Annotated in this window: 76 protein-coding genes (1 of these 76 cut by a window edge); 32 read left to right on the top strand and 44 right to left on the bottom strand. The window is 66.6% G+C overall.

What is annotated here, in order from left to right; all coding sequences use genetic code 11:
• From LNV23_RS15270 to LNV23_RS15260, 3 genes are all read left to right on the top strand, one after another.
• The coding region (locus LNV23_RS15270; protein WP_263563747.1) for an RHS repeat domain-containing protein at window positions 1-3,651 on the top strand (3,651 nt) is incomplete at its 5' end.
• Window positions 3,652-3,665: 14 nt separating this feature from the next.
• Entirely contained in the window at window positions 3,666-4,394 is a 729-nt protein-coding gene (locus LNV23_RS15265; RefSeq protein WP_263563746.1) for a hypothetical protein, read from the top strand.
• A 143-nt stretch (window positions 4,395-4,537) separates the two neighbouring features.
• Window positions 4,538-5,854 carry a leucine-rich repeat-containing protein kinase family protein gene (locus LNV23_RS15260; RefSeq protein WP_263563745.1) on the top strand — a complete coding sequence of 439 codons (1,317 nt, stop codon included), beginning with the start codon at window positions 4,538-4,540 and terminating at the stop codon, window positions 5,852-5,854.
• Between the two features lie 14 nt (window positions 5,855-5,868).
• Here the strand turns inward: LNV23_RS15260 and LNV23_RS15255 are convergent, their stop codons facing one another.
• The 4 genes from LNV23_RS15255 to LNV23_RS15240 all read right to left on the bottom strand — a co-directional run bounded on the left by LNV23_RS15255 (window position 5,869) and on the right by LNV23_RS15240 (window position 10,844).
• A complete protein-coding gene (locus LNV23_RS15255) occupies window positions 5,869-7,254 on the bottom strand; it encodes a sigma-54-dependent transcriptional regulator (protein WP_263563744.1) in 1,386 nt (461 codons plus the stop codon).
• Window positions 7,255-7,258: 4 nt separating this feature from the next.
• Window positions 7,259-8,671, bottom strand: a complete 1,413-nt coding sequence (locus LNV23_RS15250) for a sensor histidine kinase (protein WP_263563743.1) — start codon at window positions 8,669-8,671, stop codon at window positions 7,259-7,261.
• Between the two features lie 102 nt (window positions 8,672-8,773).
• The gene (locus LNV23_RS15245) at window positions 8,774-10,342 is read right to left on the bottom strand and encodes a PH domain-containing protein (protein ID WP_263563742.1); all 1,569 of its coding nucleotides are present in this window, start codon (window positions 10,340-10,342) and stop codon (window positions 8,774-8,776) included.
• Window positions 10,335-10,844: a PH domain-containing protein gene (locus LNV23_RS15240; RefSeq protein WP_263563741.1), complete on the bottom strand. Its 510-nt coding sequence runs from the start codon at window positions 10,842-10,844 to the stop codon at window positions 10,335-10,337. The genes LNV23_RS15245 and LNV23_RS15240 overlap by 8 nt, the downstream gene beginning before the upstream one ends.
• 200 nt (window positions 10,845-11,044) lie before the next feature.
• On the opposite strand from LNV23_RS15240, the gene LNV23_RS15235 reads away from it, so the two are divergent.
• Complete coding sequence (locus LNV23_RS15235; RefSeq protein WP_263563740.1) at window positions 11,045-11,239, top strand: hypothetical protein; 195 nt, start codon at window positions 11,045-11,047, stop codon at window positions 11,237-11,239.
• 9 nt (window positions 11,240-11,248) lie between these two features.
• On the opposite strand, the gene LNV23_RS15230 is transcribed toward LNV23_RS15235, so the two are convergent.
• Window positions 11,249-13,819 (bottom strand): YbcC family protein, encoded by a 2,571-nt coding sequence (locus LNV23_RS15230; RefSeq protein ID WP_263563739.1) that lies wholly within the window; start codon window positions 13,817-13,819, stop codon window positions 11,249-11,251.
• Between the two features lie 30 nt (window positions 13,820-13,849).
• Complete coding sequence (locus LNV23_RS15225; RefSeq protein ID WP_263563738.1) at window positions 13,850-15,430, bottom strand: NADH-quinone oxidoreductase subunit L; 1,581 nt, start codon at window positions 15,428-15,430, stop codon at window positions 13,850-13,852.
• A 98-nt stretch (window positions 15,431-15,528) separates the two neighbouring features.
• Here LNV23_RS15225 and LNV23_RS15220 point away from each other — a divergent pair, with 98 nt between their 5' ends.
• A complete protein-coding gene (locus tag LNV23_RS15220) occupies window positions 15,529-16,431 on the top strand; it encodes a LysR substrate-binding domain-containing protein (RefSeq protein ID WP_263563737.1) in 903 nt (300 codons plus the stop codon).
• A 49-nt stretch (window positions 16,432-16,480) separates the two neighbouring features.
• Here the strand turns inward: LNV23_RS15220 and LNV23_RS15215 are convergent, their stop codons facing one another.
• From LNV23_RS15215 to rsgA, 4 genes are all read right to left on the bottom strand, one after another.
• Window positions 16,481-18,748: a diguanylate cyclase gene (locus LNV23_RS15215; protein ID WP_263563736.1), complete on the bottom strand. Its 2,268-nt coding sequence runs from the start codon at window positions 18,746-18,748 to the stop codon at window positions 16,481-16,483.
• 207 nt (window positions 18,749-18,955) lie between these two features.
• Window positions 18,956-21,223, bottom strand: a complete 2,268-nt coding sequence (locus tag LNV23_RS15210; protein WP_263563735.1) for a TonB-dependent receptor plug domain-containing protein — start codon at window positions 21,221-21,223, stop codon at window positions 18,956-18,958.
• A gap of 287 nt (window positions 21,224-21,510) precedes the next feature.
• Window positions 21,511-21,864 (bottom strand): nuclear transport factor 2 family protein, encoded by a 354-nt coding sequence (locus LNV23_RS15205; protein ID WP_263563734.1) that lies wholly within the window; start codon window positions 21,862-21,864, stop codon window positions 21,511-21,513.
• A 69-nt stretch (window positions 21,865-21,933) separates the two neighbouring features.
• Window positions 21,934-23,058, bottom strand: coding sequence for a ribosome small subunit-dependent GTPase A (gene rsgA, locus LNV23_RS15200; protein ID WP_263563733.1), 1,125 nt, complete (start codon window positions 23,056-23,058; stop codon window positions 21,934-21,936).
• 802 nt (window positions 23,059-23,860) lie between these two features.
• Between rsgA and LNV23_RS15195 the strand changes: the two genes are divergently transcribed.
• Window positions 23,861-24,793, top strand: a complete 933-nt coding sequence (locus LNV23_RS15195) for a helix-turn-helix transcriptional regulator (RefSeq protein WP_263563732.1) — start codon at window positions 23,861-23,863, stop codon at window positions 24,791-24,793.
• A 281-nt stretch (window positions 24,794-25,074) separates the two neighbouring features.
• Here the strand turns inward: LNV23_RS15195 and LNV23_RS15190 are convergent, their stop codons facing one another.
• The 7 genes from LNV23_RS15190 to LNV23_RS15160 form a co-directional block, all read right to left on the bottom strand.
• On the bottom strand, window positions 25,075-26,934 hold the full coding sequence (locus LNV23_RS15190; RefSeq protein ID WP_263563731.1) for a VanW family protein: 1,860 nt from the start codon (window positions 26,932-26,934) through the stop codon (window positions 25,075-25,077).
• Window positions 26,931-28,106: a BMP family ABC transporter substrate-binding protein gene (locus tag LNV23_RS15185; protein WP_263563730.1), complete on the bottom strand. Its 1,176-nt coding sequence runs from the start codon at window positions 28,104-28,106 to the stop codon at window positions 26,931-26,933. Before LNV23_RS15185 ends, LNV23_RS15190 begins: the two co-directional genes overlap by 4 nt.
• A 49-nt stretch (window positions 28,107-28,155) precedes the next feature.
• On the bottom strand, window positions 28,156-29,076 hold the full coding sequence (locus tag LNV23_RS15180; RefSeq protein WP_263563729.1) for an ABC transporter permease: 921 nt from the start codon (window positions 29,074-29,076) through the stop codon (window positions 28,156-28,158).
• 7 nt (window positions 29,077-29,083) lie between these two features.
• Window positions 29,084-30,181: an ABC transporter permease gene (locus LNV23_RS15175; RefSeq protein WP_263563728.1), complete on the bottom strand. Its 1,098-nt coding sequence runs from the start codon at window positions 30,179-30,181 to the stop codon at window positions 29,084-29,086.
• On the bottom strand, window positions 30,168-31,715 hold the full coding sequence (locus LNV23_RS15170; protein ID WP_263563727.1) for an ABC transporter ATP-binding protein: 1,548 nt from the start codon (window positions 31,713-31,715) through the stop codon (window positions 30,168-30,170). The genes LNV23_RS15175 and LNV23_RS15170 overlap by 14 nt, the downstream gene beginning before the upstream one ends.
• A 50-nt stretch (window positions 31,716-31,765) precedes the next feature.
• Window positions 31,766-33,115 carry a guanine deaminase gene (guaD, locus tag LNV23_RS15165; RefSeq protein WP_263563726.1) on the bottom strand — a complete coding sequence of 450 codons (1,350 nt, stop codon included), beginning with the start codon at window positions 33,113-33,115 and terminating at the stop codon, window positions 31,766-31,768.
• 154 nt (window positions 33,116-33,269) lie between these two features.
• Window positions 33,270-34,262 (bottom strand): LysR family transcriptional regulator, encoded by a 993-nt coding sequence (locus LNV23_RS15160; protein WP_263563725.1) that lies wholly within the window; start codon window positions 34,260-34,262, stop codon window positions 33,270-33,272.
• 233 nt (window positions 34,263-34,495) lie between these two features.
• Here LNV23_RS15160 and xdhA point away from each other — a divergent pair, with 233 nt between their 5' ends.
• From xdhA to LNV23_RS15125, 7 genes are all read left to right on the top strand, one after another.
• Window positions 34,496-36,043: a xanthine dehydrogenase small subunit gene (xdhA, locus tag LNV23_RS15155; RefSeq protein ID WP_263563724.1), complete on the top strand. Its 1,548-nt coding sequence runs from the start codon at window positions 34,496-34,498 to the stop codon at window positions 36,041-36,043.
• An 11-nt stretch (window positions 36,044-36,054) separates the two neighbouring features.
• Window positions 36,055-38,379, top strand: a complete 2,325-nt coding sequence (xdhB, locus tag LNV23_RS15150) for a xanthine dehydrogenase molybdopterin binding subunit (protein ID WP_263563723.1) — start codon at window positions 36,055-36,057, stop codon at window positions 38,377-38,379.
• 237 nt (window positions 38,380-38,616) lie between these two features.
• The gene (locus tag LNV23_RS15145) at window positions 38,617-39,090 is read left to right on the top strand and encodes an OmpA family protein (RefSeq protein ID WP_263563722.1); all 474 of its coding nucleotides are present in this window, start codon (window positions 38,617-38,619) and stop codon (window positions 39,088-39,090) included.
• A 363-nt stretch (window positions 39,091-39,453) separates the two neighbouring features.
• A complete protein-coding gene (locus tag LNV23_RS15140) occupies window positions 39,454-40,233 on the top strand; it encodes a hypothetical protein (RefSeq protein ID WP_263563721.1) in 780 nt (259 codons plus the stop codon).
• Between the two features lie 317 nt (window positions 40,234-40,550).
• A complete protein-coding gene (locus LNV23_RS15135; protein ID WP_263563720.1) occupies window positions 40,551-41,603 on the top strand; it encodes a DUF1176 domain-containing protein in 1,053 nt (350 codons plus the stop codon).
• A 165-nt stretch (window positions 41,604-41,768) separates the two neighbouring features.
• On the top strand, window positions 41,769-42,641 hold the full coding sequence (locus LNV23_RS15130; RefSeq protein WP_263563719.1) for a CPBP family intramembrane glutamic endopeptidase: 873 nt from the start codon (window positions 41,769-41,771) through the stop codon (window positions 42,639-42,641).
• 275 nt (window positions 42,642-42,916) lie between these two features.
• Window positions 42,917-44,989, top strand: a complete 2,073-nt coding sequence (locus LNV23_RS15125) for an alpha/beta hydrolase family protein (protein WP_263563718.1) — start codon at window positions 42,917-42,919, stop codon at window positions 44,987-44,989.
• Window positions 44,990-45,179: 190 nt separating this feature from the next.
• Here the strand turns inward: LNV23_RS15125 and LNV23_RS15120 are convergent, their stop codons facing one another.
• A complete protein-coding gene (locus LNV23_RS15120; protein ID WP_263563717.1) occupies window positions 45,180-45,893 on the bottom strand; it encodes a PEP-CTERM sorting domain-containing protein in 714 nt (237 codons plus the stop codon).
• 497 nt (window positions 45,894-46,390) lie between these two features.
• On the opposite strand from LNV23_RS15120, the gene LNV23_RS15115 reads away from it, so the two are divergent.
• From LNV23_RS15115 to LNV23_RS15105, 3 genes are all read left to right on the top strand, one after another.
• Entirely contained in the window at window positions 46,391-47,050 is a 660-nt protein-coding gene (locus tag LNV23_RS15115) for an ABC transporter ATP-binding protein (protein WP_263563761.1), read from the top strand.
• Window positions 47,051-47,068: 18 nt separating this feature from the next.
• Window positions 47,069-49,432: an ABC transporter permease gene (locus LNV23_RS15110; RefSeq protein ID WP_263563716.1), complete on the top strand. Its 2,364-nt coding sequence runs from the start codon at window positions 47,069-47,071 to the stop codon at window positions 49,430-49,432.
• Between the two features lie 64 nt (window positions 49,433-49,496).
• Window positions 49,497-50,828: an efflux RND transporter periplasmic adaptor subunit gene (locus LNV23_RS15105; protein ID WP_263563715.1), complete on the top strand. Its 1,332-nt coding sequence runs from the start codon at window positions 49,497-49,499 to the stop codon at window positions 50,826-50,828.
• Between the two features lie 100 nt (window positions 50,829-50,928).
• Here the strand turns inward: LNV23_RS15105 and LNV23_RS15100 are convergent, their stop codons facing one another.
• From LNV23_RS15100 to uraH, 15 genes are all read right to left on the bottom strand, one after another.
• Complete coding sequence (locus LNV23_RS15100) at window positions 50,929-52,071, bottom strand: M23 family metallopeptidase (RefSeq protein ID WP_263563714.1); 1,143 nt, start codon at window positions 52,069-52,071, stop codon at window positions 50,929-50,931.
• Between the two features lie 233 nt (window positions 52,072-52,304).
• Window positions 52,305-52,460, bottom strand: a complete 156-nt coding sequence (locus LNV23_RS15095) for a hypothetical protein (RefSeq protein WP_263563713.1) — start codon at window positions 52,458-52,460, stop codon at window positions 52,305-52,307.
• Between the two features lie 48 nt (window positions 52,461-52,508).
• A complete protein-coding gene (locus tag LNV23_RS15090; protein ID WP_263563712.1) occupies window positions 52,509-54,407 on the bottom strand; it encodes a M48 family metallopeptidase in 1,899 nt (632 codons plus the stop codon).
• 161 nt (window positions 54,408-54,568) lie between these two features.
• On the bottom strand, window positions 54,569-55,216 hold the full coding sequence (locus LNV23_RS15085) for a DUF47 domain-containing protein (RefSeq protein ID WP_263563711.1): 648 nt from the start codon (window positions 55,214-55,216) through the stop codon (window positions 54,569-54,571).
• A gap of 50 nt (window positions 55,217-55,266) precedes the next feature.
• On the bottom strand, window positions 55,267-56,280 hold the full coding sequence (locus LNV23_RS15080) for an inorganic phosphate transporter (RefSeq protein ID WP_263563710.1): 1,014 nt from the start codon (window positions 56,278-56,280) through the stop codon (window positions 55,267-55,269).
• 9 nt (window positions 56,281-56,289) lie between these two features.
• Window positions 56,290-56,928, bottom strand: coding sequence for a DUF47 domain-containing protein (locus tag LNV23_RS15075; RefSeq protein WP_263563709.1), 639 nt, complete (start codon window positions 56,926-56,928; stop codon window positions 56,290-56,292).
• 368 nt (window positions 56,929-57,296) lie between these two features.
• Window positions 57,297-58,124, bottom strand: coding sequence for an HDOD domain-containing protein (locus LNV23_RS15070; protein WP_263563708.1), 828 nt, complete (start codon window positions 58,122-58,124; stop codon window positions 57,297-57,299).
• A 161-nt stretch (window positions 58,125-58,285) separates the two neighbouring features.
• Entirely contained in the window at window positions 58,286-59,029 is a 744-nt protein-coding gene (locus tag LNV23_RS15065; protein ID WP_263563707.1) for a Crp/Fnr family transcriptional regulator, read from the bottom strand.
• 90 nt (window positions 59,030-59,119) lie between these two features.
• Window positions 59,120-60,448, bottom strand: coding sequence for a glycerate kinase type-2 family protein (locus LNV23_RS15060; protein WP_263563706.1), 1,329 nt, complete (start codon window positions 60,446-60,448; stop codon window positions 59,120-59,122).
• Between the two features lie 13 nt (window positions 60,449-60,461).
• Window positions 60,462-61,667, bottom strand: a complete 1,206-nt coding sequence (locus LNV23_RS15055) for a urate hydroxylase PuuD (RefSeq protein ID WP_263563705.1) — start codon at window positions 61,665-61,667, stop codon at window positions 60,462-60,464.
• A gap of 205 nt (window positions 61,668-61,872) precedes the next feature.
• Window positions 61,873-67,956, bottom strand: a complete 6,084-nt coding sequence (locus LNV23_RS15050; protein WP_263563704.1) for a DUF7379 domain-containing protein — start codon at window positions 67,954-67,956, stop codon at window positions 61,873-61,875.
• A gap of 18 nt (window positions 67,957-67,974) precedes the next feature.
• Complete coding sequence (locus LNV23_RS15045; RefSeq protein WP_263563703.1) at window positions 67,975-68,916, bottom strand: caspase family protein; 942 nt, start codon at window positions 68,914-68,916, stop codon at window positions 67,975-67,977.
• A gap of 217 nt (window positions 68,917-69,133) precedes the next feature.
• Entirely contained in the window at window positions 69,134-70,372 is a 1,239-nt protein-coding gene (locus tag LNV23_RS15040; RefSeq protein WP_263563702.1) for a glycerophosphodiester phosphodiesterase, read from the bottom strand.
• Between the two features lie 136 nt (window positions 70,373-70,508).
• Window positions 70,509-71,348, bottom strand: a complete 840-nt coding sequence (gene xdhC, locus LNV23_RS15035) for a xanthine dehydrogenase accessory protein XdhC (RefSeq protein WP_263563701.1) — start codon at window positions 71,346-71,348, stop codon at window positions 70,509-70,511.
• Window positions 71,349-71,369: 21 nt separating this feature from the next.
• Window positions 71,370-71,726 (bottom strand): hydroxyisourate hydrolase, encoded by a 357-nt coding sequence (gene uraH / locus LNV23_RS15030; protein WP_263563700.1) that lies wholly within the window; start codon window positions 71,724-71,726, stop codon window positions 71,370-71,372.
• An 89-nt stretch (window positions 71,727-71,815) separates the two neighbouring features.
• On the opposite strand from uraH, the gene LNV23_RS15025 reads away from it, so the two are divergent.
• The 10 genes from LNV23_RS15025 (at window position 71,816) to LNV23_RS23990 (ending at window position 83,645) form a co-directional block, all read left to right on the top strand.
• Window positions 71,816-72,529, top strand: coding sequence for a GntR family transcriptional regulator (locus tag LNV23_RS15025; RefSeq protein ID WP_263563699.1), 714 nt, complete (start codon window positions 71,816-71,818; stop codon window positions 72,527-72,529).
• Window positions 72,526-73,497, top strand: coding sequence for an allantoinase PuuE (puuE, locus tag LNV23_RS15020; protein WP_263563698.1), 972 nt, complete (start codon window positions 72,526-72,528; stop codon window positions 73,495-73,497). Before LNV23_RS15025 ends, puuE begins: the two co-directional genes overlap by 4 nt.
• 3 nt (window positions 73,498-73,500) lie before the next feature.
• Entirely contained in the window at window positions 73,501-75,288 is a 1,788-nt protein-coding gene (uraD, locus tag LNV23_RS15015; protein WP_263563697.1) for a 2-oxo-4-hydroxy-4-carboxy-5-ureidoimidazoline decarboxylase, read from the top strand.
• On the top strand, window positions 75,285-76,550 hold the full coding sequence (locus LNV23_RS15010; RefSeq protein WP_263563696.1) for a M20/M25/M40 family metallo-hydrolase: 1,266 nt from the start codon (window positions 75,285-75,287) through the stop codon (window positions 76,548-76,550). Before uraD ends, LNV23_RS15010 begins: the two co-directional genes overlap by 4 nt.
• 93 nt (window positions 76,551-76,643) lie before the next feature.
• A complete protein-coding gene (locus LNV23_RS15005; protein ID WP_263563695.1) occupies window positions 76,644-77,486 on the top strand; it encodes a substrate-binding periplasmic protein in 843 nt (280 codons plus the stop codon).
• Between the two features lie 80 nt (window positions 77,487-77,566).
• Window positions 77,567-78,043, top strand: coding sequence for a copper chaperone PCu(A)C (locus tag LNV23_RS15000; RefSeq protein WP_263563694.1), 477 nt, complete (start codon window positions 77,567-77,569; stop codon window positions 78,041-78,043).
• Between the two features lie 52 nt (window positions 78,044-78,095).
• On the top strand, window positions 78,096-78,515 hold the full coding sequence (locus LNV23_RS14995; protein ID WP_263563693.1) for a DUF2946 family protein: 420 nt from the start codon (window positions 78,096-78,098) through the stop codon (window positions 78,513-78,515).
• A 179-nt stretch (window positions 78,516-78,694) separates the two neighbouring features.
• Entirely contained in the window at window positions 78,695-81,124 is a 2,430-nt protein-coding gene (locus LNV23_RS14990) for a TonB-dependent receptor (protein WP_263563692.1), read from the top strand.
• Between the two features lie 34 nt (window positions 81,125-81,158).
• Window positions 81,159-81,725: a YcnI family copper-binding membrane protein gene (locus LNV23_RS14985; RefSeq protein WP_263563691.1), complete on the top strand. Its 567-nt coding sequence runs from the start codon at window positions 81,159-81,161 to the stop codon at window positions 81,723-81,725.
• Between the two features lie 180 nt (window positions 81,726-81,905).
• Window positions 81,906-83,645 carry a methyl-accepting chemotaxis protein gene (locus tag LNV23_RS23990; RefSeq protein WP_318023242.1) on the top strand — a complete coding sequence of 580 codons (1,740 nt, stop codon included), beginning with the start codon at window positions 81,906-81,908 and terminating at the stop codon, window positions 83,643-83,645.
• 358 nt (window positions 83,646-84,003) lie between these two features.
• Here the strand turns inward: LNV23_RS23990 and LNV23_RS14970 are convergent, their stop codons facing one another.
• Complete coding sequence (locus LNV23_RS14970) at window positions 84,004-85,239, bottom strand: class I SAM-dependent methyltransferase (RefSeq protein ID WP_263563690.1); 1,236 nt, start codon at window positions 85,237-85,239, stop codon at window positions 84,004-84,006.
• Window positions 85,240-85,298: 59 nt separating this feature from the next.
• On the opposite strand from LNV23_RS14970, the gene LNV23_RS14965 reads away from it, so the two are divergent.
• The 3 genes from LNV23_RS14965 to LNV23_RS14955 all read left to right on the top strand — a co-directional run bounded on the left by LNV23_RS14965 (window position 85,299) and on the right by LNV23_RS14955 (window position 89,024).
• Window positions 85,299-86,303: a formylglycine-generating enzyme family protein gene (locus LNV23_RS14965; RefSeq protein WP_263563689.1), complete on the top strand. Its 1,005-nt coding sequence runs from the start codon at window positions 85,299-85,301 to the stop codon at window positions 86,301-86,303.
• A 58-nt stretch (window positions 86,304-86,361) separates the two neighbouring features.
• Window positions 86,362-87,024 (top strand): alpha/beta hydrolase, encoded by a 663-nt coding sequence (locus tag LNV23_RS14960; RefSeq protein WP_263563688.1) that lies wholly within the window; start codon window positions 86,362-86,364, stop codon window positions 87,022-87,024.
• 215 nt (window positions 87,025-87,239) lie between these two features.
• Window positions 87,240-89,024, top strand: a complete 1,785-nt coding sequence (locus LNV23_RS14955) for a hypothetical protein (protein ID WP_263563687.1) — start codon at window positions 87,240-87,242, stop codon at window positions 89,022-89,024.
• 22 nt (window positions 89,025-89,046) lie between these two features.
• Here LNV23_RS14955 and LNV23_RS14950 read toward each other — a convergent pair whose 3' ends face one another.
• Window positions 89,047-89,511, bottom strand: a complete 465-nt coding sequence (locus tag LNV23_RS14950; RefSeq protein WP_263563686.1) for a GNAT family N-acetyltransferase — start codon at window positions 89,509-89,511, stop codon at window positions 89,047-89,049.
• A 130-nt stretch (window positions 89,512-89,641) separates the two neighbouring features.
• Between LNV23_RS14950 and LNV23_RS14945 the strand changes: the two genes are divergently transcribed.
• Window positions 89,642-90,079 carry an urease accessory protein UreE gene (locus tag LNV23_RS14945; RefSeq protein ID WP_263563685.1) on the top strand — a complete coding sequence of 146 codons (438 nt, stop codon included), beginning with the start codon at window positions 89,642-89,644 and terminating at the stop codon, window positions 90,077-90,079.
• Between the two features lie 173 nt (window positions 90,080-90,252).
• Here the strand turns inward: LNV23_RS14945 and argJ are convergent, their stop codons facing one another.
• From argJ to kdpF, 7 genes are all read right to left on the bottom strand, one after another.
• Complete coding sequence (argJ, locus tag LNV23_RS14940; protein ID WP_263563684.1) at window positions 90,253-91,491, bottom strand: bifunctional glutamate N-acetyltransferase/amino-acid acetyltransferase ArgJ; 1,239 nt, start codon at window positions 91,489-91,491, stop codon at window positions 90,253-90,255.
• Window positions 91,492-91,713: 222 nt separating this feature from the next.
• Complete coding sequence (kdpE, locus tag LNV23_RS14935) at window positions 91,714-92,421, bottom strand: two-component system response regulator KdpE (RefSeq protein WP_263563683.1); 708 nt, start codon at window positions 92,419-92,421, stop codon at window positions 91,714-91,716.
• A 60-nt stretch (window positions 92,422-92,481) separates the two neighbouring features.
• Window positions 92,482-95,292 carry a DUF4118 domain-containing protein gene (locus tag LNV23_RS14930; protein WP_263563682.1) on the bottom strand — a complete coding sequence of 937 codons (2,811 nt, stop codon included), beginning with the start codon at window positions 95,290-95,292 and terminating at the stop codon, window positions 92,482-92,484.
• A 72-nt stretch (window positions 95,293-95,364) separates the two neighbouring features.
• Window positions 95,365-95,946 (bottom strand): potassium-transporting ATPase subunit KdpC, encoded by a 582-nt coding sequence (gene kdpC / locus LNV23_RS14925; RefSeq protein WP_411910585.1) that lies wholly within the window; start codon window positions 95,944-95,946, stop codon window positions 95,365-95,367.
• Between the two features lie 27 nt (window positions 95,947-95,973).
• Complete coding sequence (gene kdpB / locus LNV23_RS14920) at window positions 95,974-98,070, bottom strand: potassium-transporting ATPase subunit KdpB (protein ID WP_263563681.1); 2,097 nt, start codon at window positions 98,068-98,070, stop codon at window positions 95,974-95,976.
• 10 nt (window positions 98,071-98,080) lie between these two features.
• On the bottom strand, window positions 98,081-99,877 hold the full coding sequence (kdpA, locus tag LNV23_RS14915; protein WP_263563680.1) for a potassium-transporting ATPase subunit KdpA: 1,797 nt from the start codon (window positions 99,875-99,877) through the stop codon (window positions 98,081-98,083).
• Window position 99,878: 1 nt separating this feature from the next.
• Complete coding sequence (kdpF, locus tag LNV23_RS14910; protein ID WP_263520293.1) at window positions 99,879-99,968, bottom strand: K(+)-transporting ATPase subunit F; 90 nt, start codon at window positions 99,966-99,968, stop codon at window positions 99,879-99,881.
• 604 nt (window positions 99,969-100,572) lie between these two features.
• Here kdpF and LNV23_RS14905 point away from each other — a divergent pair.
• Together LNV23_RS14905 and rbp are read left to right on the top strand one after the other, a co-directional pair.
• Window positions 100,573-100,782, top strand: coding sequence for a hypothetical protein (locus tag LNV23_RS14905; RefSeq protein ID WP_263563759.1), 210 nt, complete (start codon window positions 100,573-100,575; stop codon window positions 100,780-100,782).
• A gap of 109 nt (window positions 100,783-100,891) precedes the next feature.
• Entirely contained in the window at window positions 100,892-101,242 is a 351-nt protein-coding gene (gene rbp, locus LNV23_RS14900; RefSeq protein ID WP_263563679.1) for an RNA-binding regulator, read from the top strand.
• Between the two features lie 163 nt (window positions 101,243-101,405).
• Here rbp and LNV23_RS14895 read toward each other — a convergent pair whose 3' ends face one another.
• Window positions 101,406-102,467: a S49 family peptidase gene (locus LNV23_RS14895; protein ID WP_263563678.1), complete on the bottom strand. Its 1,062-nt coding sequence runs from the start codon at window positions 102,465-102,467 to the stop codon at window positions 101,406-101,408.
• A gap of 57 nt (window positions 102,468-102,524) precedes the next feature.
• Window positions 102,525-102,869, bottom strand: partial view of a Rieske (2Fe-2S) protein gene (locus LNV23_RS14890; protein ID WP_263563677.1) — the 3' portion only. 57 nt of this gene lie beyond the right edge of the window; 345 of the gene's 402 nt are visible here — the last part of the coding sequence; the start codon falls outside the window, past its right edge — the gene reads right to left on this strand; the stop codon is at window positions 102,525-102,527.

Below are 102,869 nucleotides of genomic sequence, written 5' to 3'. Positions count from 1 at the left end.
AGCACCCAGCTGGACGCGCAGGGCCAGCCCCTGCAGGCCGAGCTGCGTCGCTACGACCGCCACGGTCGCCTGGTCGAAATCGCCCGCCAGAACTCGGTGGCCGGCCAGCCGCAAGCACCGCAGTGGTTGCAGCGCTATGACTACGAAGACCGCAAGTTCCCGGACGGCAGCATCGCCCTGGGCCAGCAGCCCAGCCTGGTCAGCCAGCCCAGCGTGATCGCCGGCAAGACGCGCAGCACCGCCTTCGAGTTCAATGAACAGGGTCAGGTCTTGCGCATCAGCGAGCGCGGCTGGAGCCCTATCGATGCCGAAGGCCAGGCGAAACCCAGCCCGTTGGAACGCTCCACCACCTACCGCTACACCCTCATCGCCGGCAAGAGCGTGCTGGCCGAGATTGACGGACCGCTGCCCAATGGACCCAAGGGGACGCCGGAGGACTCGGATGTGACGCGACTGGACTGGGATACCAAGGGTCTCATGCCCATCAGTGCACACACCCCCGGACCTCAGCACTGGCAATGGCAACATGACGCGCTGGGCTATCTGCAGCTGGTGCGACTCATCGACGGTCACCGGCAGATTGAGACCGAATGGACCTGGCATCACAGCGGCGTGGCCGCATCGCAGGTGTCGCGTGTGTTGCGGCGTGGCAGCCTGCTCGCGGGTGGCAGCGCTCAGTCTGAGGGGCAGCGCGAGCTCGTCCTGCTGGAGGCCAGCTACGACGCCCTGGGACGTCGCGTCAAACGGTCCTCCAGCGGCAAGCCTGACACTGCCCAGACCCTGGACTACGACGCATGGGGGCGCCCGGCACGCATGATGCTGCCGGATGGCACTGAGCACCGGTGGTCCTATGACGCGGAGAGCCGCCTGCTGGCCGCCACGCTTCGAACGTCCGAGGGCGCCGTGATCGACGGCCGTGCGTGGCTGAGGGACGCCGGCGGCCAGGTGCTGGCCAGCTTGGGGCTGGAAGGGCAGATGCATTTGCAGGCGCTACAGATTCCCGCCGCCGTGCGCGATGACCTGAGCGAAGCCCACGCACAGTCCGCGCGGCTGCCGGAGCGGCCGCGGCTGCAGGACGACTTCGGACGAGAAGTCCTGAGCCGGGACCCCGAAGACGGCCGCATCGTCACCAGCTTCTCCACGCTCATGGACGGTGGACGCCTATTGGCGGTCCAGCATCAAAGGCGCGAAGCGCTCGGCGCTGAGGACCGGACGGATGAGTGGATGTACTTCGACGCGGCGGGCCGCCTGGTCCGCCATCGCAGCCAGGGCCATGCCGCCGGCACAGCCTGCGAGGAAGACTATCGCTATCAAGGCGCTCTGCTGTCAGAGATCAGCGGCTGCGGTGAGACGCAGCGCTTCACCCGCGACGCCCTCGGACTCATCACGCTGCATGAGCGTGAACGCGCCGTGCCGGGCCAGGCCAAGCCCAGCCGGTTCAAAGAACGCTTCGGCTACGACGCACAGGGGCGCCTGCAGTGGCGAGAGCTGCCGGATGAGCAAGTGCTGCGCTACGGGCAAGTCGGCCCCCAGGATTTGCACCTGTCCCGACTGCGCCCGTGGCTTGCCCGTCTGTTCCAAAGCAAGCCGAACTGGGCGCTGGCCCTCGCCACACGCCTGCCGGCCAGTTGGACGCAAGACTCATTGGTGAAGAGCCTGAGCAGCGACGCAGGCCGACAGCGGGCGCTCGTCCATGGCAACGGTTCACACACCCGCTGGGAACGCAGTGCGACACCGAGTCCAGCCGCTGCGGAGGCCCGGGTCGCCGCGGCCTCGCCTCAGCCTCCCGCGCCCGCCCCGGCCACGCATGCACCGGCCGTCGACGGTTTTGGCCGACTGCAGCATTGGACGCCTGCGTCTGGGCCCTTCGCTGGCGAGCGCCTGCGCCTGCAATGGAATGCGCAACATCAGCTGCAGGCGCTTCTGCGCGTGAATGGTGAACTTGCCGCGCGGTATCAGTACGATGCGGCAGGCAATCGGACACTGAAGCAGGTCCAGCAGCCGGGCAAGGGGCTTGAGACTTACCAGTATCTCTATGACACCCAACACCGGCTGGTCGCGCTTGCGGACGGCGCGGGCAAGATCTCGGAGCAGTTCCTCTACACCGACCACCGCGCGCATACCGTGCTGCGTGGGAAGCAGGCCTTCAGCCTGGAAACGGACTGGCGCGGGCTGCCGCTGACGCTGCGCGACGAGCAAGGCAGCACCCGCTGGCAAGCTTCGGCAAGCGCCTTTGGCCTTGAACGCCACCCGGACGCCCCCCTCCTGCGACTTGCGGGGCAAGTGGCCGACGAAGAGAGCGGGCTGTACTACAACGTCCATCGCTATCTGGACCCAAGAAGCGGGCGCTACATCAGCCCCGATCCACTCGGCGCCGTCGACGGCGCGGATCGCTATGCCTACCTGGGCGGTCATCCGTACCGAGGCATCGACCCTTTGGGACTGTTCGAAATTCCGGTCAAGTACTTCTTCAACAAGAGCGATGCCTTCAATGGCCCGATGCAGGTGGGCGACGACGGGCACGGCGACATCGTGCGCGCTGCTTTTGCCATCTACAACGGCAAGGAAAGCAATCGCTTCTCGAAGTTCTTCATCGACGAAGTCATCAAGAACAACTACCAGAGCGACGCCGTGGATCCCAGCCACCCCTTCCCCAAGTCCGGGGTTGGCGGCCCTGGCATCGAGGGCGGGGGGCAGTTCAATCCCCTCAACCACTTCGACAACCCCCATGATGGGCCCATGTGCAAGGATGAAGCCTGCACCACCTTGGCTGACGGCTACTCACTGGACTGGATCAAGAACTCCTTGCAGGCGGTCGACAGCAATCGCGGCAAGTATTGGAATGTGGCCGCAGGTGACGGGCGCGGCGACATCAGCCCGCTGCTGGGGGCCTTTGGTCAGAACACCCATGCCTTGGCTGACTTCTACGCCCACAGCAACTGGGTAGACGGGCTGAACCGTGGCGGGAAGGTGGAGAACAAATACAAGGAGGACGGCAAGGAAAAGCTGGAATGCGGCTGGATTCCCAAGGGAAAGAACATGCGCAGCATCTGGGACGAAGACCTCAGTGACTCGGCCCTGAGAACCTTGTACACGGGGACTGTACAGTTAGGAGAGACCAGCGTGCCCACTTTGCCGGACTACGACAAGACCAACAAGGTCTGCGGCAAGGAGAGCGCCCTCGGCAAGGGCGACATCGTCTGCGAACGAGACAAGACCACCCACGGTTACTGGGGCAAGGACCACGATTCAACCGTCAAAGACGAAGACAAATTCACCGCCACGGAAACTGCCGAATTCAATGCCGCCAACCAGTACTACTGGAAAGTGGAAACCTATTCGGGCAAGCCGCCCACGACCAAGGTGGCCTCACCCGCCAAGTTCGAGTTGCATTGGTATTCAGTCGACGGAAAAGCCGAGTCCGAACTGGTGAAGGGCGACAAGATCATGGTCGCGCAACCCATCACCAACCGACATCGGCTGGCCTTCTCCTTGGCCGTCGCTCACACCCTGAAGGAGATCGAAAAGCTGTACGACAACGCTGCCGGCAAAATGGTCGGCGGTCAGACGATGCAGGATGTCTTCAAGATGGACAAGACGGCCATCGACGGCGCCGGCGTCGGATACGCCAACCGAACCAAGAAGAACTGAACCCGGGAGTTGTCATGCATCGTTTGACCTGGCGCCTGCTGAGGCCCACCATCTTGGGAGGGCTCGCCGCAGCCCTTCCACTGCTCGCCCTGGCCCAGGTCCCGCGCACGGACACGGCCACTTGCGCACTCCCCGGCGGCCATCGCATCGAGCTGAAGTCCCGCTATCTGTGGCTGCCCGTCAATCCACATCCGCGCAGCGACCGGACCCACCACGACCAGGGCGCGTACAGCGTTCGTCTGCGCCCGGCCGGGGGTCGCCCCATCACCTTGACCGAAGACTCAGACCGGCAAGCCATGGCCCCGGACGTCGCTGCCTACAAGTGCAGCGGCTACGGTGCCCAGGGTTCTATCGTCTTCAGCCTCCACGACCTCGTCCTCCTGCCCTCCGGCGAGCGCCTGCCGACGCAGGCGCTGTACCGCATGGGCGTGGCCTCGTCCAAGGCCGAGTACAGCGAAACCCATCAGCGCTTGCTGAAGCAGGAGGCGCTGGCCTACCCGGCGGGCTGGGCCTTCGGACTGGATTCACAGGGGACCTTGCTGGCCGAGCAAGGGTTCTACGACGCCGTCGCCCGCGGGCAGATCACAGCGGTGCTGCGTTTCACCTCGGCGGACCAGGGCAAGACCTGGCACGAGCAGGGGCTGGCCCGGTCCTCCACCTTGTTCGATCTCGGCAAGCCATGGGAGGCACAAGCCTTTGTCGGTCGCGCCGTGAAGGTCAACGGCAAGGCGCTTTCACCCTGAGCCTCGCAAGCAAGTGAAGGGGCACTCTGAGTCGGCGCGTTGACGCCGGCGCCTCAAAAGGCCGCTGTTGTCCTTGGGATCCGCCAGGCTTGCGATGCGGCTCACCGGCGAGGCTCGGAATGCGCTGCGGCTATCCTGCCGCCATGACCTATGCAAACTTGCACGCGCTGCGCAGCGGCGCCTTGAAAGGCAGCTCGCAGCTGGACCTCAGACACGCCGGCCTGCAGGCCCTGCCCGATGAAATCCTCCAGCTGGCCGACAGCTTGGAAGTGCTTGACGTCTCCAGCAATGCGCTGAGCCAGCTGCCCGACTGGCTGGCCAGTCTGCCGCGCCTGCGCATCCTGTTCGCCTCCCAAAACCAGTTCAGCGAGCTGCCCGAAGTCCTGGGGCGCTGCCCGCAGCTGGAAATGGTAGGTTTCAAGAGCAACCGCATCGAGCGGTTCAGCGGGGCGGCCCTGCCTGCGCGCTTGCGCTGGCTGATCCTGACCGACAACCGCATCGAAGCGCTGCCGCCCGAGATCGGCCGCTGCACGCGCTTGCAAAAGCTGGCCCTGGCAGGCAACCGCTTGCACGCGCTGCCGCCCGAGCTGCTGCAATGCCGGGCACTGGAGCTGATCCGCGTCTCGGCCAATGAACTGCAAGCCCTGCCCGAAGCACTGCTGCAGTTGCCGCGCCTGAGCTGGTTGGCCTTCGGCGGCAACCCTTTCAATCGCGAGTTGGAGCAAGCCGCGTTGGCGCACACGCCTCTGCCCGCCCTGCCCTGGCCGCAGCTGCGGCTGGAGGCGCAGCTCGGCGAAGGCGCGTCCGGCGTGATCCACCGTGCGTTGCACATCGATGCGGCTGAGCCGGTCGCCGTCAAGGTCTTCAAGGGTGAGGTCACCAGCGACGGCCTGCCCGACAGCGAGATGGCCGCGGCCCTGCAGGCCGGCGCCCACGCCAACCTGATCCCGCTGCGCGCGCGCCTGAGCGAACACCCGAGCCAGGCCCGGGGACTGGTGCTTGATCTGATCAGCCCGGCCTTCCGCAGCCTGGCCGGCCCGCCCAGCTTGGCCAGCTGCAGCCGCGATGTCTATGCCGAAGGCAGCCACTTCAGCCTGAGCGCCCTGCTGCGCATCACCCGCGGCATGGCTTCGGCCTTGGCCCAGCTGCAGGAGCGCGACCTCTGCCATGGCGACTTCTACGCCCACAACATCCTGCACGACGGCCAGGGTCTGGCCTATCTCGGGGACTTTGGTGCGGCGTCCTTCTTGCCGCGCGCGGCCAGCGTGGCGCAGCGCGAAGCGGTAGCGCGCATCGAGGTGCGCGCCTTCGGCTGCCTGCTGGAGGAATTGCTGGCGCGCTGCAGCGAAGCTCAAGAACCATCGCTGCACGCACTTCGCGATGCCTGCCTGGACGAGCAGGCCGAGCGCCGGCCTACTTGGACCCAGATCCTGGGGCAGCTGGACGCAGTCAGCGCCTGAGTCCCCACGAGCGCTCAGAGCACGATGGCGTGCTTCTCCATGCGGTAGCGCAAGGTGTCGCGACTGATGCCCAGCTCGCGCGCCGCCTGGCTGACGTTGCCGCGCGCGGCGGCCAGGGCCTGCAGCAAGGCCTCGCGCTCCATGCGATCCAGGCGTGAACCGGGGGCATCGACAGCGGCTAACTCCGCGTTGGGCAGGGGCGGCGCGCCGGCCTGCGGTTCAGCGGATGAGCGAGGCAGCAGCAGATCCAAGGCCTCGATCTGCGCGCCCGGCGCCATCAGCACCGCCTGCTCAATAACATTGCGCAGCTCGCGCACATTGCCGGGCCAGCAATGCGCCCGCAGCGCAGCCAAGGCCGAATCGGACAAGCGCATGGCCGGTCGACGGTAGCGTTTGGCGAACTGTTCGCAGAAATGGCCGGCCAGCAGCAGCACATCCGCACCGCGCTCGCGCAGCGGCGCCACTTGCAAGGGCAGCACGCGCAGGCGGAAGTACAGATCGGCACGGAACAGGCCGGCCGCCACCCGCTGCTCCAGGTCCTGGTTGGTGGCGGCGACGATGCGCAGCGCCAGCTGGCGCTCCTGCACCGCGCCGAGGCGGCGAAAGCGCCCGTCCTCGATCACCTTGAGCAGCTTGGCCTGCAAGCCCAGGTCCAGTTCGCCGACCTCGTCCAGGAACAAGGTGCCGCCATCGGCCGCCTCGAGCAGGCCCTGGCGGCGCTCCTTGGCATCGGTGAAGGCGCCACGCTCATGGCCGAACAGCTCGCTCTCCAGCAGCGGCGCGGGAATCGCGGCGCAGTTGATCTCGACAAACGGCGCTTGCGCACGATCGCTCTGGAAATGGCAGGCCCGAGCCACCAGCTCCTTGCCGACACCGGTCTCGCCAGTGATCAGCACCGGCGGCAGCATGCCCTCGGCCTGCACCGCCGCCAAACGGGCGATGCGCTGGCGCAGCTGCTGCATGGCCTCGGAATCACCGAGCAGACTCTGGCTGGCCTCGCGTTCGCGGGCGTCAAAGTAACGCAGCCGGCCCGCGTCACGCTGGGCCTGACCGATCAGGGCCAGGCGCTCGCGCAGCTCACTCAAACCGACCGGCTTGGTCAGCAAATCATCGGCACCGGCCTTCATGGCATCGACCGCGAGCTCGATGCTGCCGTGGCCGGTGACCAGCAGGATGTGCACCGCCGCGTCGCGCGGGCGCACCTGGCGAATGAAATCCAAGCCGCTGCCATCGGGCAGGCGGTAGTCCAGCAAGACCACATCGGGCGCCTCGGCCTGGAAGGCGCTCAGGCCCTCGGCCAGGGTGCCGGCGGTGCGCACGCTGTGGCCGGCGCGCTCCAAAAAACGCGCCGCGTTCTTGAGCCACACGCGCTCGTCATCAATGATCAAGAGACTGGCCATGGCTTCAGGCTTGTGGAAGTTCGATACAGACGCAGGTGCCGCCGCCGGAGCGCGGCTCCAGCCAGATCCGGCCGCCCAGACGTTCGACGATGCGGCGCGCCAGCGGCAGGCCCAGACCCAGCCCTTGCGGCTTGGTGCTGTAGAAGGGCCGGAGCACCTGCTCATGCTGCCCGGCGGCAATGCCCTGGCCGCGGTCCAGCAGGCGCAGACGCCAACAGCCACGGCGCGTGCGGTCGAGCTCGATCCGCGCCTCGGCGCCCTCGGCCATACCGACCATGGCTTCGCTGGCATTGCTGAGCAGGCTCTCGATCATGGAACGCAGCAGCTGCGCGTCGCCACGGATCAGAGCCGCGGTTCGATCCGCCTCCGAAGCCTCGCCCAGCACCAAGCGCTGGCCGCGCCGCTGAAAGGCCGCCTGCTGCTCAGCCACGCAGCTTTGCAGCAGGGGCCACAGGGCCAGACGCTCTGGGCTGGCAGACCCCAACGAAGACAGGCGCAAGAGTTCGCTGATGCGCTGGGAGATGCGGTCGACCTCCGCCAGGATGTCACGCGCCGACTCTTGCGCATGCTCTTGCGGCGCCTCCAGGCTCAGCTCGGCGGCCGAGCGGATCGAGGCCAAAGGGTTGCGGATGTTGTGCGCCACCGAGGCGGCGAGCTCGCCGATCACCGCCAGGGTTTCGCCCTCCAGCAGCTGGGCATGCTGCCGCTGCATGACATGGTCGGCCCGGCGCACCAGGCCGTAGAGGCTCAGAAACAGCAGCAGCGCGCCAGCCAGGGCCATGCCGGCCACCTGCAAGCGGCCGCGCTCGATGGCCTCGGTCAGGGCCAGCGGCGCCTTGTAGAGCTCGATCACCCCGACCACCTGACCGGCTGGATTGAGCACCGGGATGTAGGTCTCGACATAGAAGCTGACCGCCGCCGCCAGTCCAATATGCTCGGCCTTGCTGCGTTCATCCGGACTGATGCGCCCGGCGTGCACGACCAGCTCGCCGCGTTCGGCGGCCTCGAGTTCATCGTTGTCGGCAAAACGCTGGCCGATCAGGCCCGGGTTGCTGGACCAGAGCACCTGGCCGTCGCGTCGGTAGACATTGGCTCGCAAGACATCGGGCATATGGCTCAGGTGCAGGACCGAGCCTTTGAATCGCTCACGTGCCGACGCGTCCTCGGGCCGCTCTAGATAAGCGTAGGAGCCGTCAGCCAGCAGCACGTTCTGCACAAAGTCGCGCGAGGTGGCAGCCTCGCGCTGGAACAGCTGCTCGCTCAGGAAACGTGAAATCGCCCAGACATGGGCCACGGCGATCAGCACGATCACCAAGGCAGCCAGGCCGATGAACCAGCGCGTCAGGCGGAAGGGTCCGGCACCGGCCGGCGGCACCGTGCCGGGGTCGGCCGCTCGGCCGGCGGGGGCGGAACTCATGGGCATGGCTCGGTGTTCCTTCGCAAGATCAGCAGCTGCTTCCACCCATCATCGCTGCGCCAGGTGAACCGAGGCTGACAGCACGCGGTCCACACTTGCCCCTCACACCGGCCGGCTGATGCCGGCCCACAGCCTCTGCAGCAGCGCGCGCGCCTGCGTCTCGGCCAGGCAGGGCATGTCCAGGGCCCGGCTCTGGCGGCTGCCGCCCTGGGTGTCGGCCTGCAGATGCATCAGGCCCAGATGACGGTCCAGGGCCGAGCTGTAGAGGCGCAGTGACTGCAGCTTGGGCAAGGCCAGAATGACAGTGCGCTGGGTGAAGACGCCGCTGCGGTAGAGCAGCACATCGCCGGCCTCGGCAAATGCGGCGCTGGCCACCCAGGCACGGGCATGCAAGTAGCAAAGCGCGAGCAGCAGCACGCTCGCCGAGAGCAAGCCCGGCCAGGGGAGCAGCCAGGCGAGCAGCCCGTCCAACAGCGCCAGCACACCCAGCAGGGGCAGCAGCCAGCGCGCCAGGCCGTACAGACGCCGCCGCAAGGCCGCGGGTGCCAGGGGCTGCCAGACCAACTGTTCCCAGTGAAGTTTCGGCAAGCACAGACGCAGCAAGTCCTGCGCCTGCTCTGGCCGCGCCAGCGGCGCCAGCTCGCTGAAGCGGCCGGCGCCATCCACTCCGCTGTGGTGTTCCTGCTGGTTGTTGTCGCCGGCCACGGTCACCGAGAGGCAGACCCGGCCCAGACGGCGCTGCAGCCAGCTGCTGCGCAACTCCCAGCGCTGCAGACGCGGCAGGCGGGCGCCGGCACGCACATGGGTGCTCAGGCCACGGATGGCCAGCAGCCGTTCACCCTGCTGCTCCAGGCGGAAGCCGTGGTAGCGCAGAAAGGCCAGCGCCACCGAGAGCAAGCGCGTCAGCAGCATGAAGATCAACAAAGCGGCCAACAAGCTCAGGCCGAGATGCAGCCAGCGCTGGGTGTGCAGCTCGGCTTCGATGGTGTGCGCCACGCTGCGCGAGAGCGGGCCCACGGTGCTCGCAAAGGCCTTGCGCGTCCACTCGCTCTGCATGCTGCTGCCGAACAAGGCCGCGACCAGGACAAAGCCATGGTTGGATGTCAGGCCGAGCCGCACGATTTCGCCCGCCGGCAGGCTGAACAGCAGGCGCGTGGGCGGCACGGTGACACCTGCTGCTTCAGACTCGGCCGCAGAAACAGACACAGCCTGGGGCTCCGCGCCTTGTCCGCGCAGCAAGGCCTCCAGCTCCGCCGCCGCCGCCAGGCTCAGCACCTTCATCACCGCCTCGGGCTTGCCGCCTGCGGCCGACTCCAAGCGCAACTCGGTGACACCCAGCAGCCGATGCAGCAGGTGGCGGCGCTGGGTGATGTTGTGGATGCGGGCAAAGGGAATGTGGCGTTGCGTTCGGTCCAGCACGCCTTCGCGCAAGCGCAGCTCGCCGCCGCTGGCCTCGAAACGGTAGACGCGTGCCTGCAGCACCGACCAGAGCGCAGCCGCGCTCATGGGCAGTGCGGCCCAGAACACCCAATCCTGGTTTTTCTGGCCCAGCACCAGCACCGCCAGCAAGGGTGCAAGCAGATGGCGCAGCAAAGCGAGCACGCCGAACACCCAAGACAGGGGATGCAGGCGTCCGTTCAAGGCCGGCTCCGATCGGGCAGCTTCAGTCATGCTCGGCACGCTGGCGCGGCAGCAAGGTGTCCCGCAAGGCATGGGCCTGGGCCAAGGGCAGGCCGTGGATGGAGGTGTGGTGGTCGTGCGAACCGGCCGTGTGCAGGCTCAGGCTGGCCATGCCCCAGAGCCGGTCCAGCGGGCCTTGCGAAACATCGAGATGCTGCAGACGGGCCATCGGCACCCAGATCTCGCTGCGCCACCAGACGCCGCGGCGCAGCACCACGCCTTCGCCGGCATGAAGCTCGGCCCCGTAGAGCACAAAGCGGCGATCGGCCAGCCAGAGACCGAAGAGCAGGCCCAGCACGGGCAGGCTCCAGAGCAGCCAGCGCAGCCCGTTCAGATCCTCGGGCTGCTCTTGCACGATCAGCTCCGCCAGGACCGGAACGGCGAGTCCGGCCAGGCCCAGGCCCAGGCCGGTGACCAAGCGCCAGCAGCCGCGCAGGGCCGGCAGCTTGCCCAAGGGGGTGATGGCGGCTGCGGCCGCTGCGGGTTCATTCATGCACTTGATCCTCCTGCGAGGCCGGATTGTGCATGGCGTCACCGAGCGCCGGGCTCGCGGTTTTCCCACCTGCAGCGACAAGGCCCTGTGTGCGACCCATGCACGCCGTGCTGCAGCCTGTCGCATGCCGTCGCTGCGGCCAAGCCGGCCACCCTAGACTGGCCGCCTGACTCCACTCCCAGCCCTCACGAGGCCAGGCCATGAAACTGCTGCTTTGGTTGATCTTGCTGATCCTGTGCTGGCCCTTGGCCTTGCTGGCGCTCCTGCTCTGGCCTCTGGTCTGGCTGATCAGCCTGCCCTTCCGACTGATCGGCATCAGCGTCGAGGCGGTGTTCGCGCTGCTGCGCGCCCTGCTCTTCTTGCCGGCGCGCCTGCTGGGCTACCGCGAGCGCTGAACGCTCCGTTCAGACTTTGCCGGTCTGAACCGGCAGCCAAGCCCCTTGTTCATAACGGACAAACTGCTGAGCATCATCAAAGCGCCAGAGGTGCAGCCAGCGGTGATCCAGCAGCTGCTGGACCACCTCATGCTTGGCGATCACGGCATCGATGGCGGCCTGCGGCGCGTCAATGACCACAGTCAGGCGCAGGGGCTCATGCAGCCAGCGCTGCCCGTCGTTCAGCGACTGGCGTGACAGACCGATGCGCAGATCACCGCCATTGCCTTCGAACACGCCGATCGTGCCGCCCACCACGTTGTGCAGCAGCTTGTTGCCGCTGCCCAGGCGCTGCGGATCGCAGGTGGAGGCGTGGTACTGCCAGTTGATCCAATGCGTCACCAACATGGGCGCCGTCATCAGCAACTCCAAAACGCTGCCGTCCGCATCCTGTTCGGCGTCGTAGTCATGCAAGAAGCAGCGGCCGGCCAGGTCGACGCCCAGGCTGCGCTGGCGGGGCGCGATCAGGAAGGCCGCGTTGCCGGCCAGGCCCCATTCCGGCCGGGTTTGCGCGCCGTCGTTGGCACGCCGGCGCAGCTGATCCAAGAGCGCCTCGTGCGAGCCGCGCGGGTCCAGCTGCAGCGCGGGCGCCCGCTGCCGTCGCACCTGGTCACCGGCTTGCGCGAACACCGGCTGCAAACGCTGCCAGCGCGCACGCGCGTCCGGTGGCAAGAGGTCCAGATCGAAGCCTTCGATCTCGTCCGTGCTGGTGTTGTGCAGGGCAGCCACAAACACGGTGCCCTCGGGAATTGCCAGGCCCTGGGCTTGCAGGCCGGCGCGCACGGCGGGCTCATTGAGCAGCTGCGCCAGGCTGCGCGCATTGACCTCGCCGGTCTGGCCGCAACAGGCGCCGCAATCCAGCGCCGCCGCATGGGCGTTGTTGGCCGACTGGCTGCCATGGCCGACCAGCAGCACCAGGGGCGCCAGATCGCGCTCCAGCCCCATGGCGTGCAGCACGCGGCCGGCCAGCGCCACCTTGGCACTGAGATCAAGGCCGACAACGCGCGGACGGCAGATCGGCCGGTAGCGGGCCGGCAGGCCGTCCAGATCGTCTCGTGCCCGGGTCTGCAGGCCGGGGCGCAACCATTGCCCCAGCTTGCCCAGATAGCCGAAACCCGCCGCCTCCACAAAGGAAAAGGCGGCGCCCGGCCAGCGGCTGGCCGCTTGCCACTGGTCGGACCAGGCGAAGCGCGCCTGGCGGGCGCGCGCGGCGTCTCGCGCCAGAGCGGCCTCTGTGTCCGTGTCGACAGCGGCGGCCGGCTGCAGGCAGTCGCGCACCTCCATGGCGGGCGCCAGCAGACCCGGCAGCTGCGGCCGGCGCGCTTCGGTGGCCAGCGGCGTGTAGGCCACCGGCAGACCGAAGAAACCGGCAAAGCCCAGGGTCTGGACTCCGGGCCAGGCGGCTTCCAGCGCGCGGCGCATCAGCTCGCTGCGCACGTCAATGCAAAAGGCGGCCTGCACCTCGGGTCTCGAGGCTTGCGCCGCGGCACCGGGCGCGGCCAGCAGGCGCTGCACCAGGCCACGCTGGTAGCCCGCTTCCAGCGCCAGCTGCCAGACCTCGTCGATCACCAGCGTTTTCTCGGCCGCTCGCAGCAGCGCGGGTGCATCCTGCCAGGCCTTCTGCAGCGCCACAAAAGCTCCTGCCGCGGCGCCGTCTTCCTTGCATTCGAGCAAAAGCGCGCCCCAGGCCAGGCGGATGGCCAGCAGGTCACGCAGAGCGCTTTCCGCGCCTTCGGGCCGGCCGTCCAGTCGGGCCTGCCAGCGCTCGTAGGCACACCAGGATGCCCAGCCGTTGACGGTCAGCAGCACCGACTCCAGATAGTCAGCCCACACCGCCTGCGGCAGGCCCAGGCGCTGCAGCACCCAACGTTCGGCATCCTGCCGGGTGGCGGGCAGCGCGTCGATGGCACGACCCAGATGAGGCAGGCCCATCAGCAGGCCGATGCCGTGATCGTGCTGCAAGGTGTCGAGCCAGAAGGCGTACAAGCCTTGTGATCGCTCAGGCTGCCAGTCCGCCTGGTGCTCGTCAAAGTAGGCCGCGCAGGTCTGGCTGACCTGATGCGTGATGGCCTGGCGCCAGGACAGACGGCTGTGGCGCTTGGGATCGTTGTCGAGCACGTCAATCAGCAGGGGCAGCTGATCCAGCGGCTGGCCCGCGCGCAAGGCGTCCAGGCAGGCCTCGGCGCTCAGACCGGCCGCCGCGGCGCCGGGCAGCTGTTTCAGGGCATGGGCCAGATCGGCGGGGCGGATCCGGCCCGCATCCCAGGCTTGCTGCTGCAGCGCCCGCGGCGGGAACACCTGGATGCCGCCCAGCACTGCCATGCGTGCCGCCACCTGGCGCAGCGGCATGCCGATGCGGGACCAATGGGGGTTCACCGCGATCGCCCGATCCAAGGGCCAGGCGGGCGCAATGGCCTGGCAGGCCTGGAGGCAGGCGGCTTCGACCTGAGCGTAAAGACCCGTCTCCGGGCGCCATGCGGCGCCGGCCGGGCGGCGTTCCGCCGCGTCCGGGCGAGCTGGGGCATTCAAGGTTGCGATCATGGTGGGTCCTCGTTTTCAGTTCAGTTCAGCTCAAGCACCCAGGCGAGCCGGTTCCGGGCGCAGCGGGAAGACCGCGGGTTTGGCGTGCTCCGGTGCCCAGGCGGAAGGCCAGAGCTGCAGCGCCAGCCGGGTGTAGGCCTCGTCTACATAAAAACCGGCATAGCTCCAGCGGCGCCAGCTGCGCAGCGCCTGCGGACGCAGCTGCAGCAAGGCCAGGCCCAGGTAGAGCGTCAACATGCCGACCAGCGCGATCCAGCCGAGCGTGTCATGCGGCCGGTCCGTGATGCCCAGCGGCAAGGCATGCGCCAGCAGAGCGACGCCGCTCAGCCCGGCCACCATCAACACACCGGACAGCGCCTGCTGAGCCAGCGCGCGAAACCCGGCCTGCAAAGACGGCAGCCACAGCAGCGGCGCCCAGGCCAGGCCCAGCACCGCACTCCACCAGACGGGCCAGGCCGTGCCGCCGCTCATTGCCTGAGCCTGCGTCTGGGTCAGCAGCACCACACCCAGGGCCAGGGCCGGCGCCAGCAGCAGGCTCGGGGCCGAGGGCGTGCGCAGGCCGTGCAAGGCCTGCAAGCGGGTCTGCCGCAACACCGAGGAGGCCGACAGAAAAGCATGGGCTTTGTAAAGCGAATGACCGACCAGATGCAGCGCCGCCAGGGTGTAGAGGCCCAAGCCACATTCCAGCAGCATGAAACCCATCTGGGCCACGGTGGACCAGGCCAAGCGGACCTTGATGCTGATACGGGTCAGCATCACCATGCCCGCCAGCACCGCAGTGCCCAGCCCGAAGACCAGCAGCAAGACACGGGCCGTCGCCGCCTGCTCCAACAAAGGCGCAAAGCGGATCAGCACAAAGCCGCCCAGATTGACCACGCCGGCGTGCAGCAGCGCCGACACCGGGGTGGGCGCCTCCATCACCTGGATCAACCAGCCATGCACTGGCAGCAAGGCCGTGCGCAGAATGACGGCCAGCACCAGGCTGACGGCACTGATTTGCAAAGCGCCGGACATGCCCTCGCGCTCGAGATGCGCCCACAAGGCCGACAGCGAGCCGCTGCCCACCTCGGTCCAGGCCAGGGCGGCAGCGACGATCAGCAAGGCGTCGGCCAGGCGATCGGCGATGCGCTTTTTGTGTGCAGCCAGGCGCGCAAAGGGGCGCTCCGAGTAAAAGCACAGCAAAGGCTGCAAGGCCATGCCCACCAGAGCCCAGGCCGCGATCAGCACCAGCCAATGGTCAGCCAGCAGCAGCAGATGCACGCCCGCCAGCACGGCAGCCAGGGCCGCCACACAGCGCCGCTGGCCGGCCTCGCCTTCCAGATAGCGCGCAGAGAAACCGGCAATCACGGTACCCAGCAACTGCACCAGCAAAGCCAGACCCAGGGCCAAAGGCGAAGCCTGCACCCAAGGCAGCAAGGACAAGGGCAAGACCTGAGGCCCCAGCACCAGGGCCAAGCCACTGCCGAACAGGGCCGTGACAGACAGACCATGAAAGACACGCCAAAGCGCAGCATCCGGCAGGCCAGAAAGACGGGGCAGCAGCGCCGCCAGCAACATCAAGACCAGCGGCGCCAAGGCGCCGGCGGCGAACACAAGCAGGGACAGGGTCATCGCGACACTCGTTTCCAAAGAATGGCGCGAATGATGCTTGCCGGCATCCGTTCTGTAAATTACATTGATAGTAACCAAACGATATACAAAACAGAACAATGAAGCTGGAGCAACTCAACTTCCACCACCTGTTCTACTTCTGGCGCGTCGCCAAGCTCGGGCATCTGACGCAAGCGGCGCAAGAGCTGCACACCTCGCAATCGGCGGTCTCGGCCCAGATCCGGCAATTGGAAGAGCGCCTGGGAGAAGCCCTGTTCGCCCGCGAAGGTCGCCGCCTGCTGCTGACCGACACCGGCCAGTTGGTCCTGGCCTATGCCGAAAACATTTTTGGCCTCAGCCAGGAGATGCTGGGGCGCCTGCAAGGGCGCACGGCAGGCATCACCCGGCTGCGGGTTGGCAGCGTGGCCACCCTGTCGCGCAACTACCAGGAAAACTGGATCCGCCCTCTGCTGGCCGACCCCTCGGTGGTGCTGACCCTGGAGTCGGGGGTGCTGGAAGGCCTGCTGACACGCCTGATGCAGCACCAGCTCGATGTGGTGCTGGCCAATGAAACCGTGCCATCCGATCCGGACCGCCCCCTGCATTGCCGCTTCTTGGGCAGCCAGTCCATCTCCCTGGTCGGCCCCGCCTCGCGCTGGGCTTCGCAAAGCCTGCGCGTGCCCGAGGATCTGGACGGTCTGGACATCGCCCTGCCCGGCCCACGCCACGCCCTGCGCGCGCAGTTCGACGCCCTGTGCGCCTCAGCCGGTGTCAGCCCGCGGCTGCGTGCCGAGGTCGACGACATGGCCATGCTGCGCCTGATCGCCCGCGACAGCGGCTGGCTGACGGTCCTGCCAGAAGTGGTGGTTCAAGACGAGCTGCGCACCGGCCTGCTGGTGACCGTGGGGCAATCCACGACGCTGCAAGAGCGCTTCTACGCCATCACCACACCGCACCGGCACCGGATTGAGTTGCTGGAGCAATTGCTAGTGCGCGCGCCGGCAGAACAGGCAGGTTCTTAGGACGGAACTGCAGGGCAGGAAGCGGCGCGTCGCCGCAGGAATCGGCCGCTCACGAGACCGTGTCGCCGGCCGAACCGCCCGGCTCAGCGTGGTCACTGCGGCGCTTTTTCATGCCGGCCTTGACCTCGTACATGCGCGTGTCGGCCTGAGCGATGCAGGCCTGGAGCGACTGCGCGGCGGAGTCACGCATGGCATGACCCAAGGCGGCACTGGGGCTGACCCAAAAGCCGGGCGCCAGCTCGCGGCGGTTCAGTTGGCAGCGCATCTTCAAGGCCTCCAGCTCAACCAGCAGCGCCGCTTCGCCGCGGCCGGGCAGCAAGAACAAGAACTCGTCACCACCGATGCGGTAGGCATCGGCCTCAGGCCATTGCGCGCGCACGGTTTCCGCGAACAGCTGGATCAGCGCGTCGCCCGCGGCATGGCCATGGGCATCATTGACATGCTTGAGGTTGTTCATGTCCGCCACCACCACGGCCTGCGGGAAATCCGTCGCCTGCGCCGGCTCGCCATGGTCGGGCCGGTGACTGAAGTAATTGCGGTTGTGAAAACCGGTCAGGCTGTCGGTGTAAAGCAAGTGTTCTCGCTCGTGCAGAAACTGCGTCTTGGCGCGCTGCTCGATCAGCTTGCGCACGGTGCGGACGGTCAGCACCAAGATCAACAGCAGCACAGCGCCCAACATGGCCAATAGAGTCAGCAGCCGGCTGTTGGCCTCATTGCGCAGCGAGGGCACCGATTGAATGCCCAGGTACTTCATCTCCTCGAACTGGACCAGGGGAATGACCTTGTCCATGATGGCTGCCAGCTCGGGCTGGCGGCGGCTGACGCCGAAGTAAATAAAGGAGTCCTTGGAGGTGATGCCGCGCTTGACCACATCGCCATAGCCCAAGCCGTTGATGTAGAACTCGGCCACGGTCGGGTTCTCAATCAGGTAAGCCACCTTGCCGTCACGCACCAGCTGCAGCGATTCGATGATGCTGGCGGTCTTGACGATTTGCGGGCTCTTCAGGTTCTTGCGCAGGTATTCCTCATGCCAGAAGCCGTCGATCACGGCCACCCGAAGGCCGTCCAGGCCATAGACATCCTGCACCGGAGGGCTGCTCTTGAGGCCAACGATGATGTCGCGCTCATTGCTGATGGCGCGCGGGAAGATGAAGTCGGCCAGGCGATCGTCGGTCTTGGCCATGTTCAGCACGTCGACCTGACCGTGGCGCGCCTGCTCCATCAGCTGCGCAAACGGCGCGCCCACCACCTTGAAGCGGATGCCGATGATGTCGCCGATACGCTGCAAGGTGGCGCCTGCAATGCCTTTGTACTGGCCTTTGTCGAAATGGTCGAAGGGCAGGTAATCCTCGGCCACGCCGACCACGGCCTCGCCACGCTCGTCCAGCCACTGCAGCTCAGCGGGGCTGAGGCGCAGCACCTTGCGGTTGTAGCTGCGCGCCGCGTCCTGGGTCAGGGCTCGGATTTGCTCCGGGCGCTGGGCAATGTAGCGGTCGATGATCTGGCTCAGCAGCTGCCGCTCCTTGGCCACGGCGAAGGTCATGTCCGAAGTGATGGACTTGAGCTCGGCCACCAAGGTCAAGCTGGGGAACTGGTGCAGGAACTCGTACTCGACGCCGCCGCCCGAGGTCACAAAGCCGTCGACCCGACCCTCGCTGAGCGCGCGCAGCCCGGCGGCCTGGTCGTCGAAGCTGGCGACCTGGAACTTGATATTGGGAAACTCCTTGGGCAGCTGCTCGATGACAAAGTCGGCGGCCAGAAAGCCGACCGTTTTGCCGTCGAGATCGCCCAGGGTCTGCACGCTCGAGTCCTTGCGGGCGAACACGACATAGGGGTAGCGCTGCGCAGCCTGGGTGAAGCGCATGATTTTTTCGCGCTCGGGCGTGGGGTTGGCGCCGTAGAGCACATCGATCTCGCCGCGCAAGAAGCGGCTGTAGGCATCGTCCCAGCCCTTCACATCGGCCGGCACCAGGCGCAGACCCAGCTGGCTCTGCATGTCCTTGAGCAAGGCCGGCAGCAGACCCATGCGCTGGCCGCGGAACTCGAAGCTGTCCATGCCCGCGAAGGGGTCGAAACCCACGGTGAGCGTGCGGTGGCGGTGCTGGTCGATCCAGTCACGCTCGGCCGCGCTGAGCTGAATGGCGGCACTGGCGGCTGGCAGGGCTCGCGCGGCGCTGCTGGCAGGCGCCTGGTTCTCAGCGCGCGCGGTCGGCGCCCAAAACAGAGCGGCCAGCAGGAGCATGGACAGCATGGACCACAAAAGCGACGCAGCCAAGGCCTGGCGCCCGGCCCGAAGGAACATCACGCGATCGATCAAGGACGCCACCCTCCTGCTGAAGCAAGCGCCCCATGCTAGCCCAGAACTCAGGAGCTACTTCGCTCAGAGCTTGAGAGTTTTTGTAGCGAGCGACCGTCAGGCTAGGCGGACGGAGCGCAGGAACCGGAACGTACATCCTGTACGTGAGGATTCCGAGCACCGGACCAACGACGCATGGCGGTCGCGTAGTAAAAAACCCTCAAGCTCTCAGACTTTCATTTCTAGACGCAGCTGCCAAACGGTATAGCTGCGGCCACCGCCCTCGTTGATGACCTGCAGGCGCTCGGTCGTGGTGGTACTGCCGGTGGTGTAGTCCAGCGGCGCCAGATTGCTGGCCGACAGGCGCAACTGGGTGTCGCGGTCAAAGTTCCAGAGCGCGAAGGCATCCAGTACCAGCTTGCGGCTGCTGCGGGCTTCGGTCAGCAGGGTTTGCTGCACGACGGTGGCTGGCGTCCAGTTCAGGCCGGCGCCCAGGCTCAGCGGCAGGCTGCGCAGGCGGTAGTCGGCACCCAGATTGGCGGTGGCGCGTGGCTGCGGGTCGATGCGATTGTTGGGACCGGGAATGCCGTCCACGCGCGAGCGGAACAGGCTCAGATTGCTGCGCAAATTGATGGGCAGGGCGTCTTCCACGAACTCGTCGAGGCGGAACTTGGCCTCCAGCTCCAGGCCCAGGGTCAGGGCATTGCCGATGTTCTGCGGCCGGCTCACCCAGCGCGGCACATTGGCCCAGGAGACGGTCTCCAGCCGGGTGACATTGCGCATCAGGTCGCTGATGCGGCGCGCGAAGAAGCTGGCGCTCAGGATGCCGCCCTTGCTGAGGTAGTTCTCGTAGGCGACGTCGATGCCGGTGGCGAGCTCAGGGCGCAGCAAGGGGTTGCCCGAGCGGTCGGCATGGTTGACCTCGTTGGGGCCGCAGGCCTGGCCGCTGGCGCACGGGTAGAAGGAATTGATGCTGGGCCGGGCGATCAGGTCCTGCAGATTGGGGCTGCGGTAGCTGCGCGTCAGGCTGGCGCGGATCTGGTCTCGGCTCTTTTCGTCGAACTTCCAAACCCCGTGCAGCAGCGGTGTCCAGACACTGGCGCGGTGGCTGACCGCGTAATTGGCCGCCGAGCTGCGCGTGGCGATGGTCTCGCCACGCAGGCCGGCATAGAAGGACCATTGCTTGCCCACGCTCCACTCGTCCTGGGCATAGAGGGCCAAGCGCTGGGTCGAGGCCGCCAGATCGTCACCGAAATCGAGCAGACCAGGGCAAGCCACGCCGTTCTGCAGGCAACGGCGCTCCTGCTCGCGGCGCGTGCCCTCGCCTTCCAGGCCACCGACCAGGCTGTGCTCGTTCTCCAACTGGCGCGAGTATTTGCCGTTCAAGCTCCAGTTGCGGTCGCTGCTGTCGCTGTTGTCTTGCTGGATACGGCTGGGCGCCGGTGTGCCGGTCTTGAACTCTTCGCGCAGGCTGCTGGAATCGCCGCGCCCGGCGCCGGCACCGGCGCGCAGTTCCAGGCGACTCTCCTCGTCGATGCGGTGGCTCCACTGGGTGTTGAAGCGCAGCATTTCCATGCTGTTGCGCGAGGCGGTCTGGCTGCGGTCAAAGGTGTTGAGCGCCGGGTCGACCTGACCCTCGCGCTGCAGCTGGGCCTGGTTCTGGCCTTGGCTGCGCATGGCCATCAAAAAGGGCTGGACACTCAAGGTGTCACCGCCGTCCAGGCGCCACTGCAGGCGCGCGGTCAGGTGCAGATTGCGGCGCTGGTCCTCATTCTGGCTGTCGGTGCGCTGCAGGCTCTGCAGCCCGGTCCTGAGATCGCGGCTCAGCGAGGTGGACAAACTGTGGTCGCGGTTCTCGCTCTGCTGGACATTGACGCTGAGGTTGTAGGCGCCGCCTTGCTCATCGAGCTTGTCGTTGCGGCTCCAGCTCAGGCTGGGGCTGATGTGGCCGCGCTCCAGGCTCAGGCCGGCGCGCCAATCGTTCAGGCGCTTTTGCAAGGCCTCGCGCAGCACCACATTGATGGTGCCGGCCACGGCCCGGGCGCCGTACTCGGCCGTGGGCGCGCGCATCACCTCGATGCGCTCGACCTGCTCGGGCGGCAGCTGGTCCAGCGAGAAGCCCGGCGGCATGCGCTCGCCGTTGACCAGGATCTGCGTGTAGCCGCCCCCCATGCCGCGCATGCGAACCTCGCCGCCGCGGCCGGGCCGGCCGCCGGTGGTCACGCCGGGCAGGCGCTTCAGGGTCTCGCCGACGCTGCTGTCGCCGAAGCGGTCGATCTCCTCGCGGGTGATGATGATTTTGGACGCCGTCGAGGCGCGCCGCACGGCCTCGTCGCTGGGGCCGCCGCTGACCTCAACGCGCTGCAGCTGCTCATTCTTGCCCGCCGGCAGCGCGACCGGCCGGGGCGCGGCGGACTTGGCTGGCGCACTGGCCGCAGCAGCCGGCGGCGCCACGCTCTGGGCTTGCGCAGGCAAACCCGCCAGGGCCAGGCTCATAGTCAGCAGCGAAGGGGCAAAAGCAAAACAGGGTGCAGTTTTCATGGGCAGGGCCGGTCGCGCTGAACGCGCAGCAAACAGGGGTGTAGCAGAAACGGCGCGAAGCATGGCACAGGCAGACCTGGCGGCCGTCCGCGGCGGGCGGCCTTTTAACTTCTTTACGGGCGCGAGCGGATGCCGAATGCGGAATGCCGAGTGAACACGTGAACAGGTGAGCGGCGCTGCGCGCCTGGTGAACCATTCACCCGTTCACGTGTTCACCTGTTCACCCCTTCACCCTCACTCACTCATTCATTCCCAAAAAAATACACCTCCGCGATACGCCCGGCCCGGCAACGGTAGACCACCATCACCTGCTGGGCCTCCGGGCCGCGGCCGTGCACCCATTCATGGTCGACCACGGTCTGGCCCATCAGCAGGCGCTCGCGCACCTCGGCCTGCACCTGTGGCAGGGCAAACGGCCCCGTGCGGTAGCTTTCGCGAAATGCCGCCAGGCCCACCGTGCGCGGCGCCTCGGCTGGCATGCGCCAGACCTTGACGTCCTCGCTGTAGCAGGCGCAAAAGGCCTCCAGGTCTTTGGCGTTGTAGGCCTCCAGCTGGGCCTGGGCCAGGTCGGCAGGGCTGCGTTCGATAGTGCTCATGGCGTGCGAGATGAAACGGTGAACCGGGCCGCAGTGTCCCATGCGGCTCCGGCTCTGTCCCGGCCTGTCTCAGCCGCGCTTGAGCTTGGTCGCCGCCCGGCTGCTGCTGACGATGGCCCTCCACTGCGAGAGCTGCTGGCGACGTTCCAAAGGCCCCTGGTTCTCGCGCTCGGCTTCACGCTGCAGCTTGTGGAAGCTCTTCATGCGCCCGGCGCTGAGCTGATCGCGCACCGCACAGCCGGGTTCACCGCTGTGGCTGCAGTTGCGGAAGCGGCAGCCCTGCGCCAGCTCGCTGACATCATCGAAGGCCGCTCGCACCGTGGCCACATCGGCATCGAGCTGCAAGCCGCGCAGGCCCGGCGTGTCGATGATGCAGGCGCCGGCCACGCAAGGCCGCAGGCTGCGCGTGGTGGTGGTGTGGCGGCCGCGGCTGTCGTCCAGCCGCACCGCCCCGACCGCCTGCTGAGCGCCTTCGCACAAAGCATTGCTCAGAGTCGACTTGCCGGCGCCGCTGGAGCCCAGCAGCACCAGCGTCTGGCCGCGGCCCAGCCAGGGCTGCAAGGCCGCCCGGCAGCTTTCCGGCTGGCCATCGAGCGCCAGCACATCGAGCACGGCCGTGCCCAACTGCCGCCCCAGATGGGCGCGCACCTGGGCCAGCTTGGCCTCCAGGTCCGGACAGAGATCCGCCTTGCTCAGCACCAGCAGGGCCGGCAGTTCTGCGGCGCGCGTCAGCACCAGATAGCGGTCCAGGCGCGCGAGCTTGAAGTCGTGGTCCAGGCCCATCACCAGCAAGGCCAAGTCCACGTTGTGCACCAAGGCCTGACGCCGCCCTTGCGGATCACGCCGGCTGAGCGCGTGAAAAGGCGGCAGGCGGGCCTCGGCCCAGAGCTCGCCCTGCGCGTTCTCGCGCGCCAGCAACCAGTCGCCCACGGCCAAGCTTTCGCCCTGGGCGTGCAAGGCCTGAATCAGGCTGGGCAAGGCCCGCGCGGCGCGCAGCCCTTGCGGTGATTGCAGGCGGCCATGGCCGTCGCGCTGCAGCTCGACCAGGCGCCAGGGCGCCGCGCCGACCGCGTCCGGCCCCAGCGAACGCAGCGCGGGCAGGTGGTGCTGCAAGGAAAAGCCCAGCGATTGCAGGGCCGGAAGTTCTTGTGATTCGAAGTCGCTGTTGAATTCCATGAGGGATGAAGCGTTCATTCTTTGTGTGCTCTTTGGGCAAGCGGTGCGCTTGCGCCGCCCATGCCGTGCCACGGCACGAGCGCAGAGCTGCGCTCGTGAAGGCAAGGCCGGCCCGGACGCAAGCGCACCGGTCCGCGCGCGGGCTCTGCAAGCGCAAAGCACAGCGGCGCCAGACCTGTTGAAAGGTGGGCTTGGGTGGCGGGGGGCGTCGGCGACGTGCCTGAACGGTTCAGCGGCAGTCCTCTAAAAGGCACGGCCTAGGAACACGCGATCACTTCATCACAGCATCCGGGCGGCATAGCGACCGGCCCGGGGCAAGAACTGCCTAGATGCGGCTCAGGAGCACAGCCGACGCACGCGAAACGACAAGATCATTTGCAGCCATGGTGTTACTCCTTTTCTTGTTGATGGGTTGAGCGAGGGCCCAGTGTGCCTGTGGGCGGCGAACACGGTCAAGGCGGGTGTCGCGACGCCACATCGATCTGTGCGAAGGGCGTAAAGGCTGGGCTCAAAAGGCGGGCCACAAAAGCAAAGGGCCACGCACCCTGAGGTTGTGGCCCTTCTGACTTCCGGACATTCCTTGCGGAACGACGGTTTCCAACGCGCTGGTGACGGGTTCCAGAACTCTGCCCAATCTGCAGCCGGTTTGTCGCCTTGGATGAACGCTATTGTGCACAGACTTTGTGACGGAGATTTGACGAAAAACAAAGTTTCTATACCCCTGATCTCAGCGGATCGCCCCTCACAACCATCCTGCGCCGGTCAACAAGTCGTCATATGCCGCACCTAAGCTGCGCCTGCTGCCGCCACCGGCCCTTCCATGGATGACATGCACACCTTTCCCGACTGCCCCCCCACCCTCGCCGCCACGCCGCCCCTGATGAGCAGTGGCCAGGCTGCAGCGAGCGAGGACTTCAGCCGCAACGATGAAACTGGCGGTTATCTGAACGGCAAGCATGTCGAGGCCATCGTGCGCGCGGCCGAGACCGCGCTGGAGGTACGGCGCCGCTACCAGTTCTTTGTCTGGACGCAGAGCAATCTGCAGGCTTTGCTGCCCCACCAGCTGCTGGCCTGTGGCGCCTACCAGCGCCAGCGCCGCGAACTGCAGTTCGAGCTCTTCAACAATGTGGCCGTCAGCGCCGAACTGCAGAGCAGCTTCAGCGATGGCCGTAGTACGCTGCTGCAAGCCCTGCAACAGCGCTGGGTCGCCATGCGCTGCAAGCCGCTGCGCGTCAGCCTCGCGCCCTTGCTCGACGAAGCGGGCCTGAGCGCGATCAGCCATGAACTGCTGGGCGCCGGCTACACCAGCTTGCTGGTGCATGGTGTCTCGCGGCCGCAAAGACCGGCCGAGCTGGAAAGCTTCTTCGTGCTGGCCCAGGCCGTCGAGGCCACCAGCCTCGAAGACCAGGCCCGCCAGTCCATGCTGCTGGAATTGCTGACGCCCTATTTGCACGGAACCTGGCAGCGCGTTCAGACGGTCGAGCGCGAACTGCAGGAGACGCCCCAGGCCAGCAAGAGCGCCCGCCAGAGCGGCGCCTGCGGCATCACCGAGCGCGAACGCGAGATCCTCGGTTGGCTGCGCGAAGGCATGAGCAATCTGCAGATCGGCGTCAAGCTGGGTATCAGCGCCCTGACCGTCAAGAATCATGTGCAGAAGATTCTGCGCAAGCTCAACGCCGCCAACCGCGCCCAGGCGGTGGCCCGGGCCATGTCCATGAATCTGCTAGGGCCTGCTCACACTACAGATGCCTGATGCGTTGCCTCACAAATCGCCGTGCGCTAGGCGCAAAACGAAACCGGGGTCACGCCCCGGCGAGGCTTTGCAACAACGTGCACGGTGATTTGTGTGGCAACCCTTCGGGAGAGGGGCAGAAAGGGCCCCATTCGTCGTTGAACTCCTCGCCCAGGCGGCGAGCCTGGGCTTCGTCGTCCGCCTAGCCTGGGGCCCTTTCTGCCCCTCTCGCACAGGCATCTGTAGTGTGAGCAGGCCCTAGGCCGCTCGCCTAGCGAAGAAGCCGGCGCTCGCGAGGACGCCTAAGGCCGAGCCAAGCTTGTCGCCAAAGCCAGCAGCGCAGCACGCAGGCCCGCCGCATCGCCGGCCGCCACCTCGGCCCAGGCCATGCCCGGCGGCAGGCCGCAGGCCGGGCTGACGATCAACGGAAGCCCCAGACCGTGCGCCCGCAGCAGCAAGCGCGGCGCATGCTCGATGTAAGCGGGCAGGAGCAGTGCGTCCAGCCCATCCAGGGCATCCGAACGGTCCGGACTGCGATGCTCGACCTTCAAACCAGCCCACAGCGCGGGATCGCTGAGCGGGCTGCCCAGCACACGCAGCGGCCAGCCCAGCTCGCGCAGCACCTGAGCCAGCTCCCAGGCGCCCTTGCGACCCAGCGCACTGCCGGCCAGGGCCAGCCGCGGCGGGCCGGCGATGCCGGGTCGCAGGGGCGCATGCGGCAACTCCTGCTTCCATAGCCAGGGCAGCAATTGCACCGTCAGCCCATGCCGTTCGCGCAGCAGCCGGGCCACCTCGGCATGCGAGGTCCAGAGTGCGGCGGCTCCGTGCAAAGCCCGCAACTCCCGCTCCGCCCGCGCGAGCGGCAGGCGAAAGTCGCGCAAATTCGGATCTTGCGGCCAGCGCTGCGCGGCTTGGTCAAGCCGGTCTTGCAGCTCGGCCATGGGCAGGCAGTTCAGCCAGACCTCGTAGCGCCGCCCGCCCAAGGCGCCGGCTTCGGCCAAGGGCAGCAGCAGGGACTGGTCCAGCAACAGTTCGCGCTGCTCGGGGCGCAGGTGACGGGCATAGCAGCGTGCCAAGGCCTCATCGGCCCACTGCATCAAGGCCTGGCGAGGTGGCGCACGGCGCGGCCAAATGGCTTGCAACTGCAAGCGCAAGGCCAGCGCGCGGCACAGGCCCAGCGCAAGCAGGCGCAGGCGAAGCGTCCAGGGCAGCGACGTCACTGAGGTCGGATCCGCCGCAGCCCGCCGCGCTGCTCGCTGCCAAGGCCGCCACCGCTGCACCTCGGACCAGCCGGCTTGCCCTTCCAGCCACTGCAGCAATTCGGGGCCAGGCTGGTTCAAGAGGACCAGGCGGCGCGCGGCCACAGGCGCCGGGCGCGGCCCACGACCGTGGCGAAAACAGCGCTGCTCGCCACAGCTGAGGCAGCCTCGCGCTGGCGGCGCCTCGGGAAGCAGCGGCAGCGTACGCGGTGACCGGGCGCGCGCGGCCGGCGTGGCCGCTGAGTCGACCGAATGTCGCGCGCGGATACGCACCATCAGCTGCTCGGCGCTGAGCTCCAGCTCTAGACGGCAGTCAAGCGGTGCACGCAGGCGCAGGTCGACATAATTCCAAAACACCGTGGCATCGTCGCGGTCCATGCTGGCAGCAAGAAAGCCCGGTTCCGCCGCCGCGCGCGCGCTGTGGCCATGGCGCTCCAGGAACTCGAAGCCGGCCAGGCGCGCGGCCCGAGCCAGGGCATTGGACAGCTGGCACAGGCCACCGGCCACGGTGGGCACGACGCAGCCCTCGCGAATCTCGCGCCCCGGCACAAAGCCGCGCCCGCGCCAGGGCGGCCCGAGCTGGCGCCAGAAGCTCAAGGTCTGGCCGGCGGAAAGGTAAAGGCCATCAAAAGCCGGCACAGCGCGGCGCAGGTTCTCGACCTTGCCGGCCAGCAGCATGAACTCCTCGGGCGCGCTGTCCTGCCACAAGGGGGAACGCACTTCGGCGAGCACAGGCGCCTCGGCCCAACCCTGCTCGGAGACGGGCCGATGGCGGCGCAAGCTGAAGTCAGCGGCATTGCGCAGCCCACGGCGCAGGACATGGGCCCAGACCCGGAACCAGAACCAGGCCGCTTGCCGGCGGCTGGGCGGGCGAAATTCCGGGGCCTGGGCTGCCGTACTCACTTGCCGTTCGGCACCTTGCCTTCCACGCCCTTGAGGTAGAAGTTGATGCCCGACAGGAACTTGTCGTCGGCCACTTCGCCGGCCTTCAGCACTTCCTTGCCGTCTTGACCGACCAAGGGGCCCTTCCAGATGGCGAAGCTGCCGTCCTTGAGACCGGCCTTGATTTTGTCGATCTCGGCTCGGGTCTCGGCGGGCACCTGCTCGGCGATGGAGACCAGGTCGATCGCGCCCTCCTTGACGCCCCACCAGGCATGCTTGCCCGGGCCGGCCGCCCAGCTGCCGTCCAGCGCTTCACGCACAGCGGCGATGTAATACGGCGCCCAGTTGATGACGGCCGAGCCCAGGTGGGCCTTGGGGCCGTAGGCGGTCATGTCGGAATCCCAGCCGAAGGCCAGCTTGCCGTTCTTCTCGGCCGTCTGCAGCACCGCGCTGGAGTCGGTGTTCTGCATCAGCACGTCGGCGCCGCCATTGATCAGCGTCTGCGCGGCTTCGGTTTCTTGCGGTGGGTCGAACCACTTGTTGACCCAGACCACCTTGACCTTGATCTTCGGATTGCCGGTCTGCGCGCCCAGGGTGAAGCTGTTGATGTTGCGGATCACCTCGGGGATGGGGATGGAGCCCACCACGCCGATCACGCCGCTCTTGCTCATCTTGCCGGCGATCACGCCGGCCATGTAGGCGCCCTCGTAGGTGCGCGAGTCGTAGGTGCGCTGGTTGGCGGCCTGCTTGTAGCCGGTGGCATGCTCGAACTTGACGTTCGGGGCATCGGTCGCGACCTTGAGCATGGACTCGCCATAGCCAAAGGTGGTGCCGAAGATCAGCTGGTTGCCCTGGCCCACCATGTCGCGGAAGACGCGCTCGGCATCGGCCGCCTCGGGCACTTTCTCGACGAAGCTGGTCTGCACGCGGTCGCCAAACTCCTTCTCCACCGCCTTGCGAGCGTTGTCATGGGCAAAGGTCCAGCCGCCATCGCCGACCGGGCCGACGTAGGCGAATGCGATCTTCAGAGGCTCGGCCTTGGCGGCGCTGGCCGAGGCGGGGGCCGATGCCGCAGCAGGCGCGGCCGCCTCCTCCTTCTTGCCGCAGCCCACCAAGGCGGCAGTCAGGACCAGGCTCGAACAGGCGGCCAACTTCAGCGCATGGCGTTTGGGGAGATCAGACGGCGAGGACATGGTGCGCACTCCTTGTGTTGAATCTTTGAGGGGATCAGAAAACGAAAGATCAAGTACCGGGGAAAAACGGCTTGCCCAAGGCAGCCGGCATATTGGCACGAATGAAACCGGGCTTGCTGGAGATCAGCACCAGCACGGCGATCGTGCTGAGGTAGGGCAGCATGCTCAGGAACTGGCTGGCGATCTGCACGCCCTGCCCTTGCAGATGGAACTGCAGCATGGTGACAAAGCCGAACAGATAGGCGCCGGCCAGCACGCGCGCCGGGCGCCAGGTGGCGAAAGTCGTCAGGGCCAGGGCGATCCAGCCCTTGCCGGCCGTCATGCCCTCCACCCACAGCGGCGTGTAGACCACCGAGAGAAAAGCGCCCGCCAGCCCACACAGCGCCCCACCGGCCACCACCGCCGCCAGGCGGATGCGCCGCACGGGGTAACCGAGCGCATGCGCGGATTCCGGCGACTCGCCCACCGCCCGCAGTACCAGGCCGGCGCGCGAGCGATACAGGAACCAGGCCAGGCCGACCGTCAAGGCCATGGCCGCATACACCAGCGGATGCTGCTTGAACAAGGCCGGGCCGATGAAGGGGATGTCGGCCAGGACCGGGATCTCGAAACTCGGCCGCGGGCCCAGCTTCTCCTGCGTGTAGCGCAAGCCGACAAAGGCCGAGAAACCGCTGCCGAACAGGCTCAGCGCCAAGCCGGCCGCGTATTGGTTGGTGTTGAGCCAGATCACCAGCAGCCCGAACAAGGCCGCCAGCAGGCCGCCCGCGCCCATGCCGGCAGCAAAGGCCAGCACATCGCTGCCGCTGTGCACGGCGGTGGCATAGCCGGCGATGGCAGCCACCAGCATCAGGCCTTCGGCCCCGAGGTTGACGATGCCGGCCCGCTCGTTGATGAGCAGGCCCAGGGCCGCCAGGGCCAGCAAGGTGCCGGCATTCAGCGAGGCGGCGATCAGAAGCGCAATGGCGTCCATGGCAGCCTCAGACGTGGGCCGCGCCAGCACGCGCACTCACACCCACCGATGGGCGGCGCAGGCGGATGCGGTGGTGGATCAAGGTGTCGCAGGCCAGCAGCGAAAACAGCAGCAGGCCCTGGAACACACCGGTGATGGATTTGGGCAGGCCCAGGCGCGACTGCGCCAGCTCACCGCCGATATAGAACATGCTCATCAAGAGGCCCGAGAACACAATGCCCGCCGGATGCAGGCGGCCGACAAAGGCGACGATGATGGCGGCGAATCCGTAGCCCGCCGGCACATACGGCGTCAGCTGGCCCAGCGGCCCGGCCACTTCCAGCGCACCGGCCAGGCCGGCCATGGCGCCCGAGAGCAGCAAAGCCGTCCAGAGCGCGCGGCTGGACGAAAAGCCGGCATAGCGTGCCGCCGCCGGTGCCATGCCGCCTACCTGCAGGGCAAAGCCGGCGTAGGTACGGAACAGCAGCAGCCAGAAGGCCAGCACCGAGCCGGCCGCGATCAGCACCCCGATGTTCAGGCGCGAGCCCTCCATCAGGCGCGGGATCTTGGTCACGGCCAGAAAGCTGATGCTTTGCGGGAAGTTGTAGCCGCCCGGGTCTTTCCAGGGCCCGTAGACCAGATAGCCGAGCAGCAGATCGGCCACATAGACCAGCATCAGGCTGACCAGAATCTCATTGGCATGAAAGCGCGCGCGCAGCAGCGCCGTGATGCCAGCCCAGGCCATGCCGCCGGCCACGCCCGCGGCCAGGATGGCCAGCACGATCCACCGGCTGCTGTCCGGCCCGGCCTGCATGGCCACCCAGCCGCCGGCCAGGGCGCCGATGATGAACTGCCCCTCGGCGCCGATGTTCCAGACATTGGAACGGAAGCACACGGCCAGGCCCAGGGCGATCAGCACCAGGGGCGTGGCCTTCAGGCCCAGCTCGCTCCAGGCATAGGCCGAGCGAATCGGCTCCCAGAAGAACATCTGCAGGCCGCGCAGCGGGTCCTTGCCCAGCAGCAGAAAGAGGCCCACGCCGAGCAGCACCGTCAGGCCCAGGGCCAGCAGCGGCGAGGCCAGGGACATCAGCTTGGAAGGCTGGGGGCGGGATTCAAGCCGGAACATGCGCACCTCCTCCCCCACCACCTGCTTCTCGCGAGCCCTCGCGGCCCCACAGCCCGCTCATCCATTCGCCGATTTGTGCCCGGCTGGTCTCGGCCACCGGCACGGCCGGCGACAGGCGGCCCTGGGCCATGACGGCCAGGCGGTCAGAGAGTTCAAACAATTCGTCCAGCTCCTCGCTGATCACCAAAATCGCACAGCCGGCATCGCGCAGACGCAGCAGCTCGGCGCGGATCTGCGCCGCCGCGCCCACATCGACACCCCAGGTCGGCTGCGCGATCAGCAGCACCTTGGGGGCCGCATCGATCTCGCGGCCGACGATGAATTTCTGCAAATTGCCACCCGAAAGGCTGCGCGCCGCTGCCCCGGCGCCACCGGCGCGTACCTGGTAGCGGGCGATCAAATGCTGGGCCAGGCGCTGCACCTGGGCCTGGCGCAGCCAACCCCAGCGCGTGACGGCCTCGGTGCGGGTGAGCAAGGTGTTCTGCGCCAGCGAAAGCTCGGGCACGGCGCCACGGCCCAGGCGCTCCTCGGGCACGAAATGCAGGCCCATGCGGCGGCGGCGGCGCGGGCTGGCGCGGGCGATGTCGCTGCCGAAGAGCTGCACGCTGCCGCGCGGCGCGCGCGGGTCTTCGCCGCTCAGCGCTGCCAGCAGCTCCTGCTGGCCATTGCCCGAGACGCCCGCCACGCCGAGGATCTCGCCGGCGTGCAGGCGCAGGCCCACATCGACCAGGGTGCTGCCAAAGGGCTGGGCCTTGGCCAGGCTCAGGCGCTGCACCTCCAGCGCCAGCGCGCCGGCCTTGGCCGCCCGGCTGGGCAGGGCCGGCGGCTCGGCGCCAATCATCAGGCGCGAGAGCTCGGCGCTGCTCTGCGTGCGCGGGTCCACCTCGCCGGTCACCCGGCCGGCACGCAGCACCGTGCAATGGCTGCACAGGGCGCGGATCTCGTCCAGCTTGTGGCTGATGTAGAGGATGGCGCAGCCCTGGGCGGCCAGCTGGCGCAGGGTGGCAAAAAGCTGCTCGACGGCACGCGGGGTCAGCACCGAAGTCGGCTCATCCAAGATGAGCAGTTGCGGCTCGGTGAGCAGCGCCCGCAAGATCTCCACCCGCTGCCGCTCGCCCACCGAGAGCGAATGCACCGGCCGGGACGGGTTCACCTCCAGGCCATAGCTGGCCGAGAGCTGCTGCATGCGGGTGATCACCTCGGCCAGGCTGAAAGCCTTGTCCAGGCCCAGCCAGACGTTCTCGGCCGCCGTCAGCGTGTCGAACAGCGAGAAGTGCTGGTAGACCATGCTGATGCCCAGGGCCCGGGCCTGGGCCGGGCTTCTCAGGCGCACGGGCTGGCCGTTCCAGAGCATATGGCCGGCGTCGGGCTGGACGGCGCCGTAGATGATCTTCATCAGCGTGGACTTGCCGGCACCGTTCTCGCCCAGCACCGCATGGATCTGGCCGGGCTGCACCGACAGGCTGATGTCGTCATTGGCCTTGACGGCCGGGTATTGCTTGCTGATGCCGGTGAGTGCGAGTCGCAAAGTCATGGGGTCGTCAATCCGGCTGGCGCAAGTCAATCAATCAAAAACAAAGAGGTCTATGAATCCCGCTGGTGGCGGCACTGGCCGGCCACATAACAGCTGTGCAGATTGCGCTCGTCGGACAAACTCATCCAGGCGAACACGCGTTCATGCAAAGCTTGAGGCTCATGGCCGGGCGCCACCCGCTCGTCGCGTGCCTGGGCCACCGGGCCACGGGCCCAATCCCAAACACACACATCGGCCAGTGTACCGAGGCCAAAGTGGCCCACTTCCTGCTGCAAACCCAGGGCTTCCGCCGCGCCGCGGGTGGCGGCATGCAAAGCCACCCAGGCACTCAGGCGCTGGCCCGACAAAGCCTGGATCTTGTAGGCGTCCAGCAGATTGCGCTGCATGGACAAGCTCGTGCCGCCGCCCACGTCGCTGGCCATGCTCACCCCCAGGCCGCTGGCCCGCGCCGCCGGCCAGTCGAACAGGCCACTGCCCAGAAAGAGATTGCTGGACGGGCTGTGCGCCACCTGCCCGCCGCGCGCGGCCAGCAGTTGCCGGTCGGTCTCGTCCAGCCAGATGCCGTGGGCCAGGATGGCGCGCTCATGCAGCAGGCCGACGCGCTCGTAGACATCGAGGTAACTGCGCGCCTCAGGGAAGAGCTCGGCCACCCAGCGCACCTCCTCGCGGTTTTCGGCCACATGGGTTTGCATGTACAGCGAAGCATCGGCGCGGCACAGCGCGCCGGCCATGGCCAGCTGAGCCGGGCTGCTGGTGGGGGCGAAGCGCGGCGTCACGGCGTAGGCCAGGCGGCCCTTGCCATGCCAGCGCTGGATCAGATCGATGCAATCGCGCTCAGCGCCGGCCACATCGTCCAGCAGTTCGGGCGGCGCATGGCGGTCCATCAGCACCTTGCCGGTGATCAGGCGCATGCCGCGCGCCTCGGCGGCGGCGAACAAGGCCTCGGCCGAGCCCTTGTGCACGGTAGGAAACACCACGGCCGAGGTGCTGCCGTGGGCCAGCAGCGCATCCAGAAAACGTGCCGCACCGGCCGCCGCCACGGCCGGGTCGGCATAGCGGCGCTCGGCCGGGAAGGTGTAGCGGTTGAGCCAGTCCAGCAGCTCGGCGCCGTAGGAGGCGATCACGTCCAGCTGCGGGCAGTGCACATGGGTGTCGATGAAGCCCGGCAGGATCAGGCGGCCGCGGTGGTCCACCTGCTGCCAGCTGGCGTCAGGCGCCTCCGCCTGGGTGCCGGCGATGCGGCCGGCCTCGTCGATCAGCAGCCAGTGGTCGGGCTGGAAGCGCACGGCCGAGCTGTCCAGCTGGCCCCAGTCGGGCTGGGCGCTGAAGTCCAGCAGATCGCCGCGCAGGGCGAGCTTGCGGCCGGGGCCGGGCAAGTTCAACGGTGAATGATCGGGCATGTTTCAGGTTCAGGGCAAATACAAATGCAAATTCGGGGATAGACCACAGAGGCACGGAGACACAGAGGAAACACAGAGAAACTCAAAACTGAAGCTCTCTGTGCCTCTGTGCTTGCGTTTGGATTCTGACTTGCTTCACTAACGCCAGCTTCCATCAGGCTCCAAGCACGGTCTGTGGTCGACTCTTCACTTGAGCGACCAGCTCCCGCGCCACCTCCCGCACCTGCTCGCGCAGCCAGCGCTGGGCGGCGGCCTGGTGCGAGAGCGCATGCCAGAGCTGGTAATAGCTCAGCCGCGGAAACGCCACCGGGCAGCGCAGCACCGCCACCGGCAGGCTGGCCAGATAGCGGCTGCAAAACTGGCGGCCGGTGGTCAGCACCAGGGAGCTGCGCGCCACCATCAGCGGCAGCTGGCCGAAATGGGCGCTGCGCACGGCGATCTGGCGGCTCAGGCCCTGCTCGGCCAGATGCTGGTCGATCACGCCCGGCTGGCCGGCCGACAGCGGCATGGGCGCCAGATGCTGGCTGTCCAGATAGCGCTGCACGGTCCAGTCCTTGGGCCGCAGCTTGAGCAAAGGGTGATCGCGCGCCACCAGGCAAACCACCTCGTCGCTGAACAAGCGACCCAGATGCAGCTCCTCCGGCGGGCGCAGCCAGTTGCCGATGACCAGATCGATCTGGCCGCTGGCCAGGCCGCGGCGGTAATCGAACTCGGCCGAGAGCGGCTGCAAGTCCAGGCGCAGGCCCGGCGAGAGCCGCTGCAGGCGCGACACCAGCTCGGGCAGGAACAGCGGGTCGAGGTAATCGCTGGCGGCGATGCGCAGGTTCAGCTCGGCGCTGGCCGGGTCAAAACCGGTACCGCGGCTGCTGCGCTGGGGCGCGCCGAACAGCCGGGCCGCGTCCTGCAGCAGACGCTGGGCCGGCTCCAGCAGCTCCAGCGCCGTGGCCGTGGGCCGCATGCCGGCGCCGCTGCGCACCAGCAGCGCATCGCCCGTGAGCGCACGCAGGCGCCGCAGCTGGGCGCTGACGGCCGGCTGCGTGCTGTGCAGGCGCAGGGCTGCCTTCGAGACGCTTTGCTCGCTGATCACGGTATGCAAGACTCGCACGAGTTGAAGCTCGATCTTGTCGAAATCGGCGCGCAAGTTCATGCCTGGCTGCATATAGTGGTCATGCGTGTAATCGTATATGGAAGTGAGGGTGTGGGGATACCGTTGTTGGTTGATGTGGCGATGGGAGGAGTGAACGAGTGAACGGGTGAACGGGTGAACAAGGCACCAGCTTCGACGACAGATCTCCTCCGATTCACGATTCACGATTCACGATTCACCCATTCACCCATTCACCTGTTTACCCCATTCACCCGTTCACCTGTTCACCTGCCATGCCCCACCACCCCCGCCCCATCCGCTTTTTCCACCGCGGCCAGATCCAGGCCGTGGACGGCCTGGCGCCGACCACCACCGTGCTCGGCTATCTGCGCGAACATGCCCAGCCCCATTGCAGCGGCACCAAGGAAGGCTGCGCCGAGGGGGACTGCGGCGCCTGCACCGTGCTGCTCGGTGAGATCGATGCGTCGGGCCAGATGCAGCTGCGCAATGTCAACGCCTGCACCCAGTTCCTGCCCACGCTGGACGGCCAGGCCTTGTGGACGGTGGAAGACCTGGGCAGCGCCGAGGCGCTGAACCCGGTGCAACAAGCCCTGGTGGACTGCCACGCCTCGCAGTGCGGCTTCTGCACGCCGGGCTTTGCCATGAGCTTGCAGGCCTGCTACGAGCGCCACTGCCAAAGCGGCAGCCGGCCCGACCGCCAGGAGCTGGCCGACGCCCTGGCCGGCAACCTCTGCCGCTGCACCGGCTACCGCCCCCTGCTGGACGCCGGCCAGCGCATGTTCGAGCTGCCCCAGCAAACCCTGGACCTGGCACCTGCCCGCGCCGCCCTGCACAGCCTGCAGCAAGACCCGCCCCTGCACTACGCCGCCGCTCAGCCGGCCATCCCGGGCCGCGTTGACCAGTTCCACGCCCCGCGCAGCCTGGCCGAGCTGGCCGCGCTGCGCGAAGCCAAACCGCAGGCGCGCCTGCTGGCCGGCTCCACCGACATCGGCCTCTGGGTCAACAAACGCTTCCGTGACCTGGGCGATGTGATTTATCTCGGCGCCGTGGCCGAGCTCAAGGCCATCCGGCCTGAGCCCTTCAACGGTCAGCCCGGCCTGTGGATCGGCGCCGGCGCCAGCCTCGAGGCCGCCTGGAGCGCCCTGAGCGCCGCCGTGCCGCCGCTGCGCGAGCTCTGGCTGCGCTTTGCCTCGCCGCCGGTGCGCCAGGCCGGCACCCTGGGCGGCAATATCGCCAACGGCTCGCCCATCGGCGACGGCGCCCCCGCCCTGATCGCCCTGGGCGCGCAGATCGTGCTGCGCCGCGGCAGCCAGCAGCGCCGCCTGGCCCTGGAAGACTTCTACTTGGGCTATATGCAAAACGCGCTGCAACCCGGTGAGTTCGTTGAGGCCATGCACCTGCCGCTACCCAGCCCGGACCAGCGCATCCGCGCCTACAAGATCGCCAAGCGCTACGACAGCGACATCTCGGCCGTCTGCGCCGCCCTGAGCCTGCGCCTGGACGAGGCGGGCCGCGTGCAGGAGGCGCGCCTGGCCTTCGGCGGCATGGCCGCCATCGTGCGGCGCAGCGCGCCGGCCGAGCAGGCCTTGCTGGGCCAGCGCTGGAGCGACGAAGCCGCCCTGCAAGCAGCCCAGGCCGCCCTGGCGCTGGATTTCCAGCCCTTGAGCGATATGCGCGCCAGCGCCGACTACCGCCTGCAGGTGGCGCAAAACCTCCTACGCCGCTTCTGGCTGGAGACCCGGCCCGATGCACCCCTGCCCGCCGCCAGCCTCAGCGTCTGGCAGGCCGTGCGCTTCAGCGATGCGGAGCAGGCGCGATGAGAACCCCAGCGATGAACACCTCTGCCCTCCCCAGCCCCCACACCGTGGGCCGCAGCCATGCGCACGAGTCGGCCGCCCTGCATGTCAGCGGCGAAGCGATTTACACCGACGACATCCCCGAGGCCGAAGGCACCCTGCACGCCGCCCTGGGCCTCTCGCCCATCGCCCATGGCCGCATCGTCGCCATCGACCTGGCCCTGCTGCGCGCCCAACCCGGCGTACAGCTGGTGCTGACGGCCGAAGACATCCCCGGCGAGAACAACTGCGGCCCCCTGCTGCACGACGACCCCATCCTCGCCGCCGGTGAAGTGCGTTATGTCGGCCAGCCGGTGTTTGCCATCATCGCCAGCAGCCGCGAGCTGGCCCGCCGCGCCGCCGCCCTGGCCGGCCAGGCCCTCAAGATCGAGCCCCTGCCCGCCGTGCTGACCGCGCTGGAGGCCCATGCCGCCGGCCAGTATGTGGTGCCGCCCATGCACCTGAACCGCGGCGACGCGGCCCACGCCCTGGCACAAGCGCCGCAGCGCCTGCAAGGCAGCTGGTCGGTGGGCGGGCAGGAGCAGTTCTATCTGGAAGGCCAGATCAGCTACGCCCTGCCCCAGGAAAACCGCGGCCTGCTCGTCCACTGCTCGACCCAGCACCCCAGCGAGATGCAGCAGCTGCTCAGCCACGCCCTGGGCTGGGCCAGCCACCAGGTGCAGGTGCAATGCCGGCGCATGGGCGGCGGCTTCGGCGGCAAGGAGTCGCAATCGGCCCTGTTCGCCTGCGTGGCCGGCCTGGCCGCCAGCCGCCTGCGCCGCCCGGTCAAGCTGCGCCTGGACCGCGACGACGATTTCATGATCACCGGCCGCCGCCACGGTTTCGACTACCGCTGGGACGTGGGCTTTGATGAAGAGGGCCACATCCTCGGCGCCGAGGTGGAGCTGATCTCCAACTGCGGCCACTCAGCCGACCTCTCGGCCCCGGTGATGACGCGGGCGCTCTGCCATTTCGACAACGCCTACTGGCTGCCCCATGTGGCCCTGCACGGTTTCTGCGCCCGCACCAACACGCAGAGCAACACCGCCTTCCGCGGTTTCGGCGGGCCCCAGGGCGCGCTGGCCGTGGAGATGATTCTGGATTCCATCGCCCGCCGCCTGAGCCTGGACCCGCTGCTCGTGCGACAACGCAATTTCTACCGCGACGCCGGCGAGCGCAACATCACACCCTACGGCCAGACCGTGGAAGACAACCAGTTGCAGCCGCTGACCGATCAGCTGGTCGAGAGCAGCCGCTACCACGCCCGCCGCGCTGAGATTGCAGCCTTCAACGCCGCCAGCCCGGTGCTGAAAAAAGGCCTGGCCCTGACACCGCTGAAATTCGGCATCAGCTTCAATGTCGTGCACCTGAACCAGGCGGGGGCCCTGGTGCATGTCTACACCGACGGCTCGGTGCTGGTGAACCACGGCGGCACCGAGATGGGCCAGGGCCTGAACACCAAGGTGGCGCAGGTGGTGGCCGAAGAGCTGGGCCTGAACCTGGCGCGCGTGCGCTGCAGCGCCACCGACACCCAGAAAGTGGCCAACACCTCGGCAACAGCAGCATCCACCGGCAGCGACCTCAACGGCAAGGCCGCGCAAGACGCCGCCCGCCAGATCCGCCTGCGCCTGCAGCCCCTGGCCGCCCAGCTGCTGGGTTGCACGGAAGCGCAAGTGCGCTTTGCGGACGACCGCGTGCATGGCGCGGGTGACAACAACAACTCGCTGCCCTTCACCGAGCTGGTGGCCAAGGCCTATCTGCAGCGCATCCAGCTCTGGAGCGATGGTTTTTATGCCACCCCGGGCCTGCACTGGGACCGCGCCCGCCTGCAGGGCAAACCGTTTTACTACTTCGCCTACGGCGCGGCCGTGGCCGAGGTGCTGGTGGACACCCTCACGGGAGAGAGCCGCGTCACCCGCGCCGATGTGCTGCACGACGCCGGCCGCTCGCTCAACCCCGCCCTGGACATCGGCCAAGTCGAAGGCGCTTTCGTTCAAGGCCTGGGCTGGCTGACCATGGAAGAGCTGGTCTGGCACCCCAAGACCGGCGCCCTCAGCACCCACGCCCCCAGCACCTACAAAATCCCCACCGCCAACGACAGCCCGCCCGACTTCCATGTCGCGCTGTACGAGCAGGCCAACGCGGCCGACAGCATCCACCGCTCCAAGGCCGTGGGCGAGCCGCCCCTTTTGCTGCCGTTCTCGGTGTTGTTGGCGATCAAGGATGCAATTGCTGCGGCGGGGCCGGTAGGGTGTGATCCGGAACTCAGGGCTCCGGCGACGGCGGAGGCGGTGTTGAGGGCGGTGAGTGGGGTGATGTGAGGCTGTTGATGAATGACAGCCCAGGAGTCGGCGGGAAAGCCGCGCTCAAACTCGTACCCGCATCACAGCATGCGCCAACTGGGTTCAGCCCATTATCCGGAGGTGCGGCTGTGGCCTCGCTCTAAAAAGCACTTCTACTGCTAGCTTCTACATGCGGCTAGTGTCCCGACGTTCGACCTTAGACACATGCGAACTATGTCGCTTAACACCTGGCTCCCGCAGCGAAGGCGTGATCGCTTGAAGCGCAGCCTGCTTGGGGTCATAGCCTTTCTGGCGATGCTTCTGCCGACCTATGTTCCCGCATGGGTGCCGACCCCAATTGTGAACGGCGAAGTCATCAGCTTCGATGAGGGGTCGTCCATCCCAAGTGACGCGGAGCGCATCCGGATTGCGAGCCACCTCCCACTGATAAACGCCATTTATCTCGATGTCATCGTTGTGGTCGCCTACTACGAACTGAACAGCGAGGGTCAATCGGCGATGGCACTTGCTCGCGCTGAGTCAATAAAGCAATTTCTCATGGAAATCGGTGTTCCGAGCACCAGGGTCTATACGGAAACAAAAGCTCTGAATCCAACAAAACCGCTGGTCCCATCTACTCGCCCCAAGCCTGGATCTGTCGAGTTCGAGTATGCGGGTCAATGCATCAACAGAACTGCTTGTGAACAAGAGTGTCCGGGCGGCAAATGCAAGGGACTTGACCAAAGGTAGGCCCAACGGAGTCATTACATTTCTGAGTGAGCTCGTGAATACGGGGTCATCTTTGAATTCGGGATCAAGTCTTAAATCTAAAAGCAAGACCTAAACCTCCACCGATTTGAGTTTCCAAAAATTCACACAAGCGAGAATGGAAGTTGGGGTTGAGCCCCAAATCTAGGCGAGATAGTTGGCCGGAGGGGCGGAGATTTAATATTTAAGACTTGACACCATACCCTCATTCGCTCCACCGGACCAGCAATGGCCCGCCGCCTACACGACCTAATTTCGTTCTGGCCGTCCATTATCCTTCCATCACGCGCCAGTCAGCTAAACCTCGAGCGCGCGACAACAAACTGCAACTGGGAGAATTCATACATGTCAGTATCAGCCCTCAAGGTAAAGGTAACAATAGCTCAACCCTTTGTTGTCGCGGGATCTCCTTTCACACTCACCACAACGTTCGAGAACAATCATGAGGGCGTGATTGAGGTGTTACAGCTTTCGTACCACGTGCCATATGAGGTTCAGTGGATCCAAGAACAGCAATACACCAACAGATTCGATAATATTAAATCAAATCCACTCAAGAGCTTCTTCCTGGCGAACAGATCATGGAGGGCAGGAATTAGCGCACCAGGGCAGGCAATGTATTACGGAAATGGCGTAAGCAACTATGAGAAGTCAGTCTTTGATCTTTTGCCAGGCGAATCTGGCGCGTATTCATTTTCATCATATGTGCGCCGCTGGCTTTTCTCATCGGGCGGCGAATTAGTTTTCCCAGGACAAGTCAAATACAGATATCAAGGCGAGGTCCATCACCATACTTTTGAAGTTCGATTCACCCTACGACCTCCCCTGCTGGCGAATGCCATTGGGTCAATTGCCGGCTCAATAGTTGGGCCACTCGCAAAGGGCTTACGCGATCAGGGCCCCTCATTATTTTCATCAATTGGCATACCCTTTGTCGCCGGTGTAACACTAACTGCGATTCTCGCTTTAGTTGCAGTAATATATTCATCGCGAAAAACAGGGGAGGCTCAGCCAATCATCACGGTTGAAGATTTCTGGGGAGGCTTTCTAGTTGGCTTCTTTATAAGATTCACTGGAAATGAGCTATTTGGCAATCTAGTGCCACTCCCAGGAAAATCCGCCTGAATTTCGTCGCGGGGTCAGGGGTCAAGTCTTAAACGCGGGGTCAGGGGTCAAGTCCGGGGTCCGGGGTCCGGGGTCCGGGGTCAGGGGTCAAGGGTCAGGGGTCAGGGGTCAGGGGTCAGGGGTCAGGGGTCAGGGGTCAGGGGTCAAGTCTTAAATGTTAAGTCTTCATCTCTTCTTCCGAATACTGAGCCCGCAACGCGAGATTCACCAGCTTGCTCACCCACAGGACACGAAGGTCAGGCCTTGAATTTGAAGGGCCAGGGCCTGTTGAGGCGTGCGAACATGCAAGCTTGATAGATAACGACCGGACTCAACGCATGCAGACAACGACTGGGACAACCGCTCTGCTCGCCCTCTTCGCCCTGAGCGCAGCCCAGGCTCAATCCCTGACCCAGGTCCACGAGTTCAAAGACTGGGCCATAGCCTGCGACAACCGGCGGCATTGCGAGGCCATCGCGTACCAAAGCGAGGAGTCCGGCTCGGCGCCGGTGACGATGTGGCTGTCGCGTGATGCGGGCCCCCATGCGCGGGTGTACATTCAGCTCGATGTGGATGAGATCAACGAAGACACCAAGTCGCTGACGCTGCATCTCGGCCCGCGCCAGCAACTGAAGGGCATCAGCCCGCGCAAGGACTTGAGCCCGGTGGACACCGCCAAGCTGCTGGCTTATGTGCTGGAGGGCGAAGAGATCGTGGTGGCCGAAGGCGGCAGCGGGAACAGCAGTAGAAAGCGTTGGCAGCTGTCTTTGGCGGGCAGCAAGGCCGCGCTGCTGAAGATGGACGATTTGCAAGGGCGTGTGGGCACGCCGGGTGCCTTGGTTCGCCGAGGCAAGCAAGACAGTAAAGCCGACAGTTCCGTGCTGCCGCCCCTTGCCGCACCCAAGGTGAAAGCCCAGGCCCTGCCCAAGACCAGCGTGGCGGACCGAGCATTGCTACAGCCCATCTTGGATTCCATCGTACCGCGCGACTGCTGGGAATACCTCCCGGACGACAGCGGCCCCGAACAATCGCTCACCCGTGTATCGGCCACCGAGGTTTTGGTGATGCGCGAGTGCGGGCGCGGGGCCTACCAAGGCGGCTCAAGCATTTGGCTGGCCAACAGCAAGCCGCCATATGCCCCCAAGCGCTTGACGCTGCCACTACTAGGTTGGGATTCGACCGAAGATGTGATGAACGCGAACCTGACTGCTGAAGGGCGCTTGAGCTCCTTCGCCAAAGGGCGCGGCATCAGCGATTGCGGCAGCAGCTTCGATTGGGTCTGGAGCGGCCGCAGCTTTGAGCTGATCGAAGCCTGGCGTTCCCCCTTGTGCCGCGGCTTTCCCGGCGGCGGCTTTGGCTTGCGGGTGTGGACAGCGCAGCCCGGTCCCTGAAGCACTCTCCTCTTTCCTGTTGGTGGTTTGTGCATCCCCAAGGTGAGGCGGCTATGGCAAGGCCCGTGTCTCGGTGGGCGTGAACTCAGCATGGACACGATGGCTCGCCAAACGTAACCTGTGTCCCGCGCTGCCTCCCGTCCATTCCCAACGATGAGCACCACGATGACGACACCGGCTTCCTCGGCTCAGCCCCATCTCGCACAACGCATCCTCGGTGCACCGCCAGCGCGGGTGGCTGTGCTCGGTTTCATCCTCCTGCTGATGATGTCGCTGAACACCGATGTCGAGAGCAGCTATGCCGGTCAGCCGCTGAAGGCGGTGGCTCACACGGTCGCCTTGGCGATTGCCGGTTTGGCGGTCTATCTGGGCTACGCCTTCTTCGTGGAGCGGCGTGTGGCTTCGGAACTCAGCGTGACTGGCATGGGGCGCGAGTTCGCCATCGGCCTGCTCATCGGCGCCGGCCTGTATGCCGCTTGCGAGCTGATCCTGATGGCGCTGGGCATCTACCGTGTCACCGGCTTGAACCCATGGGCCACCATGATCCCGGCGATCGCCATGGCGATTGGTTCCAGCGTCTACGAGGAACTGTTGTTTCGCGGCGTCTTGTTCGGATCGGTCGAGAAATGGTTGGGCAGCTGGGCCGCGATGGTGGTGTCTTCGCTGGTGTTCGGCCTGACCCACTTGATCAACCCGCAGGCCACACTGGAAGGGGCGCTCTTCATTGCGGTCGAGGCCGGCATCCTGCTGGCTGCGGCCTTCATGCTGACGCGGCGCTTGTGGCTGAGCATCGGCTTCCACCTGGCCTGGAACTACACGCAGTCGGCCATCTTCTCGGGCATTGTGTCCGGCAACGAGGCACAAGAAGGGCTGATCCGGTCCACCACACGCGGGCCCAGCTGGCTGACCGGCGGCAACTTCGGCGTGGAGTCGTCCGTGATCGCGCTGGTCCTGTGCACCACATGCGGCATCGTGATGCTGCTCATGGCCGTCAAACGCGGCAAGATCCTGCCGCCGGCCTGGAAACGGCCGGGCTGATGGATCACCAACACGTGCGATGCGTTCCAGCAAGTCGCGACAGACCTTTCGCCCTCGCTCACGGCGCTGATCGCAGCATCAGCCCGAGCTTCGATGTGCATACCTCGCGGGTGGCTGCGCACTTGGCACATACCGGAGCGCCCTGAAGCCAGCATAGTTTTCCCCGGGAAAACAAGGCGAAGCCTGAGGCCCCCTTGACGCTGATGCGCCGCCGTCAGGCGCCGCACTCTTGATATCCTGCCCGCCACATCCAATACCAACACAGGGAGCCAGTGTTGAAAGCCAAGAAGTCCAATCTCATGGGGCTCGCCTTGCGCGAGCTGAACGTCGCGATCGTTGCCATCGGCCTGGCCGCGGGCCTGCCGGCGCTCGCTGCCGAAGCAGTGGCGCCGCCCCCCCCGGTCGCGCTGGAGACCTTCTTCCAGCGACCGGCGGTGCTGGAGGCCAAGCTCTCGCCTTCGGGCAAACAGCTGGCGCTGACCACGGCCAAGGGCGGCGACCGGATTGGCATCGTCGTGATTGATCTCAGCGAGGGCTACAAGACCACGCGCGCGGCGAATTTCTCGGACGTCGATGTGGTGCGCTTCGAATGGGTCGGGGACAAGCGACTGGTCTTCAGCGTCGCGGACCTGGAGGCCGGCAGCGCAGAAGACCGCCGTTATGCCCCGGGCCTGTATGCCGCCAACCCCGACGGCAGTGATCTGCGCCAACTGGTGCGGCGCCAGGGCAAGCCTTTGGTGAGCAGTGGCGACACACGCAACCAAGCCCTGGACTGGAACCATGTCCTGCTCTCGGTGCCGCAGCAGCAAGAAGGCGTCTTGCCCGAAGAGGTGGTGGTGGGCGAGATGCAGTTCAACCGTGACGAGCTCCGCTCGGTGACGCCGATGTGGTTGAACGTTCGCACCGGGCGCAGCCGCAGCCTGGAGCTGAAGAACCCGCCCCCGGGCGCCATCGAATGGTGGTTTGACAGCAAGGGGCAGGCCCGCGTGGCCAGCACCGTGAACAAGGACAAAGTCGCCCTGCATTGGCGAGGCCCGGGCGACGCAGCTTGGCGCCAGCTGTCCGAGTCCAGCATGCTGGCCCAGCGATTCACCCCGGCGGCGGTCGACGATACGGGCAATCTCTATGTGGAGTTCGCGGACGGCCCGGCAGGCCATGCCGTGCTGAGCCCGTTTGACTTTGCCAAAGGCGAACCGCAGCGGCCCGCGCGCATCAGTGCGCCGGGCTTCGATCTGCTGGGCGGCTTGGTGCTGGATCGCGCCGGTGCCGGAGCTTTGGGCGTGCGCGTGGACACCGATGGCGAGCAGACCATCTGGTTCGATGAGGGCATGAAACGCATGCAAACCCTGGCCGACGAGGCGCTGCCCGGGCGGGTCAACCGGCTCAACTGCCGCCGCTGCGGCGCCGACGATATGGTGGTCCTGGTGCGCAGCTACTCGGACCGCGACCCCGGCCGCTTGTACCTGTACGAAGCGGCGAACAAGCGCTGGCAGCCGGTCAGCAAGGTGCTGGACGGCATCGAGCCGAAGCGCATGGCCACGGTGGACCTGCACCGCATCAAGGCACGGGACGGCCGCGACCTCCCGGTCTGGCTGACCCAGCCTGCCGGCAGCAAAGCGGGCCAGCCGCTGCCCACGGTGGTTTTGGTGCACGGTGGGCCCTGGGTGCGCAGCGGCCACTGGCGCTGGGAGGCGATGCAACAGTTTCTGGCCTCACGCGGCTATCTGGTCATCAGCCCCGAGTTCCGTGGCAGCACCGGCTATGGCGACGCGCACTACCGGGCCGGTTGGAAGCAATGGGGTCAGGCCATGCAGGACGATGTGGCGGACGCCTTGCTGTGGGCGCAGAAGCAGGGCCTGGCCAGCGAGCAGGCCTGCATTGCCGGCGCCAGCTACGGCGGCTACAGCGCACTGATGGGCCTGATCCGCCACCCCGAGCTCTACCGCTGCGGCGTGGCCTGGGTCGCGGTGACCGACCCCAGCTTGCTCTTGGATTCCCCTTGGTGGTTGGACGATGACGTCAGCGCCAGCAGCCGCCGCTACCTCTTGCCCGAGCTGGTGGGTGACGTGAAGGCCGATGCCGCCATGCTCAGAGCCAACTCGCCGCTGGCCCAAGCCAAGCGCATTCAGGCACCGCTGCTGCTGGCCTTCGGCGAGGAAGACAAGCGCGTGCCCCTGGTGCACGGCGAACGTCTGCGCGCCGCCTTGAAGGCCGCGGGCCGGCCGCCCGAATGGGTCAGCTACCGGGACGAAGGGCACAGCTGGCGCAAGGTAGAAACCCATGTCGACTTCGCCCGCCGGCTGGAGAAGTTTCTCGGCCAGCATCTTCAGAAGGCGAGCGGGCCCTGAGGGCTGCGGCCTGCTGCGTTTCCTCGCGCCGGGCACGCTGGAGGCCAGCAGCCCTGGCCCCCATTTGCCCGCGTCGGAGAGGCCCGCACTCCCGCAGCAGTTCGCCTGAACGGAAACCTTGCCCAAGAACGTTAGAACCGGCCTGGCCGCACAGGAAGACCCGCACGCGGCTACAGAGGCCGGTTCGTCATCAAGCCTGATCCGCCTTGCGACGTTTGAGCACCACACCGATCAGGCCCAGACCGAGGACCAGCAGCGCGTAGGTCTTGGGTTCCGGCACCGGGGCAGCGACGGTCTCCGCCGAGTATTGAAGACTCAGGAAGCCATTGCCATTGAAGGGCAGCTGCCAGCCACTGCCCGGCGTGGTGCTGAGGTAGGCAAGGCCGATGCCGAAGCCGGAGCTGTCTGCTGCCGTCTGGGTGCGCGAGAGTTGTACGCCGGTCAGGTTGGCGTCCGTGCTGCTCAGGTAAGCGATGTACTTGGTGTTGGCATTCAGGTTCAGACCCAAGTTGTCAAAGCTCAGGGCGGTGTAGCCGCCGGCGGCGTTGTACTGGCCGACGGTTGCAGCAGCGGTGGTCAAGAGCGCGGGGCCGACCCCATTGCTGGCCTGGTTCTGGGCATTGCTCGCCGGGTTCCACCGCGCCACGTTCAGCTGCAAGGACAGCGACTGGTTGCCCAGCGCGTAGAAGCTGAAGGACGAGAGCTGGGCGCCTGCGCTGAGCGAAAACACCTCGCCAACCTTGGGCGAGTCGCCGCTGGGGTTGCCTGCATTGCCAAAGGAGGCAAAGGGCAAGCCGGTGTTCGGGCCGGTCGGCACATTGGTGTAGGTGGCTGCGAAAGCGCTGCTCGCCGAGACCAGCACGAGGCCGGCGATCGCTGTCAATCTGAGTGCGGATGAATTCATGAGGGTTCCCTGGTCTTGGTTTGATGAACAAAAAGGTGATGCCGACGGCAGGAATCGACCATCGCGAAGGCCGCCAGCTTCCAAGTAAGCCAAGCCGGCGAGCCTCAGCCTGCAGGCCACGGTGCGCAATCCAGCGCCGCGAGCAGTCACTTGCCAACACATGCCTTCGACAAACGTTCCAGGAACAGAAGGTACGCCTTCAATATGGCCAGGGCATGTGGGGCTCAACCGGCCGCACGCGCCGAATGGCCCTCTTTGTGTGACGGCATGGAGACAAGCTCTGTCCGTCCAGAACAGGGGCATGGCGACCCGGCCTAGCAGACTCAAGCAGTCTGCCTTCCTGCCTGATCTGTCTGTCGCCGAACAGACCCGCTCCGTGCGCCGGGCCACAGTGGCCCATCATGCAAACCAGCGCAGCGGAGGCAGATCAAGGCGCCACCGAGCGCAAGCCGGGCCAAGCCTTGTTCGTGACCGAGGGCCTGGCCAAGAGCTACCAGATGGGCGAGGTGACGGTGACGGCCCTGGTCGACGTGGACTTGACCATCTACCGGGGTGAATTCATCGTCCTGTTGGGGCCTTCGGGCAGCGGCAAATCGACCCTGCTGAACATCCTGGGCGGCCTGGACAGCCCCAGCAGCGGCAGCGCGCATTTCGCCGAGCAAGACCTGACGGCGGCGTCCGAGAGCGAACTCACCCGCTACCGGCGCGAGTATGTCGGCTTCGTCTTCCAGTTCTACAACCTCATTCCCAGCCTGACGGTGCTGGAGAACGTGGAGCTGGTGACCGACATCGCCACGAAGCCCATGCCCGCGCTGGAAGCGCTGACGCTGGTCGGCCTGGCGGAGCGGGTCGACCACTTTCCGTCCCAGCTCTCGGGCGGCGAGCAGCAGCGGGTGGCGATTGCGCGCGCCATCGTCAAACGCCCCGATGTGCTGCTCTGCGACGAGCCCACCGGCGCCTTGGACTATCTGACCGGCAAGCTGGTGCTGGAGGTGATCGCCAATATCAACCGCGATCTCGGCACCACCAGCATCGTCATCACCCATAACGCCGCGATTGCAGGCATGGCGGATCGGGTGCTCTACCTGGGCGAAGGGCGGGTTCAGCGCATTGAGGTCAATGCCCACAAGCTGCAGCCCTCCGAGCTGGCTTGGTAGAGCAGCAAGGGTCACGCCATGAAGACCCTGGACAAGAAGCTGCTGCGCGACCTGCGCCTGATCTGGAGCCAGGCGCTGACCATCGCCCTGGTGGTGGGCAGCGGCGTGGCCGGATTCATCACCAGCTTCAGCGCCTATGACGCGCTGGCCTGGTCGCGCGATCTGTACTACGCCGACGCGCGCTTCGCCGATGTGTTCGCCAGCGTCAAGCGGGCCCCGCTGTCTCTGGAGCCGCAGCTACAGGCCATGGCCGGAGCGGCCCATGTAGAAACCTCGCAGGCGCAGATCGTGCCGGTGACAATAGACCAAGTCGCCGACCCTATCAGCGGCCTGCTGCTAGGCCTGGACCCACTGCTGCCGCAGCGCCTGAACCAGGTCCATCTGCGCAGCGGGCGCATGATCAGCAGCCACCCCACGGGGGCGCTGGAGGTGCTGGTGTCGGAAGGCTTCGCGGTGGCGCGCCAGCTGCGCCCCGGCGCCCGCCTCAGCGCCCTGATCAACGGCCGGCGCGAGACCCTGCTGGTCACCGGCATTGCCCTCTCTCCCGAGTACATCTTTGCCGGCCTGGGCGGCTCGCCCGACCAGCGCGGCTTCGGCGTGTTCTGGATGGACAAGCGCGCCCTGGCCGCGGCTTATCACATGGAGGGCGCCTTCAACCAGGTGGCCGTGCGCCTCAGCCCCGGGGCCAGCGAGGGCGCGGTGATCGATCAGCTCGACCGCCTGCTGGCCCGCTACGGCGGCAACAGCGCCCATGGCCGCGATCTGCAGATGTCGAACGCCATGCTCAGCTCGGAAATGGCACAGCAAAAGGTGATGGGCACGGTGCTGCCCAGCATCTTTCTGGCCGTGGCCGCCTTCTTGTTGAATGTGGTGCTGGGGCGGCAGATCGCCACCCAGCGCGAGCAGCTGGCGGCGCTGAAGGCGCTGGGCTACGACAACCGGGCCATCGGCCTGCACTACCTGAAGCTGGTGCTGCTGATCGTGGCTCTCGGGGTGGCGCTCGGCCTGGGCCTGGGCGCCCTGCTCGGCCATCTGCTGGTGGGCGTGTACGAGGACAGCTTCCGCTTCCCAGACATGCGCTTTCGCCTGCGGCCCGATCTGGTCCTGGTGGCCGTGGGCGCGACGCTGCTGGCGGCCGTGGCGGCCACCGTCAACGCGATCCGCGCCACGGTGCGGCTGGCGCCGGCCGAGGCCATGCGGGCGCCCTCGCCCGGCATCTTCAGGCCGATGTTGATCGAGCGCTGGAGCCTCAAGCGCTGGAGCAGCCCGGCGCTGCGCATGGTGCTGCGAACCATGAGCCGCCGCCCACTGCGCACGGGGCTGACCGTGCTGGGCGTGGCCATGTCCATGGCCATCGTGATCAGCGGCTCTTTCATGCGCGACTCGGTGGCGCTGCTGATGGACACCCAGTTCCGCCAGGCCTTGCGCGGCGATGTGGTGGGCGCGCTGCTGGAAGCCAGCCCCGCCCGCGTGCTCTACGAAGCGGCGCGCCTGCCCCATGTCACCGCGGTGGAGGGCATGCGCAGCGTCTCGGTGCGGCTGGTGAATGCCCAGCACAGCTGGCGCGGCCAGCTGGTCGGCAAACCGCCGCAGCCGGAGCTCAGCCGCATCGTCGACCTGGATCGCCACGCCTTGGCGCCGCCGCGCGACGGCCTGCTGCTGACCGACCGTTTGGCCAGGAAGTTAGGTCTTCAAGTGGGCGACCGGGTGCGGGTGGAGCTGCAGGAGGGGCGGCGCGAGGTGCTGGAGCTGCCGGTCAGCGGCACCGTGCATGAGATGCTGGGCATGAACGCCTATCTGCAGCGGGCCAGCCTGAACCGGCTCTTGCGCGAGGGCGATCTGGTGAACAGCTTCACCCTGGCCGTCGAGCGCGGCTTCGAGCCGGGCTTGCTGCAAAAAATGCAGGCGCTGCCGCGCCTGGGCGTGGTCTTCAGCAAGGCCAGCATGGCCAGGAACATCGAGGACGTGACCGTCGGCAATCTGCTGATGCTCACCTCGGTGCTGACGGCCTTTGCCATCGTCATCGCCGTGGGCGTGGTCTACAACAACGCCCGCATCGCCCTGGCCGAGCGTGCCTGGGAGCTGGCCAGCCTGCGGGTGCTGGGCTTCACGCGCAGCGAGGTGTCGGCGATCTTGCTGGGCGAGCTGGCCATCGAGATTCTGCTGGCCATGCCCCTGGGCATGGGGCTGGGCTATTTGCTGTCGGCCGGCATCGTCAGCCAGATCCAGACCGACGAGTTCTTCTTCCCCTTTGTGATCGCGCCGTCGACCTATGCCTTCGCTGCCGTCTGTGTGCTGCTGGCGGGCGTCGTCAGCGCCCTGATCGTGCGCCGCCGGGTGGATGGGCTGGATCTGGTCAGCGTGCTCAAGACCCGTGAGTGATTGATTGAGCGAGCGCCGGCCGCAACAGCTTCCCCCCTTTTTTCCTTTGCCTACTGGAATCGCCATGAGCCCATTGCCTGACCCGCCCGGCCCACCTCCACCGCCAGCATCGCCCGGCACCGAGGCCAAGCCCAGTGAGCCTGCGAAGGCGCCGACGACGAAGGCCGCCAAGCCCGAGCCCAAATCCAAGCTCAAAAGCCGTCTGCTCATGGCCGGCACCGGCCTGCTGGTCCTGGCCTTGCTGTTCTGGGCCTTCAAGCCGCGAGCGCTGGCCGTGGAGGTGGCCCAGGTCAGCCAGGGCCGCTTCGAGCGCGCGGTGCAGGAGTACGGCAAGACCCGGGTGCAGGACCGCTACATGGTCTCGGCACCGCTGGCCGGCCGCCTCGGCCGCCTGGACTTGCGGCAAGGCGACCGCGTTGCCAAGGGCGACATCGTGGCCCGGCTCTGGCCGATGGCGCCGGCCCTGCTGGACGAGCGCACGCGCGCCAGCCAGGCCGCCGGCAGCGCGGCGCTGGAAGCGGCAGTGGCGGGCAGCCAGGCGAATCGCCGCCGAGCCCAGGCGGCCGTGGATCAAGCCCGGCTGGACCTGCAGCGCAGCGAGGCCTTGGCCCGCCAAGGCTTTGTCTCGCCCACGCAGAACGAAGCCGGCCGGCTCAGCCTCCGCCTACGGCTGCAAGAGCTGGAGAGCGCGCACCAGCAAGCCCTGGCGGCCCAACATGAGCTGGAGCAAGCCCAGGCCGCAGGACGCGCCTTCGGGCCGCAGGCAGCGGGCGGCGCCCAGCCGAGCTTTGCCCTGGTGTCACCGGTCAGCGGCCAGGTGCTGCGCATCCTGCAGCAAAGCGAGGCGGCGGTGCCGGCCGGCGCCAGCCTGCTCGAGCTGGGCGACCCGAAGCGGCTGGAGGTGGTGGTGGACCTACTGACCGAAGACGCGACCGAAGTGAAAGCCGGCGCGCCGGTGCAGTTGCTGAACTGGGGTGGCAGCCAGGCCTTGCCTGGCCAGGTGCGCTGGGTCGAGCCGGCGGCCTTCACCAAGGTCTCGGCGCTGGGCGTGGAAGAGCAGCGCGTCAATGTGCTGATCGAGCTGAGCGCGCCGCCTGCGCAGTGGCAGGCACTGGGCGACGGCTACAAGGTCGATGTGCGCATCCTGGTGCAGGTGGTGGAACAGGCGGTGATGGTGCCGGTCAGCGCCTTGTTTCCCATGGGCGCCCAATCGGGCCTCTTCGTGCTGGAGCAAGAAGACCGCGCCGTGCTCAAGCAGATCACGGTGGCGGCTCGCAACGGCGTGCAGGCCTGGGTCAAGGCCGGGAAGGACAGCCTGAAGGTCGGCAGCACGGTGATCGACTACCCGGACAGCAAGCTCAAGGACGGAGCGAAGGTGGTGGCGAGGGGCAAGTGAAAACATCATGCCCCCGCCCCCGTTCGACGCCGACCGCCCGCCCGCTGAGCGGCAGCGGCGGCCGGCCCTAGGTATCAAGCAATTCCAGCCCCAAAAGCACTCACTGGCTGAAATAGCCCGAGCACTTCTTGACGCCGTTCTTGGTCAGGTAGAAACGGTTGCAGTTGGTGTCATAACTGCTTCCCGTGGCGGTGATGGTCCAACCGGCCAGGCTGACGGTGTTCAAGTGCTGCCAGGCGCCGTTGGACTTGAGACTCCAGTGCTGGTGCGGGCCTGTTGATGCGCCGCCATTGCACAGGGCCTGCGCCTGGTTGTTGGCCGGGTTGCCGATGAAGGCGTTCTTGGCCACGGCGGCGCCGGTGTTGTACTGCAGCTTGTCCATGTGATAGTAGGTCGTGGACCAGCCGCCGCTGTGCACGATCTCGGCAAAGCAGCTGGAGTGGCGCTTGAAGCTGCCGGCCGCCGAGGCCGAAACCCGCACGCCCGTCTGGTTGCTGCCCCAGCCGCCGCCCTTGCTCATGTCCAGCGAAGACATGGGGTAGTTGCCGCTGCCGGTGTTGGTGTGGGCGCCGCCCACATGCCAGGAGTCGCCAATTGGAAACGGGAACTGCAGGAAGCCGACCGGCGGCCCGGCCAGGCTGGTGTCTGGCGCGGCGGCGGATGCATCCTTGGCGGCGGGTGATTCATGCAGAGCGCGGGCGGCCTCGGTGTCGAAGCTCAGACCAAACAGGCGCTGGTAGGTGGCGGCGAACTCCTGTTCGCTGCCATTGGAGCCGGCCAACAACGCGCGCAGCGGTGAGGGTGCGGCGGCCTCGCTGCCGAACTCGCCGGCAGCAGCGTGCGGGGCAGGTTCGTACAGGCGGCGCGCCAGTTGATCGGCCACATCACGCACCTGGGCGTTGAAGCCGCTCAGCTTGGACAAGCTGCCCATGGGGCGGTTGATCGCGCCGCGCTGGCCCGAGCGGCTGATCAAGCCGCTGTGTTGCTCGATCAAGGCCAGCAGCACGCGCGGGCTGACGCTGCTGTAGCCGGCCCAGTGGGAGATGATTTCCGCGTACTGGGCCAGCTCCGGCGCCTGGGCCAGGAGGTAGCTTTCGGTGTCGAAACTGAACATCTCCGCATGGCTGTAGAGCAAGGAGTTGCTGGCCGGAGCGGTGCCTGCGCCTGCCGCTCGGGCTGGCATCGCGGCAAAGGCGGCCGCAGAGGCCAAGGCGATCAGCAGGTACTGTTTGGAGAGCTTCATGGCGATTTGGCTTTCACTGATGAGGGTGGGAAGACGAGCCGCCGATCACCGAAAGCCACGCCCCTGCCTAACTTCGAATTCAAGGATGCAGGAATGAATCTGCGCTCGGGCTCAGCTGGCAAACCCAGTCTAGGCAGGCCGCTGCCCAGCGTCTTCTGTCCGGGCTGGCAGCTTGTCGCGGCGCAGGGACTGTGCTAACGGGATCGCCACTGCCACCGCCGCAGCCCTCGGGCTCAAGGCTTCGCCGACTTCCGAGCTTCTTCATCGGCATGGCGCTTCAGCACCACGCGCAGGGGCTCCACACGCCGAAAACCGTACTTCTTCATATCGGGCTCGGCGCCGCCGATCCGGATGTTGATAGGCTCGCTGGCGCGCGCCACGAACTGCATCGGCTCCACCGCGCTGCAGAGGATGTCCCCCTGACTCGCCGCTGCGCGTCAGGTTCTGTGCACCAGACTCAGCAGATCGCCCTGCACCTTGCGCCGCGCCGGCTCGACATGACGGCCCAGCACCATCACGCGCAGGCGCCCCGGCAACTCGCTGCCACGAAAGGCCTGGAAGAGGCGTTCGGCCAGGGCGTCGGCCGACTCATCGCTCCAGCCCGGCTTGGCCTGCACCCAGAAGGTGAAGTGGCGGCGAGCGGGCTTGACGTCCAGCTGCTGTTCTCCCACCCAGGCGGCCTGCACCTCGCCCTCACGCAGCAGCAGGCCGCGCAGCTCGCGCAGCTGGTCGCCGCTGAGATCCGGCGTCAGGGTGCGCTCCCAGGGCTGCAGCTCGACGAAGCGCTCCCAGGCGCTCTGCTCCATGGCCTCACTGTCGCTGAGGCGCTGGCGCCAGAGGCGGCGCTGCTCGGGCGGCAGGACCTGATCATGCGCTTGGGCGGCATCCATCCAGTCTTGCGCCAGGCGCGCGGCCAGCCAGGCCTGGTCTTCGTGGTTCTGGTAGAGCTGTTCCAGCCATTCGCCGACGCGCAGATCGGCCTTGGGCGCGTGGCGCGCGGCCAGGCGGCGCAGGACCAGGGGGTGGCGCGGCGCGAGACTCAGGGCGCGTTCTAGCAAGGGGGTCGGGTCTTGCTCACTGAGCGCTTCCATCGCATCGGCCCACAGCAGCCATTCATCGGCCACCAGCGGCTGGCTGCCGGCGCGGGCACGCTGCTGCAGCTCCAGGGCCTTCTCATGCAGGCGACGCAGGCGCTCGCCATGGGCGCGCCAGTCGGCAGCATGGAGCTGCCACCACGCCGCATCCAGGGCGGCTGCGATGCGTTCGCGGGCCTGGCCCAGCAAACCCAGGGTGTGGCCGGCCGAAGGCTCGGGCAGCCGCGGCAAGCCCGGGCGCAGGCCATCGGGCGCCAGGCCCGCCAGGCGGTCCTTGAGCACCGGATGGGTGTCGTCAAAGTTGGCCAGGCGGCGGTACTCGCGGCGCAATGCCTCTTGCTGCCAAACGGGGTCGCTGCCGCGCTGCAGGCTGGCCGGCAGCTCGGCGTACAGGCTGGGCTGATCTTGCAGGCGCGCCAAGCGCCAATGGCGGCGCCAGAACTCCTGCTCGAACCATTGCGCCTTGATGGCGATCTCCAGCAAGGCTTGGCTGGCCACCTCGGGGCCGAACAGGCGGGCGGACACACGGTCTGCCTCGTACTCGTCCTCGCGCGCAAGAGCGAAGCTGAGCGCATCGAAGCGCGGGAAATACCAGCCGGCGAAGCCGCCGAGTATCCAGCTGACGGGCGAGCTGCTTTCGCGGTAACGCCGGCTCAGCCGGGCCCAGGCCAGGCGGGTGCGGTAGATCCAGGCCGAGAGCTTGCCGTGCTCGCCGCGCAGATGGCCGTATTCGTGGGCGACCACGGCGAACAGGCGGCGCGGCTCCAGGGCAGCCAGCATGGGCCAGCCCAGCATCAGATGGTTGCGATGGCGCAGGCCCAGCCACTGCGGCTGCTGGACGATGGCGGCGTTGAAGTCGGGCGTGATCCAGACCTTGTGCAAGAGCGGGCCGCCGACCTTGGCGCGGATCTTCTCCAGGGCGGAAAACAGTTCGGGGGCTTCTTTGGCTGTCAGCACCTCGCCCTGAGGCGCCTCGAAGGGCACGCGCAAACCTTGCAAGGCCGCGAACAGCAGGCCCAGGCAGCCCAGGCCCAACCAGACCATCCAGGCGCCCGGCCGCCCACCCTGCTGCAGATGCCAGGCCAGCGTCAACAAGCCGGCCAGGCCCAAGAGCGCACACAGCAGCACCGCGCCATAGCCCAACAGGGCAAAGCGCAGCACGCGGCGGCGATAACGCTCAGGTTCATCGCGGCTGGCCTGCTCGTTCAGGCGCAGCAGGTGCACATGGTCGGCCGAATTCACGCCTTATTTCCTCCACAAATGAAAATCGCCCCTGTTCGGGGGCGACGGCATTGTGACGGAATTGGCAGATGGGGCGACAGGCTCAGCGCACCCAGATGCTCATTCAGCTTAGGGGGATGGCGCTGCGGCAAGCCTGCGCACAGGCCCGCCCTCGAACAAGCTCAGGCATTCTCGATCAGGATTTCCTCGATCGTGCCGGCGGCCCGCTTGCAGGCTTCCATGACGGTTTCCAGCAAGGAATACAGCTCGCGCAGCTTGATGGCGCGCCAGGCGGCGGCGTCATCACCCTCTTGCTCGAACATGGTTTTGATGGCGCGCTTGCGCAAGGTGTCGACCTCATGCTCGATGCGGTCGATCTCCTTGCACAGGTCCAGGGTCTCCTGGCCGCGGGTCTTGTCCGGCAGCGCCAGCACGGCGCGGTCCAGGCGCAGGCAGGCGTCGGCCACCAAGGTCGCCATGGCGCGGGCTTCCTGGGTGGTTTCATTGATCCGGTACGCGCCGACGGCATTGCAGACATGCTGCAGCTCGTCGAGCACACGGTCCAGATCCAGTGCCAGGGTGTGCAGCTGGTCGCGGTTGATCGGGGTGGTGAAGCTCTCGTAGAGCAGGCGGATCAAGTCCTGGAGGATCTTGTCGGCGCTGGTCTCGTACTCGTGCACCTCCTCGATCAGCTCCAGGGTCTGAGCTCCGGGCTGGCCCAGGCCGGTGATCAAGCGAAGGGTGGCATTGCCACCGGCCACCATGCGGGTGGTGTGCGAAGCCAGCAGTTCAAAGAAGGCGTTGCGTTTGGGGGTCAATTGACTGCTCATATCGGGCGGCTCATGTCAGGACTTTCAAGCGGTGTCGGCGGGCTGCGGGCTCAGAGCCAGCCGCGGCCGATGTACCAGAACAGCGCTGCAATCAGACCCGAGGCCGGAATCGTCAGCACCCAGGCCACGACCAGATTGAAGGTCACGCCCCAGCGCACCGCCTTGACGTCCTGCGCCGCACCGACGCCGACGATGGCGCCGGTGATGGTGTGGGTGGTGGACACCGGAATGCCGCCCAGCGTGGCCAGACCCAGGCTGATGGCGCCGCCCATGGACGCACAGGAGCCGCTGACCGAGTTCAGCTTGGTGATCTTGGTGCCCATGGTCTTGACGATGCGCCAGCCACCCAGATACGTACCCCAAGCGATGGCGATGTAGCAGGAATAGACCACCCAGTTGGGCAGGGTCGCCACATCGGTGGTGGCCGCACCGGCCGAGATCAGCAGCAACCAGATGATGCCGATGGTTTTCTGCGCGTCATTGCCGCCATGGCCCAAGCTGTAGGCGGCCGCAGCCACCAGCTGGGCGTTCTTGAACCAACGCCCCGCCTGATGCGGCGAACGGTTGCGGAAGGCCCAGGCCACCGCCACCATCAAGAGCCCACCCAGCATGAAGCCGACAAAGGGCGAGATGACGATGAAAGCCAGGATCTTGCCGAAGCCGCTCCAGACGATGGGCGCGCCCGAACCGGCCTTGATCATGGTGGCGCCGATCAGGCCGCCGACCAGGGCGTGGGACGAGGACGAGGGGATGCCGTAGTACCAAGTGATGATGTTCCAGATCAGCGCGCCCATGAGGGCGCCAAAGATCACGTAATGGTCGACAAAGCTGGGGTCCACCGTGCCCTTGCCGATGGTGGCGGCCACCTTGAGCTGGAACACCCACAGAGCCGCAAAGTTGAAGAAGGCCGCAAAGGCCACGGCCTGCTTGGGCGTCAGGGCGCCGGTCGCGACGATGGTCGAAATGGAGTTCGCGCCATCATGAAAGCCGTTCATGAAGTCGAATGCCAGGGCCACGGCAACAAGCAGGCCCAGCACCCAGATGCTGATCGTTAATCCTTCCATGACATGTCCTCAGGAGTTCTCGATCAGGATTTCTTCAATCGTCTTGGCAGCGTCTTCGCAGCGGTCCAGCACGTCTTCCTGCAGACCGTAAAACTCACGCATCTTCATGGCGATCCAGGGGCTGCCGCCGGCCTCGAACAAGCGCGTCACGGCGCTGCGCTCGATGCGGTCACCCTTGGATTCGATGGCCTCGATCTGCTTGCACAGCTCGATGATGTCGGCGGTGCGCTTCTTGTCGCCGAGCAGGCTGACGGCCTGATTGAGGCGCAGGCAAGCATCGGCACCGAGCGAGGCCATTTCACGGCCTTCGACCGTGGAGTCCTTGATGTTGTACATCTCGACGGCTTGGGCCACGCGCCGCAGGGCGTTGATGACCTGGTCGATCTCGATGGTCAGGGTGTGGATCTGGTCGCGATTGATCGGCGTCGTGAAGGACTTGTGCAAGAGCTGGATCAAGGCTGCCTTGATCTTGTCGGCGCTTTTCTCGTTCTGATCAACCTCTTGGGCCAGCGCCGCCACATCCTGATTGCGCTCGCCGAGGCAGTTGACCAGGCGCAACATGGCATTGGCGCCGGCGACCACACGGTCTGAGTGCGCGGCAAGAAGCTCATAGAACTCCCTGCGTTGTGGCATCAGGCTACTGAACATCGATGACTCCTGGGAACTGAAAATGGGGACCTGCGGTGGGGCGGGATTTTGCCCGTGTCAACAAGGACTTGTGCTGATTTATGACAATTTGATGACGGCAAACCACAGATTTTCGCATCAGCGCTGCGACCGGTTCGCACGGAATCGGCACAAAGCAGCCGAATACAAAAGGCAACCACAGAGGCACTGAGGCACAGAGAAATACAAAGCTGAATTGGTTTTAGCTCTGTGCCTCCGTGCCTCTGTGGTTGCATTTGAATTTCAGCAATGTGCCGCAAGCGGCCCCACGAGGATCGGCCGGATCAAGAAGAACAGGCCACGATCGTGGCGATCGTGGCCTGTCTTGCAGCGGGGCTGGTCAGGTCTTGCTAGTTGAGCAATTGCTCCACATCGCTGGTCACATCGCCAGCAGCCGTGATCTTGGCTTCCAGGTAGGCCAGGTCCAGATGCAGGTGCTCGACCAGTTCCGGCACCGCCACCAGAAGCGACTGGCTGGGGTTGTCATGGTGCTCTGCCGCATCGGCCAGCACTTCGGCCAGATGCAGCACTGCAGCCATCAGCGAGAAGGGCCGGATCTCCATCGGGGTGTCGGCATCCTTGAAGGCCTCGACCATGGGTGCGGGGAAATGCCAGTGCTGGGCCAGGCAGGCGGTCACGTCGGCATGGGTGCAACCGAAGCGATGCATCTCCAACGAAAAGCGGCTGCCCGGCTCGGCCGCATGGGCCTCGACATCGGCCACCAGCTCCGGGTCGCGCAGCGCCATCAGCAACTGGCCGGTGCGCAGCATCAGGCCGGCCAGGTAGGCGGTGTCGGCGTCCAGCTGCAACATGCGGCTGAGGATGCGGGAATAGGCGGCCGTGGCGATGCTGTGACGCCAGAACATGGTGCGGTCCAGGCCTTTGACGACCGGAAAGGCATTGGACAGGCAGGCCGCCAGCGACAAATTGCGCAGCGTTTCCATGCCCAGGGCCGCGGCGGCATCGCTGAGATTGGAGATCTGGTGCGAAGGGCTGTAGCGGGCCGAGTTGGCCAGGCGCAGCACCTTGGCGGCGAGCGCGGCATCCTTGCCGATCAGGTCGGCGATGGCCGCCAGACTGATGTTGTCATCGTCAAAGCTGCGTATCAATCGGCTGGCCACCTCGGGCATGGTGGGCAGGGCGTTGTTCTTCTCGAAAAACTTTTCGGCGGCTGCCATGGCTGCTGCGGTCACATTGGTCTCCTAGCGTGTTCTGGGGCCTGGGCACGCTTGCAGTCTAAGGGAGCCACAGCAGGGATCAAAGCCAGCAAATGCACCGCGAAGCCGGTGCTTTCAACTTGCAGCCAACACTCGCTGCGGGCGCAGCTAGGCGGCGCCTGTCAACCCTGGGCCAGGGTCTGCAAAGCGGCCAGATTGAGCAGCTTGATGGTGTAGCCGCGCACCTCGATCAGGCCCGCGCTCATCAGCTGGCGCAAGAGCCGCGACAAGGTCTCGGGCGTGATGGCCAGTTGGGCGGCCAGCTCGCGCTTGCGTTCACGCAAGGCCACTTCTTCGCCGCTGGCCGGGCTGCGTTGCAGCAGCCAGGTGGCCAGGCGCTTCTGTGCGTCCTTGGCCATCAGATCATGGGCAGCGCCGGTCAGGTTCTGCACCGACTGGGCCAGACACTGCAAGAGACGCTCGCTCATCACCGGGTGCCGTGTCAGCAGCATTCGCACCCCGTTGACGGGCAGTTCCAGCAGACGCGCCGACATCAGGGCCTGGGCGTCCTGGCTGCGGCCTTTTTCCAGCCAGGCACTGCTGTTGTCCAGCCACTGCGGGCCATGGACCGCACGCTCCAGATGGAATTGCGTGGCCGACCCCGGTGCGCCGGACGCATGGGCACCCAGGCCCACCGCGCCCTCCAGCACGGCCACCAAGGTGTCGGCGGATTCGCCGCGTTTGAAGACGCAAGCGCCACTGCACAGGCTGCGAACCTGGGCCAGCTCCTGCAAGCCGCGCAGCTCATCGGCCGCCATGCGCGGCGGGCCGAACAGCGTGGACCAGACCGAAGCCGGCACCAGGGGTGCGGCGGCAAGCGGATGGGCGGCGGGCGTGAGGACCTTGTCCAAGATGAGCGTTGTCATGAGCAGCAGGGGTTGGCTGCCAATGTCGGCCAGATGCGCGCTCTTGTCTTTGAGCAAGGTCAACAGATGCCGACCTCGCCGCCCGCTGCCTCAGAAAATCAGCAGGGCGCGAAAGTCATTGACATTGGTGTGACTGGGCCCGGTCACCAGCAGATCACCCAGCGGCGCAAAAAAGCCGCGCGAGTTATGGGCGTCGAGCTCGGCTTGGGCGTTCAGGCCCAGGGCGCGGGCGCGCGCCAGGCTGCTCGGCGTCAGGAAGGCACCGGCATTGTCGCCAACACCGTCGATGCCATCGGTGTCGGCCGAGAGCGCGAACACGCCGGGCTCGCCATCCAGGGCGATGGCACAGCCGAGCAGGAACTCGGTGGCGCGACCGCCCTGCCCGAGCTGGCGGCCCGTGCTAACGGCCGCCCCGGGCGGCGGCGCGGCCAGGCTGACCGTGGTCTCGCCGCCTGACAACAACACACAGGGCTTGGCAAAGGGCTGGCCTCGCCGTGCCACGGCACGCGCCAGCGCCGCATGAACCCGGCCCACCTCGCGCGCCTCGCCCTCCATGGCATCGCTGAGGATGTGGGCGCGCAGACCCAGGGCAGCCGCGGCCTCGGCTGCCGCTTCCAGGCTGTGCTGAGGTGTGGCCAGCATGTGCAAGGAATGCTGCGCCCAGAAGGGCTCCGAGGCCTTGACCGTCTCAAAAGCACCCGACTCCAGGCCAGCGCGCGCGGCGGCCGGCAGGGGCAGACCGTAGCGTGCGCAGATGGCCAGCGCATCCTGGCAGCGGCTGGCGTCGGCCACGGTGGGCCCCGAGGCGATCACGGCCGGGTCATCGCCTGGCACATCGCTGATCAAGAGGGTCAGGACTTGCGCCGGCGCACAAGCCGCGGCCAGCCGCCCCCCTTTGATGGCCGACAGGTGCTTGCGCACGCAGTTCATCTCGCTGATGGAGGCGCCGCTCTGGAGCAGGGCCCGGTTCAGCGCCTGCTTGTCGGCCAGGCTCAGCCCCGGCGCCGGCAGGCTGAGCAGGGAGGAACCGCCGCCCGAGATCAAACAGATCACCAGATCATCGGCGCTCAAGCCCCGGGCCAGGCCCAATATGCGTCGCGCTGCGGCCTCGCCAGCGGCATCCGGCACCGGATGCGCCGCCTCCACCAGCTCCAGCCGGCGCGGCCGGTAGCCGGGCGGGCGGTGGCCATAGGCGGTGATCACCAGGCCCGAGACCAGGGCCTCGGCCGGCCACTGCGCCTGAATGGCTGCCTCAAGCGCCTGGGCCATGGCGGCGGCGGCCTTGCCGGCGCCCAGCACCAAGGTGCGGCCGCGCGGCGGCACGGCCGGCAAAAACGCCGCCAGATGCTGGGCCGGCAAGGCACGCGCCACGGCAGCGTCGTAGAGCTGGCGCAGCAAGGCCTTGGGGTCGGCAATCATCAGGGCAGTGACCTCAGGGCTGAGCGCCGGCCTCGAACCAACGGCCCAGCAAGGCACGCTCTTCGGCACTGATCTGGGTCGCGTTATTCATGGGCATGAGCTGTTGCACCACGGCCTGCTGGTAGATGGCCTGGGCGTTCTGACGGATCAACTCGGGGTTGTGCAGCTGAATGCCTTTCTGCGCGAGATCGGCGTTATGGCACATCACACAGCGCTGCGTGATGACGGCCTGCACCTCCGCCATGCCGGGCGCGGCAGCGGCAAGCGGCGAAGCGGCTGGCTTGGCCGGCGCCATCCAGACGATCAGCGCCGCCAGCACGGCCAGGGCGCCGGCCACCAGGCCCCAGGCTTGTTCGCCCTTGTGGCGCTTGACGAAGAACACCCGCACCAGCACACCGACCACCATCAGCGCGATCAGCACCAGCCAGTTGTGCGCGTGGCTGTAGAGCATGCCGTAGTGGTTGGACAGCATGGCAATCAGCACCGGCAGCGTGAAGTAGGTGTTGTGCACGCTGCGTTGCTTGCCACGCTGGCCGAACACGGGGTTCACCGCCTGGCCGGCGCGCATCTCGGCGATCACCCGCTTCTGCCCCGGGATGATCCAGACCAGTACATTGGCGCTCATCATGGTGGCCATCATGGCGCCAATGATCAGAAAGGCCGCCCGGCCGGCAAAGAGCTGGCAGGCCGCCCAGGTCGCTGCCGCAATGAAGATGGCGATCAAGCCCAGCACCCGCGCGTCGTTGCCGATGCTGCCGTCGGCCTTGTGGCCGAAACGGCGGCAGATCTGGTCATAGACCAGCCAGCCCGAGACCAGGAAACCCAGGGCCGCGGCCACAGCGGCCGGCGCGGTCCAGTCATGCACGCGGGCATCGATCAGATAGGTGTTGGCATGGAACAGATAGAGCAACACAAAAAGCGCAAAGCCGCTGATCCATGTCCAGTAGCTTTCCCAGTAGAACCAGTGCAGCTGCTGCGGCAGATTGGGCGGCGCCACCATGTACTTCTGCGGGTTGTAGAAGCCGCCGCCGTGGACGGCCCAGAGTTCGCCGTCCACGCCGCGCGCCAGCAGCTCGGGCGAGCTGGGCTTGCGCAAATGGTTGTCCAGCCAGACGAAGTAGAAGGAGGCGCCGATCCAGGCGATGCCGACGATGACATGCAACCAGCGCAGCAGCAAAGCGGCCCAATCCAACAGATAGGCGGGCGAAAGAAAGTCCATGCGAGCGATTCCGAGTCCACAAGGCGGCTCACCACAGGCGGGCGCTGTGAGCTGCAATCCCTGTCGCGTGGGGCCAGCGCGATGCCTGGCCCGACTCCTCTGCCGGCGCCTCGTGCAGCCGAGGCTGCACGCTGGGACGGCAGCGCTCCGCTGCGACGAGTGGGCAAAGTGTATACAGTTCCGCCCGCCTCGATAAGGCGGGTTTTCAGCGGCGGCGCGACTTGACGGCCTTGGCCGCGACCTTTGGCGTGTCCCTTGGAGTACCCGTCACGCTCGCCTTCCCGGGCGCCTTCACTGCGGCCTTCCCTCCCACTTTCACCCCCGCCTTGGCCGCCCGTTTCACCGCGCCGCCGGCCGGCTTGGGCACGGCATCGTCCGGAGCGGCCGTCGGGGCTCGCTCGCTGGCCATGGCCCGCCCTGGCAGCAGGCGTGCGGCCAGCTCGGCCAGGTGTGCGGCCGTGCGTTCGAGCGCACCGTCATGGAATTGCACCAAGGCCAGGGCTTCATGGAAGCGAGCCAGGCGCTCCAGGCGCTTGACCATGGCCTCCAGCTGCGCCGGCCGTGCCGTCACACCGTACAAAGCCTCCAGATACGCGGCGGCCAGGTCCTCGTAGGCGCGCCGCCCGTCCTCACCGGACCGGCCCAGGCTGCCGTCCAGCAGGCGCTCGACCAGCAAAGCCTCGGGCTGGATCAGCAAGTCCCAGGGACTGGGCTCGATCGCGAACTTTTGCGCCGCACTGCGCCGGCATTGCTGGGCCAGGGCGATGGCCGCGTCGCGCTGGGCCGGGCTTTGCCAATCGGTCAGCGCATCCAGCGCCAGACGATAGAGCGCATGGCAGGGGCTGAAGTTCTCGCTGCCCGGCTGGCCCTCGCCGGCCTGGTAGGCCGCCACGCTGCGCTGCAAGGCTTGGTTCATCAGGCGCGCCGCTTCATCACGCTGGGCCGGGTCCAGGCGGGTGCTGAGCAGACGGCGCGCCTGCAGGCCTGCCAGACGCTGCCAGGCGCTGCCGCGCAAGGCCGTGCGTTCGCTGTGGCTGGATGGAGCCGGGGCTTGTACCTGGGCCTCTCCCTGCGGCCCAGCCAGCAAGGCATCGAGACCATCCAGGCGCTGCAAGGCCAGCTCGATCAGCGCACTGCCATGACCGTCCAGCGGCTTGCCGGCCGACCAGGCGGACACCGCCTCGGCCTCGCCGAGCCGGGTTTCCACATCGACCAGCTTTTCCAGATCCGAGATGGGCACCGCACCGGCCCGGTCCACCGATTGCACGGCATGCAGCAAGGCCTCGCGGGCCAGGGCCAGCTGGCCCAGCTCCATCCAGGTCCTGCCCAGGGCCGATTGCAGCTGCGGCAGTTGCAGCCAGCCTGCCGGGCAGCGCTGCGCCAAGGAGCTGCGCACCTGCTCGCCCAAGGCGGCCAACTCGCGTTCGCTCAAGGGTTCGCGGCGGCGCGACAGTTCGGCACGCAGGCGCGCCAGCTCGTCCAGCAGCTCCTCGGGCGAGACATAGGCCGGCGGGCCGTCGCCGCCGGATTCCCCACCGCCATAGCCCTGCGCCTGCCCGGCCGGTTCGGCCACCCAACCCGGATCCCCATAGGCTTGGAAGGCGCCCCAGGTGATGTCCTCGGGGTGGCTGTCCCAGACCGCGCGCCGGGCACGGAAGACGGCGTCGCCGAAACTCTGGCGGCGCAGGAGCAGCTGTTCATAGAAGACCTCACCGAAGCGCCGCGCCGACTCGTCGTTGACGGCCCAACCGGCGACGATGACGCAGCGCACGCCGATCTCGATCAACTCACGTGCCACGCTGGCGGCCAGCTTGTTGCTGCCCTGGCCCTTGCCCGCCGGGTCCACCTGGCCGAGGTGGCAGCAGTTCAGGAACACCAGCTCGGGAACGGTCTCCATCGCGTCGATTTCGGCCGCGGTGATCAACAGGCCATCGGACAGCAGCACGCCGCTGCGTGCCTGGCCGTCGGCATGGACGAGATTGAAGACACCGTGGGCCGAGATGTGCAGCAGGCGCCAGGGCCGGCTGTAGAGCTTGGCCAGCACATCGCTGGCGCGCAGCCAGTTGCCCACCAGGGGCTCGACCTCGTAGCCGATGCGGCTCAACAAAGACGCCGTCTGATTGCCTTCGGTTTCAGCACCGGGCAGGTCGGGCGGCGTGCCGCTGGGCTGGCCGCCGATCATCGGGAAGCCCTTGGCAAAGCCTTCGCTGCTCGGGTTGGCAATCACCAGGGCGCGGCGGCCGCTGCCCTGACGCACCACATTGCGGAAGCGCGGCGAGGCCAGCTGGCGCACCACCGCCGTGCGCAGGGCCAGGGGCAGTTTCTCTTCGGCCGGCCGCTCGGGGTCGTCGGCCAGCAGCAGCTCCCAGGGCAGATTGGCGGTGTAGGCATCGACCACCAGCACCACCCGGTCCAATTGCCGCGCCGCATCCTTGAAGTCATGCGGCACCATCAGCTGGAACAGAAGGCGGCCGAAATCCTCGTTCCAGCTCGGGTTGCCGATCTGCTGGCTGACCAGCTGTTCAATCAGACCGGGCTGACGCTGCAGGGCCACCGATTCGGCCCGCGCGCGCTGGCCGACATAGGTGTAGCGCAGGCGCTGGGCCAAGGGCGCAGCGGCCGTGCCCTCGGCGGCAGGCGCATCGGCGTTGCGGTCGGCATCGGCAATGATCAGGCGCGGCCAGTAGCTGGCACTGCCGGCATCGAAGAGGCGCGAGCGCCAACCCTCGCCCTGAGCGAGCTCGGGGCGGCACAGCAGGGCCGTGCCCTGGCGCTCGGCCTGGGCGCTCAGCGGTGCGCTGAGCTGGCGCAAGGCATAGGTGGCACTGATGGCGGTGTCGAGGTAGAGCTCGATCAGATCCAGGCGGCCGATGCGGATGTTCAGACCGGTGGTGGCAAAGAAGCGCGCATTGGCCTCCATCACGCCGCGCACCAGGGCCTCGACAGAGGCGGCCACGGTCAGATTGGCCGAGGAGTTATAGCCCAGCAGCAGGCTGGCCAGGGGCAGCTCGCGCTCGCCCTTGCCCAGCACGTCGATGACTTGCAGCAGATAACGCAGCGCCCCGGTGCGCACCGCCTCGGTCAGATCGGCCGGGTTGAGGGGCCGGTCGTAAGAGCCCAGGCCGGTCACCACGGCGCCGCTGAGATGGCCGCGCCGGCGCTCAGCGTCGCCGGGCACGCGCAGCACCACCGTGGCCGTGCCGCGGCTGCCCGCGTACAGGCCCAGGCTGTGGCGCTCACTGAGTTCGCCATTGAGCAGCTCGCGGTCGATCAGGCTTTCGGCGCCGGCAATCGGGTCGCGCTCGTAATGCCCCACCAGGATGGGGTCGGTGACAAAGCGCAGGTCCATGGCACGCACTTGCACCTCGAGGCGGCGCTTGGTGCGGGCCGGCACACGGTCGCGCGAGGAAGCCCCGAGCAGGCCACGCAGCAAGGCGTCAGGGTCTTCGGCGCTCGGCGGGCCGGCGTCGTAATGGGTGGGCGTGGCCAGTTCGATGGCACGTTGCGCCGGCGGGTTGACGGCCAGGCGGGCCGTGTGGCCCGAGGTCAGCAGCTCGACCAAGGCGCCAAAGTAGGCGGCGCTGGCGGTCAGGTCGCCATGGGCCACCGGCATGTAGAAAAAGCGGCCGATACCGCCGATGCGGCCGGAGTCCCAGCTGACCGTGCCGTCCCCGCGTGTCGTGCCCACCATCTTCAGGCGGCGCGACTCGTCCGAGCCTTCGATGCGAATGCCGCAAGGGGTGTTGGGCGCCTGGCCGAAGATGTAGATGCTTTTGGCGGTGTAGGCCGCCGGCAAGCTGGGCTGGGCCAGGCCGTCCTGCTGCCAGAGCCAGCTGGCGGCGTCCAGCACGGGCTGCGGCGGCGTGCCGGCGCGGCCGGTGCCGAACCAGAAATCACGCACCAGGCCTTTCAACTCGACCCAGGTTTCGGCCCGCTGGTAGGCCAAGCTGGCGCCGCCCTCGGGCAGGCCCTGGAAGGTGTCGACAAAGCCAGGCTTGGGCAGCAGCTGCAGCGCGCCGCGGAAGCCGGCAATGATGTCCAGCACCTCCTGCATATCGTGCGCCATGTCCAGGCGCACCAAGGTGCGCAAGGTGTCACCCTTGCCGATCAGGTTCTCGACCATGGAATGCGCGCCCTGGTGCGGCGTACCCAGCATCAGCAGGCGGGCGCCCTCGCGGGCCATCAGCGTGTCCATGACGGCGCGGCGCTTGTGGATGCAGGCACGCACGACCAGGCCGCCCATGCTGTGGGCGAGCAGGCGGACGGGCTGATCGCTCTCCTTCAGCAGGCGGTCGAGGAACTCGCCCAGGCGCTCGGCCAGCACATCGAGCGGCTGGCGCCAGTCGTAGGGGAATGGCTCGACCCGGTGGCTGGAAGCCAGCTGTTCGCAAAGCTTGCCGTAGAACATGGCAAACAGCTCGTCGGCCTCCACGCCGGCCCCGCTGTCCTGCCAGGCCAGCTTCTCGAGCCCGCCGGCGGCGATGTCCAGCGGGTCGAACCAGACCCGGTCCTTGGGCCCGGCACGCAGATGCGAGCCCATCACGCCAGGCAGCACCACGACAATGGGACGCAGGTCAGCACCGACCGCGCGACTTGCACTCGCCTCCAGGGCGGCGGCCATGGCCGCGGCAAAGCCTGCCTGATCCGGCAGTGCATGGAAGGCCGGCAGCAGAGCCGGCTCGGCATGGGTCAGCCAGTCACGCAAAGCGCCGCGCGTGTCGGCATTGACGAAGTAACGGAAATGCGAAACATCAGCGCCGCGGTCGAACAGCACGCGGGCATCGAACTTGGGCGCGACGCCAGCCAGCATGGCGCTGGTGTTGACGACCAAATCGTTGTCGTCCATGTCAAAGAGCAGGTAGTCGGTCAGCATCACGCCGAGCCGGCGCAACAGGCTCCCGCCCTCGATGTCGCCGGCGATCACCGACATCTGCGTGCCCGGCCGCACCGGTGCTTCACGCAAGAGGCGCGCCAGCGGCGAGTCGGGCAGCATGGCCTCGATGCCGGGCACCAAGTGGGCATCGGTGCGGTTCTTGGCGATCTCGATCACCACGCGTTTGAAGGCCGAGTACAGCGGGCTGCCGAAGAACACGGGCACGCGGCCAATCAGGTTCAAGAGGCCAGACAAGAAGACATCGAAATTGCCGCTGGCCAGCTTGGTGCCACTGGCCGGCGAAGCGGCGCGCACATAACGCTGTACCACCAGGCGGCGCTTGCGCAGCACAGTGGCCAGGGTGCGCAGCTGCTCGCGCTGCTCGGCGTGGGCCGTGTCGAGCTCGCCGCGGATGCGCCGGTTCTCCGCTTCATCGGCCACACCCATGCCTTCGAAGGCATAGGCGTACTGCTCGATCAGGCGGTCGAAGTCTCCCAAGCAGAGCAGGTCGGCCACCAAGCCGCCGCGTGAATGCGACACCAGGTTGACATGGGCACCGATGGGCAAAGAGCTCGCCAGAGCAATGGCGTTCTCGATCGGACTCTCGGACAGCGTGCGGTGCTCGAAGCCGAAGATACCGCCGGGGAAGCGCGCCTCAAGTGCCCCCCAGAGGTCGCGGTCACCGCTGCGCAGTTCGCCAAAGCTGCCCAAGGTGCTGGAGCCTGTGCCGTGAACGAAGACCAGCAGGGGCTTGGCGGTGGCCGGATCGACCGGCTTTTTCAGATCGAGCCCGCTGGGGGCCAGGTCTTGCGCCTTGCCCGTGGCGGAGACCCAGCGGTAGAGGCCGGGCTCCTGGTCCAGCTGGCTCTCGATCGCCCACATCAGGGCGCGTGTGCCGGCCCAACTGACACCCAGCTCGGCCTTGTCTGCCAGCTTGCTCAGGGCCAGCTGGATGATGGCGTCAGGCTTGTCGCCGGCCACAAAGCTGAAGACCTTGCTGATCAGGCCACCGGCCGCCTCGCCCAGGCCGCGGCTGGGTGCAGCGCCTTGCTGGCGCAGCTGCTCCAGCAAGATGGCCCCGGTCTCGGGGTCCAGCAACTCGGGGTGGCTGAGCTGCAGGCTCTGCTGCAGACGCGCGACGCTGGTGATCAAGCTGCTGCCATCGGCCAGCTCGATCAGCAGCAAGGTCTCGGGCGCCAGATCGCTGCGCTGCGGCGCGGCAGCGGCCGCACTGCTGCGCGCCGCCGGGCTCAGCTCGTAGCTGGCCAGAGGCTGCAGATAACCCTCGGGCAAGAACACATCGGCCTGCTCCTGGGCGGTGCCGGCCGCGCGCGTAGCCGGGTTCAGCAGCTGCGGCAGCTGCGCCTGGGCGGCGGCGCGCGCACTGAGTTGGAGGGTGATCTTGGCAGCAGGCATGGCGGGCTCCGACTCGGCTCAGACAGTGAAAGGCTTCTGCGCCAGGAAGCTGGCGGCGGCACCCAACACGAACAAATTGGGCGACTGGCTGGGCGGCAAGCCAGCGCGGATGCGGGCATGGAAGGCCGAGTAGTTGCCAACGAAGGCGCCGTTGTTCCAGACCTTGAGCAGCTGGCCGGTGAAGGCACCGTTGTGAGGGCCGTCCATGGAGGTCTGGTTGTCCTGACAGCCCGAGATCAAGACCACGGACGGGCCGAAAGCTCCGACCAAGGCGGTGGCGTGCGCGGCGGCACCCACCAGGGCCAGGGCGGCATCGGGGTCCACCGCGACCTTGGTCGCAGCCGCCAGCACCTCGTTCTGCAGCTTGTCGTAGAAGGCTTTGTGCTCGCGGTAGACGCGGTTGGCCACTTCTTCGGGCATGAGCTTGGGGCGCTGGTCGGCCGGCGGCGGCGGCGCGGGGAAGGCTCGGGTGACGCTGCCACTGTGGCAGCTGTCGGACAGCACCAGGATGCGCACGCCGGCGGCGAAGCGGCTGAGCTCGAAATACAGCTCGTCGTCGATCAGCTGGCCGTCAAAGAGACACCAGGTCTCGTCCTTCTTGTCAGGCTCGTCGCCATTGGCATCGCCGACCTGGCCGCCATGGCCTGAGTAGCTGAGCAGGTAAAAATCACCCAACTTCAGCGTCTTGGCGGCTGCACGCATCTGCGCCAGCACGGCGGCGCGGGTGGCCTTCTTGGTCAGCAGCACCGATGGCTTGGCGATGCCTTTGGATTTGGCGATCGCCGCCATGTCATTGGCATCGAATTCGCAAGCCGCCAGAGGGCCACTCCAACCGCCATAAGCCGTCGGGCTGACGGCATTGAGGCCGATGTGCAAGGACGCCGCCTTGGGCTTGGGCATGGGAAAGGGCTTGGCGGCGGCGGCCGGAGTCTTGGACGCGGCGCGGGTTTTGCTGGCCATGGTTGTTGTCTCCTGAACAATGTTGCTGAGGGGTGGCCAGCAGTCCCGCCCAGGTGGGCGACGCGGAGCCGGCGGCCATCTTGGGCGACATGCGGAGCGGACGAAACCCCTAGGTTCAGGATGGTGAAGCGAAGCGGCACCCTGCCGGCATAAAAAAACCGCCCCGGGATCAGCGGGGCGGTTTCGTCGGCAGGTGCTGCGGCTGCAGCGCCGGGGGTCAGACCTTGCGGCGGCGAGCCAGCCAGCCGATCACACCCAGGCCGCTGAGGAGCAGCGCATAAGTTTGCGGCTCGGGTACGGAAGCGACTGCAGCGACACCGGTGTCGGTGAAGTCGGTGAAGATGCCGTCCACGCCCAGCTTCAAATAGGCTTCCATTTCCTTCTGGGGGTTGTCAAAGCCCAGCATGGAGGCGTCGTTGCGGAAGGTCCAGGTGTGCACAAACAGGCCATTGGCATGGGCCGCTTCGATCACGCCGGTGCTGCCGTCGACACGGCGGTCTTTGCCATTGACCACACCATCGCCGGTGCGGTCGATACCATCATCCACGGTCTTGAGCAGATAGGGCTTCCAGGGGCCGACGCCGTCGGCGTAGGTCGCGACGAAGGACAGGCCGACATTGCTGACCAAGTCTGCAAAGGTCAGCTTGCCATTGCGCACGGCCACATCGAAGGGGCGGTCGTAGGGCGCCACCAGAGACATCGAGCCGTCGGCATTGACGTCATCGGCATCAACCAGCTGCACCAACTTGATGTCCGTCTTGGTGTTCAGGTACTGCAGATTGCTGACTTCAAAGCTCTGGATGAAGACCGGAGCCGAGCCCGTGTTGCCGTAGGCGGCATGCAGGGTCGAGACCAGCTTGTCTTCGAAGTAAGTCTTGCCGAAACCCAGGCTCTGCGACACGCCTTGCATATACGTCGAGTGCTTGAGTTCAGGATAGATGCCGATGGTGCGGCCGGTCTCAATGCTCTTGGCCTTGGCCAGGGCGATCACCTCGTCCAGGGTCGGGATCTTGAACTGGCCATCGAACTCGGTCGGGCGGCCGGCGCGGGTTTGCATGGCGCCCAGGGTCTTGAGCTCGGCCAGGGTGAAGTCTTCGACGAAAAACTGGTTCGTGTACTTGACGCCGTCGATGGTCTTGGTGGTCATGCGGTCGGCGAACTGGGCCAGCGAGCGCACATTGGTCGAGTCGCCGATCACCGGCTCATGACGGGCAACCAGGATGCCGTCACGGGTCATCACCAGATCGGGCTCGATGTAGTTGGCACCCAGCTGGATCGCCTTGGCATAGCCTTCCAGCGTGTGCTCAGGCAGATAGCCCGAAGCGCCGCGGTGGGCAATCACCAAGGGGGCATTGCCGTCCAGGGTGTTCCAGGCCTGGGCCGGTGCAGCAGTGAGGCTCATGGCCGCCGTGCTGGCCAGCAGCAGAGGTTTCAAAATTTGCGAGGGCTTGTGCATGGGTGTCACTCCTTTGAAATGCAATTGCTCAACAACTGCCATATTCAAAGAACATGATGACAAAGACCCACCTGGGGCGAGCTCAAACATGAGCTATTCGGCTTACTGAGTGACTCTAAAGATCCTCAAACTGCAGTCAAGGATCAGAATCCGCCAGCATCAAGAGCTGGGCGACTACCGCCACCGCGATCACTGCCGGCTGCTTGCCCTGGATGCCAGCCAGGCCGATCGGGCAGCGCACCTGGGCCAGTTCGGCCTCGCTGAAGCCGCGCGCCAGCAGGCGCTGGCGGAAGCTCGCCCATTTGCTGGCACTTCCGATCAGGCCGATGAAGGGCAGGTCGCCGCGCTCGCGCTGGCGCGCCAGGCAGGCGGCGACGATGTCCAGGTCTTCGGCGTGGCTGAAGCTCATGATCAGCACCTGCGAGCCCGAGGCAAGACCTGGCACCGCCGCCTGCACCGGCTGCGAGTGCTCGGCCAAATGGACTTGCGCCGCCAGCTCGGGCGGGAAGACCTCGTCACGGCTGTCCAACCATTGCAGCTCAAACGGCAGATCGATCAAGAGCTTGACGATGGCCCGGCCGACATGGCCGCCGCCGAACAAGGCCACCGGCTGGCGCGTCTCGGGCGCCAGCAGCCGGGCGCGCAGGCCGGCGATGTCTGCCGGCCCCAGGCGCTCGAAGCGCAGCTGCACGACGCCGCCGCAGCATTGGCCCAGGCTGGGGCCCAGGGCGTAGCGGCGCACAACGCCGCCCGGTTCGGGTCCATTCGCAGCCAGCAAGGCCTGCGCTTCAGCGCTGGCGTCGAACTCCAGCCGGCCGCCGCCAATGCTGCCGATCTGCTCCCCAGCACTGAGTGACATCCAGGCGCCCAGCTCGCGCGGCCCACTGCCCTGCACGCCCGCCACGCGCACCAGCACCGCGGGCTGCCGCGTCAACAGCAATTCCAGCGCGGCGATCTCGCGGCTCAATGCACTCATGTCGATGGAATCCCGAACCGCTCAGCTGCCACGATAGGTGGAGTAACTCCAGGGGCTGAGCAAGAGCGGCACGTGGTAGTGCGAGCTTGCATCGGCAATGCCGAAATCCAGAGGCACTTCATCCAGAAAGGCTGGCTCCGGCAAGGCCACGGCGCGCGACTTGAAGTATGCCGCCGCCGCGAACACCAGGCGGTAGCGGCCGGGCTGAAAGGTCTCGCCTTCCAGCAGCGGCGCCGGGGCGCGGCCATCGGCATTCAATGTCAGGCTTTGCAGCAGCTGCGGGCTGCCGCTGGCGTCCAGGCGGTAGAGGCGCACGGCCATGCCGGCAGCCGGGCTGCCGTGCATGGTGTCGAGCACATGGGTGGTGAGCTTGCCCATTGAGTTCTCCGAAAGCCAGGAATGAAGCCCATTTGAGGCCGCCCGGCGTTTGTTTTCTGAAAGCCAAAGTGTATACACTTCAGCACACAATGCGAGCCAAAGCCCCGCCCCCTGCCCTTTCAAGCCAAGCGCCCGATGATGAACCGGCTTCGAGCACCGAGCGCATCACGGCCGCCATCACTGCGGCCATCGTCGAGCGCCGCCTGATGCCGGGCACCAAGCTGGCCGAGCAGAAGCTGGCCGACATTTTTTCCGTCTCGCGCACCCTGGTGCGCCAGGCCCTGAACCAGCTCAGCCGCGACCGCCTGGTGACGCTGACGCCGGCACGCGGCGCCTTTGTGGCCGAGCCCAGCGTCGAGGAAGCGCGCCAGGTCTTCGAAGTGCGGCGCATGCTGGAATCCAGCCTGCTGGCTCAGCTGGTCGAGCGGATCACGCCGGCCCAGCTGGCCGAGCTGCGCCAGCACCTCAAGGCCGAGGCCCAGGCCATCGCTCGCACCGATGTGCCGGGCCGCACCCGGCTGCTGGCCGATTTCCACCGTCTGCTGGCGCGCATGCAGGGCAATGAGGTGCTGGCCCAGCTGCTGGGTGACTTGCTCTCGCGCAGCTCCCTGATTTCGCTGATGTACCAAAGCGACCACTCGGCGGCCGAGTCGCATGCCGAGCATGTGGCCCTGGTCGACGCACTGGAGGCGCGCGACAAGCGCGCGGTGCAAAAACTGCTGCGCGACCACCTGGGCCATGTCGAAACCAGCCTGCGCTTGCAGCCGCGTGTGGCGGACCTGGCCCAGGCCCTGAAGTCATGAGCCCCTCTCATCTGGAGCACCAAGACATGAGCTACCCCCGCGACCTGATCGGTTACGGCGCCCAGCCGCCACAGGCCCAATGGCCCGGCCAGGCCCGCATCGCCCTGCAGTTCGTGCTGAACTACGAAGAAGGCGGCGAAAACTCGGTGCTGCACGGCGATGCCGGCAGCGAGCAGTTTTTGTCCGAGATGTTCAGCCCGCCGGCCTTTCCGGCGCGGCATCTGAGCATGGAAGGCATTTACGAGTACGGCTCGCGCGTCGGCGTCTGGCGATTGCTGCGCGAGTTCGAGCGGCGCGGCCTGCCGCTGACCGTGTTCGGCGTGTCCATGGCCCTGGAGCGCCACCCCGAGCTCTGCAGCGCCTTGCAAAGCCTGGGCCATGAGGTGGCCTGCCACGGTTGGCGCTGGATCAGCTACCAAAACGTGGACGAGGCCACCGAGCGCGAGCACCTGCAGCGCGGCATGGACATCCTGACCCGCTTGCTCGGCGAGCGCCCGCTGGGCTGGTACACCGGCCGCGACAGCCCGAACACCCGCCGCCTGGTGGCCGACTTCGGCGGCTTCGAGTACGACAGCGACTACTACGGCGACGACCTGCCCTTCTGGCTGAACGTGCGCAAGAGCGACGGCAGCCTGGCGCCGCAGCTGGTGCTGCCCTACACGCTCGACTGCAATGACATGCGCTTCGCCCTGCCCCAGGGTTTCAGCCATGGCGACGAGTTCTTCGAATACCTGCGCGACAGCTTCGATGTGCTGTATGCCGAGGGCGCAGAGACGCCTCGCATGATGAGCGTGGGCATGCATTGCCGCCTGCTCGGCCGGCCCGGCCGCATGCGAGCGCTGCAGCGCTTTTTGGACCATGTGCAGCAACACGATCGTGTCTGGATCTGCCGCCGCATCGACATCGCCCGCCACTGGCGCGCCACCCACCCCTTCGACGCCAACACCGCTTTTGTCTGGGAACGCTGAGCCATGAGCCTGAACCTGAACACCCTGAACGCGGCCAGCGTCGAGGACTTTGTCACCCTGCTGGACGGCGTCTACGAACACTCGCCCTGGATCGCCCGACGCGCCGCGTCCGCACGGCCCCTGCTTAATCTGACGGCGCTGAAGCAAGCCCTGGCCCAGGTGGTGCGCGAGGCCAGCGAGGCCGAGCAGCTGGGCCTGATCCGCGCCCACCCCGAGCTGGCCGGCAAGGCCATGCTGGCGCGCAGCCTGACGGCTGAATCCACGGGAGAGCAAAGCCGCGCGGGCTTGAGCGACTGCAGCCCCGAGGAGTTCGCGCGCATCCAGCAGCTCAACACCGACTACAACGCACGCTTCGGCTGGCCCTTCATCCTGGCCGTGCGCGGGCCGCGTGGCCTGGGCCTGAGCCGGGCCGAGATCATCGCCACTTTTGCGCGCCGCCTGGCCCAGCCGGCCGATGTGGAAAGGGCCGAATGCCTGCGCCAGATCCACCGCATCGCCGAGATCCGCTTGAATGACAAGTTCGGGGTCGAACCCATCCTCGGCAACCGCATCTGGGACTGGGCGCGGGCGCTGGCCCAGCATTCCGAGCCGGGCTTCCGCGAGGTCGGCCAGCTGACCGTCACCTACCTGACGGAGGCCCACCAGGCCGTGGCCGCGCAGTTGCAGACCTGGATGCGTGAATGCGGCTGCGACGAAGTGAACATCGACGCGGTTGGCAATGTCGTCGGGGTCTATCACGGAGCGAAGGCGGACGCGCCGCGCCTGCTAACCGGCAGCCACTACGACACCGTGCGCAATGCCGGCCCGCACGACGGCCGCCTCGGCGTGCTGCTGCCCATGGCCTGCGTGCGCGAGCTCCATGCCGCCGGGCGCCGCCTGCCCTTTGCCATCGAGGTGGTGGCTTTTTCTGAAGAGGAAGGCCAGCGCTACCCCGCCACCTTCCTGGGCTCCAGCGCCCTGACGGGCCAGTTCGACCCGGCCTGGCTGGAGCTGCAAGACCGCGAGGGCATCACCATGCGCTCCGCCATGCAGGCCGCCGGCCTGCCCGGCACGATGGAGGCCATCGCGGCGCTGGCGCGCGACCCTGCCCGCTACCTCGGCTTTGTCGAGGTGCACATCGAACAAGGCCCGGTGCTGCACGGGCAAGACCTGGCCCTGGGCGTGGTCACCTCCATCAACGGCAGCCGGCGCTACCTGGGCGAGGTGATCGGTCAGGCGGCACACGCCGGCACCACGCCCATGGGCCAGCGGCGCGATGCGGCGGCCGCGGTGGCCGAGCTGCTGCTGTTTGTCGAGCAGTGTGCAGCTGCCAGTACAGGCACCGTGGGGACGGTGGGTCAGCTGCAAGTGCCAGCCGGCTCCATCAATGTGATTCCCGGCCGCTGCCAGTTCAGCCTGGACCTGCGTGCACCCAGCGACGCCGCCCGCGACGCGCTGGACGCGGAGGTGCGCGAGGCGCTGATCCGCATCTGCGAGCGCCGTGGCCTGAGCTGGACGCTGCAGCCCACCCTGGCCGCCAATGCCGCGCCCAGTGACCCGAGTTGGCAAGCCCGCTGGGAAGGCGCCGTGGCCGCCACCGGCTGCCAAGTCTTCCACCTGCCCTCGGGCGCCGGCCATGACGCGATGAAGCTGCACGAGCGCATGCCCCAGGCCATGCTCTTTGTGCGCGGCCAGAACGAGGGCATCAGCCACAACCCGCTGGAGTCGACCAACAACGACGACATCGAGCTGGCCGCCCAAGCTTTCACCCACCTGCTCGATCACCTGGCCACGGAGGGCCACACGCCATGACAAACGCCGCCCTGAACTACGCCAAGCTCGACGCTTGGGTCGACGCCCATTTCGACGAAGAAGTGCGCTACCTGCAAGCCCTGGTGCAGGTGCCCACCGACACGCCGCCGGGCAACAACGCGCCCCATGCCGAGCGCACCGCCGAACTGCTTGCGGCCATGGGCTTGAACGTCGAGAAACACGCCGTGCCCGCCGAACTGGTGCAGGCCCAGGGCATGGAGAGCATCACCAACCTGATCGTGCGCCGGCGCTATGCGGAGGGCGGGCCGGTGGTGGCACTCAATGCCCACGGCGATGTCGTGCCGCCCGGCGAGGGCTGGAGCCATGGGCCATACAGCGGCGAGATCGTCGATGGCCGCCTGTATGGCCGCGCCGCCGCCGTGAGCAAGAGCGATTTCGCCAGCTACACCTTCGCCTTGCGCGCGCTGGAGGCCCTGCAGGCCGAGGGCGCCGTGGCCCTGCGCGGCGGCCTGGAGCTGCACTTCACCTACGACGAAGAATTCGGCGGCGAGCTGGGCCCTGGCTGGCTGCTCAAGCAAGGTCTCAGCAAGCCCGACCTGCTGCTGGCCGCCGGCTTCAGCTACCAGGTGGTGACCGCACACAACGGCTGCCTGCAGCTGGAGGTGACGGTGCACGGCCGTGCCTCGCACGCCGCCTACCCCAGCACCGGTATTGATGCGCTGCAAGGCGCTATGGCGATTCTGCAAGTGCTCTACGCCCAGAACGATCTGTACCAGAAGGTCAGCTCCGAGGTGCCCGGCATCAATCACCCCTACCTCAACGTCGGCCGCATCGAGGGCGGCAGCAACACCAATGTCGTGCCCGGCCGTGTGGTGTTCAAGCTCGACCGCCGCATGATTCCCGAGGAAGACCCGGTGGCGGTGGAAGCCAATCTCCGTGAGCTGATCCGCGGCGCCGCGGCCCGCTGCGGCGGCAATGCCGCCGGCGTGACGGTGGACATCAAGCGCCTGCTGCTGGCCCGCTCGCTCAAGCCCCAGGCCGGCAACAAGCCGCTGGTCGAGGCCCTGCAGAAGCATGGCGAAGCCGTGTTCGGCGAGCCCATCCCGACCTCGGGCACGCCGCTCTACACCGATGTGCGGCTGTACGGCGAACACGGCATCCCGGCCGCCATCTACGGCGCCGGGCCGCGCACGGTGCTGGAAAGCAATGCCAAGCGGGCCGACGAGCACCTGCAGCTGGAGGACCTGCGCCGTGCCACCCAGGTGATCGCCCGCAGCCTGCTGGACCTGTTGCGCGCCTGAACCAACGGGCACCGTTGCCAAGCAAGCCGGCGGAGCCCTGCGCTCATTCATGCCACACTCGAGGCGTCGCAACCGATTGCTACGCCTGACTTCGTGGACCAACGACGCGCCCGCCTCCTGCTTCCCGCCCTGGGCATGGCCGCCGGACTGTGTCCCGCGGCCGCCGCCCTGGCCTTGGGCAAGCCACGCGCCGAAGCGGGCCGGCCCGGCCCGCTCAAGCTGCTCAGCTACTACGACTACCCGCCCTTTGTCACCGGCCCGCAGCAAGGCCTGAGCTTCGAGCTGGTGACGTGGCTGAGGCAGCGTGCCGACGATGTGCTGGACACGGTGGAGCTGGAGCTGCTTCCGCGTCGCCGTGTCGATGTTCAGGTACGTCAGCCGCAGTGGGCGGGCTTGGTCCCCTGGGTCTCCCCCGCCTGGTTCCCCTCGCCCGAGCAGGCGCAAGCCTTGATCTGGTCAGCGCCCGTGATGAATGACGAGGACCTGGTGCTGTCCTTGAAGCGCAGACCCTTCGAGTACGAGGGCCCGGCCTCGCTGCGCGGCCAGAAGCTGGGTGGCATCTACGGCCATGTTTACACCGACGCCGACCCGCTGGTCGGCCGTGGCGAGCTGCAACGCCTGGACTCCTTCACCCAGGAGGCAAATTTGCGCATGCTGATGTTGGGCCGTGTGGATCTGCTGTTCCTGTCGCGCAGCGGCCTGGCATGGTGGCGCCAGCGCCTGCCCCAGTTCGACGAGCACATCCATGTGGCAGCCCAGCCGCGCATGCGCTACCAGCGCCACCTGATGCTGTCACGTGACCTGCAAGAGCCTCTGCGCGAGCGCCTGCTGCAGCTGGCCCAGACCATGGGCGCCGACAGCCAGTGGCGCGAGGTGATGCGGCGTTACGGCCTGCTGGGCCAATCGGCTGAGTTGCAGAACAGCGCCCAGCTCTGAGTTCTTGCGCGCCATCAAGGCCGGCATTCGCCAGGCTCATAGAATCGCGCCCTGACTTCAGCCAGCGACACCGACACCTCATGAGCACCTCTCTGCGCCCTCTTGCCCTTGCCCTCGCCACCACCCTCGGTCTGCTTGCCAGCGCCAGCAGCTGGGCCCAGGTGGACATCAGCCAGGCCTGGGTGCGCGCGACCGTGGCCCCGCAAAAAGCCACCGGTGCCTTCGTGCAGCTCAAGGCCAAGAGCGACAGCCGCCTGGTCGAGGTGCGCTCCTCGGTGGCCGGCGTGGCCGAGATCCACGAGATGAAGATGGAAGGCAGCACCATGAAGATGCGTGCGGTCGACGGCCTGGACCTGCCGGCCGGCCAACTGGTGGAACTCAAGCCGGGCAGCTTCCACATCATGCTGATGGACCTGAAGAAGCCGCTGGCCGCCGGCGAAGCCGTGGATCTGACCCTGGTGTTCGAAGGTCGCGACAAGAAACGCGTGGAACAAGAAATCAAGGCCGAAGCCCGCGCCATGGGCAAGCCGGCCGCCGAACACGCCCACAAGCACTGACGATGCCCCAACGCGAGCGGCCAGCCCTGGCCGTTTGCCTACAATCGCGCCCGTGCTTCACCTGACCCCGCTCCGCCGCCATGCCCGCTTTTTCAGCGGCTGGGTGGCCTGCTGCGTGCTGCTGATGGCGCTGGCGCCGGCCCTGAGCCAGGTGCTGGGCGCCCTGCGCGGCGAGCCCAGCAGCTGGAGCCAGATCTGCCGCAGCAGCGTGGTGTCGCCACGCGCCCAGCAGTCGGTGCTGGCCGCGCGCCAGGCGGCGGACAAGGATTCGCTGCACGGCCTGTTCCACCATTGCCCGGCCTGCGATCTGCAAGCCCAACAGGCGGCCGCCCCGCCGCCAGCGCAGCAGGCCCTGCCCCTGCTCAGCTCTCTCCGCCAGGCCATGCCGGTGCGCTTCCTCAGCGCGCCGCAAAGCGTGCATGCCTGGGCGCCGCCACAGTCGCGCGCACCACCCCTCCTCTCGCTGGCCTGATTCACCAGCCGGGCCCCGGCCCGCAGCCTTGCCGCACGCGCGTTCTCGCGTGCAAGCCGCTGCGGTGCTCCAGGGCCTTGTTCTCCCCCAGTGTTCATTTCTGAGCCGCGCGCTCTGCCGCCACCGCTGCGTGGCGCCCGGCGCGAGGCTGAATCGATCGAGTGCGAATCTTTCCACCCATGCATCAACTCCCCCGACCGACCGCCCTGGTCCTGGCGCTGGCCGCCGCTTACCTGCCTCTGACCGCCCTGGCCTGTGACGACTGCGACGAGGGCGCCAGCCCTGTCGCGGCCCAGCAGACGTCTCAAAAAATCTCCGCTGAAAGCGAACCCTCCGGCGCAAGCCCCACCCGCAAGCTCGGCCTGGTCAGCGTCAGCGGCCAGGCCCTGAGCTCGCTGCCGAGCCAGATCCCCACCACCATGGAAGGCATCAGCGCCGCCGAGATTGCGCGCACCATCAACGCGACCGATTCTGAGGACGCGCTGAAATACCTGCCCAGCTTGCTGGTGCGCAAGCGCTATATCGGCGACTACAACCATGCGGTGCTGTCCACCCGCGCCTCGGGCACGGGCAACAGCGCCCGCTCGCTGGTGTTTGCCGATGGCATCCAGCTCTCCAACCTGCTGGGCAACGGTGCCGGTTTCACGCCGCGCTGGGGCCTGGTGACGCCCGAAGAGATAGCACGCGTGGACGTGCTCTACGGCCCCTTCTCGGCCGCCTACTCAGGCAACTCGGTCGGCGCGGTGGTGGACTACCAGACCCGCATGCCCAAGGCCTTCGAAGCCCATGCCAAGCTGGGCCTGTTCCAGCAGCCTTTTGATCTCTACAACAGCCATCGCAGCTACAGCGGCCACCAGGCCAGCGCCTCGCTGGGCGACCGGGCCGGCGCCCTGTCGTGGTGGATCCATGTCAAGCGCCTGGACAGCGAAGGCCAGCCCCTGACCTTTGTCACCAAGCTGGTGTCCAGCGGCAAGCCGGTCAATGCGGCCTCGCTGCCGGTCAGCGGCGCGGTGCTGGACGCCGACAAGAGCAATGCGCCCTGGCAAATCCTCGGCACCGGCACCCAGTACCACACGGTGCAGGACCACGCCAAGCTGAAGCTGGCCTACGACTTCGACAGCCAGCTGCGCGCCAGCTACAGCCTGGCCTGGTGGCACAACCAGAGCGAGGGCGTGAGCGAAAGCTATCTGCGTGATGCCGCCGGCAACACCGTCTACAGCGGCGCCAATGTCGCGATCGACGGCAAGCAGTACAGCGTTGCCAACACCGATTTCGGCCAGAGCCGTGACCGGCTCAGCCACCTGATGCATGGCCTCACGCTGAAGAGCTACACACGCGGCCCCTTCGACTTCGAGCTCAGCGCCAGCCAGTACGACTACCGCAGTGACACCGCCCGTTCGCCCAGCAGCCCGAAAAGCCTGGCCCGCCCCGCGGCCGACCAGGGCGGTGCCGGCCGCCTGACCGATCTGGGCGGCACCGGCTGGACCGCACTGGCCGCCAAGGCCATCTGGCGCCCCAGCGGCAGCGACCATGTGCTGGACCTGGGCCTGCAGCAAGAGCGTTATGTCTGGCAACAGACCACCTCGGACACCGAGGACTGGATCAGCGGCGCGCTCAGCGCCCTGTTCACCGCCTTCAGCGGCAAGACCCAGCTGCGCAGCGCCTATGCCCAGGACAGCTGGACCCTGAGCCCGACGCTGAAGACCGTGCTGGGCCTGCGCGCCGAGGAATGGCAGGCCATGGACGGCCGCAAGACGGCCGCCAACGGCACGCCCCTGGCCTTTGCCGCGCGCAAGCAGCGCTTTCTCTCGCCCAAGGCGGCCCTGGGCTATGAGCTGAACGAGGACTGGACGCTGCGCGTTTCCACGGGCCGGGCGGTGCGCATGCCCACCGTGGGCGAGCTTTACCAAGGCGGCGTCAGCAGCACCGGTGTCTATCTGCCCAATGACCCGACGACCAACCCGGATCTCAAGCCCGAGCGCGGCTGGACCAGTGAGTTCAGCGCCAGCTGGAGCCAGGGCAAGCAGCAGCTGCGCAGCACCCTGTTCCACGAGAACACACGCGACGCGCTGTACTCGCAGCTGAGCAGCAACCCGGCCGACCCGAGCAAGACCATCAGCAGCGTGCAGAACATCGGCCGCATCCGCACCCTGGGCCTGGAGCTGGCTTACTCGGCTCAGGACCTGGGCGAAAGCCTCGGGCTGAAAGGCCTGGAGCTGCAAAGCAGCCTGACCTATGCCGACTCCAAGATCCTGGAGAACAGCGGTTTTGTCAGCACCCCCGGCGACACCATCGGCCGCCAACAGCCGCGCGTGCCGCGCTGGCGCGCCACGGTGCTGGCCAGTTATGCCGTCCAGCCGAACCTGCATCTGAGCTACGGCCTGCGCTACTCGGGCCCGCAGTACGGCACGCTCAACAACAGCGATCCGAATGGCTTCACGTATCAGGGCTTCTCCAAGTTCCTGACCGCTGACCTGCGCCTGCAATGGAAGCTGGACAAGCAGTGGACCCTGGCTGCCGGCATCGACAACCTCAACAACGACAAGTACTGGGCCTTCCATCCCTACCCGAACCGCAGCTATCACGCCGAGCTCAAGTTCGACCTTTGATTGATTGATTGATTGATCGAGAAAGAACCCGCACATGAAACTTCAAACTCAAACCCTCTTTCCCCTGCTGCTGTCCACCCTTGCCATGCTCGGCGCCAGCAGCGGCGCACAGGCCCATGTGACCCTGGAACAGCCCGAGGCCATCGCCGGCACGCCCTACAAGGCCGTGCTGCGCGTGGGCCATGGCTGCGAGGGCTCGGCCACCACCCGCATCACCGTCAGCCTGCCGGCCGGCATGCGCGGCGCCAAACCCATGCCCAAAGCCGGCTGGACCCTGGCCCTCAAACGCGAAAAACTGGCCAAACCCTACGAGAGCCATGGCCGCGCCGTCACCGAAGACGTGGTGGAGCTGAGCTGGACCGCGCAGAACGAAGCCGCTTACTTGCAGGACGAGTGGTACGACGAGTTCGTGCTGCGCGGCAGCCTGCCCGACACGCCCGGCGCGATCTGGTTCAAGGTGCGCCAGAGCTGCGTCAAGGGCGAGTGGAACTGGGCCGAGCTGCCCGCCAGCGGTGACTCGACCCAGGGCTTGAAGGCGCCTGCCGTGCGCCTGATGCTGCGCGCGCCCAGCCCGGCCGCGTCCGCCGAGCACAAGCACTGAGCGAGCGAAGCGCACCGAAAGCCCCCGCCCGAGTGAGGGAAACAGCCGCCCTTCAGCCGGTCTGATTCACCTTTCTTGGGCGGGGCTTCCCCCGATGATGCGTGCTGAGCCTGATTCGGCTCGCATCCGTACGCAGTGGCCGCAGGCCGTCAAGGGGGTTCCATGCAGTTTTTGAAGAATTTGACGATCGCCCGAAAGCTCAGCGCCGCCTTCGGCCTCATTGCGGCCATCTTGCTGCTGCTGGCCTTGTTCAGTTACCGCCAAGTCCATCTGGTGCAGATGCACTCCTTGGATATCAGCAGCAACTGGCTGCCCTCGGTTCGCTACGCCAGTGCCCTGAACGGAGACCTGAATGAATTCCGCGTTGGTGTGCTGCTGCGCGTGAACGCGAGCAATCCAGAACAAGTGAGTTCCGCTGAGAGCGCCATGAGCCAAGCCCTGGAAGAACTCAAGCACGACATGGAGCAATACGAGAAGCTGATCTCCAGTTCCGAAGAGCGCAAGCTCTTTGACGAGTTCCGCTTGAATTGGAGCAACTACCAGTCTGTCATCAAGGAGGCCCTGGGTGCCGCCGCCGCCGGCAAACAAGAAGAAGCCCGCCAGTTCACCTCCGGCAATGCCCGCCAGGCCTTCACTTTGGCCCATGAGGCGGTGAACAAGGTGGTGGAACTCAACAGCAAGGGCTCAGACAAAGCTGCTGCCAACAGCGACGAAGTCTACAAGTCTGCTTTGGCTGGTTTGTTGCTCGTCTCCGTGCTGGCCCTCGCTGCCGCTGCCGTGATGGCCACGGCCCTGATCCGCGGCATCACCGCACCGCTGAGCCAAGCCGTCGAGGCCGCAGACCGCGTCGCTGCGGGCGACCTCAGCCAAAGCATCGAAAGTAACTCCCAGGACGAGACCGGACAGCTCTTGAGCGCCTTGCAGCGCATGCAAGCCAGCCTCGCCGGCACGGTCGGCTCGGTGCGCGATGGCGCCGAATCGGTGGCCACCGCCAGTGCCGAGATTGCCCAGGGCAATGCCGATCTGTCCTCGCGGACCGAGGAGCAGGCGTCCTCGCTGGAAGAGACTTCGGCCACCATGGAAGAGCTGAACGCCACCGTGCGCCAGAACGCCGACAACGCCGCCCAGGCCAATCAGCTGGCCCAGAGTGCAGCCCAGGTGGCACGCGATGGCGGCCAGGTGGTGGGCGAGGTGGTGGAGACCATGCGCGGCATCGAAGGCAGCTCGCGTCGCATCTCGGACATCATCAGCGTCATCGACGGCATTGCCTTCCAGACCAACATCCTGGCCTTGAACGCGGCCGTGGAAGCAGCGCGCGCTGGCGAGCAGGGCCGTGGTTTTGCCGTCGTCGCCAGCGAGGTGCGCAATCTGGCCCAGCGCAGCGCCGACGCCGCCAAGGAAATCAAGAGTCTGATCAATGACTCGGTCGAGCGTGTGCAGACCGGCACCCAGCTGGTCGACCGCGCCGGCCAGACCATCCAGGACATCGTCGGTTCGGTGCAGCGCCTGGCCGACATCGTCGGCGAGATCAGCAGCGCCAGCCGCGAACAGAGTTCCGGTATCGGTCAGGTCGGCGAGGCCGTCACCCAACTGGACCGCGCCACCCAGCAGAACGCAGCCCTGGTGGAAGAAAGCGCGGCGGCCAGCGAAAGCCTGCGCAACCAGGCCCAGGGCCTGCTCGCGGCCGTGGCGAGCTTCAAGCTCGCCCTCCATGGCACGCACAAGGCGGCACTGTCGCCCCAGCGCAGCCCGGTCAAATCCACCCACCAGCACAAGCCGGCCAGCACGTACAAACAGCCGGCCGCCAAGCCAGCGCCAGCGGCACGCAAGGCGACCGCCTCATCCCCCTCACCGGCAGCCACCCGGCCGCCTGCTGCAGCCCCCGCGCCGGCCGACGACGGCGGCTGGGACACCTTCTAAGCGTTCACACAGCGAGCTGGCCGCGTGCGCCCCGCTGGAGTTCGCTCCAGCGCCCGCGCTCGCACCAAGGCCGCGCTGCGCGCGCAATCACGGTCATCGCAGCCCCACGCCGCCTTCCCTCGAAGGCGCTGTCCCGGGCGATGACTTGCGCTCTTGACAGGCCCCGGCGGCAACGCCGGGGCCTTTTTTGCTGGGCTACTTTCGGCACAAAGCAGCCGAATACAAAAGGCAACCACAGAGGCACGGAGGCACAGAGAAATACAAAGCTGAATTGGTTTTAGCTCTGTGCCTCCGTGCCTCTGTGGTTGCATTTGAATTTCAGCAATGTGCCGAAGCCAGCCCCTCGCAGCCACCGCCCTCAAGCCGCCAGCAAGGTCTCCAGACACTGCTCGCGCAGGCCGTAGAAGCGTTTGATCTCGGCGATCTGGGCCTGCAGCTCGGCGCGGCGGGCGGCACTCAGGGGCTGGCTGCGTTTGACAGCCAGGATCATCTTGTTCTTGCTGGTGTGCTCCAGGGCCACGAACTCGAAGACCTGGGTGTCGTAGCCCTCGGCCTCCAGCAAGAGCGCACGCAGACCATCGGTGACCATCTCGGCTTCCTGGCCGAGATGAATGCCGTGCTGCAGCAGCGGGCGCAGCTGGGCCGGCATCTGCATCTGCGGGCGGATCTGCTTGTGGCAGCAAGGCGAGCACATGATGACGCGCGCACCGGTGCGCAGGCCGAAATGGATGGCGTGGTCGGTGGCGATGTCGCAGGCATGCAGGGCGATCATGACGTCCAGACGCAGCGGTGTGTAGCTGCGCACATCACCATGGTCGAAACGCAGGCCGGCCATGGCGTGACGCTGCGCCGCTTCATTGCACAAGCGCACCATGTCCTCGCGCAGCTCGACGCCGGTGACATGGGCCTGCTTGCCCTGGCTGTGCAGCCAGTCATGCATGGCGAAGGTCAGATAGCCCTTGCCCGAGCCGAAATCAGCGACATGGACGTCGGCGCTCTCGGCCAGGCCGGAGTTCTTCAGCGCGGCAGCGAAGATTTCGATGAATTTGTTGATTTGCTTCCATTTTCGCGACATGGCCGGTACCAGCTGCGCCTCGCCCCGCACCAGGTGGCTCAGGCCCAGGTCCAGCCAGAAAGGACGGCCCAGCTCCAGATAACGCTGCTTTTCCTTGTCATGGCCGGCCTCGGCCGCCACCGGCACCGCCGCCGGCGTGGCCCGCCCCATGCGCAAGCTGGGCCGCCCTTTGCGGCTGAACACCAACTGCACCTCCTCGCCCTGGGTCTGCAAATGGGCGCTGTGGAACTGCGCGCCCATCAGCGTGGCCAGCAGCTCCAGGCCCTCGGCCAGAGGCAGATTCTTGGTGATGTCGCGGGTCTGGTAGCGCCAGAGCAGACTGAGCTGACGCTCGCCACGCAGATGTACCTCGCGCACCATCAGGCGCTCCAGCTGCGCTTCCTCGCCGACATACTTGCTCAGCAATAACTTGACGAAGCTGCCATTGGCCAGGGCCGTTGCCAGAAGGCGCTGGAAACGGACGCTGGCATCGGCCTGGGCGGCCGGCGGCGCGGCATCGGGGATCAAGTGGGTGAACATGGTGCAGCTCTGGGCAAATGCCGATTTTCCCCCATCGCGAGCCTCACTAAAATCCGCCCATGAGACTTCCACTGCCTTTGCCCCGCATTCTCGCTGCTTTGACCCTGCTGACCAGCACGTCGCCGTTCGCCGCAGACAAGACGCCCTTGCTGCGCAACAGCCTGGGCCAGCCCTATGTATTGATCCCCGCCGGTGAATTCATCATGGGCCGCCAGGAAAGCGCCGAGGCCTTGGCCGAGGCTTACCCCACGCTTGAGCGCCGGCGCTTTGACAAACTGCAAGATGAAACGCCGGCCCATCGCGTGCGCATCAGCAAGGCCTTTTGGCTGGGCCAGCATGAGGTGACGGTGGGCGAGTTCCGGCGTTTCTTACAGGCCTCCGGCCATGTGCCGGAGTCGCTGGCCGACGGCACCGGCGCCTACGGCTACAACCCGGACTACGACCCGGCCAGCAGCGCGCGCGGGGACGCCTTCGAAGGGCGGCTGCCGCGCTACTCCTGGCAGAACCCCGGCTTCAAGCAGAGTGACGAGCACCCCGTGGTCAATGTCACTTGGTTTGACGCCGTCGCCATGGCCGCCTGGCTCAGCAAGACCGAGGGGCGGCGCTACCGCCTACCCAGCGAAGCCGAGTGGGAGTATGCGGCGCGCGCCGGGAGCAGCAGCCGCTACCACTCGGGAGACGCGCCCGAGTCCCTGCTCAAGGTCGCCAACGTCTTTGACGCCGATTGCGCGCCGCTGTGGCCGCAATGGCAGGCGCAGGCCCTGCGCGGTCATGACGGCCATGCTTTCACCGCCCCGGTGGGCAGCTTCGCCCCGAATGCCTGGGGCCTGCACGATATGCACGGCAATGCCTGGGAATGGGTGGCCGACTGGCACGGCGAGGACTACTACGCGAACTCGCCGAGCGTGGATCCCCAAGGCCCGGCCACCGGCGATGTGCGGGTGCGCCGGGGCGGTTCCTGGCACACCTGGCCGCTCTACGCCCGCAGCGCTTTTCGCAATTGGAACGCGCCCGATACGCGCTATGTCCTGCTCGGCTTCCGCTTGCTGCGCGAGGCTGACTGAAAAGTGCCCGGCGCCTCCAGGCGCCACAATGCAGGCCTTTGCGACTCTTACTCCCACCATGAGCTTGCCCGCCCTGCAACATGACACCGGCCCCGATCCGCAGACCACCGTGATCGTTCTGCACGGTCTGGGCGCTGACGGCCATGATTTCGAACCCGTTTGCCAGGAGCTGGACCTGCGTGCTCTGGGCGCCGTGCGCTTCATCTTGCCCCATGCGCCCGAACAAGCGGTCACCATCAATGGCGGCTATGTGATGCGCGCCTGGTACGACATCCGCCAGGTCGATCTGCAGCGCCAGGAAGACGCCGCCGGCGTGCGCGCTTCGGGCGCGGCCATCGCCGCGCTGATCGATGCCGAGCGCGCCCGCGGCGTGGCGGCCGGGCGCATCGTGCTGATGGGTTTCTCGCAGGGCTGCGCCATGGCGCTGTTCACCGGTCTGCGCTACCCCGAGCGCCTGGGCGGCATCGTCGCGCTGTCCGGCTACCAGCCCCTGGCCGACAGCTTGGAGGTCGAGCGCTCGGACGCCAACCGCCTGGCGCCTGTCTTCATGGCCCATGGTCGGCTCGACCCGGTGGTGGTTCCGGCCCGCGGCGAAGCGGCACGCGAACAGCTGCGCGCCCTGGGTCAGAGCGTCGAATGGCATGACTACCGCATGGAGCACTCGGTCTGCCCCGAGGAGCTGAGGGACCTGAACGCCTGGCTGCTGAAGACCCTGGGCTGAGCGCCAAACGGCGCCGGCAAAGGCCTGTCGCGCAGCGTATGCCCTGCTTTTCCGGGCTTTCAATGCGCCACAGGCGGCGGCCACTGGGGCACAGTCCAGCTTGAGACCCTGCGCTTTGCCGGCCCTTGAAGAAGAGCGGGCCGCGCGCCGCAAGACCCGACCCTTCCGCAAGCCGCAACGACGCCTTCACCCCGCACACACCCGACCGACACGCCATGGATCGATTGGTCGAGCAACTGGTGGCCTGGCACAACAGCCACCCGCTCGCGAAACGCATCAATATCTACGACGTCCACACCATCGGCGTCGTCGCCCTGCCCTTCATGCGCAGCGGCAGCGCAGCCGCGCCCGCGCCAGCCAGCAACTCCGGCCCGGGATCGGCACGCAAGAACGCTCGCGGGCGCCCGCAGGAGCCGATCGAACCGGTCTTGACCGACGAGATCTCGCCCGAAAGCCTGGCGGCCTGGGGTGAGGAATCGACCATCGCCGCCAACAGCAATGCCGCCGAACTGGACGCCCTGGCCGATCAGGAGCTCTGGCACCGCAGCACCTGGCCTGAGCGCATCAAGCGCGGTTTGCGGGGCATGCGTGCCCCCGGCAAGCGCAAGTCCCGCAGCGGCCCGCCGCCGGGCGCCGACACCTGGCCCGCCTTCAGCGAACGCTTCATCGCCGGCCTGACGCCCGAGCGCATCGCCCGCTTCGCCCAGCGCTTCGGTTACTCCGAGCAGCCCGGCGACGGCAGCTGGCCGCAGCGCGTGGTGCCCATCGACGAGCAGATGATGGGCCAAAGCCCGGCCGGCGGCGCCTGGCCGTTTGAGCTCTATGTCGTCAGTGCCGCCATCGACGCCGGACGCTCGCGCAGCCGCGTGTTGATCGGCCAAGGCCACCCCAAGCCGGAGATCATCGGCCGACGCTGCTTGAGCCCGATCAAAGTCGGCCTGGCTGCCCTGCTGCCGCTGGGGGTGCTGCTCATGTGCGTGGCCCTGCTGATGCTGCCGAGTCGCAAATCGCTCAAGGAAGCCGAGCTGGCCGCAGCAAGCGCCGCCAGTGCGGCCAGCGCAGCGCTTGCTCAGCCTGCGCCAGAGGCAGCGCCAGCCAGTGCGCCCGAGTCGCCTGCGCCAGCACCAGAACCAGCGGCCTCGGCCGTGCCGGTACTTGCCACAGAAGCGCCAAGCCACAGCCCGGCCGAAGCAGCCGCCAGCGCGGCCAGCAAGGATTCAACCCCTCCAGCAGCGCAAGCCGAGCAGGCCGCCAGCCAGGTCAAGCTGCCCACGCCGCTGGACCTGCGCGAAGCCGCTGCAGCCACCGCCGCCAGCATTGCGGCGGCACAGAAGGCCGCCCTCGAACGCAAGAGTTCAGCGCCGCAGCCCGGCGACCCCGCAGCCAGCGAAGCGCAACCCGACATTCGCCCTCAGCTGGTCAAGCCCATCCCGCGCAAGAACGCACGGCCCATGTTGGCCGATGTGGGCAGCGCCGAAGGCGCGTCCGGCCAGTCCGGCAAGCCCGAAACGACTGCGCCCAAGGCCGAGGAGGGCAAAGCCGCCGAACCGGCGCCCACTGGCCCCAAGGCCGCCCCGATCACGGCCGGCCGCATCAGCAGCCGGGACAGCGACCGCCCTTCCCTGCATGGCGCAGTTGAAAGCAGCGGCAAACGAGGCAGCAGCAGCAGCAGTGAAAGCGGTACGCGCGAGGAATCCGCAGCAGCAACTCCGGCTGCACCCGGAAAGACTGCACGTGCTGCCGCCCCCGGCAGCAAACCGGTGGTGGCCCTGGTCGGCCCGGTCAGCGCCAACAAGGCCGATGCCCTGGCCATGCTGGAGCGAATGAAGGTGGCCATGGCGCCCAGCGAGGGTCGGCCTGGCGCGATGCAGGCCCAGGTCTTCCAGACCCCCGAAGGTTGGCGCCCGGCCATCTGGCCCTTTGCCAGCCGTGAAGAAGCCCAGCTGATCAATGCAACCCTGATCGCACGCGGCCTGCGCACGCGGGCCGTGGATTTCTAAGCTTGGTCGGGCTCGCGGCGGTTCAGCCCAGGCTGAGGCGCATTTGCAAGGCCGTGCCGAAGCGCATGGCCTGGTGACCCAAGAGCTCGAAGCCGCAGCGGCGGTAAAAGCCCTCGGCATGCCCATTGCCCAGAACCCGCAAGGAACGAGCACCGGCTCCGCGCGCCAGACGACAGCCATGGTCAAGCAAGGCGCGACCCACTCCAAGCCGCCAGGCTGAAGGCTCCACGAACAAAGCGTCCAACTCCAGCGCCAGCGCGTCGTCATCACAGGGCAGCAAGGTGGCAAAGCCGAGCAGCGTGCCGCCAGAGCCCTGCTCCGCCAGAAACACCCGCCCATCGGCAATGTGCTCAGGCGGCAGCGCGATCAGCTCCGGATGCTCAAGCAAAAAGCCTCGGTCACCGGCATTGCTGAGCGAGGCGCGGCGCTGCAAGGCTTCGAGCGGGGCATGGTCGGCGGCCTGGGCGAGGCGGATGAACAGGGACATTGTGGTGGGTCTGAACGGGGCGAGCGCCCGCATTCTTGCAGCCCTGCCGCCGCCCTGCCGAGCGCTTGCTTGACAGATTTCGCTACAGTGAGGCCTTCTGGCGCCGCCACCCACACTTGCTCGCATCTCCATGAACCAGCCCACGACCTCCTCCGCATCGTCCGCCGCCTCCGCCCTGCTCATCACCAAGCTCCTGCCCGGTGGCCAGGGTCTGGCACCGGCTTTGCTCAAGCGCGCAGCCATCGTCAAGCTCGACGAAGCGCAGAGCCATCAACATGAGCTGGAAGTCAGCGACGAGCATGGCCAGGCACTCAAGATTCAGCTGCCTGCGGGAACACATCTGCATGCCGGCGACGTGCTGGTCGCCGAGGACGGCTCACTGCGCCGCGTCGATGCGCCCTCTCATGCCGGGCACGACCATCACGATCATCCGCACGAACACGGCCATGTTCACAGCAGCAGCTGTGGCCATGCTTCCCACGGCAAGCCCATCGGCATTCCCGTCAGCGCCGCGCCAGCGGCGCATGCGCACCAGCCCCATGTCCACGGCCCGGGCTGCAAGCACTGAGCCGAACACGCAATCCCGGTTGGCCGGATTCGGCACAAAGCAGCCGAATACAAAAGGCAACCACGGAGGCACAGAGGCACAGAGAAATACAAGGCCGAATTGGTCTTAGCTCTGTGCCTCAGTGCCTCTGTGGTTGCATTTGAATTTCTGCTTTATGCCGTCAGCCACCTCTCTCAGGAGCGGTAGTCGGCGTTGATGGTCACGTAGTCGTGGCTGAGGTCGCAGGTCCAGACGGTGCTGTGGGCTGCGCCTCGGTGCAGGTTGACTCGCACGGTGATCTCGCTTTGCTTCATCACGCGCTGGCCATCTTCCTCGCGGTAGTCGGGGTGGCGGCCACCCTTGGTAACCACATGCACGTCGTCCAGATGCATCTCGATCAGGGTCTGATCCAGGTCGGCAATGCCGGCATAGCCCACGGCCGCCAGAATGCGGCCCAGGTTCGGGTCACTGGCGAAGAAGGCCGTCTTGACCAGCGGTGAGTGGGCAATGGCATAGGCCGCCAGCTTGCATTCGGCTTCGTCGCGGCCGCCTTCGATCTGCACGCTGATGAACTTGGTCGCACCCTCGCCGTCACGCACGATGGCCTGCGCCAGCTGCTGCGACACCGCAATCACAGCATCCCGCAAGGCCTGACCCTCGGCGCTGTGCAGCGATTCGATGCGCTCGTGCTGCGCCTTATGCGTGGCGATCAGCACAAAGGAATCGTTGGTCGAGGTGTCGCCGTCGATGGTGATGCGGTTGAAGGAGGCATCGGCCGCCTCGGTCACCAGGGTCTGCAGCAGGCCCGGGTTGATGTGCGCGTCGGTGGCGACATAGCCGAGCATGGTGGCCATATTGGGGCGGATCATGCCAGCGCCCTTGCTGATGCCGGTGATGGTGACGGTCTGGCCCTGGATCTGAATCTGGCGCGAGGCGGCCTTGGGCAAGGTGTCGGTGGTCATGATGCCCAGGGCGGCTTCACCCCAAGCGTCGTCGCGCAGGGCGGCGATGGCCTTGGGCAGGCCGGCGACGATGCGCTCCACCGGCAGCACTTCCATGATCACGCCGGTCGAGAACGGCAGGATCTGGCTGGCTTGCACGCCCATCAGCTCGGCCAGGGCCGTGCAGCTCTGGCGTGCCCGGGCCAGACCGTCCTCGCCGGTGCCGGCATTGGCATTGCCGGTGTTGACCAGAATGGCACGGATGCCGGCCCCCTCCACCTGCCCGGCCAGATGCTCGCGGCAGACCTGTACCGGCGCGGCGCAGAAGCGGTTCTTGGTGAACACGCCGGCCACACTGGCACCTTCGTCGAGGGCGATGACGCTGAGGTCGCGCCGATCGGCCTTGCGGATGCCGGCCATGGTCACGCCCAGGCGAACGCCGGGTACGGGGTGCAGGCTGGCGGGATCGGGGGCGGTGAGATTGACGGGCATGGCGGGCACGGGCAGTGGCTGGAAAATGTGGCCGAATTGTAGGGCGCCCGCCCTGGCCGGAGCTTGACCGCTTCTTGGCACCGAAGCGCTCCCAATGGGTGCGGCCTTGAGGGTCGCCCGCCTGAACTGAAGACCTCGCGACCCAAGGCAGGCCCGCTACCGGCCCGGCCCCTGGACACGGCCGCCATCCTCGCGCATGAAGCCGTCCAAGCGCGCCCAGCCTCAGGCCACCAGGCGGTAACCGACTGCTGTTTCAGTGAGCAGATACTGCGGCGCCGCCGGCACGGCCTCCAGCTTCTGGCGCAGATTGCCCATATAGACGCGCAGGTAGTGGTTGTCCTCGACATGGCTGGGACCCCAGACCGCCTTGAGCATCTGGCGGTGCGTGAGCACCTTGCCAGCATGCGCGATCAGATGCGTCAGCAGGCGGTATTCGAGCGGGGTCAGGTGCACGGCCACACCGGCGCGCAGCACGCGACGCTGAGCCAGGTCGACCTCGACTTCGCCGAAGCGAAACACGGTCTGGGCCGGCTCGCCGGCGCTGCCGCGCGCGGCCGCCTGGCTGCGCCGCTGGGCCACCCGCACGCGTGCCATCAGCTCTCCGACACCAAAGGGCTTGCTCAGATAGTCGTCCGCGCCGGCATCGAGCGCCGCAATCTTGTCGGCCTCGGCCGTGCGGGCCGAGAGCACGATCACCGGCACGCCCGACCAGGCACGCAGATCACGCAGGTAGTTGATCCCGTCGTCATCGGGCAGGCCCAGATCAAGGATGACCAGATCGGGCCGACGTGTGCCGGCATCGACCAGACCTTGGCGCACCGTGCTGGTCTCATGCACCTGCCAACCCTCGGCCTCCAGGGCCAGGCGCACAAAGCGCCGGATGCTGGCCTCGTCTTCGACGATCAGAGCCACCGGATGCGGATCATTCATGGTCACACCCCCGCAACAACTTGGCCAAGAAAACAGTCATCCGCACTCCCGATTGACGATTCACGATTCACCCTCTAGGACCGGCAAGGCCGGTGGATCCCCCAGCGGCAGGCTGATGACAAAGCTGGCACCGCCGCCGGGCAGATTCTCGGCATGGATCTCGCCGCCATGGGCTTGCACGATGGCGCGGCAGATCGCCAGACCCAGGCCCACACCCGGCGTGCTGCTCTCGCGCTCGCCACGGCTGAACTTGGCGAACAACTGCTCCTCGCGACCGGGCGGCAAACCCGGGCCGTTGTCCGAGACCCGCAGCTTCAGCTGGCCCGCCGCCGGCGCCAGTTCGGCCGAAATGCTCAGGGTGCTGCCGCTGGGCGTGTACTTGAGCGCGTTCTCGAGCAAATTGCCCAGCACCCGCTCCATCAGCGCGGCATCCAGGTGCAGCAAGGGCAGGCCCGGCGGAATCTGCAGCTGCAAATGATGGCTGGACAGGGCCGGCTGTAAGGACTGCAGCGCCGTGCCGACCACTTCCTCGATCGGCTGCCATTGCCGATTCAGGCGCACCGCACCGCTTTGCAGGCGCGCCATATCGAGCAGGTTGTTGACCATGGCGCTGATGCGCTGGGCCTGCTGCTGCAGGGCGGCGCTGAGCTCGCGCGCCTGGGGCGGCAGCTCGGGCGTGCGGTCCAGGGTCTGGGCCAGGCCGTAGAGACCGGCCAGCGGCGTGCGCAGATCATGTGATAAGGCCGAGAGCAGGGAGTTGCGCAGACGCTCGCCCTCGATGTGCACCAAGGCCTCCTGCGCCACCTCCACATAATGAACACGCTCCAGGGCCTGGCCAATGATGCGGGCATAGGTCTCCAGCTGGGCGCGCAGCTCGGGCAACATCAGACTGCGGCTGCTTTTGGGCTTGAGGGCCAGCACGCCACGGGTGCGCATGGGCGCCTGCAGGGGCAAGTAAAACCAGGCGCTGCCGGCCAGTGTGTCGGTGCTCAGACCGGCGGCCTGGCCATGGTCCAAGGCCCAGCGGGCGGTGCCGGCGTCGGGCTGCTCACCGGCGGCCAAGCTGTCCTGACGGGGCGAGGGCTGCAGCGCGTCCTTGAGGTCCAGCACATAGAGCAAGGCCTCGCCATGAACCTCTTCGGCCAAGGCAGCCTCGGCCACCTGCAGCACTGCTTCGGTCTGCAGTGCACCGGCCAGATCGCTGGTCAACTCGAACAGCGAACGCGAGCGCGCCTCGCGCTCAGTCGAAAGTTGGGCCTGGTAGCGCAGGCCGGCCGTCAGCTGGCCGATGATGAGGCCCACGGCCAGCATGACGGCAAAGGTCAGCAGGTACTGCACATCGGAGACGGCAAAGCTGAGCCGGGGCTGGACAAAGAAGAAATCGAACAGGCCCACACTCAGAAAGCTGGCCAGCACCGCCGGACCGCGCCCCAAGCGCAGCGCCACGCCGACCACCGTCAGCAAGAACAGCATGACGATATTGGACTGATCAAGGGCCTGCTGCAGCGGCCAGCTGAGCAAGGCGGTTGCTGTGCAAGCCAGTCCGGACAAACCGTAGCGACCGGCCAGACGCTGCCACTGCAGCTCACGTGCTTCGTGCTCTTGGGTTTGCAACTCATTGGCTTGAGCCCGGCGCGTCGGCTGCAGTGGGGCCGCGGCAACGGTGATCAAATCCAGCTCGGGACCCTCTTCGGCCAGGGCCTGTTGCCACGTGGAAGATCTCAGCCAGCGGCGCCAAGCGGGTGCAGGCTGGCTGCGGCCCAGCACCAGCTTGGACAGATTGTGTTCGCGCGCATAGGCCAGCAAAGCCGGGGTCAGATCTTGCGCATTGAGCACCGCGGTCTGCGCGCCCAGCTCATGGGCCAGGCGCACCACACGCAGGATGCGGTCGCGCTGCGCATCGGGCAGGCGGCGCAGCGTCGGCGTTTCCACATAGACCGCATGCCAGGAGACATTGAGCTGCTGAGCCAACTGCGCGGCGCTGCGCAGCACGCTTTCCGCCGCCGGGCTGGGGCCAATGGCGCAAAGAATGGCGGCCTCGGTCTTCCAGACTTGGGCGACGCGCTGGTTGCTGCGCCAGGCCTGCACATCGTCTTCCACCCGGTCGGCGGTGCGGCGCAGGGCCAGCTCGCGCAAGGCCATCAAATTGCCCTTGCGGAAGAAGTTCTGGGCGGCGCGCTGGGCATGCGGGACCCCGTCGGCGCCGGGCCGCCCCAAGCCGACAACGCCCCCTCGGGCGGTGGGCGAGCCTGCTCGCCCTGGGGGCTCGACATAAACCTTGCCGGCGGCCAAGCGAGCCAGCAATTCGTCGGCCGGGGTGTCCACCATCACCACTTCATCGGCGCGGTCGAAGAAGGTGTCGGGCAGGGTCTCCTGCACTCGCACGCCGGTGATGCCGCCGACCACATCGTTGAGGCTTTCCAGGTGCTGGACGTTCAGTGTCGAGTAGACATTGATGCCGCGCGACAGCAGCTCTTCCACATCCTGCCAGCGCTTGGGGTGGCGCGAGCCAGGCGCATTGGCATGGGCCAGCTCATCGACCAGCACCAGGGCCGGGCGGCGTTCCAGCACGCCGTCGAGGTCGAACTCCGGCAGCTTGCGGCCGCGGTACTCGAGCTCGCGCAGCGGCAGCACGGGCAGACCGTCGAGCAAGGCCTGGGTCTCGCTGCGGCCATGGGTGACGACGACGCCGGCCAGCACATCGAGGCCATCCGCCTGCAGCTTGCGCGCCGCCTGCAGCATGGCAAAGGTCTTGCCGACGCCGGCCGAGGAGCCGAAGTAGATGCGCAGCCGGCCCCGCTGCTCCGCGCTCTCCTGCTCGCGGATCTGAGCCAGCAACTCATCGGGGTCGGGGCGCTTTTCAATGCTCATGGTCGAGATTCTCAGGCCAGGCCGAACAAACGCAGGACGAGAGCTGCAGTGCGGGCTCTCATGAACATTAGCTCAGACTCCATGCTCATCCAGCGCCAGATTGAGCTTGAGCACATGAACGCGCGGCTCACCGAGCACCTGCAGGTCGCGCGACGCAGTGTTGGCCTCGATCAGGCGCAGCACTTCTTTCATAGGCAGTTGACGCTCACGGGCGACACGCGGCGCCTGGTAGCGGGCGGCAGCCATGCTGATGTGCGGATCCAGGCCGCTGGCCGAGGCGGTGACGAGATCGGCCGGCACCGCCTGGTTGTTGCCCGGGTCGGCCGCACGCAGGGCAGCCACGCGAGCGGCCACGGCATCCGTCAGGGCCGGGTTCAGCGGGCCCTGGTTGGAACCCGAGGAACTTCCGGCATTGTTGGCCATGGGCGCGGTGGCCGAGGGCCGGCCCCAGAAATACTGGGGCGAGCTGAAGTTCTGGCCGATCAGTTCGGAACCGATGATGTCACCGTCCTTGTTGCGGAGCAGCGAACCGCTCGCCTCGGCCGGGAACAGCGGCTTGCTGAGGGCGGTGACGACCAAGGGGTAGATCAGACCGGTGACGGCGCTGAGCAGCAAAAAGCTGACCAGGGCGGGACGAAGTTGCTTGAGCATCATGATGGGAGTCCTTCGCGTTTCTTCGAATCAAACCAGGCGCAGGCCGACCAGGATCAGGTCAATGGCCTTGATGCCGATGAAGGGCACGATCAGGCCGCCAAGGCCGTAGATCGCGAGATTGCGGCGCAGCAGCGCGGCCGCACCGATGGCGCGGTAGGGCACACCGCGCAGCGCCAGAGGAATCAGCGCGATGATGATCAGCGCGTTGAAGATCACCGCCGACAAGATGGCCGAGGACGGGCTGTGCAAGCCCATCACATTGAGCGCCGTCAGCTGCGGATAGACGCCCACAAACATGGCCGGGATGATGGCGAAGTACTTGGCCACATCGTTGGCGATGGAGAAGGTCGTCAGCGAGCCACGCGTCATCAAGAGCTGCTTACCGGTCTCGACGATCTCCAGCAGCTTGGTGGGGTTGGAATCCAGGTCCACCATATTGCCGGCCTCCTTGGCCGCCTGCGTGCCGGTGTTCATGGCCACGGCCACATCGGCTTGGGCCAGAGCGGGCGCATCGTTGGTGCCGTCGCCGGTCATGGCCACCAGGCGACCCTCGCCCTGGTAGTCGCGGATCAGCTGCAGCTTCGCTTCGGGCGTGGCCTCGGCCAGGAAGTCGTCGACACCGGCCTCGGCCGCGATGGCCGCCGCCGTCAGCTTGTTGTCGCCGGTGATCATCACCGTCTTGATGCCCATGCGGCGCAGCTCGGCGAAGCGTTCCTTGATACCGCCCTTGACGATGTCCTTGAGCTCGACGGCACCGAGGGCGCGCGAACCTTCCGCCACGACGAGAGGCGTGCTGCCACGGCGGGCGATGTCCTCAATGGCCGCAGTCAGCTCCATGGGGAAACTGCCGCCCAAGCTCTCGACATAACGGCGAATCGTATCGCCAGCCCCCTTTCGGATCTGGCGGCCACCGGCCAGGTCGACACCGCTCATGCGGGTCTGGGCCGTGAAGGGCACGAACTGGGCGTCCAGCGTGCTCATCTCGCGCTCACGCAGATTGAAGCGGGTCTTGGCCAGCACGACGATGCTGCGGCCTTCGGGCGTCTCATCGGCCAGCGAGGACAGCTGGGCGGCGTCGGCCAGCTGCAACTCCGTCACGCCTGGCGCTGGCAGCATGCTTGCTGCCTGCCGATTCCCCAGGGTGATGGTGCCGGTCTTGTCCAGCATCAGCACGTCGACGTCACCGGCGGCTTCGACCGCACGGCCCGAGGTGGCGATCACATTGGCCTGCATCATGCGGCTCATGCCGGCCACGCCAATGGCGGAGAGCAGGCCGCCAATGGTGGTCGGGATCAGGCAGACCAGCAGGGCCACCAGGGCGGTGATGGACACGACCGTTCCAGCGCCGGCGGCAGAGACGCTGAACATCGAGAAGGGCAGCAGGGTCACCGTGACCACCAGAAAGACCAGGGTCAGTGCCACCAGCAGAATCGTCAGCGCAATCTCATTGGGCGTCTTCTGGCGGCGCGCGCCTTCGACCATGGAGATCATGCGGTCCAGGAAGGACTCACCCGGGTTGACCGAGATGCGCACCACCAGCCAGTCGGACAGCACGCGAGTGCCGCCGGTGACGGAGGAGAAGTCTCCGCCCGACTCACGGATCACTGGTGCCGACTCGCCGGTGATGGCGCTCTCGTCCACCGAGGCCACGCCTTCGATCACCTCGCCGTCCAGCGGGATCAGATCGCCGGCCTCGACCAGCACCACATGATCGCGGCGCAGCTCATCGCTTTGCACCGGATGCCAGCTGGAGCCGTGAACAGGCTGGGTCAGTTTCTTCGCCCAGGTCTTGCTCTTGAGCCCGCGCAGCGAGGCTGCTTGTGCCTTGGAGCGGCCCTCGGCCATGGCTTCGGCGAAGTTTGCGAAGATGACCGTGAACCACAGCCACAGCGAAACGGCCAGGATGAAGCCCGAGCCTTCCGTGCCGGCTAACGTGGCATCGCCGAGGCTCATCAGCCACAGCGCCGTGGTCAGCAGCGAGCCGATGTAGACCACGAACATGACCGGATTGCGCCATTGCACGCGCGGGTCCAGCTTGACGAAGGACTGCGCGAGGGCCGGCTTGACCAGCTTGGGATCGAGCAGCGAAAACGAACTGCCTTGTTGATTGCTTTGGGTAGTCATTGCATGTCCCTCACAGCTTCCAGAGCACCAGGTGCTCGACGATGGGGCCGAGGGCCAGGGATGGAACGTAGTTGAGCAAGCCCACCAGGAGCACGGTGCCGATCAGCAGGCCGACAAACAGTGGGCCATGGGTGACCAGGGTGCCGCCGCTGACGGGGATGCGCTTTTTGGCGGCCAGGCTGCCGGCCAGGGCCAGCACCGGCACGATCACGCCAAAGCGGCCCAGCCACATCACGACACCGAGCAAGGTGTTGTAGAAGGGCGTGTTGGCGGACAGGCCGGCGAAGGCGCTGCCGTTGTTGTTGCCGGCCGAGGTCAGCGCATACAGGATTTCGGAGAAGCCATGAGCGCCCGGGTTGGCAATGCCGGCCCGGCCGGCATCGGCCAGCACGGCCACCGCCGTACCGACCAGCACCACCATCGGTGTGACGAGGATGGCGATGGACACCATCTTCATCTCATAAGCCTCGATCTTCTTGCCCAGGTACTCGGGCGTGCGGCCGATCATCAGGCCGGCGATGAAGACGGCCAGGATGGCAAACACCAGCATGCCGTACAGGCCCGTGCCCACGCCGCCGAACACCACCTCGCCCAGCTGCATCATCACCAGCGGCACCAGTCCGCCCAAGGGCGTCAGGGAATCGTGCATGGCATTGACTGCGCCGCAGGAGGCTGCCGTGGTGATGACGGCAAACAGGCTGCTGGCATTGACGCCGAAGCGGGTCTCCTTGCCTTCCATATTGCCGCCGGACTGCAGAGCGCTGGCGCTTTGGTCCACGTTCAGGGTGTGCAGCGCCGGGTTGCCGGCCTGCTCTGCACTGGTGGCGGCGATCACACCGGCGATGAAGAGCACGCTCATGGCGGCCAGGATGGCCAGTCCCTGGCGCGAGTCGCCGACCATGCGGCCGAAGCTGAAGCACAGAGCGGCCGGAATCAGGAAGATCGCCAGCATCTGCAACAGATTGGACAGCGGCGTCGGGTTCTCGAAGGGGTGGGCCGAGTTGGCGTTGAAGAAACCACCACCATTGGTACCCAGCATCTTGATGGCCAGCTGCGAGGCGACCGGGCCCATAGCCAGGGTCTGACTCTGGCTGCTGACGGTCTCGCTCAGCGGCTTGCCTTCGGCGTCGAGCAGGGGCTGGCCATCAGTGCCCAGCTTGGTCACCGAGTAACTCTGCGCTTCCACGGTCTTGGCGTCCTGGTAGGCGTCAAAATTCTGGATCACGCCCTGGCCGACCATGAAGACGGCCAGCAGCAGGGACAGCGGCAGCAACACCCACAAGGTGATACGGGTCAAATCGGCCCAGAAATTGCCGACCGTGCCGGCGAGCTTGCCCGCGAAACCGCGGATCAGCGCGAACACCACGGCAATGCCGGTGGCAGCCGAGACGAAGTTCTGCACCGTCAGCGCCAGCATCTGGGTCAGATAGCTCATGGTGGACTCGCCGCCATAGCCCTGCCAGTTGGTGTTGGTGACAAAGCTGATGGCGGTGTTGAAGGCCGAGTCCGGCGTGATGGCGCCGAAGGCTTGCGGGTTCAGCGGCAGCAGGTCCTGGAAACGCTGCAGACCGTAGACGGCCAGCACACCGATGAAGTTGAACAGCAGCAGAGCCAGCGCGTACTGCTTCCAGTGCATGCCGCTTTGCGCCTCGACACCGGCCAGGCGGTAGAAGGGGCGCTCGCAGAGCTGCATCCAGCGCGGCAGTTGACCGCCGGCCACCGCCGTCAGCCAGCGCGACAGCGGCCAGGCCGCGAGCAGGAGCAAGCCCATGAACAGGGCCAGATTGATCCAAGCCAAGGCATCCATGTCAGAACTCCTCGGCACGCAGCAAGGCGTACAGCAGGTAGGCGAACAGGCCGGCCGCAGCCAGGCCACTCAGCCAGTACAAGGCGCTCATGACTTGTCACCTGCCAGCTTGTGGCTGGCCAAGGCCAGACCCACGGCCAGGCCGAACAGCGCCAGGCTCAAACCCAGAAAAATCCCGTCCATTGCATTCAACTCACTGGAATGTTGCGATGCAGCAAGCTTAAAAACGGGCGCCTCAGGCCGGCGTAGAAGCTGGGGGGATGGGTATCAAGAAGCTGTAAAGATCACCGCTGAGCTGGCGGCCGCTTGCGGCGGCACGGGCCTATATTGAAGACCGTGCTTTGCGCTCGATGCACCGAGCAGCAAGCGCCAGGCGGAAAGCGCAAGAGCAGATCAGGTGGTCAGAAAAGGAATCTGAGGTCTCTTTGGCCTCAGCTCGCATGTCACTTCACTTTTAATACCAAAAATAATAAAGATCAGGAATTCTGTATTCGAATGGTATAAAGCGCTATGGGACATTCGTCCTGACGTCTGTTTCAGGCGCCAGAAAGCACCCACAGCGGTCGCATGGAGCGACCTTGACACGTTTGCGTGGATTGCGATCACACCGCGTTCCCGTGAGCGACACGATGGTCACGCGGGCCACTCCAGCCTGCAGTTTTTGATTGAACCAGATTACAAATCACGCCATACCCATGGGCCAGTTCGTCGTCTCGCCCACGACACACCGAACCGATTGCGGCCGATTCCGAGCATCGTTTTCGGTTCAGCGCACTCAAGACAAGGGCAAATCCAGCCCTGTGTACCGAGTCGACAAGACCTTTGCCTCGCGCGCAGGCGCACGGCTTTTTGCGGTCACCCAGGGCTGGCTGCAGGCCAGCATGAGTCACCCACCTGATTGCTGAGATCTGGCCCCCACAGATCTATCCACATGCCACAGCCGCTGTGGACGCCCCTAGTTTCCAGCCAGCACATCCTGACATCGCGTCACGATCCATTCAGAAAGACTCCAACATGAGCAGCAAAATCTACGTCGGCAACTTGCCCTATTCCGTGACCGATTCGAGCCTGAAAAGCAACTTTTCCGAGTTCGGAACCGTGTCCTCCGCCCGAGTCATGATGGACCGGGACACGGGCACTTCCAAAGGCTTCGGCTTCGTGGAGATGGCCTCTCCTGAGCTGGCCCAGGCCGCGATTTCGGCCTTGCACGGCATGAGCGTCGATGGCCGCTCGATTGTGGTGACTCTGGCGCGTCCGCGCGAAAACAAGGACAAGGCCGGCGACTACAGCGCGGCCGGGTTCAAGGCAAGCAAACGCGCCGATGTCGGCTATGGCACCGGTGGTTTTGGCGGCGGTCGCTACTGATTCCAGCGCTAGCCCAAGAAAAGCCGGCTCCCTTGGAGCCGGCTTTTCTTTGCGTGTTCGCCGGGCTTGCGAAAGCAAAGGCCAGGACGGGTTAAGCAGTAAGAAGGGGAGACTATCCTCCCGGACCGGCTCCCCTTCAGAAACCCAGAGCTACTGCCGTGATTCAGCGCATGCTCAAGCCGCCGCGCGCGGCCTTGACCACGCCCTCACCCATGGCTGCTCCGAAGCGCTTGGCCAAGCGTTCGGCCACGTTCTCGCGTGGCGTGTAGTCGATCACTTCCTCGGCCTTGACCACCTCGCGGGCGACATAGTCGAGATTGCCGAATTCATCAGCCAGGCCCATCTTGACCGCCTGCTCGCCGTTCCAGAACAAACCCGAGAACATCTCCGGCGTTTCCTTCAGACGTTTGCCACGGCCTTCGCGCACCACGGCAATGAACTGCTGGTGAATCTGGTTCAGCATGGTCTGGGCGTAGGCCTGCTGCTTGGGCGAGACCGGGCTGTAGGGGTCCAGCATGCCCTTGTTCTCGCCCGCGGTCAGCAAGCGGCGCTCCACACCAAGCTTGCCCATCAGGCCGGTGAAGCCGAAGCCGTCCATCAGAACGCCAATGGAGCCCACGACCGAGGCCTTGTCGACATAGATTTCATCGGCCGCAGCAGCAATGTAGTAGGCGCCCGAAGCGCACATTTCCTCGACCACGGCAAACACCTTCTTGTCGTGCAGGACCTTCAAGCGCTGGATCTCGTCATAGATGATGCCGGCCTGAACCGGGCTGCCACCGGGTGAGTTGATGCGCAGCACCACGGCTTGCGAGCCCGGGTCCTCGAAGGCTTCTTTCAGGGCCGAAAGAATCAATTCCGCGCTGGCCTCGGTATCGGCCGCAATCTCGCCGCGCACCTCGACCAGGGCGGTGTGCGGGGCGTTGTTGCTGGGCCGGTGCAGATGCGGCGGGTAGAAGAACAGCCAGGCCGCGAATGCCAGCAGAAGCAGCCAGAACATGCGGAAGAACAGGCGCCAGCGGCGCTCGCTGCGGCGGTCGCGCAGGTACTCGCGAGCGAATTCAAGCAAGACGGGCTCATAGGCGGCAGGCAGAGCAGCACTCACTGTGCTCGCTGTGGCCGTGCTTGCTGTTGCTGCCGGCGCAGCAGCGGGCGCGGCTGCGGGGGCGGCGGCGTCGATCAGCGGGTCCGCAATCGGCTGCGGCAGTTCATCGTGGCTACTCATGGAATCTCGCAAACAGGGTCGTTCGTTCTCAAAGCTCGGGGGCCGGGCCGCTCGTGTTCAGTCGGGCTGGGTGTCATCAAACACGGGTCGGGTATCGCGGGAAGGATACCAATACACCTGCCCCTCGCGCTCCTGGACCTCAATCTTGGTCAGGCCGCTGCGGCCGCACATGCCGGTCACACAACGGCCACTCAAGGGGTCATACACAGCGCCGTGGATGGAACACATGATGTATTGCTTGTCGCCGTCCAAGAACTCGCCCTCCTGCCAATCCATCTCAGTCGGCACATGGGCGCAGCGGTTCAGGTAGGCCACCACCTGGCCCTCGAAACGCAGGGCAAAGGCGCGCGCCGGCTGGCGGTATTGCAGCACATCAAAGGTGTGAGCGCGGCCCCGCTCCTG

Source organism: Kinneretia sp. DJ1R-11, from assembly GCF_025717595.1.
Classification (GTDB): domain Bacteria; phylum Pseudomonadota; class Gammaproteobacteria; order Burkholderiales; family Burkholderiaceae_C; genus Paucibacter_A.
Note: the sequence above shows the minus strand (reverse complement) of the source record. Positions and strands in the feature narration are given on the sequence as shown.

Excerpts from the sequence above, each read along its gene's own strand:
- LNV23_RS15265 (WP_263563746.1), top strand. The coding sequence starts at position 3,666 with ATGCATCGTTTGACCTGGCGCCTGCTGAGGCCCACCATCTTGGGAGGG.
- LNV23_RS15260 (WP_263563745.1), top strand. The coding sequence starts at position 4,538 with ATGACCTATGCAAACTTGCACGCGCTGCGCAGCGGCGCCTTGAAAGGC.
- LNV23_RS15255 (WP_263563744.1), bottom strand. The coding sequence starts at position 7,254 with ATGGCCAGTCTCTTGATCATTGATGACGAGCGCGTGTGGCTCAAGAAC.
- LNV23_RS15250 (WP_263563743.1), bottom strand. The coding sequence starts at position 8,671 with ATGAGTTCCGCCCCCGCCGGCCGAGCGGCCGACCCCGGCACGGTGCCG.
- LNV23_RS15245 (WP_263563742.1), bottom strand. The coding sequence starts at position 10,342 with ATGACTGAAGCTGCCCGATCGGAGCCGGCCTTGAACGGACGCCTGCAT.
- LNV23_RS15240 (WP_263563741.1), bottom strand. The coding sequence starts at position 10,844 with ATGAATGAACCCGCAGCGGCCGCAGCCGCCATCACCCCCTTGGGCAAG.
- LNV23_RS15235 (WP_263563740.1), top strand. The coding sequence starts at position 11,045 with ATGAAACTGCTGCTTTGGTTGATCTTGCTGATCCTGTGCTGGCCCTTG.
- LNV23_RS15230 (WP_263563739.1), bottom strand. The coding sequence starts at position 13,819 with ATGATCGCAACCTTGAATGCCCCAGCTCGCCCGGACGCGGCGGAACGC.
- LNV23_RS15225 (WP_263563738.1), bottom strand. The coding sequence starts at position 15,430 with ATGACCCTGTCCCTGCTTGTGTTCGCCGCCGGCGCCTTGGCGCCGCTG.
- LNV23_RS15220 (WP_263563737.1), top strand. The coding sequence starts at position 15,529 with ATGAAGCTGGAGCAACTCAACTTCCACCACCTGTTCTACTTCTGGCGC.
- LNV23_RS15210 (WP_263563735.1), bottom strand. The coding sequence starts at position 21,223 with ATGAGCCTGGCCCTGGCGGGTTTGCCTGCGCAAGCCCAGAGCGTGGCG.
- LNV23_RS15205 (WP_263563734.1), bottom strand. The coding sequence starts at position 21,864 with ATGAGCACTATCGAACGCAGCCCTGCCGACCTGGCCCAGGCCCAGCTG.
- rsgA (WP_263563733.1), bottom strand. The coding sequence starts at position 23,058 with ATGAACGCTTCATCCCTCATGGAATTCAACAGCGACTTCGAATCACAA.
- LNV23_RS15195 (WP_263563732.1), top strand. The coding sequence starts at position 23,861 with ATGGATGACATGCACACCTTTCCCGACTGCCCCCCCACCCTCGCCGCC.
- LNV23_RS15185 (WP_263563730.1), bottom strand. The coding sequence starts at position 28,106 with ATGTCCTCGCCGTCTGATCTCCCCAAACGCCATGCGCTGAAGTTGGCC.
- LNV23_RS15180 (WP_263563729.1), bottom strand. The coding sequence starts at position 29,076 with ATGGACGCCATTGCGCTTCTGATCGCCGCCTCGCTGAATGCCGGCACC.
- LNV23_RS15175 (WP_263563728.1), bottom strand. The coding sequence starts at position 30,181 with ATGTTCCGGCTTGAATCCCGCCCCCAGCCTTCCAAGCTGATGTCCCTG.
- LNV23_RS15170 (WP_263563727.1), bottom strand. The coding sequence starts at position 31,715 with ATGACTTTGCGACTCGCACTCACCGGCATCAGCAAGCAATACCCGGCC.
- guaD (WP_263563726.1), bottom strand. The coding sequence starts at position 33,115 with ATGCCCGATCATTCACCGTTGAACTTGCCCGGCCCCGGCCGCAAGCTC.
- LNV23_RS15160 (WP_263563725.1), bottom strand. The coding sequence starts at position 34,262 with ATGAACTTGCGCGCCGATTTCGACAAGATCGAGCTTCAACTCGTGCGA.
- xdhA (WP_263563724.1), top strand. The coding sequence starts at position 34,496 with ATGCCCCACCACCCCCGCCCCATCCGCTTTTTCCACCGCGGCCAGATC.
- xdhB (WP_263563723.1), top strand. The coding sequence starts at position 36,055 with ATGAACACCTCTGCCCTCCCCAGCCCCCACACCGTGGGCCGCAGCCAT.
- LNV23_RS15140 (WP_263563721.1), top strand. The coding sequence starts at position 39,454 with ATGTCAGTATCAGCCCTCAAGGTAAAGGTAACAATAGCTCAACCCTTT.
- LNV23_RS15135 (WP_263563720.1), top strand. The coding sequence starts at position 40,551 with ATGCAGACAACGACTGGGACAACCGCTCTGCTCGCCCTCTTCGCCCTG.
- LNV23_RS15130 (WP_263563719.1), top strand. The coding sequence starts at position 41,769 with ATGACGACACCGGCTTCCTCGGCTCAGCCCCATCTCGCACAACGCATC.
- LNV23_RS15120 (WP_263563717.1), bottom strand. The coding sequence starts at position 45,893 with ATGAATTCATCCGCACTCAGATTGACAGCGATCGCCGGCCTCGTGCTG.
- LNV23_RS15115 (WP_263563761.1), top strand. The coding sequence starts at position 46,391 with ATGGGCGAGGTGACGGTGACGGCCCTGGTCGACGTGGACTTGACCATC.
- LNV23_RS15110 (WP_263563716.1), top strand. The coding sequence starts at position 47,069 with ATGAAGACCCTGGACAAGAAGCTGCTGCGCGACCTGCGCCTGATCTGG.
- LNV23_RS15105 (WP_263563715.1), top strand. The coding sequence starts at position 49,497 with ATGAGCCCATTGCCTGACCCGCCCGGCCCACCTCCACCGCCAGCATCG.
- LNV23_RS15100 (WP_263563714.1), bottom strand. The coding sequence starts at position 52,071 with ATGAAGCTCTCCAAACAGTACCTGCTGATCGCCTTGGCCTCTGCGGCC.
- LNV23_RS15095 (WP_263563713.1), bottom strand. The coding sequence starts at position 52,460 with ATGCAGTTCGTGGCGCGCGCCAGCGAGCCTATCAACATCCGGATCGGC.
- LNV23_RS15085 (WP_263563711.1), bottom strand. The coding sequence starts at position 55,216 with ATGAGCAGTCAATTGACCCCCAAACGCAACGCCTTCTTTGAACTGCTG.
- LNV23_RS15080 (WP_263563710.1), bottom strand. The coding sequence starts at position 56,280 with ATGGAAGGATTAACGATCAGCATCTGGGTGCTGGGCCTGCTTGTTGCC.
- LNV23_RS15075 (WP_263563709.1), bottom strand. The coding sequence starts at position 56,928 with ATGTTCAGTAGCCTGATGCCACAACGCAGGGAGTTCTATGAGCTTCTT.
- LNV23_RS15070 (WP_263563708.1), bottom strand. The coding sequence starts at position 58,124 with ATGGCAGCCGCCGAAAAGTTTTTCGAGAAGAACAACGCCCTGCCCACC.
- LNV23_RS15065 (WP_263563707.1), bottom strand. The coding sequence starts at position 59,029 with ATGACAACGCTCATCTTGGACAAGGTCCTCACGCCCGCCGCCCATCCG.
- LNV23_RS15060 (WP_263563706.1), bottom strand. The coding sequence starts at position 60,448 with ATGATTGCCGACCCCAAGGCCTTGCTGCGCCAGCTCTACGACGCTGCC.
- LNV23_RS15055 (WP_263563705.1), bottom strand. The coding sequence starts at position 61,667 with ATGGACTTTCTTTCGCCCGCCTATCTGTTGGATTGGGCCGCTTTGCTG.
- LNV23_RS15050 (WP_263563704.1), bottom strand. The coding sequence starts at position 67,956 with ATGCCTGCTGCCAAGATCACCCTCCAACTCAGTGCGCGCGCCGCCGCC.
- LNV23_RS15045 (WP_263563703.1), bottom strand. The coding sequence starts at position 68,916 with ATGGCCAGCAAAACCCGCGCCGCGTCCAAGACTCCGGCCGCCGCCGCC.
- LNV23_RS15040 (WP_263563702.1), bottom strand. The coding sequence starts at position 70,372 with ATGCACAAGCCCTCGCAAATTTTGAAACCTCTGCTGCTGGCCAGCACG.
- xdhC (WP_263563701.1), bottom strand. The coding sequence starts at position 71,348 with ATGAGTGCATTGAGCCGCGAGATCGCCGCGCTGGAATTGCTGTTGACG.
- uraH (WP_263563700.1), bottom strand. The coding sequence starts at position 71,726 with ATGGGCAAGCTCACCACCCATGTGCTCGACACCATGCACGGCAGCCCG.
- LNV23_RS15025 (WP_263563699.1), top strand. The coding sequence starts at position 71,816 with ATGCGAGCCAAAGCCCCGCCCCCTGCCCTTTCAAGCCAAGCGCCCGAT.
- puuE (WP_263563698.1), top strand. The coding sequence starts at position 72,526 with ATGAGCCCCTCTCATCTGGAGCACCAAGACATGAGCTACCCCCGCGAC.
- uraD (WP_263563697.1), top strand. The coding sequence starts at position 73,501 with ATGAGCCTGAACCTGAACACCCTGAACGCGGCCAGCGTCGAGGACTTT.
- LNV23_RS15010 (WP_263563696.1), top strand. The coding sequence starts at position 75,285 with ATGACAAACGCCGCCCTGAACTACGCCAAGCTCGACGCTTGGGTCGAC.
- LNV23_RS15000 (WP_263563694.1), top strand. The coding sequence starts at position 77,567 with ATGAGCACCTCTCTGCGCCCTCTTGCCCTTGCCCTCGCCACCACCCTC.
- LNV23_RS14990 (WP_263563692.1), top strand. The coding sequence starts at position 78,695 with ATGCATCAACTCCCCCGACCGACCGCCCTGGTCCTGGCGCTGGCCGCC.
- LNV23_RS14985 (WP_263563691.1), top strand. The coding sequence starts at position 81,159 with ATGAAACTTCAAACTCAAACCCTCTTTCCCCTGCTGCTGTCCACCCTT.
- LNV23_RS14970 (WP_263563690.1), bottom strand. The coding sequence starts at position 85,239 with ATGTTCACCCACTTGATCCCCGATGCCGCGCCGCCGGCCGCCCAGGCC.
- LNV23_RS14965 (WP_263563689.1), top strand. The coding sequence starts at position 85,299 with ATGAGACTTCCACTGCCTTTGCCCCGCATTCTCGCTGCTTTGACCCTG.
- LNV23_RS14960 (WP_263563688.1), top strand. The coding sequence starts at position 86,362 with ATGAGCTTGCCCGCCCTGCAACATGACACCGGCCCCGATCCGCAGACC.
- LNV23_RS14955 (WP_263563687.1), top strand. The coding sequence starts at position 87,240 with ATGGATCGATTGGTCGAGCAACTGGTGGCCTGGCACAACAGCCACCCG.
- LNV23_RS14950 (WP_263563686.1), bottom strand. The coding sequence starts at position 89,511 with ATGTCCCTGTTCATCCGCCTCGCCCAGGCCGCCGACCATGCCCCGCTC.
- LNV23_RS14945 (WP_263563685.1), top strand. The coding sequence starts at position 89,642 with ATGAACCAGCCCACGACCTCCTCCGCATCGTCCGCCGCCTCCGCCCTG.
- argJ (WP_263563684.1), bottom strand. The coding sequence starts at position 91,491 with ATGCCCGTCAATCTCACCGCCCCCGATCCCGCCAGCCTGCACCCCGTA.
- kdpE (WP_263563683.1), bottom strand. The coding sequence starts at position 92,421 with ATGAATGATCCGCATCCGGTGGCTCTGATCGTCGAAGACGAGGCCAGC.
- LNV23_RS14930 (WP_263563682.1), bottom strand. The coding sequence starts at position 95,292 with ATGAGCATTGAAAAGCGCCCCGACCCCGATGAGTTGCTGGCTCAGATC.
- kdpC (WP_411910585.1), bottom strand. The coding sequence starts at position 95,946 with ATGATGCTCAAGCAACTTCGTCCCGCCCTGGTCAGCTTTTTGCTGCTC.
- kdpB (WP_263563681.1), bottom strand. The coding sequence starts at position 98,070 with ATGACTACCCAAAGCAATCAACAAGGCAGTTCGTTTTCGCTGCTCGAT.
- kdpA (WP_263563680.1), bottom strand. The coding sequence starts at position 99,877 with ATGGATGCCTTGGCTTGGATCAATCTGGCCCTGTTCATGGGCTTGCTC.
- kdpF (WP_263520293.1), bottom strand. The coding sequence starts at position 99,968 with ATGAGCGCCTTGTACTGGCTGAGTGGCCTGGCTGCGGCCGGCCTGTTC.
- LNV23_RS14905 (WP_263563759.1), top strand. The coding sequence starts at position 100,573 with ATGGGCCAGTTCGTCGTCTCGCCCACGACACACCGAACCGATTGCGGC.
- rbp (WP_263563679.1), top strand. The coding sequence starts at position 100,892 with ATGAGCAGCAAAATCTACGTCGGCAACTTGCCCTATTCCGTGACCGAT.
- LNV23_RS14895 (WP_263563678.1), bottom strand. The coding sequence starts at position 102,467 with ATGAGTAGCCACGATGAACTGCCGCAGCCGATTGCGGACCCGCTGATC.